Consider the following 115,343-nt stretch of genomic DNA (forward strand, 5'->3'; position numbering starts at 1 on the left):
GCAGGATCAGAACTATCTTGATCTCTGTAATAGCTTAAAATTTCAACCTTAGCATAGCGATCATCATGAGTGCGGAATATTAGAACTTTCCCAGGTATGGCAGTAATCAAATTAGTTGCAAAATTGTAATTATACCACCCGTTATCACTTCCGGTTGGAATAGCAAATGCAGCATCTGAATCCTGTTCAAATATGAGATTGTTAGCATCAGCTACACTATCAAAAGTGCCATCAACAATGGCTGCTCCGGCATTACCATTACGTGCTGGTTCATCTGCAGTACCTGTTACTGTTCCACCATTTACGGCAATTGTTGTTCCTCTAAAGGCAATATCCCAATCTGTATCACTTGTAGTAATTTTTCCTGACGCGAAATCAAATTTTGTGAATTCTCCACCAATATCTTGCCCAGTTCCTTGGCCACCTGTCTGAGGTGCGGGTAAATTAGTTACTTGTTCTGCTTCAACCGGGATAATAATTGGGCCATTATCATCATCCGTACAAGAACTAAATCCTAAAAATAATAATGTTATAGCAATTGTTTTTAAAACTGTCATTTTGGTTTTCATTGTATCTGTGTTTAAATTAAAATTCATAATTAAGTTTAATAAATCCTTGAATTCCAGGTAAATTGGGAATATTGTCATCTTTATAATCAAGTAGATTGTTAGCGCCTACCTGGAGTGTAAAATCGTTATAAAATGTTTTGCTTAGCGCAACATTAGCGATTAGATAACCGTCTACAAAGCTGGAGTCATATGTGTCAATTACTCCATTGCCATTTGTGTCAAAAAGTGCATATTTACTTCGGTAAAGTAATCGAAGATTAAAATTTGAATTGAACTTAGGAATGTCATAGAAAAATTTAATATTGGCGTTATGTCGTGAACGATTGACTAAGCCAAAATAGTCTGAACGTTCTATAAGAATAGTTTGGTTTGTGTTTGGATCACGTGCAAATACATTGTCATTATTTACCCGATTTTCTTGATTCTTATCAAAAGCATACAATAATTGATAACCAGCATTGATTGTAATATTATCATGAAGTTGATAACCGAGATTTGCTTCTAAGCCGGTGGTATAAATCTTATCAAAATTAACATAGCTAAATACATTTTGCCCATTTACTTTACGGGCAATGATTCTTGTATCTATAAGATTTGTAAAGTCATTTCTAAAGAGGTTAAGCTCTGTATTCCACTTATCTTTTTTAAATGTAACTCCGAGGTTATATCCAATAGAACTTTCTGCTTCTAAAGGATCATCTAATTGATCTAATGGTATAACAATACTTAAGATTTGACCTTGATTTTCTAATTCTAGTAGCTTTTCAAGAGCAACATTATAACCCAACACTGTGTAACCAACTGCCGAGTTTGTAAAATCAAAATACAACTGCCTAAAATCAGGCGCTTTAAATCCGTAACCCACGGAGCCTTTAAGTGCTATATTTTCATTAAGTTGGTAACGTATGGCTAGTTTTGGACTTAGTTGATTGCTATACTCAGAGTGATTGTCAAAACGTGCCCCTATAATTAGATTTAGTTTTTCTATTAGATTCACATCCCATTGGCCATATAGGTATTGCGAATTAAAATTGACAGTATTGTCAAAATAGGTTCTATCTAATTCATCATACTGATACCCTAAGCCAAGAGTAATAGTACCCGATTTTTCGAAAGAATAGTTGCCTCGTATTTCTGGCCGTATTAAGTAGCGATCAAAATTACTATTGCTTAAAACTTCACCGGAGATTGGACTTTCCAGTCGTTCTTCAGCAAGGTAGTTGGTGTAATAAAATTCATATTCTATGCTCAGCTCGTCGTTCCAATTGTGATCTAAACGTATATGTGTATTCCATTCATTTTCTTCTGAATCACCTTCGAAATTTGTTCCATTAACTGTTAAGTCAGCTTCCTGCGTTTGGTCGTAGTAACGTGCGGACATAAATAATGATACTTGATCGTTAAAGTCATAATACAAACGACCATTTAAGGTATAATTGACAAATGGATTCACTGTTTGTCCTGCTACTTCAGGACTTAAATCATAACCCTCACTAGAGAATCGATTGGCAAAAAGTGCATATCTAAACTTACCGATTTGTTGTTTTACATCAACATTCATGTCCTGTTGCGTAAAGCTACCTATCCTATAGGATGCGTTCCCAGAAATGCTATCATTTAAAGGTTTCTCTGTAATAATATTTATTACGCCGCCCAATGCTTCACTACCATACAAGCTACTTGAAGGGCCTTTTACCACTTCAATTTGTTTAATATTGCCTACGCTAAGACGGCTTAAGTCAAAATTTCCGGCGCTCCTACCTACTAACGGTACGCCATCTAAGAGTACCAATATGTAGTCTGAAGAAATACCTTGAATCTGTATGCCTTCAAAACCACTTTCGTCGGCAATGGTAATAATACCTGTTTGCTCACTTAAAATTTCATTAAGGCGAATGGTCCCAGATTTATTTATGACTTTTCGAGATATGAGAGTCACAGGTAAGGGTAATGAAGATAATTGACGAGCGGTGCGCGTAGCGGTAATAACTACTTCATCTAATTTTTCAGCTTTAAGGGAATCTATAATTTTTCCTTTTTTTTCTTGAGCCCAAGAGTGTGTGATAAAAAATATCAAAAAATAAATGAAAAAATTATTTTTATTTAGACTCATTATAAATAGATTTGTTGCAAATATATATTTATTTTAATTCAATCTAAATAAGAATAGTTAAAAAATCAATTCTCAAAACAAACACATTTAAAATGAAACAGTTAACATTCGTATTAATTTTATCCGTTGCTTTATGCACTAGTATAAATGCTCAAAGCAAAAAGGAAAAAGATCAAAAAGCCATTAAAAGCATGTGTGGTTGCTATAAAGTAGGTTTTAACTTTGCTGAAACTTTTAGTTACTCAAAAGATTCTACTTATAAACCTTCTAAAGTAAAGCATGATAAAGGATTAGAGTGGGTTCAATTAGTGGAAGATGCTAACGACAAAATTGTTATGCAACATTTATTGATTGTTGGAAAACCAGATAAGCCACATGTGATTAAGCATTGGAGACAAGATTGGTTGTTTGAAAACCCAGATTTGTATGTTTATGACCATCAAAATAAATGGAAGTATGTAAGTCTACCAGAATCAGAGGTTGATGGACAGTGGACACAAAAGGTATTTCAGGTAGACGATAGCCCACGTTATGAAGGTTCTGCAACATGGGTACATGTTGATGGTAAAAGTATTTGGGAAAATACAACAGACGCACCATTGCCAAGACGAGAGTATACAAAACGAAAGGATTACAACGTTACCGTTAGAACGAACAAACATGCCATTACCAAAGAAGGTTGGATTCATGATCAGGATAATGATAAGGTAATAAGAGAAACAGGTAAAGATGATGTTCTTTTAGCACAAGAGAAAGGCCTTAATACCTATGTAAGAGTAGATGACAGCAAATGTAAAGCGGCTATAGACTGGTGGAATGAAAATCAAAAAGATTGGTCTTTAGTACGATCTAAATGGGATGAAGTGTTTGCTCAGAAAAGGGATTTATCTTTGAAGACTAAAGTAGAAGACAAACCATTATACAAGTATTTATTCTCAAAAAAATTTGAAATGAACAAGGATAACATTGGTTTTACAATTGATAAGTTCATAAAAGATAATATATAAATAAGTCAATGTCAATTGGTTTTCAAGAGTCCGTCTATAAGATGGACTTTTTTATTTCAGGTAACACAATAAAATGTAAAATCTTTAGTTAATAAACATACGCTAAACATTTTTCCTTTAAAATGTCGGGAGATTTAAACACCTCGTTGTTTTAATAAAGCAAACAAAAACTAAAAACAAACCATGAAGCGAATTGTACGTAAGACCAGCCTTGCCTTTGTAAATTACTTTACTATGATGCCATTATTGGTATTCTTATTATTTACTAACCAAAATAAAGAGTTAACAAGGTTACTTTCTATCTTAAAAACCGGAACTACAGAGATCAGTTAAAACTCCACAGTTTATAATCTGCATTTTTTTCCAATTGTTGCTCTAAATCATCTGCCAAAGCAGGAAAGAAATCAATGCCTGTTTTACTTTCAATTTCATCAATAGGCACCACAAATTCATATAAGGGTCTTTCAGAATCTTTATGAGGTACCAAAAATCCAATTGCTTTTATTTCCGGCTCAGAATAATCTAATAGTATTTTATAAAAATATTTAGGGACACTTACTTTTTCAGCACCTATTTTTTTTAGTTTTTTACCTAAAATACCTCCTGTTACTACATATAAATGACGCTCTTTACTAGACCAGTAACGCACTTTCTGTTCTAACCGATTCCAAACACCGGCGTTAAAATCATAATCTTGAGGAGATATATTAGAAGTCAAAAAAGTTTCGTTATAGGCATCATTGCTAAACTTTCTATCGCCTGCAGGTAGCAAATGTCCTTTAGTATAACCCGATTTTTTATAATTAGCCCAATGCGCAGACTTCGTTTTTACCTTGTTATCTTGAATAAAAAGTGGCCGCTTTCTATTGGTATACGACACATGTTCCTTTTTTAATTCATAGGCAACCCATTCCGCCTGTTCATGTTCTTCATGATAGGATAAAGTATAGTGGCTGTGCCTGATAATTTGATTTGTTGTGGAAGTGGGTAGGTAGTTAAAATCAGAGACTTTGCTAGTTTCATTTGGATAGGATGCACTAGTAGACTGACCTTCTGTAAACAGATTATAAGTATAGATGCTTAAAACAATAATGACGGTAACAAGCGTATAAATGAGTTTCCTGTTTTTCAACCTTTATTTTTTAATACGATTTCTTCAAAATCCTCACTTTTATCCAATACATTAAGCATGTCAACAGCATCTTTCGGGGGTGCTGCTAATTTACGTGTTGCAAGATCTATCCAGGCAATAAATACTTGTATTTCTGCTGCAACAATGTCGCCCTCTTTATAAACACGATGCAACATTTTGAAACGTTCAGCATTTTTTGAAGAAGCGATAAGTATGAGATCTACTTTTAATTTCTCACCCATTTTTATTTCTCGGTAAAAAGTAGTCTCTTCCTTAAAGAGAATAGGACCAATATTGTATTGCTCTAATTTTTCGCCGGGCATACCATATTCATTAAAAAAACTGATACGACATTCGGCAGCATAATCATTATAAGCTGTATGACGCATATGTTTATTGGCATCAAAGTCAGCCCATTTGGTCCTGAATGAAATACTATAGATCATTAATTTAATACAGCTTTGATACGTTTAAATGCTTCTAAAAGTTCTTCAGTTGATGCAGCATATGATATTCTGATATTGTTGGGTGAACCGAAAGCATCTCCTGTTACCGTTGCAACATTTGCTTTTTCTAATAAAAACATAGAAAAATCGGTGGCATTGTTAATGGTATGTCCGTTAATCATTTTCCCAAAAAAGGAGGAAACATCAGGAAATACATAAAAAGCACCACTGGGAGTATTTGCTGAAACACCATCTATTTCACTAATGAGCTTCAGCACCAAATCTCTTCGTTCTTTAAACTCATCTAACATATATTGAATGTTAGATACTGGAGCATCTAATGCAGTGATCGTGGCTCTTTGGGCAATACAGTTAGCACCAGAAGTTATCTGCCCTTGCATCTTTGTACATGCTTTGGCTATCCATACCGGAGCACCTATATAACCAATACGCCAACCGGTCATAGCAAAAGCTTTTGCAACCCCATTCACAGTAATAGTTCTGTCATACAAGCTTTCTACTTTAGCAATACTAAAAGTAGGAGCGCCATAATTAATATGCTCATAGATCTCATCAGAAAGAATATAAATCTGCGGGTGTTTTTCTAATACCCTAGCCAAAGCCCTGTACTCTTCTTCTGTATATGATGATCCGCTTGGGTTGTTGGGTGAATTAAAAAAGATCATTTTTGTTTTGGGAGTAATGGCTGCTTCCAGTTGCTCAGGAGTGATTTTAAAATCTGTTTCTATGGAAGAAGGAATTTCTATAAAAGTAGCTTCAGCTAAGGTAGCTATTGCAGAATAACTCACCCAGTATGGAGCTGGTAACAATACCTCATCACCCGGATCTAATAATACCATGGCAACATTTGCAATAGATTGTTTGGCTCCGGTAGAAACCACAATCTGATCTTCAGTATATGTTAAATCGTTGTCGCGCTTGAATTTCCTGCAAATTGCTTCACGCAATTCTAAATAACCATTTACCGGAGTATAGGAGTTGTAATTATCATCGATAGCTTTTTTGGCAGCTTCCTTAATAAAATCAGGAGTATTAAAATCGGGTTCACCGAGGCTTAAGCTAATAATATCTTTACCTTCAGCTCTTAATTCACGAGCTTTAGCAGCCATAGCCAAGGTTTGAGAGGTTGGTAAATTATTAATTCGGTTTGATAGAAGATCTTGCATGTATTACTACTTAAAAATGAGCTTCAAAAGTAGAAATTTATAGACAATTTAAAGCACCATCTATTTTCTTTTACTTACAAAAAGTAAAGAATTCAACATAATCAATTAAAAAGTGAAAATATGTTAGGCCAGTGCAGGTTTCTTACCTAATTCTCGTAACATTTTAAAATGCTGCGCTATAGCCTCTCGTGTTGTTTGGTATTCGTAATAAGGTAAGTTGAACTCCTGTGCAGTTTTCTTCACAATTTTAGCTATATCCTTATAGTGAATATGGCTAATGTGTGAAAACAAATGATGTTCGATTTGCCTATTCAGTCCACCGGTAAACCAACCCACTAGCTTATTTTTTGGGGCAAAATTGGCAGTGGTCAATAATTGATGAATGGCCCATGTATTTTTCATGTTTCCTTGCTCATCTGGCAATGGCATGTGTGTATCAGGCATAATGTGTGCCAGTTGAAAAGTAATACTCAAAATAAGTCCGGCAACATAATGCATGACAAAAAAACCAATTAATATCTTCCACCAGGCAAGATTTAATACTAAAATAGGAATGACAACCCATATGGTAACATATAGCGCTTTTGAAATGGCTAAAATAGTCCAGTTCTTTACTGGATTTGGAAATTTACCATATGACAGTCCTCGTTTCATATACTGGTACATTTGCTTAAAATCAGTAGTGATGGCCCAATTAATCGTTAATAATCCATACAATAAAATGGAGTAGTATTGTTGATATTTATGCATTTTATGCCAATCTGCATGTTTTGAAAAACGAATCACCCTACCCGCATCCATATCTTCATCATGCCCATGAATATTTGTATAGGTGTGGTGCAATACATTGTGTTGTACTTTCCAATTGTATACATTACCGGCAAGAATATAAATACTACTACCCATGAGGTCATTGACCCATTTTTTACTAGAAAAAGACCCATGATTACCATCATGCATTACGTTCATTCCTACACCAGCCATACCAATTCCTATGATTACGGTAAGTAATAATTGTAACCATTGATTCATGTCAATGGTTAATATTAAAAAATAAGGAGTTAGAAAAATGGCAAACATGATTACTGTTTTTAAATACAGTTTCCAGTTACCTGTTTTTTTAAGATTTTTTTCCTTAAAATAGGTGTTGATACGTTTGTTTAATGTTCTGAAAAACTTGGCAGAATCTACACGCGAAAAGCGAATTGAAATATTATTGGACATATTAAAATGTTGTCTTATTTAATTTTCTTGCAAAGTTAAGCTATTTAGTACTCAAGCTACTTTTGGCAGACTAATTTATTAAATTTTTAACAAGATAGTGTAGTTTTGCAGTCGAACATGAAATTAATCACTACCTATTTTCCGGATTTAACACCAAAACAGCAACAACAATTTACTCAATTGGAATCGTTGTATAGTGAGTGGAATGCGCAAATAAATGTCATTTCTCGTAAGGATATTGATGAGTTATACTTGCGCCATGTATTACATTCTTTAGGAATCGCAAAAGTGCAAGCTTTTATGCCTGGATCTAGAATTTTAGATGTAGGAACAGGTGGAGGGTTTCCCGGAATTCCTTTAGCTATTCTATTTCCTGAGACACAATTCTATTTGGTAGACTCTATTGGTAAAAAAATAAAAGTGGTTAATGAGGTAGCAAATTCCTTAGGTTTGAAAAATGTTAGGGCTGAGCATTTACGAGCGGAAAAGGTGAAAGGTGAATTTGATTTTATTGTAAGCCGTGCTGTTACAAATATGAATGATTTTGTGAAATGGACTCGCAAAAAAGTAGCCAAAAAGCAAAATCATGAGTTAGCTAATGGTATTTTATATTTAAAAGGAGGTGATCTAAGCGAGGAACTAGCTAACTTCCCGAAAGCGAACCTATATGATTTGTTAGATTACTTTAAAGAAGACTTTTTTGAAACAAAAAAAGTGGTGCATTTGCCATTAAAGTACAAGCCTTAAAGTACTTTTTGTTTTGAATAAAATTTGGTTTATTTACCTCATCTAAAATCAAAAAAATAATCATGAAAAAATTGCTAATAGTACTCATTATGGGTGTTTGCGTAAATTCACTTAATGCCCAAGAGGTAAAATTTGGGGTTAAAGGTGGTTTAAACTATTCTAATTACAACGGTTCAGGAAGCGTAGCTGATTTGTTAGACTATAAGTACAAACTAGGATTTCATATTGGAGGTTTTGTCAAATTTAACTTAATAGAAAGGCTTTATTTACAACCTGAATTGCTGTTTTCTTTGCAGGGAGCAAGAAATAGAGATGATGTACTCTTTACTGCTCCTGAAGGTTTTGAATTATTTCTTTTGGATGTTAAGTCCAGACAAGACCTTTACTATATCAATTTACCGATAATGGCTAAATACTATATGAATGATGTCTTCTATTTTGAATTAGGTCCGCAAGTAGGATATAACTTTTTAGGTAGGTCAAAATTAAAGATTAAAGATGATAGAGGGATAGATCCAACAATTATTGAAGACTTTGAATCTGCCGAAGAAGATTTAGACGGACTTAATGGTTTAGATTTTGGAATAAATGCAGGGTTAGGATTTGATATAACAGAAAAAGCAGGTTTGAACTTTAGATATAATTATGGGTTTACCAAAATTTATGATAGAGAATCACCTTTTAAAAATTCAGTATTTCAATTAGGATTGAATTATACAATTAATTAGTATGAAAAAATTCTAAGCATTTTTATCCTTTTTCACTTTATCTAATGTAAAAGAAACATTTACTTATGGGATAAATTTAAGAGTGGGATACGATTTTAATAAAAGAATAGGATTACGTTATAATTACGGTTTCGATCGTTTATTTACTGGTGATTTATCACAATATGATAATGGTGATAGATTGGGCAATTCAGTCTTTAGTCTAAATTTTGAATATAGATTTAATTAGAATACTTTACTAATTACTAGATTTAGTATCCTTACCAAAATTTTCAATATTAGAAAACCATAAATCTAAATCTATATCATCTATGATTTTATGAATGTTAAAATTGTCTAACCATAATTCATTTTCATTATCAATTTTCCAAAATACACGACTCATAGAGAAACCCTCATTCCCTGAATAAGGGTAAGAGTCTGGATTTGCGGTCATCTTAGCAGCTAAATTAGATGCTGCTTGCTTAATTCTATTAGATTGTTCTTCAAAGAAATCTCTAAGTGTTTTTTCCCATATTTCGGTATTTTCTTCCTTTGACCTTTCAATAGCGAACAAGAGAGGTACTTTGCTTATATTTTGTCTAACATCGTTTGCAGCACGCATAACTGCTACTGTTTTAGGCATAGTATAGTTAGTTTTTGCCATTTTACCACCACCTGCTACCGTTAGATCTTCAGACATTAACCCTCTGGCATTGCTCATTTCCTCTAATAGTTTATCTACCTTGGTTTCTACATCGCACATATATTTCTTTAACTCACTTTCTTTACAAGATCTTCCGCAGCTAGAAGAAATAAATAGTAGAAGCGACAAAAAAATTAATATTGATATGTCTATTTTTTTAGGCAAAATAAGTGCTAAAGGCTAAGTAAGTTCGTTAAAATTTTTTGAAAAACAAAAATCACATCAATTTGATGTGGTTTTTAGATCCTTCGACTGCATTCAGTATGACATTTTACGCCGTGAATTACCCTAAAAAAGGATATCCGTAATCTATAGGCGATACCCAATGTAATATGACAATGGTGGTAGTCTGAGGAACACAGATTTTAGTCTGAATTATTGAATATAGGTTTAGTTAAACTGTATCTGGTTTTTAAGATTTCAATAACCACATTTTCAATTTGCGGTATACTTCATGACTACTTAACAAGTTCATATGATTTGTTTCAAATGCAATATGTGTATTTGATTTTTTAAAGTTTAAGTCTTGACTTGTGTTTTTATGCTTTCCTAAGGCACTTGAAATTTGAACAAGGCCATCACCCAGTATACTTGCCTTCAAATTATCTTCTTCCTTTTCAGTGCACCCAACTACAGTATAGCAGCCTACATCCTTGGGTAAAGCAACATATTTTTTTTCAACTATATTCCTTTTGAAACGATCTTTACCCTTCCAATCTTCATCTAATAGATAGCCAAATCTTAGATCAGTAATACCTGAACTTCTCATTTTTGTTAAACGCGTAAAGGGTTTTACATAAGGAACTATTTCAAAAAGACGATCAATATAGTTTCCTACCTGTTCAAGGGGAGCTCCATGGTGTGGAGTTCCTAAAAAGATTACTTTCTTTAAATACTTTGTCCAGTTTTTCTTTTCTTTTTTTGCATAGTGAAAAGCACTTCTGCTTACAAGTCCACCCATGCTATGTGCAATGATGTTGATCTCTTCTACCGGAACTGGCCATTTATTCAGTAACGCTTCTAAATTCTCATTAAGAAACTGACCATTCTCAGAAATATGTAATCCGCTATTATAATGTAAGTAAATTGGAGTAAAATCTAATTTTTTTGCTAATACATCCCCATGATTATGATCATTTTGATTCCATAGAAGGTCATTCATGCATAAACCATGCACCATGAGTAGAATTTTTCCATTAAATTTGGGAAGTGCCTGTGCGATATTATCAATATCTATTACCTCACCTTTACATCTAAACTGCATTTGTAAGGTTAGTGGATTCTTAGTTTTATCTAAATAATCACCAACCACACCATTTAATACGGCAAGAGTTGTTTCTTTTTTTCTAAAGGAAATACCGGTATTTAATGATGGATTTATGGTTCGAAGAATTTTATCTAATCCAGTACCAACAAACTTTGTGGTAAACCTAACATTGCTATAGACAACACCTGAAATTTGTGTAATTAAATGCTGTATAGGTGTAGAGGGTAAAAAAGGCGGTTGTACAATACGTTTATGCATATCTTCAACCAAGTCGGTAATATTGGTTGTAGCATCCGTAATAATACTGGTAAGTCCTTTTATATCCGAAATATTTAAAGATGATTTTTTAGACATACAGAAGCTTTATTTATGTTTAATAAGGCGAAACTCAACCTTTATTTCGGATAATCAATCTAAAAACCGCATTTTTAATGCGGTTTTTAGATTCTTCAATTCCTAGTACTAGGGACTCAGGATGACATTTTATTAATAATTACCCTAAAAAAGGATATCTATAATCTTCAGGAGATACAAACGTTTCTTTGATCAATCTAGGGGATACCCAACGTAATAGATTCTGTGCGGAGCCAGCTTTATCATTCGTTCCTGAAGCTCTTGCACCACCAAAAGGTTGTTGTCCTACAACAGCCCCGGTAGGTTTGTCATTGATATAGAAATTACCAGCACAGTTTTCTAGTGCCTTAGTAGCTTCGGTAATAGCATATCTGTCTTGAGAGAACACAGCTCCTGTCAATGCATATTCTGATGTGCCATCTACCAATTCTAATGTTTTGGACCAGTCCTTATCCTCATAAACATAGATCGTTACAACAGGGCCAAACAATTCAGTACACATGGTTGTGTATTTTGGGTCCTTAGCTAAAATAACGGTAGGTTCAATAAAATACCCTTTAGACTTATCATAGCTACCGCCGGCAACAATTTCAGCATCACTGTCAGCTTTAGCAGCGTCAATATAGCTAGCTAGTTTATCAAAGGAACCTTCATGAATAACTGCAGTAATAAAGTTGCTCATATCTTCGGGTGACCCCATTTTAAAAGAGGCCACATCTTCTTTTACATAGTTTAAGACTTCATCAGAAATTGATTTTGGTAAATATACGCGTGAAGCCGCTGAACATTTTTGCCCTTGAAATTCAAAAGCACCTCGGGTAATTCCTGTTGCTACTTGCTTTGGGTTTGAAGAAGGGTGTGCTATGATAAAATCTTTTCCTCCAGTTTCACCCACAATTCTAGGATAGGTTTTATAGTTATGGATATTTTCGCCTATTTTTTTCCATAGTTCTTTAAATACGAAAGTAGAACCGGTAAAGTGTAGTCCTGAAAAATCTGGTGAAGCCAACATGGTCTCTGTAATCATTACTGGGTCTCCGTAAACTACATTGATAACACCATCTGGTACCCCCGCTTCCTTAAATACATCTACAATAACTTTTGCAGAGAATATTTGGCTGTCTGAAGGCTTCCAAACCACAGTATTTCCCATCATAGCAGCACTAGCTGGTAAATTTGCAGCAATTGCTGTAAAGTTAAATGGCGTAATGGCATAAACAAATCCTTCCAGTGGTCTATATTCCACACGGTTCCAAATACCTTCAGATGAATCAGGCTGCTCCATATAGATATTTGACATGTACTCAACATTAAAACGTAAGAAATCTATAAGTTCGCAAGCTGCATCAATTTCCGCTTGATGAATGGTTTTTGACTGTGCGATCATAGTAGCAGCATTGATCTTAGCACGATAAGGCCCTGCTAATAACTCAGCAGCTTTTAAAAAGATGGCGGCGCGTTGTTCCCAAGGCATTTGTGCCCAATTTTTTCTTGCTTCAAGAGCAGCTTCAATAGCCTGTTCTGCATGCTTTTTTTCTGCCAAATGATATTGGCCTACCACATGTTGATGATCATGCGGAGGTGTCATATTTCTGATATTGTTTGTTCTTATTTCTTCATTACCTATATACATAGGTACATCTACTGTTCCGTTAAAATAGGCTTTGTATTGATTTAAAACAGCGTCTCTTTCAGGACTTCCCGGAGCATAACTTTTTACCGGTTCATTGATAGCTGTAGGTACTTGAAAAAATCCTTTTCCCATTATCGTTGTTTTTAAGTATGAATGACTAATTTTGACGGGCAAAGTTACGATTTATTTAGCATCACAAAAAGTATTGAAACCCTTTTCGAAATCGATATAGTCTATGTGTACAGTGACCTACCTTCCGTTAGGAAATTCTGATTTTATTTTAACTTCAAGCAGAGATGTACCCTTTTCAAGGGAGCCTGCTTTATATCCTGAAAAAGAGAAAGAAAATGGAGTTTCGCTTTATTATCCTAAAGACGGAAAAGCTGGCGGCACTTGGATAGGTGTAAGCTCTCAAAATAGGTTGATTTGTCTGCTGAATGGCGGGTTTGAATATCATACCTCAAGAAACTACTATAAAAAAAGTAGAGGGCTCATTGTAAAAGAACTCCTAAAAGCTAATGATATTCTAACGGGATTAGAAAAAGTTGACTTAGAGGATGTTGAGCAATTTACATTAACTATAGTAGATTGGAATAATGACCTTGAATTGATAGAATTTGTATGGGATGGTGTCAAGAAACATTTAAAAAGGATGCCTCAAAAACCGGCAATTTGGTCTTCATCAACGTTATATGATGCGAGTGTAAAACAATTGCGGAAAGATTGGTTTGAAACTTGGCAAAAGAATAATAATGTAAGTGAAAAAAACATTTTGGATTTTCACCATACAGCCGGTATAGGTGATCCTTTTATAGATGTATTAATGGACAGGAATATGGGAGGAACTGTTAGTATTACATTAGTGCAAAAAAGAGGAGATGTTGTTTCTATGAAATATGAAGATATACGAACAAAAGAAAAATCAGAACTAGAAGTATACTAAAACACTGTAAATATAGTTTTCTATCTATACTTTAGACGAAAAATGCTATGCTGAGAAAAATCAAATTTTTCATTATTGTTTCACTGTTTTTTTTGTGTACCAGCTGTTTTGAAATAGTTGAAGAAGTAACCTTGCATAAAGATGGATCAGGAAGTGTAACCTTAACACTTAACTTAAGCAAGAGTAAAACAAGGCTGAATTCTATTATGCTGATGGATAGTATCAATAAACATAAGGTACCTTCTAAATTGGAGATCAGATCGAAAATAGCAGAAGTAATTACTAAGATAAAGAAGATACAAGGAATACATAATGTTAAGAATTCTGAAAATTTTAATGACTACATATTTACTATCTCATGCGATTTTACAGATATTGATGCATTAAATTCAGTAATTGCTAATTTTAGTACAGATGCGGATGCTAATAAAATAAAACGTCAAAAACATTTTACATTCAATAAGGACCAGATGACCTTTAAAAGAAGCCATCATTATAATTTAGCCAATGAATTTAAAAAAACCAATATGGAAGATAGAAAGGTTTTTGAAACGGCATCATTTACCAGTATCTATCGTTTTGATACACCTATAGCTTCTTCAGAAAATCAAGCAGCAAAAATCTCTGGAAGTAAAAAAGCAATCATGTTGCGCTTAAATGCTCAGGATATTATAAAAAACAGAAAATCAATTAAAAACCAGATTCAACTACTAAACTAATAGAGAATGAAAAGAATATTATTTATGAGCGCATTTTTATGTGCTTTTGTCTCGTTAAATGCTCAGAATTTAGAAAATAGAATACCTAGTACTGCTGATGCGGTTATTTCTATTAACGGGGATCGTTTATTAGAGCTCATTTCAATTACTGATTTAAACAATACAACGTTTGCCAAAGAAATTTTAAAAGAGTTTAATAAAGATAGTACTGCACAAAAAACCTCTGTTGCAGATCTTGGAGTAGATATTAATAGTAAGGCCTATTATTTTTATTCAAAGACAGATAGTGTAGGATATCATAGTTTTTTATTGAAATTGAATAATCGTGAAAGCTTTGAAAGTGTATTTAAGGAATCTGATAGAGTAGAAATCATTCGACAAAATGGACTAAATATGAGATCAGATGGAGATGCTTTGGCAATTTGGGATAATAATACTTTCTTCATTGCCGTTGCGGATGCTTCCTACAATTTTTTTGATAAAAATGAAGAACGATTACTGTCTCAATCCGAAAACAAAGAAGAGTCTTTTTATGAAATGAAAAGACGTATAACTGGTGAATGGGTAGAACAGTTTGCAAAGAATATATTTAGAGGTACAGTAAGATCCGTTACTTCAAATAAGAGCTATTCCTCGAGTAAGGATAGCAAAAGTGCTGCTTCTATTTGGATCAAAAATTATGGAGAGTTAATAGGCAAAAGTTTAGCAGATATTTATGGTTCTACTTTAGGTATGCGTCAGATGGGGCTTGCTTCTGAAAGTTTAAACGGATTTGAAAGTGTGGTGGCTAATCTTTATTTTGAAGAAGATGTAGCCAAAATGGCTATGAGTATGCAAGTTTCTGATGATTGGCAACGTATTTTTAAGAAGATATACAATTCAAGGTTTGATAGAAATATGTTGCAATATTTCAATAAGGATAATGCAATGGCTTATTTCAGTATGTCTTTTGATACAGAAGAATTAATGAATGAATACCCTGCTATGATTACAAAAATGTATGGTGGTATGTTACCTGAATACAGCGATGAAATGGGCTTAGCGGCTGAGTTTGTTTCTATGATGCTAGATGAAGAAGCTATTGGTGAGTTGATGACAGGTGACGCCTTGTTTGTATTGCACAATGCTTCTGAAAAGGAAGTTGAATATACTACCTATGAATATGATGAAGATTATAATAGGAAAGAGGTTAAGAAAACTAAAAAAGAAGTGTTACCTGACTTTACATTTATGATTGGTACGGAAAAAGAACGATTTTTTCAAAGATTGGCAAAGTCAGGGGTTAAACATAAGTTGTTTACTAGTAAAGATGGATATTTTAAGGTAGAGGCACCTAAGAAAGAAATTCCGGTAGATTTATTTGCCTTGGTAAAAGATGACATCCTATTTTTTACTACCTCAGAAAAGATAGCTTCTGATATTATAAGCGGTAGGGTAAATTCAAACTTAGGAAAGCATGATAAACTTATAAGAAAGAATATCTATACCATGTATTTCAATGGGCAAAAAATTATGGATATTTTACCAAAAGATGCTATGAGCATTAAGGAAAAAGAGCATTTAAGTTTTATTAAAGATAATTTTGTTGATGGTTATGTTACAGCTTCAAAAATGAAAGGCAACAAAATGAATTCTGAATTTATTATCAACACTTCGGGTAAGCAAGAAAATGCGTTACGCTTGCTAATAGATTTATTTGATGAGCTCATAAAATAGTCCATGAAGAAAAAGTTTTTATACTTTTTTATTAGTGTTTTAATATTGCTTAGCGGAGTTTATTTTTTACGTTATAAGCAATCACAACGTTTTGATCAAATTCCAGTTTGGGCTACTTCAATACTTAATGTAAATCTCAGGCAATTAGAACATCATGTTTTTGAAGATGTCATTAAAAACCCTAGACTTTACATTGATCTAGATTTTTCTAAGAAGGAGCGAAAAAAGTCTTTTATTGATGCGGTTTCAGTTCCAAGAAACCTCCTTTTTTTTACCAACTCCAAAGACTATAAAGGGGTTGTAATAAGTAGTTTTTTGAAGGTCAAGAACAAACAAAAATTCACTAAGTATCTTTTGGAAGACCAGTTTACACGCCAACAACAAGATGGATTGGATTTTTATAAAAAAGGTAAGTTAGTTTTAGCACTTAAAGAAAAAAAAATAGTACTTGCTTTTAATTATAGAGCCGACAAGAATATCAATAAGCACTTATTAACCGTATTTTCTGATAAAGAGTATCTTGATAATGCTGAATGGCTTCAAGGTTTAGTTAAAAGTAAAGCTGATGCGAGCTTTGTCTCAGAAAATGGTGATTTTGTAGAACTTAATTCAACTGATGGAGTTTTAGAAATTAAAGGGATTTTAAACCCAGGTTTTGATCTGTTTCTGTCTCAAAAACACAAAGGAATTTCAGAAAATTCGATTGGTGAAATACATACTAAATTAAATACTTCAAGTGCTATTTTTAATAATTTGTTATCTGATAAGAATAAAATAAAATTTAATGAGCTGACTTCTCTTTCTATAGATTCAATAACACATAAGTGGAATGGAAGTATGAGTGTTGATTTAAAATCGATTACCTCAAAAATAGATAGTATTGTGACGTACGAATATGATGATGATTTTAATAAAATTGAAAAAGTTTCTTTTCAAAACAGTACAGTGCCAAGTATGGATATTATGGCAGGTAAAAAGCAAGGAAAAGAACTTTTTTCTTATCTGCTTCAAGAAAAATCTATAAAGGTAATTGATAGTGATACGTTATTCGTGCTGTTACCTTTGAATACATTCTTTGCTCAAGAATCACCAGAGTCCATTTTTATTTCAGATCAGTTAATGAAACTTGTTGATGGAAAAACTGTTGAATCAAAGCTGCATGCATCTGTAAACTTTGAGAAGTATCTTGAGAATTCACTAGACATCATTAGCGTACCAGAAGATGACATCTGTATGAAAGAATTATCAAAAGCTGAATTAAATATCTCTAACAATAATGAACTTAAAATCTATATACATCTTAAAAATACAAATCGAAATTTTTTAGCTCAGTTGCTAAAGACTAATAAAAAATAAATGATACTAAGGTAAGTGCAATAAGTCCAAATGCTGAGAATACTATAAATGCAAAATTTGCCATGAGGTATTTTATTATAGTCTTGCCCCATCCTTGCTTATAGAAACCTTTCATGGCTAGTAATAGATAAAGAGCAAAAAGAGCTAAAAAAACAGGTATAATAGTATCGGAACTACTGTTTGTGAAAAAACTTACTAAAACAAATATTAACATAAGTAAAAAAAATACAGCCTGTGTATAAAAGACAAATACCATATTTTCCATATATGTGTATTTCCTTCGTATATAGATAAGCTTTAAAAAGAGTGCGAAAATTGGCAAAAATAAAAAGATAGCTAAAGAAAGGTTAGAGAAGATGGTCTGATTAAATTCATCTACATTTCCATTAATCATGTCATGTGTCTTTTGTGTTTTATCATAATAAAAACGGTTCCAAACATTGTTTTCATAATTCAAACTATCTAAGGCCCGCCCAACAGGATGCTCTTTATTTTCCTCATAATAGTTATAAAAGGTTGTTACTTTTTTTATAAAAGGGCTTTTCTCAGATGCCTTAACTTTTAAAGAATCAATTTCTGTAGCTTTATTTAAACTATCCAGATGAATAGCATTGGCCTTCAATGTAGAGTCTATATCAACCGGAACATTTTTTTGAACTTCAGTTAGTGTAACTTGCGTAATAGAATCCTTTTTGGCAGCGTCAATAGCCCCTTGATTAAAACCATCCTTCATATCATTAACGATGATTGCTTCAAATTTATTGGTATCACCACGTAATTCACTGATCTTCCCCAGTAAGCCAAAAATCAAAAAAAACAAAAGTGATATGGTTAAATAGGTTCTAAAAGGATTGACCAACTTTTTTCGCTTACCAGAAATAAAATCATATGCAACTTTGCCTGGTTTTAATATCAAAGGAACAACAGTGTTCCATACCCTAGAATCATAGGTGAAAATGGTGCCAAAAAATTCATCAAGAACCAATCTAAAATTAAGTTGGTTTACATTATTGCGTTGCCCACATTCTGGGCAAAAATTTTCTTCACCAACCAGAACTTTATCGCAATTAAGACAAGAGTTGCCTTTTATTCGCGCAGGTAGTTTTTCTTTTTTATTCTTTTTCAACCAAGGAAGCATTGGCTAAAAATAAGTCTTTTTAAGAAATGAGGAACAATTAATTTAAAATAGCAGGTACATTCAATTGAAAGGAAGGAATGCTTACTCTAAACTGTTTAGTAGTGGTGAAATTAATCATATTAAAGAAACCACGCATGGCACCTGCAGGTGAGGTAAGATTACAATATGAGTTATAAGTATAACTTTTCTTTGGAAGGATAATGGGTTTTTTACCAATAACACCCTCACCTTCAACAATTTCTCGGTTTTTTAAGGAGTCAAAAATTTCCCAGTGACGACTGATCAGTTGAACTGAGTCATTACTTTGGTTTTCAATGGTGATCTCATAACTAAATGAAAAGTATAGTCTGTAATTTTGATAGGAAGTACCTTCAAAATTTGTCTTTACAGATATTTTAATTCCGTTTGTTACTTGCTGCACCATAAAATTACCTTAGTAATTGTGTTACAAAGATATAACTAATTTCATAATTAGAAATGTCTTATAAATTTGAGATGAAAAAAGAAGTAATTAGTTGCGTATATTTTCTGAATTGGCAACTCCATAACCAATTACTTGATCATATCTGCTGCCTAAAGGTCGGTAGTAAACTAAAACGGAATATTCATTTTCTGTTTGAAAAAATGTACCGTTTAGGTCAGTGTTGTCAATACTTCCATCTTCATTTTTTATAACATACATATAATTATAGAACCCCTGTTTTAAAAAAAGTTGACAATTAAAGGTATTGAGGTTCTCATTGTAGCTCATTCTATTTTCATCAGTCAACTGCCAATTGTTAAAATTGCCATACACGTATACTGATTTACCCTTTAGCTCATCATTGGCTAATAAGCTGAAATACACCCAAGAATAATCTCCTTCAATGGCAACTTCATCACTGTCTATAGTTCTTAGGATAAAATTTCCATTGATATCTGGGTTATAGGTATAAGGTCTATTTTTTCTGATTTCATCTAGATACAAATAGGTGTGGAATCTATCTTTTAATTCACTTCGAGCAACATTGTTTGTGGCATTGCGAATTTGTTTGGTGTCAAAGAATAAATATTCATTTCCGGCTAGAAAAAAGATATTAGAATTGTATTTAAATAGTAATTGTGAACCTCGTATAAATTGAGGTTTTAAATTTCTTATTGCCGTATTCCAATCATTATTCTGATAAACAACTGGTTTGATTTCCAGTCCGGGGTTGTTAATTAATAAATTGGGATGATTGATGGTGAACTGAACATTTTGTTCTGTGTTAATGGAAGATATTTCACGACTTCTATGTACACTTACACCAACGTCAGTCAGTGGTTGATATACAATAAACGGCCGAGTAAAAGTCACTTCATTATCTTCATCTAAAACAGTAATAGCATAATTACCGCTAATGCTAATACTTAAATTATCATTTGGAAACCGTAAGCTATAATGCGTATAATCTTGAAATGTATTAAATGAGTTTTCAAAATTCCGGATAAGGTCATCATTGAATCCGTTAAGAAATTCAGTGGGATTTAGATTGGAAGGCTCCCAGTTATAGTCATAATGTTCTATTTTGTATCTGTACTGTTTTTGGTCAGCCTCAAGATCGTCAAACTCTAAAATAAAACCAGACCCTAATTTAATAACTGGGGCATAGTCATTGGTTCGTAAGTTGTTGAATACAATGGCCTTAATATGATCTGGCGGATTCACATTTACCTTTTGTTGGGCAAATAAAGAGAGCCAGCAGGTTAGTATAACAAGTATGGTGAATTTTCCTTTTTTTGGTTTAAACATATAATTGGTTTTTATGCCTTAAAATCAAGGATGATGCCGAAATATGTTGGCAAAAATAAGAAATAGTGATTTGGCTTGATTAAAAGGTTATTTGGAATGATTATAAATAAAGTTTTAAACCTTGTAAAGACTTAGAAAACACCTACAAAATTTTTAAATTTGCACCGCTTTTAACGACAAGAAATTTTAATTTATTCATATGTCAAAAGACATTCGCATTAAAAAGGGCTTAGACATTAAGCTCGTTGGCGAAGCAGAAAAGACAACTACCAAACTTCCTATTAGTAGTTTGTATGCTGTAAAGCCAGATGATTTTCACAAAATTATACCCAAACTCTTAGTAAAAGTTGGTCATGAAGTAAAAGCTGGTGAAGCTTTATTTCATTCAAAAACTAATGAGCAATTGTTATTCCCTTCACCGGTAAGTGGTGAAGTTGTAGAAATTGTTCGTGGTGCTAAGCGTAAGGTGTTAGAAATAAAAATCTTAGCTGATAAGGAACAACAATATCAAGATTTTGATAAAAAAGATGTCGCTAATATGAGCAGTGATGATATCAAAGCTCATTTGTTAGCTTCAGGATGTTGGCCTTTTATCAAACAACGACCATATGACATCATTGCTAACCCTGAGAAATCACCAAGAGATATTTTTATCTCAGGTTACGCAAGTGCGCCTTTGGCTGCTGATTTAGACTATGTATTGGCTGGAAAAGATGCTGAATTGCAAGCTGCTGTTGCTGCCTTAGCAAAATTAACAGAAGGGAAAGTACATGTAAGCGTCAGTCAAAGTGCTAATAACCCTTTAGCAAATCTTTCTGGAGTTTCTTTACATAAGGTTTCAGGTCCACATCCTAGCGGAAATGTAGGTACTCAGATTGCCAAAATAGGTCCTGTCAATAAAGGCGAAACGGTATGGGTAGTAACTCCTCAAGACCTAGTTATCATTGGTGAACTATTATTGACCGGTAAATTCAATGCTACGCGTACGGTTGCTTTAACTGGATCAAAAATTATTCGCCCACAATATGTTGAAGCTATTGCCGGAGCGAAAATTGAGGATTTAGTTGCTGAGAATTTAGATGGGCAAAATGAGCGTATTATCAGTGGAAATGTATTATCAGGTACACAAGTTACCAAAGAAGGATTCTTAGGATATTACGACAATCAGATTACTGCTATTCCTGAAGGAGATGATTATGAATTTTTTGGTTGGAACAAACCAATCTTTAATAAAATATCAAACTCTAGAGCATTCACTTTTTCATGGTTGAATCCTAAGAAAAAATATGATCTCAATACAAATACCAATGGCGAGCACAGAGCTTTTGTGTTAACGGGTTCTTATGAGCAGGTATTTCCATTAGATATTTATCCAATGCAAATTTTAAAAGCGTGTTTATACAAAGACCTTGATGAAATGGAAGCACTTGGTATGTATGAAGTGGCTCCTGAAGATTTTGCGTTAACAGAATTTGTTTGTGTATCTAAACAACCACATCAACAAATTATAAGAGAAGGTTTGGATTTAATGATCGAAGAGATCGGGTAAAAAGTCAGCAATGGGATTAAAACAAAACTTACATAATTTAAAAGAGAAGTATAAAGGCACAAAGATGGCACCTGCATTTAATGCCATTCACACTTTTCTGTATTTGCCAAATGAAACCACACATGGGGGCACTCATATAAAAGCTGCAGATGATCTGAAGCGTACCATGAATATTGTGATTATGGCTCTTGTGCCATGTTTACTATTTGGTATGTTCAATGCTGGTTATCAACATTATTTAGCAGCTGGAGAAATTGAAAGAGCTACTAGTTTCTTTAGTGGAGAATTCTGGAATCTAGATAACCTTATCATTGGTTTAAAGAAAGTATTGCCACTGGTGATAGTTTCTTATTTAGTTGGATTGGTAGTAGAATTCATTTTTGCTGTGATCAAAGGGCACGAAGTAGAGGAAGGGTACTTGGTAACAGGTATGTTAGTACCTCTAATTGTTCCAATTGATACTCCATTATGGATGTTAGCAGTAGCTGTTATTTTTGGTGTAGTAATAGGTAAAGAAGTATTTGGGGGTACAGGTATGAATATCTTAAATCCGGCATTAACTGTAAGAGCATTCTTATTTTTTGCTTACCCTACGTGGATGAGCGGTGATAAAGTTTGGGTACATGATGCTGTAAACAGAGTTGGTCAACCGGATGCTATTTCAGGTGAGACTATGTTAGGAAGTTTGGCACAAAACCTAGAACCAAAATATAATACTTGGGAGCAATTCATGGGCTTTATTCCGGGATCTGTAGGTGAAACGTCAACGATGCTAATCCTGTTAGGAGGCTTATTCTTAATATTTACGAAGATAGGTAGTTGGAGAATCATGCTAAGTGCAATTATTGGTGCTCTGGTAATGGGCTTTATGTTCAACCAAGTAGTAGAGCTAGGTTGGATTACTTCGGGTAGTAAGTTTTACGGATTAATGACTGTAGATTTCTGGCAACATTTATTAATTGGTGGTCTGGCCTTTGGTATCGTATATATGGCAACTGATCCGGTAACGGCATCGCAAACCAATAAGGGTAAATGGATTTACGGATTCTTAATAGGATTTTTCTCGGTGATGATCCGAGTATTTAACCCGGCATACCCTGAAGGTGTAATGTTGGCTATTTTATTAATGAATGTATTTGCACCAACAATTGACCATTATGTGGTGCAAGGTAATGTAAAGAGAAGATTAAAACGTTTAAAAGCTAAAACAGCATAAGTCATGGCTAGAAACACAGAAAGTAATGTATATACCGTATTATTTGCCGTTGCTATGGTGGTAGTAGTGGGTTCGTTGTTAGCCTTTACAGCTTCGTATTTAAAGCCTACCATAACTAAAAATATGAAGACCGAAAAGCAGCAAAATATTTTGTTTGCAATGGGAGTAAGTCAAGCAACTGTCTCTGGAAATGAGGAGGAAGCAGATAGTTTTGTAGATACTGAACAAGCACAAACGGAATTTGATAAGTATATTACAAAACAATATTATATAGAAGGCACAACGGCTACGGAAGACAATCAGGCCTATTTAATAGATATTAAAAAAGAAGCTGATAAGGCTAAGTCTGGTGACTATATAAGAAAGCTACCTCTATTTGTTGGAGAGAAAGATGGAGAGAAATTCTATATAGTTCCTGTAAGAGGTGTAGGTTTATGGGATGCGATCTGGGCATACATTGCCTTGAACGAAGATTTACAAACAGTAAAAGGAGCATATTTTGACCATAGAGGTGAAACTCCAGGTCTAGGAGCCAATATTACTGAAGGATATTTTAGAGATGATTTTCAAGGAGAGTCTTTGTTTTCTTCTAATGGTGAATTCAAAGGAATTACCGTAGCAAAAGGAAATAATGATCCAACAAATGAAGATAAAACAGACAATGAGGTTGATGCCATTGCTGGAGCTACCATTACTGGTGATGGAGTAACAGCCATGATTAAAAAAGATTTGGCACTGTACCTACCTTATTTCAATATTTTAAAAAAATAATACATGGCAGAAGTAGCAGAGCAAGAAAAAGTAGTGAAGACTCCTAGTGAACCTTTGTTTTCTAAAAAGAATAGACAATTAATTACTGATCCATTAACAGATAACAATCCTATTACTATACAAGTATTGGGTATTTGTTCAGCATTGGCCATTACTGCACAGTTAAAAGCATCTATTATTATGGCTATAGCTGTATTATTCGTTATGGGTGTTGGTAATGTGGTTATTTCGTTAATGCGGAATGCAATTCCCTCCAAGATTAGAATTATAGTCCAATTGATAGTAGTTGCTTCTTTAGTGATTATAGTAGATCAGGTATTAAAAGCATTTTCTTATCAATTAAGTAAGGAATTAGGAGCTTTTATTGGATTGATTATTACGAACTGTATCATTATGGGACGTTTTGAAGCCTTTGCTTTAGGTAATGGTCCTTGGAAATCTTTCCTTGATGGGATTGGAAATGCTGCTGGTTATGGGTTAATCTTGATCATCGTTGGGTTCTTCAGAGAATTATTAGGATCAGGAACATTGTTAGGATTTCCGGTATTAGGCGATCCAATTGCAAAAACAGGATTGTATGCTTTAGGATATGAGAATAACGGATTCATGTTATTATCGCCGATGGCTTTAATTGTAGTGGGTATTCTTATTTGGGTGCAACGTACCAAGAACCCTGCATTAGTAGAAGATCATTAAAAATAGTAAACAGTACTCAGTAGCAGTTGGCTACTGAAAACTTGAAAAAATATGGAACATTTAGAAATATTCTTTAAGTCAATTTTTATAGAAAACATGGTATTTGCTACATTCTTAGGAATGTGTTCTTACTTAGCCGTATCTAAAAAAGTATCAACAGCAGTAGGTTTGGGTGCTGCGGTCATCTTTGTATTAGCTGTAACAGTACCGTTAAACTGGTTGCTTGATCAATATATATTACAACCAGGCGCTTTAGCAAAAACTTTGGGTGCTGAGTATGCAGATTATGATTTGAGTTTCTTATCATTCATCATGTTTATTGCAACCATTGCTACCATGGTGCAGTTAGTAGAGATTATTGTAGAAAAATTTGCTCCGGCATTATATAATTCATTAGGTATTTTCTTACCGTTAATTGCGGTAAACTGTGCCATCTTAGGAGGTTCATTGTTTATGCAGACACGTGAGATTCCTTCATTAGGGTTAGCCGTAAATTATGGAGTAAGTTCAGGTATTGGTTGGTTCTTGGCAATTTTGGCAATAGCAGCTATTCGTGAAAAGATTCGTTATTCAGCTGTGCCAGCTCCTTTAAGAGGATTGGGAATTACATTTATCATTACCGGATTGATGGGGATTGGCTTCTTGAGTTTTGGTGGCATGTTAACTGGTGATGAGGGAAATGGTAAAGAAAAAACCGAAGAAGTGAGCCAGCTTGAAGATGAAGAAAAGAAAAAGGAATTAGTAGAAAACACAACAACAGTATTAAATAAATAATATGTTTTTAGCAGCAAGTACTACAGGAGTAATCATAACAACGGTATTAGCTTTTTTAGCTATTATCTTGTTATTGGTTTCATTATTACTGTTTGTAAAACAAAAACTAGCACCTTCTGGTCCGGTTAAGATCAAGATCAATGGCGAAAAAGAAATTGAAGTAGCTTCAGGAGGTACTTTACTATCAACATTGGGTAATCAAAAAATATTCTTGCCGTCGGCTTGTGGTGGTGGTGGAACTTGTATTCAATGCGAATGCCATGTTTTAGATGGTGGTGGTGAGGCATTACCTACAGAAACACCACACTTTACACGTAAAGAATTACAGCATGGTGCGCGTTTAGCTTGCCAGGTAAAGGTGAAGCAAGACATGGAAATTACTATACCAGAAGAGGTATTTGGTATTAAGAAATGGGAAGCAACGGTTGTGCGTAATTATAATGTAGCATCTTTTATTAAGGAATTTGTTGTAGAAATTCCTGAAGATATGGGCTATAAAGCGGGTGGATATATTCAGATAGAGATTCCTCCTTGTACAATTAATTATAAGGATATTGATATTACCGCGCATCCTGAAGAACATGAAACACCAGATAAATTTCAAACGGAGTGGGATAAGTTTGGTTTATGGCCATTGGTTATGAAGAATAATGAGACTGTTGAACGCGCTTATTCTATGGCTTCTTATCCAGCAGAAGGGCGCGAGATTATGCTAAATGTACGTATTGCAACACCACCGTGGGATCGTAATAAAAATGCATGGATGGATGTAAATCCTGGTGTAGCATCATCGTATATATTTGCACAAAAACCGGGCGATAAAGTAACTATTTCAGGCCCTTATGGCGAGTTCTTTATCAATGAGTCTGATGCCGAAATGTTATACGTAGGTGGTGGAGCAGGAATGGCGCCAATGCGTTCGCACTTGTATCACTTATTTAAAACTATTAAAACAGGTAGAAAAGTAACCTATTGGTATGGTGGCCGTTCTAAACGTGAGCTGTTCTATATTGAACACTTTAGAGCTTTAGAACGTGATTTCCCTAACTTTAAGTTTTACATGGCCCTTTCTGAGCCTATGGAAGAAGATAACTGGAAAGTGAAAGATGGTATTGAAGGCGAAGGTGATGGTTTTGTAGGTTTCATCCACAATTGTGTGATTGATAACTATTTAAATCACCATGAGGCACCTGAGGATATTGAATTGTATTTCTGTGGGCCACCACTAATGAATAAAGCAGTTCAAAAGATGGGTGAAGATTTTGGTATACCGGATGAGAACATCCGCTTTGATGACTTTGGTGGATAGGCACTATTGTCCTTCGTGTGTAAATAATAATCCAGATAAATTAAAAAACCAGGCAATTGCCTGGTTTCTTAATGTCTGAACGTTGGAGAATATTTCGTACCTTATAACGTTAATAAAGGTAAAGGGGAAATTATGAATTGCTATAAATGTAACTCTGTATTAGAGAGGATACGCCGTAAAAAATATCAAAGATTACTGTTTCCTAACAGTAAAAGATACGTTTGTTATGGTTGTAACAAAACACATCTTAAATTGAACTTATTGGATACTATAATTGGTCTATTTAATTTTAAATAGAAGTATCTACGAATAAATTACATCAAATTTATAGATAGGATTCTCATTTTCATACTCAAAAATCTTTGAGTAATCCATTACATTGGCAATGGCATCTAGTTGGCATAACAACCCTACTACTGCTGACAAGCCTTTAAACAGCACTTCTTTATTTCTAGGGTTATGCGGTCTTTTGTTGTAATGGCACAGTGGTGTTTTAAAGCCACAAGCTTCTAAAAATGTTTTTTCTACTTGCAACAATTCTAAAGGTGTATAGCCATTAAAAGTTCTTCCTAATTGTTGATGTACGCTACCCACATAACTTAGCTCTAGTGAGCCATGTATGTCCGACAGGTGCTTCCAGCTATCATGATTGTCCAAAATATTACCAACAGCACAAGCTGAACAGCATTCAGGATTCAACTCATCATTATGAAAAGCATTGTATAGTTTAATCAGTGCTTGTTCTAATCTTTTAGGAACTTCCATAAATAACTTCTTATTTCTTTAAAAATAGAAAATTTATTGATAAACCAAAATATGTTCTTTACAAAGAATAAACAGTTTTATTAAAACAGAAAAATCTAATGGATTATTGCAATAGATTTTGTTTTTTTATGTTTAAATAACATGTTTAGGCAAATGATGACACCGTTAACAGAACAAGAACTTCATAACCTTGGAATGAATATTATTGGAAAAAAACTTCAAAAAATGGGGTATGAGTTCTTAGCTGTGAATAGTAAACTTAAAAAACATCCTCAATTCATTTTGTATAAAAAGGATGAGCCTACCATCTTTGTGTTGGTTAAAGTAACCAATAATATTCAGAACCCACAGGATTACGATACCATCTGGATGGAAACGTTTGTAGCGCATGCCAAGAAAATAGGAGCGAGTGTCTGGTACGCTGGTATTGGTATTGCCAATGCAGATAGTGTTGAAATGCCGGTCTTTAAAGATCACCCATACTACGTAGCTTTTGAAGATTTTGTAAAAATACATGAATAGGTAATATTTGTATCTTTAGTTCAGTAAAATGAACTGGTCATTACTTATTATAATTGCGTTGAGCTTAATAATTCTATTAAGCCTAATTGTTTATTTCTTTCAAGAGCGTTTTATTTTTCACCCAGAAAAGTTACCCGAAAATTTTGTTTTTCAATACGAGAACCAACAAGTAGATGAGTATAATATAGAATTAAAGCCAGGTGTTGTTATCAACGGACTTCATTTTAAGGTTGACAACCCGAAAGGAGTTGTATTTTATTTAAAAGGCAATTCAAAAAGTATTAAAGGCTGGGGAAAGTTTGCAGTAGATTTTACACTGCATAACTGGGATGTAATTATGATTGATTATCGTGGTTTTGGCAAGAGTACAGGTAAGCGTACACAGCAAGCTATGAAAGATGACGTTCAGGCTGTTTACAATGTAATAAAAGAGAGGGTAGATGAAAAATATATTATAGTATATGGTCGTTCATTGGGTACCGGCTTAGCAACTAAGGTTGCTTCAGTAAATAACCCTAGAATGTTGATTTTGGCCTGCCCCTATTACAGCATATCAAATAATGTGAAAAGATACGTGCCTTTTATACCAATTGGTTTAGTGATGAGATACTCAATGCCAACTTTTAAGTGGATGAAATATGTAAAATGCCCTGTAAAAATAATTCATGGTACAAATGACAGAGTTATACCTATGAAATCAAGCGTGAGATTATCAAAAGTAAATCCTAAAGTAACACGTTTATATCCTATAATTGGGGGAGGGCATAAGAACCTTCATAATTTTGAAGGTTATCATAGGGCTTTAAAAGAGATTTTGGAATCAAAACCTTTTAAAGATATTGATAGAGAAAATACGAGTATTGACTTTATTAGGAAAAAGAAAAAAGAAAAAGAATCAAATGATTAAAAAAATACTGAGATTACTTTTAAAAATTGTTGTTTGGATAGTTGCAATACATATAGCTTTTATCATTTTTGGTTACTTTTTTCAAGAAAAACTCATTTTTCAACCAGAAAAACTTCCTAAAGATTTTCAGTACTCTTTTATTCATAACTTTCAGGAGATTAATCTAAAAGCAAATGATGGTGCTATCATCAATGCATTGCATTTCAAAATTGAAAATCCTAAAGGTGTAATTCTGTATTTTCATGGTAATTCAGGTAGTTTAAAAGGGTGGGGCAATGTAGTGCGATATTTTACAGACTATCAGTATGATGTTTTTATCATTGATTTTAGAGGCTATGGTAAGAGCACAGGGAATTTAGATGATGAAATGATGTATACAGATGCGCAACTAAGTTATGATTATGTAAAACAATTTTATAATGAAGATAAGATCATACTTTACGGTAAGTCTATGGGAACAACATTTGCAACGAGAGTTGCTGCTGACAATAATCCGCAGCAATTAATTTTAGAAGTTCCATTTTATAATTTGGCCGCCGCTGGAAAACACAGGTTTCCTTTTGCACCAATGTTCTTATTGAATTATAAGTTTGAAACCAATACGTTTATCAAAGAAGTAAAATGCCCTATTACTTTTTTTCATGGTAATGAAGATTGGATTACTCCATATGACGATAGTGTGCGATTATTTGAAGAAGCTACAACCAAAGATAAACAGTTTATCACAATAATAGGAGGCCACCATAATGATCTTGTACAGTATGCAAAATACCATGAAGTTTTAAAGAAATTATTGGAGTAAACAGCTAACTGTTAATTTTTTACTCAATAAAAAACGGGAATATCTTTTTTAATTTGTAATGAAATTTATAAATTGGTCATTCACAAAAATTTAAACTAATTTAACTATGGGAAAATTTGAAGTTTACACTGATAAGGGTGGAAAATACAGATTCAGATTAAAGGCTGGAAACGGTCAAACTATTTTGGCAAGTCAAGGTTATGCATCTAAGTCTGGATGTGATAACGGAATTGAATCTGTACGTAAAAATTCTGGTGATGATGCTAATTATGAAAGATTAGAGGCAAAAAATGGAGAGCCATATTTCAACTTAAAATCAACTAACGGGCAAGTTATTGGTACTAGTGAACAATATTCCTCTAATTCTGCTATGGAAAATGGTATTGCTTCTGTTAAGAAGAATGCTCCTGATGCAGACGTAGTTGAAGCTTAGTAAAAAAAGCTTATACTCAAGAAATAAAAAAACCGTCTAATGACGGTTTTTTTATTTCTTGAGAACTCTTTTTTAGTTTCCAGGTGTTGCTTCTGGCTTTTGTTCTAAAATATGAAAGAACTCATCCAACTTAGGTAAAATCACAAACCGCGTTCTTCTATTTCTTGAACGCCCTTCAGCTGTATCATTAGATGCAAGAGGTAAATATTCACTTCTACCCGCAGCAATCAATCGCTTTGGTGCAATACCAAAATCATTTTGTAATACTCTAATTACAGCTGTAGCACGCTGCGTACTTAGATCCCAATTATCTTGAGTTTTAGCGGTCTTAATAGGTACGTTATCTGTATAACCTTCAACCATTACTTCCATCTCTGGTTTTTCTTTGATTACAGTAGCCACCTTGGCTAACAGTCCTTTTGCTTTAGAAGAGATATTAGAACTACCGCTCTTAAATAAAAGCTTATCCGAAATGGTTATATACACCACCGTTTTTTCAACATCTACCATGATGTCTTCGTCTTGAATGCCATCTGCCAAAGCGCTCTTTAAATTCACTGCCAAAGCAAGATTAATCGAGTCTTTGCGTGACATAGCACCACGAATACCATTTATATATTTATCTTTTTCGCTAAGTTGTGCAATTACATCCTTAATATTACTACTTGCAGATTGAGAAAGCATCGTAAGATTCTCAATTTGTTTAATATTATTCTCGTTATTTTCTTTTAGGAAAGTATTTTGAGATTCTAAGGAAGAAAGTTGATTTGCTAACTTGTCTTTTTCAACTTGGCATGCTAAGACCTTAGCATTAGCGTCAGTCAATTGTTGTTTTGCAGCATCATATTCGCCTTGTAATTCTGCAAATTTCTTTTGAGAAACACAAGAAGATAATAAAACTGCAGCGGTAATAGTCAGGATAGATATTTTCTTCATAATTTATGAGTTATTAAGTTCAAGACACGAAGGTATTAAAAAACTACCCAGTGCTTGCGTATTTTAATATGAATTTAACAGTATAGCTTTATCTTTGGCAATGTTAAATGTAAATTCTAAAGTAATTATGAAGAAATGTCTTTTTCTATGGTTTTATTTAGGATTGTTTTTGTTCTATTCATGTAATAAAGAAGCACCTAAAGATTATACTAAATTGCAGGGTCATGCTTTTGGAACCACTTTCAATATTACTTATAACAATGATCATGATTTTACAAAACAAATAGATAGCTTATTTCACTTAATTAATAAATCACTTTCCACCTATATTCCAACGTCAGACATTTCCAAGATCAATCAAGGAGATACAACGATTGTGGTAGATAGCTATTTTGAAGAGGTCTACCAAAAATCACTAAAAATTTATAAGGAAACGGAAGGAGTTTTTGATCCCACTATTGGTGTGTTAGTCAACGCGTGGGGCTTTGGGCCTAAAAAATCAACAGCTAAGCTTGATTCAGCTCAAATAACACAAATACTAGAACTCGTTGGGTTTGATAAAGTACAGTTAGAAAATGGTAAAGTCACGAAGAAAAACGATCGTATTTATTTTGATTTTAATGCCATAGCTAAGGGTTATGCAGTAGATATTGCAGGCAGATTTCTTGAAAAGAATAATGTTCAAGATTATTTGGTTGAGATAGGAGGAGAGATACGTACTAAAGGAGCTAAACTAAATGGTGAAGCCTGGCAAGTTGGTATTGAAGAGCCTAATTTTGATGGTTCTCGTTCTCTTCAAAAAGTAATTGCATTAAAAAACGAAACCATGGCTACTTCTGGTAGTTATAGAAAATTTAAAATAGATTCAGTTTCAGGAAAGAAATATGTGCACATTATAAACCCTAAAACGGGCTATGCTGATCAAAGTGAATTACTAAGTGTATCTGTTATAGGTAAAACAGATTGTGCTGACGTTGATGGTTATGCTACGGCACTTATGGCAATGCCTTTTGAAAAAACAAAACAGTTCCTGAAAAAACATCAGGAACTGCGTGCATATATAATTTATAGTGATGAACAAGGTCTATTACAAACCTATACTACTGAAAATTTTTAAATCTTTAAGGTTTTTATAATAGCTTCTAGTTCAAACATATAATCTCTTTTGTTAACATTTGGTGCATAGGTGAATCCTTCTATAACCAATAAACGATTGTTAGGTTTGTCAACCACTGTATAATTTATGAATGGTCCTGCCATAAAATCACCTTTAACTTCCCATTTTCCTCTTGACTCATAAGTTTCTTTTCCATCAAGTTCAGTCTTTTTGATGTGAGGAGAATAAGCTGCTTCTGTAATCATATAAGAACCATCTGAAGGGCCTGGAATATATTTTTTACCAATAGTATCTCTTACAGAGGCTATATTGTTGGCAACACTGTCTATTTCATCTAAAGGCAATTGATAGGCAATAAGGTTGGTGCTACCTTTATCAATATGATTTCTAAACCAAAGAAAATCTCCCGTATCATCTACTAATCTATATTTTCTTGGTATTTCCATATCAAAACCAAGGTTTTTTAATGTTTTTAGACTGTCTTTTTTTAATAAATCCTTGGCAAGCTTTTTCTGATATAACTTCAAATCTTCTTCTTTAAAGATAGAAACGATATCTTTTTTGTGAGCATCAATTTGCGCTAGTAATTCAGTCTCATCTGTTCCGGTAATGGTCATTACCACTTGTGGCTTAGCATAGATATTTTTCTTAACGGAATAATTGCTGATAGAATCATAACCAATTAATAAAATATTTCTACTTGTTTCAAAAATTGAATTGAATGTTTTTACGGGTACTTGTGTAACAGAAAACTGATTTTCTTCTTGTGGTAAACCTAAAACAGGAGAAGCTATAATGTTTCTTAGTGCATCACCGGGATTTGCACGCCAAACGCTATTGTCAATAACAATAACTAGGCTATTCATTTTTCCGGTAGATTCTCTTAAAATAGGTTTACTATTTGTATTGCAGGAAAAGATAACTATGCAAGTGATAGCTAAGAGGAGTATTTTTTTCATTTTGAATTAGTTTTTTAAAGGGAACTAACTCTTAAATATTTTCAGTTTAGTACCCGGTTTGAGGCTTTTAACACTCCAAATATTGTTCCATTTTTTGATTTGACTCACAGAAACTTGAGGAAATTTCCTAGAGATTGTCCAAAGTGAATCTCCTTTTTTCACTACATAAGTAGTGAATTTTCCTTTTGGAACACTTGCTTTTGTATTTTTCTTTTTACCAGAAGTAGTACTACTTTTTTTAGCCACGGTATGTTTTCTTGGGTAGATGGTTAAGCGTTGTCCAATTCTTAGGTTAGAACTTCTTAATCTATTCCAACGTTTAATTTGTGAAACACCCACACCGTAACGCTGTGCGATTTTCCCCAAGTAATCACCGCTGCGAACTCTATAACGTATTCTTTGCGGGCTTTCAAATAATTTTGGTAATGGCTTTTCGCGCTTAGCATCATCCGCTTCCGCAAAGGCATAAATCTGTTTTTCATTTGATACAAATTTTCCCACCATATCTTTTGGTAACCTCAGTGTATAATTTTTTCCTTTTACATGAGGAATAATATTCAATTTGTATTGAGGGTTCAAAAATTCTAACAACTCATCATTGGTATTCAACGCACGGTTCACCTGATCAAAAGTAATCTGACGTTTAACAACAATAGTATCGGTTTCAAAATTTCTTAAGAATTTTTTATCAGATACAATATTATGTTCCTTCGCATACTCTAGAATGTAATAAGTGGCGTAGAATGCGGGTAAGTATCCTGCAGTTTCACGAGGTAAAAAATGACGAATATTCCAATAGTTTTTGCTACCACCAGATCTACGAATAGCTTTTGAAACATTACCCGGCCCTGAATTATAAGCGGCTAATGCCAAATCCCAATCGTCAAAAATACCGTATAAATTACTTAAATATTGACAAGCAGCTTCCGTAGCTCTTAATGGATCATAACGCTCATCAACATATGAATTTACATCCAATTTAAACTGCTTACCGGTGTAAAACATAAATTGCCACAAACCCGAAGCACCTACTCTTGAACGCGCTCTAGGCTTTAATGCAGATTCTACAATAGCCAAATATTTTATTTCTAAGGGAAGATCATATTTATCTAAATGCTCTTCAAACATGGGGAAATAATATTTGGCCTTCTGCAATAGATCACCTAAGGTGTTCTTTCTGTGTTTTAAGTATGATTTAATGATTCGTTCTAACGAAGGATTATAAGCTACATTAAAAGGTGTCTTACTATCTAAATGTGCTAACCGTTCCTTTAAAACATCCGAAGAAAGATCAACAATTGCCTCTTCCTGCTCTTTTTCAGAAGAAAGTACATACAATTCATTGTCATACAATGGAGAGTTATACATTGAATTTAACCATAGACTATCAATAAGTGTAGCCTCTTTATGATTGATTAAATTCAAGCTGTCTTTTTGTTCTTTTGGCTCTTCAGGTTTTTTGTTGTCTTTAATTGTTACTTTATTATCCTTTTTAACATCATTAGATGCTATAGGAACTGCTTCACCGCTTTCTTGAGAAAAGCCAATAAATGAAAATAAGATTAATGCTATTAATAGGGGTTTGTTCATAATAATTTAGGGTAATTATTGATGCGATTGCAACAAAAATATAGAATTTTATTGAATGCTTATGCTCTGTTTTGTTAAAGGTTTACAAAAAGGGATAACGAAATCTTTACTAAAAGATTTCATCTAATTTGTTAAAATTTTGAGCTTGGTGCCTGGTTCAATATAGTTTATACCCCATAGGTTGTTCCAATCGCGTAATTGGTTAACACTAACATTGTTTAGTTTTTTTGAGATAACCCAAAGTGATTCACCTGGTTTTACTTTGTATGTAGAGTGATTCTTAAAGCTTTTTGCTTGAAATTTTGTTCTGGTATCTACAACTTCTATAGAAGGTCTAGCTCTAACAACCAACCGTTGATTTTCTATTAAATAATCAGTTTGTAGTCCATTCCACTTCTTTAATTGCTGTATTGAAATATTATGTTTTTTAGCAATACTTTTTAAATTTTCACCTGGTTGTACAACATGGCTATTTCTGTTATTCGGAATGATATAATCAGGTTGTTCTTTAACCTCGGATAATTTACTATCTATCTCAAAAGGATTAAACTTATTTGAAATGTTTTTTGGGAGCGTTAAGGTATAAGTCTTGCTTTTAGAACCAGGAATAATATTTAGTTTGTATTGCGGATTGAGCTCTTTAAGAACTTTCTCATTAATTCCTACTTGCTTTTGTATTTGTTTAAAGCTCAGATGTTTTTTGATCAATAAAGTATCAGTCTGGTAGAAATTAATCTTATCATTTTTAGGATAAATTTGGTGTTTATTGCTGTACTCAAAGAGGTAATAGGTGGCATAAAAGGCAGGAACATAACTACTTGTTTCTTTTGGAAGAAATTGTCTAATATTCCAATAATTGCGTTTGCCATTTGCTTTTCTAATCGCTTTTGAAACATTGCCAGGGCCTGAATTATAGGCCGCTAACGCCAAATCCCAATCTCCAAATCTTTCATGTAAATATTCTAGATATTGACAAGCTGCTTCAGTAGCTTTTATAACATCTGATCGTTCATCAACATAGGAAGTTACATTTAGGCCGTATTGCTTACCTGTATGATACATCATTTGCCATAAGCCTTTGGCTCCCGCTTTTGATGTAGCTTTTGGGTCAAGTGCTGATTCTACAACTGCTAAGTATTTTATTTCTAAAGGCAAATTGTATTTATCTAGATATTCTTCAAAAACAGGAAAATACAATTGAGCTTTATCCATTTGATTGGATAACTGATCTTTTCTTGTTTTGGTGTATAAACGAATGAAACGTTCAACAGTTGCATTATAAACTACATTTAACGGCGTCTTCTCGTTAAGTAGTTCTAGTCGCTTTTTTAAGGTTTCAGAGTCGAAATCTGGTACATTATATGATGTGATAGAAGTTGCGTTATCGGCACTTGCAATATTTCCGCCTATAGTACCGAAATCATTCTGAGATGAAATTGAAAATGAATAAAGAATAAATAGAATAGCGACGAAAAGTTTACTCATAAATTAGTTGAGGTATTTTTTGATCCAATTAATAATGGTATTCATAAATTCATCCCTGTCAAGATCATAATGTAATTCATGATACCCACCGTCAAAAAGTTTTAAAGAAGCTTTATCTTTTGAGTTTTCAACAAATTCTTGAGATGCCTTATAGTCTGTTATTTGATCACCAGTTCCATGCAGCACTAAAACAGGAGTTTTTAATTTACTTGCATGTTCAATGGCCCATTCACCAGATTCAAAAAAAGTTAGTGAATAATTAGGGCTCACTTTGTCATGAACTAGAGGGTCATTTTTATATTTTTCTACTTCTTCTGGTATTCTTGAGATACCTGTAGCATCCAACTCGCTTGGTAAGGTTATAGAAGGTGCAATCTTTTGCATGAATTTACCAGCTGTCAATTTCCATTTCGGTGGTTTAAATGCCAAACGTAGTAAAGGGCTTGTAGCTATAACACCTTGAAACTGATGCTTTTTTCTTAAAACATAATTCAAAACAACATTACCCCCCATACTATGCCCATAAAGAAATATAGGAAGGTTGCCCATTTCTGCAGTAGCTTTTTCTTTAACTTTAGAAACGGTATCTAGAACAGCTTCAAAACCAGGATTATGCCCTTTTTTTCCGGATGTTTTTCCATGGCCGAATTGGTCATAAGTAATAACAGCAATATTGTTTTTCAATAATTGAGGAATCACAAATTCGGCATACCTACCCGAATGTTCACCCATGCCATGAACTAGTATTACAATAGCTTGAGCATTTTCAAGGCTAAAATACTGTCCGTAAAACTGTGTATTGTGAAAATTGAAATTAAACTCTTGGTGTACCACTGAAAAACATTTGCTCTCAAATGTATTAAATCAGGTTAAAGAGTCTGTTAAAATGTTAAAAACTGCTAAAAACTTTGATCTTAATTTACTTAAAATCAGTTAAATGTGAATCTTATCGAGGTTTTAGACAATAATGCCATTTTCTTCGTAGTTACCTATTTTTGTCACTCTGTTTTCTCCATCTACTAAAACAACAGTAGGTTTATGGTATCTGGCTTCTTCTTGCTCTAATTGTGCATATGCCATGATGATAATCGAGTCGCCCACTTCAAAATGACGAGCAGCAGCACCGTTTAAACATATAATTCCTGAACCGGGCTCACCACGAAAGGTATAAGTTTCAATTCTGGCGCCATTATTATTGTTAACCACAAGCACCTTTTCATACTCTAACATGTCACATGCATCTAGCAAATTACTATCAATTGTAATACTACCAACATAGTTAAGATTTGCTTCGGTTACAGTGGCATTGTGGATTTTGCATTTTAGCATATTAACATCCATAATTAGAGTTTTAAAATTTTCTACAAAAGTACTATTTATCGTATAATTTACCTAACAATGTCAATCGGACAATTTTAGTGCCAATTTCATTGCAATTGCCTTTAATAGACATTCTTGGTACTCTTTTTCAGGATCAGATTTAGCGATAATTGCACCACCTACTGAATAGGAAAGGTATTTTTTAGATTGATTGTACAAAATACTTCGTATGACCACGTTAAAATCAAAATCATCATCAGGAGTAAAATACCCAACAGCACCAGAATACAAACCTCGTTTTGTAGTTTCTTCTTTTTCTATGATTTGCATTGCTGATATTTTTGGTGCTCCGGTCATACTTCCCATAGGAAATAAACTTTTAATAACTTCAACACTATCTGTTTTCGGAGAAACTTTTGAAACCACTGTTGAGATCAATTGATGAACTTGCTTAAATGAATACACCTTGCATAATTCTTCTACATTTACGGAGCCTTTGATGGCAGTTTTTGACAAATCGTTTCTAACTAAGTCTACAATCATAATGTTTTCAGAATGTTCTTTTTCATCTTGAGCTAGCTTTTCTGCTAATTCTACGTCTAGTTTTTTCTTTTGTGAACGTTTGGCTGTTCCTTTTATAGGCTGTGAAATTATTTTTTCTCCTTCCTTTCTTACGAAACGTTCAGGTGATGCTGAAAGTAAGTACTTGTTATGGAGTTTTAAAAAAGTAGCAAAAGGAGGCTCTGACAGTTCATTTAGTTTTTGATATACTGTAAGAGGATGAATACTAGCATCTTGTGCATAAAACTCCTGACAAAAATTAACCTCATAAATGTCACCTCTATGTATATGATTTAGAATAGCATCTAAATGTTGTAGGTATTCTTTTTTTGTAATGCGTTTATGAATTTTTACGTCATTGCGAGAATTTTCTTGAAAATTTATGGAAACCGGTTTATTTGATGAGATTACTTCGTCGCTTGAAAACTTAGGCTTCTCGTAATGATGTATTTGCTTTACATCGCCATCAATATCATCTTCAAATCCGTTCAAATATTGAATTTCTAGCACATCATTTTTTAAAAAGAACAACTTTTTTGGCTGAAAAAAATACAATTCAGGAAAATCAAGACCATCTAAATTATTAGAAGATAAGGCTTCTAAATCATTTTTTAGGTCATAACTTAAATAGCCAAAAATATAATCATTGACTTTATTCTTATACTGTTTTAGCTTTTCAAATGCATTTTGAAAATCACATTTCAAATCAGAATAAGCATCAACTGCTAAAACGACTTCAAAACTTGAGTAGTTTTGAGGATATTTATTACTGTCTAACCAAACGATTTCATCAAATTGCTGAGACCATGCCAGTAATTTATTCTTGAACTCAGAAGATCTTTCGAGTTTGATTTTTTTTGTAGTTCTTTTCAAATCAAAAGTATGCTACTTACATGTTTCTTCTGTATTGCCCACCTACTTGAAACAAAGCACTGGTGATCTGACCTAGCGAACAAACTTTGGTAGCTTCCATCAATTGCTCAAAAATATTTTCATTATTGATTGCTTTTTCTTGTAATAGACTTAATTGTTCTTTAGCACTTTCACCATTTCCTTTGTTTAAATTCTCAACTACATTGATCTGATATTGTTTTTCTTCTTCAGTCGCTCTTATCACTTCGGCAGGTAAAACCGTAGGTGATCCTTTACTGCTTAAAAATGTATTTACACCTATAATGGGGAATTCGCCAGTATGTTTAAGGGTTTCATAGTATAAACTTTCCTCTTGAATTTTTGAGCGTTGGTACATGGTTTCCATAGCACCGAGCACACCGCCACGTTCTGTTATTCTATCAAATTCGACATACACAGCCTCTTCAACCAAGTCGGTAAGTTCTTCAATAATGAAAGCTCCCTGAATAGGATTTTCGTTTTTAGCCAATCCCAATTCCTTATTAATGATCAATTGAATAGCCATGGCTCTGCGTACAGATTCTTCTGTTGGCGTGGTAATGGCTTCATCATAGGCATTTGTATGTAAGGAGTTACAGTTGTCATAGATAGCGTACAAGGCTTGTAATGTAGTACGAATGTCATTAAAATCAATTTCCTGAGCATGCAATGATCTACCGGATGTCTGAATATGATATTTCAACATTTGCGCCCTGGAATTTGCTCCATATTTTAATTTCATGGCTTTAGCCCATATACGCCTCGCTACCCTTCCAATGACGGCATATTCGGGGTCTATACCATTTGAGAAAAAGAACGACAAGTTAGGACCAAATTTATTAATGTCCATTCCTCTAGAGAGGTAATACTCTACATAGGTAAAACCGTTTGATAATGTAAAAGCTAATTGAGAAATAGGATTAGCGCCTGCTTCTGCAATATGGTATCCAGAAATAGAAACCGAATAAAAGTTACGTACATTATTATGAATAAAATATTCTTGTACATCCCCCATAAGCCGTAGGGCAAATTCAGTAGAAAAAATACAGGTATTTTGAGCCTGATCCTCTTTCAAAATATCGGCCTGAACGGTACCACGAACCTTGGCAATCGTTTCAGTTTTTATGTTCTCATATATGTCTTTCGGTAATACTTCATCTCCTGTAACTCCTAAAAGTAGTAAGCCTAATCCGTCATTTCCTTCAGGTAAATCACCTTGGTATTCTGGTCTCTTTACCTCTTTCTTTTTATAAATGTTCTCAATCTTTTTTTCTACTTCTTCTTTTAGCCCATTTTTATGGATGTATTTTTCACATTCTTGATCTATGGCAGCATTCATAAAGAACCCTAGCAACATAGGGGCAGGACCATTAATTGTCATTGAAACAGAAGTAGTTGGATTGGTCAGCTCAAAACCCGAGTATAATTTTTTTGCGTCATCTAAACAACATATAGATACTCCTGCATTTCCAATTTTACCATAAATATCGGGTCTAATATGAGGATCATTTCCATAAAGAGTTACTGAATCAAAAGCTGTTGACAGTCGCTTAGCTGGCATTCCTAAACTCACATAATGAAAACGTCTGTTGGTACGTTCTGGTCCACCTTCACCGGCAAACATACGTGTAGGATCTTCACCAGTTCGTTTAAAAGGATAAATACCAGATGCATACGGAAATTCACCTGGTACATTCTCTTGTAAACTCCATAATAATATATCTCCCCAAGCTTCATATCTGGGCAAAGATACTTTCGGTATTTGAGTATGTGATAGTGACTCTGTATGTGTCTGAATATTAATCTCTTTATCTCTTACTTTAAAAGAAAAAACAGGATTTGTATAGAGCTGTTTTTTTTGATGCCAGTTTGAGATCATTTCCCAGTTATGAGGATTCAAATCCATCTTAATTCTGGAAAATTCTTTGAGTAATAAACCAACTAACTCATCGTTTTCCTGTGTTGTTTCTCTCAGAATAGCCTCTTCATCTAATCCCATTTTCGTCAATTCAACAGAATCTGGAACTAAGATGTCTATGGTTTTATAAATACCATAAAGCTTTTGAGCAATCTCTTTTTGCTCATCAGACCATTTGTTGTAAGCCCTATTATTTTCTGTTATTTCTGAAAGATAACGTGTTCTATTAGGTGGAATGATGAACTGTTTTTCACTCATTGCTGTTGAAAGTTCAAAAGTGCTATTAAAAGCAGCTCCTGTTTTTTTATTGATTTTATCAATTAAAGCAGCATATAAACTGTTGGTACCTGGGTCATTAAATTGAGATGCAATAGTGCCATAAACGGGCATTGTGTTGACATCTGAATCCCAAAGATTGTGATTGCGTTGATATTGTTTTTTAACATCGCGCAATGCATCTAAAGCACCTCGTTTATCAAACTTATTGAGTGCAATAACATCTGCAAAATCAATCATATCTATTTTCTCTAATTGTGTAGCGGCTCCATATTCAGGTGTCATTACATATAGAGAAACATCAGAATGATCCAAGATTTCAGTATCTGATTGGCCAATACCAGAGGTTTCAAGGATAATAAGGTCAAACTCCGCAACTTTTAGAATATCTATGGCATCATTCACATGCTTAGAAAGTGCTAAATTTGATTGCCTAGTCGCCAAAGAGCGCATATAAACACGTTCATTTTTAATGGCGTTCATACGAATTCTGTCTCCAAGTAATGCACCACCAGTTTTTCTTTTAGAAGGATCAACAGAAACAATGGCAATCCTTTTTTCTGGAAAATCAATTAAGAAACGTCGAACCAATTCATCAACCGATGAAGATTTACCAGAACCTCCAGTTCCAGTTATACCTAGCACAGGTACTTTTGATTTAGAAGCTAGACTTTTAACTTCTTCTAAAAAAACAGCATGTTTTTCATGAAAATTCTCTGCTGCAGAAATAGCTTTTGCTAGATGAGAATTATTTTTCTCTTTTAAATCAGTAGGTGGAAAATTGATTGATTCCCCAGTAGAAAAATCGCACTGTTCAATCATGTCATTGATCATACCTTGCAATCCCATTTCACGACCATCATCTGGTGAGTAAATTCGAGCTATGCCATATGCCATGAGTTCATTTATCTCTTCAGGTAAAATAACACCGCCGCCGCCGCCAAATATTTTAATTTGTGGGGCACCTTTTTTCTGTAAAAGGTCATATATGTACTTGAAGTATTCATTATGGCCTCCTTGGTACGAAGTCATAGCAATGGCATTTGCATCTTCCTGAATAGCAGTGTTTACTACTTCTTCAACACTTCTGTCATGCCCCAAATGTATGACTTCAACACCGGTAGCTTGAATAATTCTTCGCATGATGTTAATTGCTGCATCATGGCCATCAAAAAGCGAAGCAGCAGTAACAATTCTAATTTTATGTTTGGGTTTATAGGGTAGGATTTGCTCCATAAATCGGTTAAAAATTATGGCGCAATTTACGATTTATTATCGAGGTAACTTTATTGATGATACTTGAAAAAAGCCCAAGATTTTCTGTAGTTGAGGTAGTCTAAATCGAACTCATTTTCATAAGCTTCACGTTCAAAACTAATATTTCTGTATGCCTTAGTCCAGTTTCTGAAACGAATTAGATGTACCAAAAATTCTATGAAATACCAGATGAAGAAGAAAATCCATAGCAACTCTACCTGCTGCTTTAGATGGATGCGCTCATGATTAATAAGCAATTCGTTATCTGAAAGTGATTTATTCTTTAAAAAAATAAACGGATAGATAGCAAGGCCTGTATAATTCTTGGGGATGATATGTCTTAATATTAGTACCATGAGGTATCTCTACAACGCTAAATTACAACTTTTGGTATTTGTTGATTTGAGGTATACTAATTAGATATTAACATAGCTGTCAACCATATGATATGAAAACTTATATTATTTAATTGAAGGTAAGATATTATCGGGAGATACTGTTTATGACGCTTTTAACTTCTTCTTAACTTTTATTTATATTAATTTTAGGGAACAGTTCAAATAATCTTACCTTACTAATGAAGTCAATTAGGATAATAATAACCTTATTATTTTTTTCTGTTCATGCTTTTGCTATGAATAGTTCCTATGAACCTTCAGGTATTTTAATAAAGAAAAAAATACTTGATAGTATATATCTGCCGTCAACTACCTCTAGTATTACTAAAACTTCCGCTAATGAAATCATAGATATTTATAATGATTTGATTCAAAATAATACACCCTTGGTTAGTGAAGATCTAAAGCGCTTGGCAATAAGCTATGCTACAGTAAATAATGTATCTATGGCTAATGAATATTTAACGAAGTACATACAGTCTTCTCAAGATATTTCTGTTTTGGATAGTGGTGATTTTAGAAAGATTGAAAGGTCTGAAGGATTTCAAGTCTTGGTAAATAAATACAAACCGAAATTAAATGGCTCGATCTTGTTTTTCTTTGCTACTGGCTTAATTGGTGTTTTTGTAGCACTAGTCTTGAACATGAGAAGTAAAGGGGATACAGTTGCAAATTTGCTGATAAGTTTGTTTGTGTTGATACATTCTTTATTTATGCTTCATTTGAGTTTGTTCTTGTCGAGGTACAACTTTAATTTCCCACATACTTTATATGCATCTACGTCTTTTTCATTTCTTTATGGACCATTGATATATTTTTATTTTAAACGGATTTCGGAAAAGTATAAATTCAAACTAATTGATATTTTTCATTTAGTTCCAACGATTTTGCTGTTTTTATATTTTCTTCCCATTTATCTAAAAACTGCGGATGAGAAATTATATCTTCTTTACAATCGAGATGAGATTTTGCATAATGTTTTAATTACCGTTGTTATCTTAAAGGGAGTTTCCTTATCAATTTATGGTTATTTAATATTCAAAATTTACAATAAGTATAATGTTTATAAATTACATCCAGAAATATTAAAATGGAAAAAAAATATACTAATTCTTAATAGTGTATATGTGGTGTCCTATTTTATTTATGGTTTTGCACTAATGAATACAATAACCATGCAGGCTTTTATTTATCCACAAATTTTCGCTATGTGCGTTATTGTACTTTATGTTGGGTATATAGCTTATGTTCAACCAAGGGTATTTAGTAAAAAATATTTGTTTGATGAACTGGTATTAAAATATCAGAAATCTGGTTTAACAGAAAGTTATTCCCGAGAATTAAAGGAGCATTTGTTAAAGCTCCTAAAGGAAGAAAAAGTTTATAAGATAAATGACTTAAATCTAAATTCTTTAGCTGAAGTTGTTGGTACTTCCAGACATAATTTATCTCAAGTTATCAATGAGCATTTTGATATGAATTTTTTTAATCTAATCAATAGGTTTAGAATTGATGAGGTAAAACAAATATTACTTAATGATCAGAATAAAAACCTAAATATAATTGATGTTGCCTACGATGTAGGTTTTAATAATAAGGTTACCTTTAATAAAGCTTTTAAAGAAGAAACGGGTATGACTCCCACGCAGTTCTTAAGATTGCATAAAGAACCTTCTCTTAGAGTAAATTTCAAGTAACACTTCATCGGATTAGTAAAATATGATTGGCTTTACCTGAAAACGTTTCTGAATTAATTCTTTTTGATCTGTATTTGAATTAATTGAGGCAAGGCATTAAGAAAATCTATTTTTAATTTCCACTAAACTTTGACTTCATTAAAGGTATTTTGATTAATGCCTGCCTTTTTTGATTAATACATTTTTGAAAGAGAATAATTGAGATTCTCGCAGTATTAATTCAAATGGACAGTGTATGAAAACAAAACGACTAGGTCTTTTAACGCTTTTATTAGCGTTTAGCGTGCATTTATCTTTTGCACAGCAAAAAACAATCTCAGGTACCGTATCAGATGACTCGGGGCCGATGCCAGGAGTGAGTATCATTATTAAAGGGTCAACTAAAGGTACAGAAACAGATTTTGATGGTAAGTATTCAATAGAAGTTGACGTAGGAGATATATTAGTATTTAGCTTCGTTGGCATGACTACGGTTGAAAGAACAGTAGGTCAATCAAATACGATTGATGTAATTCTTGAAAGTGGTAATATTTTAGAAGAAGTTGTTGTCGTGGGATTTGGTACCCAATCAAAAAAGCGAGTGACAGATAATATAGCATCGGTTTCAGCTAAAGACATAAATGAAATACCAACTCCAAGTATACAGAGCACATTATCTGGTAAAGCATCTGGGGTACAGGTAACACAGATAAATGGCAAAGTAGAGGGAGGTATAAAGGTAAGAGTTCGTGGTGTTTCTACTATAACATCATCACAAGAACCACTATATGTAGTTGATGGTGTACCGTTAATTAACTCTGATGAATCTATTAATAACTCACCTATAAATCCTTTAGTAACATTAAATCCTAATGATATACAGTCTATAGAGATTTTAAAGGATGCTTCTTCTGCAGCTATTTATGGTGCTAGAGGTTCTAACGGTGTGGTAATAATAACAACTAAGACGGGTAAACAAGGTAAAACAAAAGTATCTATTAACTCATCCTATGGGTGGAGTGAAGCTACAAGTACTTTGGATTTTTTAAATGCAACTGAGTATGTTGAACTTTTTACTGAATCAAGAGAGAATGTTGGTAGTACAGCAGATGGTATATTTGATTTTTTTGCCGGAGGGGATGGATGGAGACGAGGAGAGATTAATACGGACTGGCAAGATTTAGCACTGGTGAATGGAAATACTTCTGACTACGGAGTATCAGTTTCTGGAGGTAGTGAAAAAACAAGATTTTTTATTTCAGGGGCTTACCATAAAACAGAAGGTATCGTTAGAGGAAATGAACTCAATAGATATAGTTTTAGGGCCAATATTGATCATTCTATATCTGAAAAGTGGAGAGTAGGAATCAATACTAATTTGTCAAAGACTATCATCAACAGGATTTCAAATGACAATGCTTTTGCAACACCACTTCAGGCTACAGCTCAGGTGCCTATTTCTAGAGCATTTGATAATAATGGTGTTCCAAACAATAACACCACATTATATTATAATTTTTTAATGGAGGAGTTTAATGGGAGTTTTCAAACAAATATATGGCGTGCAACAGCTAACTTGTTTGCTGAATATTCAATAATACAAGCTTTAAAATTTAGAACAGAATTTGGGTATGATTTTAATGATCAAGTCGCCGAACGCTTTTCAGGAAGCTTGACAGAATCAATTTCTGTAGGAGGTTTTGGTACAGCTAATGCCGTAGAAACAGAACGCTATAATTCAAATAATTATTTTTCATTTACCAAATCATTTAATGATGTTCACGACTTAGACATTGTACTAGGAATGAGTTTTGAGGAAACCAGAAGGAAACTACAATTTATACAGGCTCAAGGATTTCCATCTGATGATCTACAAACGTTAAACAGTGCATCAGATATTGTAGCTGGAGGCTCAAGTAGAACTGCTTTTAACTTCTTGTCCTATTTTGCCAGAGCTACGTATGCATTTAATAATAAATATTTGTTAAAAGGTAGTTTACGTTATGATGGTTCCTCAAGATTTGGAGAAGACAATAGATATGGTTGGTTTCCAGCTGGTTCAATTGGTTGGATTATTTCAGAAGAAGATTTTCTTATAGACTCTAATACACTTTCTTTGCTAAAACTAAGGGCTAGTTGGGGAGTTACAGGTAATGCGGGTATTGGTAATTTTGCAAGTAGAAGCTTGTTTCAAGGTTCACCATATAACCAACGGGCTGCATTAGCACCGACACAGCTAGGTGATCCTTCCCTAAAATGGGAAACAACAAATCAATATAACATTGGGTTAGACTTTGGCTTTTTTAATAATAGAGTTAGCGGAGAAATTGACTATTACGTTAAGAATACAGAGGACATTTTATTAAATGAACCTTTACCGGGCACTTCAGGTTTTGCAAATATTACTAGAAATGTAGGTGAAATGGAAAACAAAGGTGTGGAATTTGTATTGAATACAAAGAATGTTCAAACTGATAATTTTACTTGGAATACTAACTTCAATATTGCCTATAATAAAAATGAGATAACAAGTCTTCCAGGTGGTGATATTATTGTAGGAAGAAATATTGTACGTGAAGGTGAAATTGCTTCAGCATTTTATATGGTAGAATATGCGGGTGTTAATCCTGATAATGGTGATGCTTTATTCAATTTGAATGATGGTAGTGGAGGTACCACGACAGATCCTAATGCAGCGCAAAGAATTATAGCAGGAAGTCCTTATCCTGATGTAATAGGTGGGTTAACAAATACTTTAAACTATAAAGATTTTGATTTATCGTTTACTTTTCAAGGGCAGTGGGGTGCATCTATTTATAATTCTGAAGGCCGTTTTGCATCAGCTAATGCAGACTTCTGGGATAACCAAACGAGAGATCAATTAAGAAGATGGCAAAATCCTGGTGATATTACAGATGTTCCACAAGCTAGATTTGGTGAATCTAATGGTACTCAGCATTCTACTAGATATTTACAGGATGCCGACTTTATAAGATTGAGAAATTTATCATTGGGTTATTCTTTACCAAGTTCTGTACTTGAAAAACTGAATGTTAGTAGAATTAGAGTTTATTTTACTGGTTTTAATCTACTAACATTTACAGATTATGATGGTTACGATCCTGAATCAACTGCTGATGCAAATGCAGCAGCAAATAATATTCAGGTAGGTGAAACATTTTATTCAGCGCCACCAGCTAGAACATTTACACTCGGATTTAATCTGGATTTTTAAAAGATAACAATTATGAAAAATACATATATAAAGTTTACATTGATTCTAGTTTTTCTTTCAGCAGTTATATCTTGTGATAGTAAATTAGATTTAGAACCTGAACAGAGTTTAGAGCCTGGAGTTGCTACTGGTAGTGCCGCAAATATTCGTAATATTTTAGTTGGTATTTATGATGAAGCGGCACATGGAAGTGCAGAGACACCAACTTTAGAAGAAAATATTTATGGCGGTCTTACAAATCTTACCTCTGAATTACTAGCCAATACGGGTAATTTAGAGTGGAATGGTACTTTTTTGGAGCCAAGAGAGTTCAATCTAAAACAGATTACTGTTACAAATGTAAATGTTAGAGATATTTGGCTGAATGGTTACGAGGTCATTAATCAGGCAAATATTGTTTTAGAGAATTTGGACAAATTTGATGATGAAGATGAAAGGAATAAAATTGAAGGTGAAGCAAAGTTTTTGAGAGCATTGACTTACTTTGATCTGTCACGGTTTTATGGTCAACAATATGAATCAGGACAGACAAATAGTCAATTAGCAGCACCCATTGTTTTCGAAGCGGTCTTAGCGCCTTCTGATGTTACAGAACCTTCTAGAAATACAGTAGAAGAAGTATACAATCAGGTAATTGCCGATCTTACTTCTGCAGTTGATTTGTTGCCGACATCAAATGATATTTTTGCAGATAGGTATGCGGCTCAAGCCTTATTGGCTAGAGTATATTTACAACAAGGCGATTATCAGAATGCACTTCAAGCTGCGAATGATGTTATCCAGAATAGTGGTCATTCATTAGCTTCTTCTTTTGATGGTGCATTTAATAATAATGAGGATTCTGACGAAGATATTTTTGCCTGGCAAATTACGAGTCAGGATGGAACCAATGATATGAATACGTTTTGGGCTGGTTCTGCTTTTGGTGGTAGGTCTGGTAATCCTGATGTAGCAATAAATGATCTTTTTTTGGATATCTATGACGATGCAAATGATACGAGAAGGACATTCTTTTATTTAACCTCAAGAGGGAGAGCAACTACTAAATGGCAATCGGAATTTGCAAATATTCCGTTTTTAAGACTGGCTGAGATGTATTTGATACGTGCTGAAGCTAATCAAAGATTAGGCAGTGCAACTGGTGCTGCGCCTCTTGAAGATATAAATACTATAAGAAATAGGTCTAATGCTTCAAGCTTAGCTTCAGTTAATCTTGATGATATTTTAAATGAAAGGGAAAGGGAATTAGCTTTTGAAGGCCATGCTATTCATGATGCAAGGAGGTTAATGCAAAATATAGGTAGCTTGCCTTATAATGCCAATAGTTTGGTATTACCTATTCCACAGAGAGAACGTGATGCTAATCCAAATTTAGAACAAAACCCAGGATATAACCCCTAAAAGGATAATCAAACCTCTAAAAAGCGTGAACTTACTTAACATGTTCACGCTTTTTTATTTTGTAAACGCTAGGTAAACTTTCTTCGGCGTGGTAAACTATTGTCAGGCTTAACTTATATCATTCTTTTTGACAGTTTATTTGATCTGTATTTGAATTAATTCAGGCAGGTCTTATGAGGCTGTATTTTTAAAAATTCCACTAAACTTTGATTTCTTTTAAAGGTATACTCGTATGCCTGCCTTTTTTCTTTCCAGTACAACTAATTCAAATGTTTAACTAAAATTTTATGTATGAAATTTAGAAAAAAAGTAATGCTAATACTTTGCTTTGTGACTTTAAATCTGGTATTAGCACAGACAAAAACTGTATCTGGTACTGTCACTGATGGTGATGGTCCTTTACCAGGAGTCAGTATTGTAATTAAAGGCACTTCAACAGGTACTGAAACAGATTTTGATGGTAATTATTCTATTACTGCAAGTGCCGGAGATGTTTTACAGTTTAGTTTTGTTGGTATGAGGACGGTTGAGAGAACCGTGGGTAATCAAAGCATTATTAATGTAATTCTAGAAAGTGACAACTTATTAGAAGAGGTAGTAGTTGTAGCATATGGTACCTCAAGTAAAGAAGCTCTAACTGGTTCTGTAACCCAAATAAAGACTGCAGATATAGAGAAGAGACCAATAACTAATTTATCTACGGCAATTGAAGGAGCATCACCAGGAGTTATTGCTAGTGCCAGCGGGCAACCAGGATCTGGACAAAATATAAGAATTAGAGGATTTGGGTCTTTTACGGCGACCAATGCTCCTCTTTATGTGGTTGATGGTATTCCAATTAACGGCAATTTATCAAATATTAATCCTAACGACATTGAGAATATTACAATACTAAAGGACGCTTCTTCCACGGCATTATATGGTAATAAAGCAACTAATGGAGTTGTGTTGGTTACTACCAAAAGAGGTAAAACTGGTAGAGGTGAGCTTTCTGTAAATATATCAACCGCTGTTGTTGATAGATCAATTGAAGAATATGAAAGGATAGATGCATTTCAATATTATCCCGTAATGTGGGAAGCATTAAGAAATACTTCTGCGATTCCCGGTGTGGGTAGCCAAGCAGATTTAGATGCTGCAAATCAGGCTGCTAGTAATGACATTTTCGGAATTCTAGGATATAATCCATTCAATGTTCCAAATGATCAAATTGTTGGTGTCAATGGGCAATTAAATCCAAGTGCCTCGTTACTTTATAATGATTTTGATTGGGAAGGAGCAATAACAAGAACTGGTGTTAGAAGAACAGCAGATATCAGCTATCAAGGTAGAACGGAAAATGCTGATTATTTTGCCTCATTTGGTTATTTGGATGAAGAAGGTTACTTAACAAAATCTGATTTTGAAAGATTTACAGGTAGAGTAAATGTTAATTATCAAGCCAAGTCATGGTTAAAAGTAGGAGCCAATTTGGCTGGAAGTAAATCAGAAAGTAATCAAGGACAACTTGGTACTACAACTAGTTTTAGAAATGCGTTTAGGTTTACTAGAGAAATGGGGCCAATTTATCCAATTTATGCCCATGACCCTGTGACGGGAGCCTTCATTCTTGATGCAGATGGTAATAGAGTATTCGATATAGATGATAATAGACCGAGCGGAGCAAGTACAGGTAGACATGTTGTTTTAGAAAGACAATTAGATGTAGACTTTGATGAGATTACAAATCTTAACCTTAAAACATATGTAGATATCACTTTAATGGACGGATTGACTTTTAGAACTAATTTGAGTTATGAAGAAGATAATTTTTATAACACGTTTTTCTGGAATACAGTAATTGGTGATGGAGCACCATCGGGGTTAGGATTTAGACAATATATTAGAACTCGCACTGTCGGGTTTAATCAATTATTGAACTATACAAGATCATTTAATGATGTACATAATTTTGAAGTTTTGGCAGGTCATGAAAGTCAACAATTAGAGATTGATGATTTAAACGGTACTCGAAGAACACAAATAGCAGCAGGAAACTTTGAACTCATAAATTTTGTTGAAACCACTGATTTGGTTTCTCAAAGAGATGAAGCAACAGATGATAGTTATTTTGGTAGGCTAAACTACAACTATGACAATAAGTATTTTATCAGTAGTTCAATTCGTACTGATGGTTCTTCGCGATTTACTGATGAAAAGCGGTGGGGTACTTTTTGGTCTTTAGGAGGATCATGGAGTATTGATAAAGAAGACTTTATTGCTAATGCCTCTTGGATCAATCAGTTGAAGCTTAGAGCTTCTTATGGTGAACTAGGAAATAGTCGAATTTTGAAATTGGTAAACAATGTTTTTGTACCTGATTATTACCCTGCACAGGCCACTTTTGCGTTAGATAATAACAATCAAAATGAACCCGGTGTTATTAGGGCAAGTTTAGGAGCTCCAGATTTAGAATGGGAGACAAGTGCTAATTTTGATGTGGCTATAGAGTTTGGTTTTTTTGATAGAATAAGAGGTTCTGTAGAGTACTATAATAAAGAATCACAAAATTTAATTTTTAATGTACCGGTTTCATTTTCAGATGGAGCAGATAGCAAGTTGGAAAATATAGGTACTTTATTCAATCGAGGGATAGAAGTAAGTTTGTCAGCAGATATTATTAAAAATGAAAAGTTTTCTTGGAATCTTACGGTAAATGCTGCAACAATTCAAAATGAATTTACTGAATTACCACAAGGTGAAATAATTAACGGAACAAAAAAATTACAAGTTGGTAAGGGTTTATTTGACTATTGGTTGAGAGATTGGTATGGTGTAGATCCAAGTGACGGATCTGGTTTATTTGTCGCTGAGGATCCAACAGCATCAGGTGTAAGAACTATAAATGGAGTTGCAGTAACACCAAACTCAAACAATGCCAGATTTCATTATGCTGGTTCGGCAATACCTGATCTAACAGGTTCAATAATTAGTCAGTGGAACTATAAAGGGTTTTCTTTATCAACCTTATTTACATATCAAATAGGAGGAGAAACACTTGACTTTAACTATAGGGACATTATGAGTTCCGGCTCTTACGGAACCGCGAAACATGTCGATATTTTAAGAAGATGGCAACAACCTGGTGATGTTACAGATGTTCCTAGAATGGACGCATCATTTTCATCTCAATGGGACGCGACTTCAGATAGATGGTTAACAGATGCTTCTTTCTTTAATTTAAGACAGGCAAGTCTAACATATGATTTTAATGATTCTATCACTGATAAAATAAGCATTTCTGGTTTGAGATTATTTGTGACTGCAGAAAATGTTTTCTCAATAAATGCTAGAAAAGGGCTAAATGTTCAACAACAGTTTAATGGAAATACTTCAAATGTATTCACACCTTCGAGGATTGTTTCATTTGGTTTAAATGTAAAATTATAAAGTAATGAAAAAAGTAAAGTTTATTTTAATATTGTTTATTGGGGCTTTAGTTTTTAATTCTTGTAAAGAAGAATTTTTGGAAACTACACCAACAGATCAGATAGCTGCAAGCGAAGCTGTTAGTACAACAGCAACGGCCAAGGCAGTAATTAATGGAATTCATAGATCACTATACACTCGTTGGAATGATATTCAAGGTAATTGCGGTATAGGAGGTATTTATATACATATGGATTTACTTGGGGAAGATCAAATTGTACATAGAGAGCAATGGCATAATAGAGTTTATAAATGGACAGCAGGTAGAAGCGATACTGATTTCTATGCTGAATTTCCGTGGAGGTCATATTATATAATAATTGCCAATGCGAATGTTTTAATTAATGGTATTGAAAATGCTACAGGCCCAGAAGAAGAAAAGAATGAAATACTAGGTCAAGCTTTAGTATACAGGGCATGGTCGCATTATCAGTTGGTTCAAACCTATGGAGGGAGGTATGTTGCTGGAGGAAATAATTCTCAGTTAGGTGTGCCTTATAAAAAGAGTGCTTTAGAAGAACAACTGGCAAGAAATACTGTTGAAGAGGTATATACAGAGATTAATAATGATTTAGATGCAGCGATTGTAGCTTTAGAAGGATTACCTAGAGCAAATAAGTCCCACATTAATCAAGCGGTTGCGAGAGGAGTGAAGGCGAGAGTTGCTCTTACAATGGGTAATTGGGCATTAGCATCTCAATTTGCTAAAGAAGCCAGAGAAGGTTTTGATTTAATGGATCAAGAAACCTATAGTTTAGGTTTTCAAAATAATTCTGAGAGCAACTCTGAATTTATGTGGGCAAGCCAGGTAGTTACTGATCAAAATGATGGATTTGGTACTTATGGAGCTTACATTTCAAGGAATTTTAGCTCCTCAGCAATTCGTGGTAATCCAAGATCCATAAATTCTACGCTATATGATTTGATACCTGATACAGATGTGAGAAAAGGACTGTGGGATCCTACAGGAGAGCACTTAAACTTGCCATCGGGTAAATCTTTATTAGATATTCATCAAAGACGGGCTTATACAAATCAGAAATTTTTGGCTGTAGGCAATGGAGATAGCACAATGGACGTTCCGCATATGAGAGCAGCTGAAATGTATTTAATTGAGGCCGAGGCTGAAGCAAGATTAGGAAATGATGGTGTAGCTGCCCAGGCACTTTTTGATATGGTATCAACAAGGGATGGAGCATATACTCTGTCAACAAATACTGGTCAAGCATTAATTGATGAAATTTTAATTCAAAGGAGAATTGAACTCTGGGGTGAAGGCTTTAGGTTTTTAGATTTAAAAAGGTTAAATCTTCCTTTAGACAGAACCGGGGCAAATCATAATGCTGCTTTAGCAGATAATGTTTTGGAAGTACCCGCGGGAGATATTCGGTGGGAGTGGTTAATTCCTCGAGAAGAATTAGATGCGAATCCTAATATGCTTCAAAATCCGCAATAAACGTATATACAAACCACCTCAAACGAGGTGGTTTTTTAATACAATGTTTTAAAATAATCAAATGCCTTCAATAATCTAGAACCATACCAACTAAAATATTCTCCATTTACCAATAAGATTTTGGCGCTAGTATATTTTTTTATTTCTTCAAAATGTTTTTCTTTAAACGGATAAGGTTCGGAAGAAAGTAGGATTAAATCTAGATCATAAGTTTTCAATTGTTCTAATTCTATATTAGGATACCGATTTCTATCTTCAAAAATATTTTGAAAACGATTTAATTTAAGAAGTTCATTGATAAAAGTATTTTTACCCACAACCATCCATGGGTCTTTCCAGATAAAATAAGCAACTTTTTGTTGATTTTTTTTTGAAACGATAGATTTAAAAGAGATTAATTTTATTTGAATTTTATCAATTAATTCTTTTGCTATATCCTCAATATTAAAAATGATTCCCATATCTTTTATAAATCTTAAGTTATCATCAAGAGTCATAATATCAGAAACATAAACTGACGATACTTTTATTGCATGTTCTACAATTTCTTCTGTATTCTCTTCTTTATTACAGATAATAATATCGGGTTTAAGATTAGATATTTTCTCAAAATTAACCGTTTTGGTGCCCCCAACAATTGTTTTTTCTTTTCTTATTTCTTTAGGATGTACACAAAATTTTGTGATTCCAATGAGATTATCTTTTAACCCAAGGTCTACCAATAACTCTGTTTGACTAGGAACAAGAGATATAATTCTTTTTGGGATTTCAGAAAAAGATAGCTTTCTATTTAATTGATCTTTAGTAGTTAGCATCAATTATTCTTCCAGAAATAAGGAGTGAATAAAATTAGAATAGTAAATAGTTCTAACCTTCCTAAGAGCATTAAAAATGCTGACCACCATTTTCCAGCTGTAGGTAAACTGCCAAAATTATTTACAGGGCTTAACTCACCAAATGCTGGTCCTACATTACCTAAAGAAGATGCTGCACCGCCAACTGCAGTTACATAATCTATACCCAAAATACCAAATCCAAGGGAACCTATAGCAAAAACCAAAGCATATAGAATTACAAATGCCATAATATTAAATACAATATTTTGAGAAATGGTCTTTTTATTAAATCGTACCGGAATAATAGCATTGGGATGTAAAGAGCGTTTTAACTCTAAATAACCATTTTTGATCAGAATGATATGACGAACAAATTTAATTCCACCTGCCGTAGAACCAGCTGAAGCTCCAAAGAACATTAGGATAAAAAATATAATAGTCAGAAAAGGAGTCCAAATAGTAAAATCGGCAGTAACAAATCCTGTTGTAGTAATTATGGCCGTTACCTGAAACAATCCATGGCGAATAGCACTTTCTAATTCTCCAAAAACCATAGGGTGAGCTATTAATTGAGTTTCTGTAGGTAAGACAGAAACCTCAGCTTTTAAGAAAATAACAAAGCTTACAATAACAGCTATTCCTAAAATATTAAAAAAATAAGTTTTAAATTCTTCATCATTTAAAACTTTGCTGAATTTTCCTTTAAATGCAAAATAGCTCAATACAAAATTAGTACCGGCCAAAATCATAAATACAATGATAATATATTGAATGGCAGGTTGATCATTCCAATAAGCAACACTAGCATTTTTGGTAGAAAAACCCCCAGTAGATAGTGTACTCATTGCATGATTTACAGCATCAAACATACTCATTCCTGCTATTTTTAAAAGCAAAGCTTCTGTTACTGTTAATCCTAAATAGATATACCAAAGTCGTTTTGCAGTATCAGTAATTCTTGGATGTAGTTTATCTGCTGAAGGTCCAGGCGCTTCTGCAGCAAACATTTGCATACCACCAATTCCCAGTAATGGCAATACGGCAATTGTTAAAACAATGATTCCCATACCACCAATCCAATGTGTGGTACTACGCCAAAAGAGAATACCTTTGGGCATGCTTTCAATATCACTCAAGATAGATGCTCCTGTGGTGGTGTAACCTGATATTGTTTCAAAAAAGGCATTGGTAAATGCTGGAATAGAATTTGTAAACAAGTAAGGTAAGGAACCCGATAAGGACATCAAAATCCATCCTAATGTAACAATTATAAAACCTTCACGCTTCTTGACTTCTTTTTTAAACCCCTTACTGGTAAATCTAAAAAGTATCCCTATGAGTAAGGTTACCACACCAGAAAAGAAAATACCACTAACAGCTTCTTCTTTATTGAAAAAACTTATAAGGGCAGATATAAACATAAAAGATCCGTTGAAAATGAGCAAAAACCCCATCATCTGAAAAATGATCTTTACATTCAATTTTTTCATTTACAGCATGTAATTTTTATCAGTCAAAAAACTGTTCTACCGCATTAACGGCATCAGCATGACAGCTAACAAGCACTTTGTCATTGGCTTGAATTCTAAAGTCACCAAGAACAATCATTCCTTTTCCATCTCTAATAACCCCACCTATAGTAGCTTCTCTAGGAAAGTTTAATTCTCTAATTATTTTGCGCGTGATTTTTGAATTTTCGCGTACTTGAAATTCTAAAATCTCTGCATTATGGTTATTTAAAGTAGCAATTTCAACAATATCACCTTTACGGGTATGCTTAAAAATACTATTTGCTGCTAGCAGTTTCTTATTAATGATAGTATCAATACCTATGGAATGTGATAGTTTTGAATAGTCAACATTTTCAGCTAAAGCAATTGTCTTTTTTACATTTTTTGATTTGGCAACTAAGCAAGCCATAATGTTGGTTTCAGAACTTTCGGTTGCCGCTATGAAAACATCCATTTGGTCAACATTTTCTTCTTCAAGAAGTTCAACATCCGTCCCATTACCATAAACAACAAGTGCATTAGGTAATTTATCTGCTAATTCTACTGCCCTTTCCTTTTCGTTCTCAAGAATTTTTATGTTCATTTTCTTGGCACATAACTCTTCAGCCGTTCTTAGACCTATTGCACTACCACCAACGATCATTACATTATTAACTTCTTTTTTCTTTTTTCCAATAAGTTTATAAAGCTCATTTACACCCTCTTTCTGAGTCACAAAATAAGCGAGGTCCCCATTTTTAAAAACGGTATCACCTCTAGGTATTGTAATATCATCAGAATGTTCACTTTGAATCGCAATAGGCATAAAATGTACCTCAGGAAAAGTAGCTGCGGCCTCTTTGACAGACATACCCACGAAAGGAGCTGTTTTTGAAAGGACTATTCCTAACATGCTTAACTGCCCGTCTTCAAACTCATGCATATGGTTAAAGGCAGCTTGATTGAGCATCATTTTTATCTCAATAGCAGCTAATTCTTCAGTGGAAATTAATTCATCAATACCTAATTCAGTAAAATCAACTTCATCTTTATTCTCAATAAATTCTGAATTGTTAATTCTGGCAATGGTACTTTTAGCACCTAATCTTTTTGAAAGAGCACAAGTGGTAATATTTATGGATTCGTTTGATGTGACCGCTATAACTAGGTCTGCTAAGGAAATATTAGCACTTTTTAATGTGGATATAGAGGTGGAATTACCACTAATTATTTTAATATCCAGCTTATTCTCGGCATAACCCAATCGGTCAGAATTAAGATCAATTAAGGTAATATTATGAGCTTCGTATGAGAGTAATTTAGCTAAATGGAATCCTACTTCACCAGCTCCAGCAATGACTATTTTCATTGAATGTATGAATGCAATAAATAAGTGACAAAAGTATTACTTTTTTCTTTTATATCTTTAAAAACCTAAATCGTTTGTGATATGAAGTTGAACTCAAAATCTTTTTCAATTAAACAATGGAAAGAAGATGATAGGCCTCGTGAAAAATTACTTAAAAAAGGAAAAGAATCTTTATCTGATGCTGAGTTGATAGCTATTTTAATAGGTTCAGGGAGTAGAAACGAAAGTGCTGTAGATTTGGCAAAAAAGATGCTAAACTCTTCGCAAAACAACTTAAATGCGTTTAGAAAATTATCTGTAAATGATTTGATAAAATTTAAAGGAATAGGCGAGGCAAAAGCGATAAGTATTGTGACGGCATTAGAATTGGCAAGACGCTGTAGATTAGAAGAAGCTTTAAGTACACCAAAGATTACCAGTAGTAAATCGGTTTTTGAAGTCATGAATCCCATTTTAGGTGAACTAACTCATGAAGAATTTTGGGTATTGTATTTGAATAACTCTAATAAAATAATTCATAAATTTCGATTAAGTAAAGGTGGTTTAACCGGAACTTTGGTAGACTCTAGAATTATTTTTAATAAAGCTATTGAGTTATTAGCTACAGGTTTAATATTGTGTCATAATCATCCGTCTGGCAAGCTGCAACCAAGTGAATCAGACAAAAGCTTAACTAATAAAATTAAACGTGCTGGTGAAACACTAGACATAAAGGTGTTAGACCATCTGATTATTACCGAAAAAGAGTACTTTAGCTTTGCAGATAGTAATATGATGCATTAATGCTATTAGTTTATACACATAAAGTCACACCTCGACTTACCTATACGTTCAAACATTTTTTCACCCGGATACTACAATTAGAAGTAGAATTTACCACCAAGGTTGAGACGTTTATAGCTCATAACGGATTAAAATTAACCTATGGAAAGCAACCATTAAGTAATGAGATTTTTGTACGTAGTGAAAATCTTCTATTTGAACAAGGAATTAATGATATAGAAATAAAAGTAGGTCAATGGCAAAGCGAACCCTGTTTCTTTTTGTATAGACAACCTGCTAGTATACCTTTTGATGTTTTTGCAGCATCATTCTACCTTTTGAGTAGGTACGAGGAGTATTTGCCTCATGTGAAAGATGATTTTGAACGATTTCCTGCCAAAGAGAGCTTAGCTTTTCAATATAAGTTTTTAGAAAAGCCCTTAATAGATAATTGGGCTTATAAGTTCAAAGATATTTTGATTGAACGCTACCCAAAAATTCAATTCAAAGAACGCAAGTTTGAATTTGTTTCAACAGTAGATGTTGATGTTACTTATTGTTATAAAAATAAAGGCATTGTTCGTTCAATTGGCGGTTACTTAAGAGATTTAAGCTCTTTAAAATTTGGAGAGCTGTGGAATAGAACAGCTACAATATTAGGATTTCAAGAAGATCCTTTTGACACGTTTGAAGACTATATAGATTTGCAGAAGAAATATGGAATATCCACTATTTTTTTCTTTTTAGTGAGTGAGTACACCACTTTTGATAAGAATACCTCTTCAAGAAATTCAGGATATAGGTCTTTAATAAAGTCTGTTGCAGATTATTGTAAAATAGGTTTACACCCATCATATTTTACAATGAAAAATGAAACCAAGTTGAAAAAGGAAAAGAAGCGTTTAGAAGAGATTACCAACTTTCCTGCAGAAAGATCTAGGCAACATTATTTAAGATTGGCAATGCCTGACACATATCAAAATCTTATAAATCTTGAGATTACCGAAGATTATTCTATGGGGTATGCACAACACTATGGATTTAGAGCAAGTACCTGTACACCTTTTTATTTTTATGATCTTGATTTTGAAATTCAGACACCACTTAAAATTTTTCCATTTGCTGTTATGGATGTAACGCTAAAGGATTACTTAGATCTATCAACCAAAAGAAGTTATGAGAGTATTACAAATCTTATTCGGGAAGTAAAAAATGTGAATGGCACATTTATTCTTTTGTTTCATAATGAAACTTTAAGCAATCGAGGTAAATGGCGACGCTGGAAGAAATTATACATTGATATTTTAAAACAAGTTTCAGTATTGAGTCAATGATACAGTATCTTACCCGAAACAATTTAGATATTGAAAAATATGATAGTTGTATTGCAAATGCTCATAATTCAAGAATTTATGCCTATAGTTGGTATTTAGATATTGTAGCAGATAACTGGAGCGTTCTGGTACTTGATGATTATGAAGCAGTAATGCCACTGCCATGGAGGAAGAAGTATTTTATGAAATACGTATATCCTCCCTTTTGGTTATTAGAATTAGGTATCTTTTTTACTTCTAATGATGTAGATGAAAGTAAATTTTTAAAAGAAGTTTATAAGCATTTTAGGTTTATTGAGCTAAGAATGAATACAGAGAATGTGAACGAAAGTATTTTAAAAAATGGTAGAAAAAAACGATTTCAATGTTTATCTCTAAATAATGAATATAAAATTATTAAACGTAATTACAGAAAAGATAGACAAAAAGATTTACGGAGGGCTTTTGAAAATAAGTTAGTTGAAAAATGGGATTATGATCCTGAGCACTTAGTAAAACTTTTCAGAGAAAATGTAGGAAAAAGAATACCAAAAATTAATGAAAACGATTATAATACATTAACCAATTTGATTAACTGTTGTATCAATAAGAAGAAAGGGGAAATACTTTCAATTTATGATGCCAATCAACAATTAGTGGCGTCTGCTTTTCTGTTGAAACATAAAAAAGTGGTTACCATTTTGGTTTCTTCAACAGATTTTAACAATCGAAACAACGGCGCAAATACTTTTTTAATAGACAGAGCAATCTATAAATACCAAAAGGAATACAATGAGTTTAATTTTGGAGGGTCTTCTATTTTAAGCATAGCCAATTATTTCAAAAGTTTTGGCGCATCGCAAAAAGAGTATTTTTTAATAAAAAACGATAAATTATTTGATGTTTTTAGGAACATGAAAATCTGAGTTCTTATAAATCATTAAAAACCAAATACAACTAATAATTCCTGTAAACCACATTAAAATAGAAGAAGTTATTGCAGCTCCTTTAATACCATATTTCGGAATTAAATAATAATTGAAAACTCCATTAATAATCAAAGCTATAGTTGCAATATAATAATTCACATGTGCTTTACCTATTGAAGAAAGTAAATTTCCAAATAAGCCTCTAAATATTAAAATTCCGCAAACGCCAATAATTAGAATAAGAAAACTGTCAGAGAATTGTTTGAAGCTACTATCAAAAATATTTAAAATTTGTACGGAGAAGAGAAATGAGAAAATTACTACACTTAAACTGACAATGAAAAAGAAATACATGTAACCCTTTATATAATCTTTAATAAATTTTTTGTCATATATATTTTCAGTAAAGGTTACAAAATCAGTATTTATAAATACTTGAGGTAAAAAAAGAATACTAAATGGAATTAAGCTGATATATTTATAATTGGTAACCATTTCTGCATCTTTAAGAAGGTAACCTATCAAGAAAATATCAATGACAAATAGTAATTGCGTTACTACATTTGACAAGCTTGCAAAAAAACCATATTTATAAAAAGAAAAGTTTATAAACGTGAAGTGATATGTTTCTTTGAAATTTATATTCAATTTACCAATAAATATTAGAGAGGCTATCAAGGGAGTAATAACTAGTGCAATTATGTAACCTTTTTCTTTAAACAGGTAACTCATTAAAAATACACTTATCACCAATATTAAATTGTAACCAAATTCTGCTATTGAAAAAGATTTGTTATCATGTTTTAATCTAAATTGAATTTTTATCAATTCAAAAATATACATGGGTAATATTATAAAGGATAGAATTATTAGATAATATTGTGTATTAGCAAAAGAAAAATTGACAAAAAAACTTACGATTATAATTAGAAGTATGAGTATGCTTGATGCTGCTAATCCTTTCTTTAAAACAAAATGAAAAAGCATATCTTTCCCACTATTTGTTTTTAATAATGCTCCATAACGAATAAGGCTCTGATGCATGCCTAATCCAGCTATAGGGATTATAAATGATATGATATTAAATGCAAAAATTACTTCACCTAGCTCTTTATTATTAATTAACTGTAGAGCTATCCAGGAAGCAAAGAAAGAAAGTAACCTAGCAATTACTGATGCTATTAAGACATATGAACCTGATCGATTTAAAAAATCTTGAATATATTTTTTAATTATTTTCAACTGTTCTCAAAGAAATTTTGTAACCACAACTCTGTTGATACAAGTTGCCAAATTTTGGTTTCATTTTTAGATTTTAAAATTTCATCAATATACATATTGTTAAGGATTTGCCTATTTTTTAACGTATTTATTGAGTCATAAACCAATTCTTTTAATTCATTAAATACCCAGTTTTTTAATGGAAGTGTTAGCCCCCTTTTTTCCATTTCAATACTGCTTTTAGATATATACTTTTTAGCCACTTCTCTTAATATATATTTTTGAAGACCATATTTTAGTTTATACTTGGTTGGAATTCTAAAAGCAGTTTCAATAAAATTATGATCAAGTAGTGGTAAACGGCCTTCAATTGAGAATGCCATAGTTGAATGATCTAAAGCTCTTGTTTGATGGTTGCCAATGTATGACTTTAAGTTATAAAAACTTATTTCGTCAAAAACATCAGTGAATTTATAGTCTTTTGAGTATAAGCTATTTAAAAGGGTTTTTGTGTTGTGTTTTTTTTGAAATAGTTTTGCAATTTGAGAATCTGAGAAGTTCGTATAATAGTGAGAATAAAATTCTCCTACGGTTTTATATGATGAAAGTTCTTGACCTTTTCTAATTTTTTGATGTATTTGCGGTATCAATCCAATAATATGCTTGAATTTTTTAGTTTTTTCCCACAGAGATATTTTATTATAGACATCATAACCACCAAAAAGCTCATCTCCACCTAAACCACTTAACACTACTTTTAAATTATTTTCTGAGGCCATTTTAGCCAGTACAAAATTTGCTGATAAATGAAAGTAGGGTTCTTCATAAGCATCTATTGTTTGTTGAAGGTTTTTAATAGCATCTGAAGCATTAGTATAATGAATCTGATGATTTAGTTTTTCTTTCTTTGCCGTTTCGCTTGCTTGTAATACTTCATCTAATTTTTTAAATTCTTTAAAACCTAATGTTAGTACTTTAATGTTAGGCTTTTTTTTACCAGCTAGAACCGAAACCAAACTTGAATCAATTCCTCCACTCATGAAAGTGCCAATATTAACATCAGAGATTAACCTATAATTTATTGCTTTTTTTAGTTCACTTTCAATAAGTAGAATAGAATCTTTTTCAGATAAAGAATGATCTTGGGTGTTTATCGGAATTTCCCAATATTGATTTTTTAGTATTGAATTATCATTTAGATTGATTTTTAAGAAGTGGCCCGGTTCTAAAGCACTAATATCTTCAAAACATGTGTGCGGTCGTTGAGCTATTGAAAATCTATAATTCTGCCATAAACCTTCCCAATTAATGTTGGGTATATAGATTTTTGATGAAATAATTGACTTAATAGTACTGCCAAATATAAAATGATCTGAGTTCTTATAGAAGTAAACTGGTTTAATGCCAATTCTATCACGGGCAATAATCAATGTATTCTTCACTTTATCAAAAATGGAAAAAGAAAACATTCCATTTAATTTTTTCAAAGCTCCATCCCCCCATTCTATATAAGATTTAAGTAGTACTTCAGTATCTGAACTAGAAAAAAAAGTATATCCTAAACCTATGAGTTCTTTTTGCAGTTCTTTATAATTATAGATTTCACCATTGAAAATTATCCAATACTTTTGGGTTTCATCAGACATTGGTTGATGACTCTTGTTAGAAAGGTCAATAATTTTTAATTGCCTAAAACCAAATCCAACGTTAAAATATTGATTAAAAGAATTGTAAATGTGATTGGAATTTTTAACTAGAGAGTCATTGCCATGGTATTGTGTATAGTGATTGTCAAATAAAACATAACCTTCATCATCAGGACCTCTTTTTACCATACTTTCAGTCATTAAGAATAATGACTCAGCATTGTCTTTTCTTTGGTTTAGATTTATAATTCCAGAAATTCCACACATAAGTTATTACTTTAATGCTTTATAATAGAGGTCAGAAAAATGGTTAGCTACATGTTTCATGCTAAAATTTTCTGATACATATGTATGCATTTCTTTTTTATCAGCAGTCAGATATTTTGAATGGTAGAAATGGAGAATTGTAGTATACAATTCTTTTTCATCCCCAGCAGGAATAAGTCTTCCAAAATTGCTTGGAAAAAATTCACTAATTCCCCCAACATCTGTAGAAATTACTTGTATACCACAAGAAAAAGCTTCTAAAATTACACAAGGTTGATTCTCATAGTTACTAAATAAAATGAATAAATTAGATTGTTGAAGGTGTTTAGATAATTCATTTTGAGAGATGTGCTCTATTATTGTGCACTTAGTGGAATCTAAATTAAGTTCGCGGATTACGTTTTGATATTTATGAGCATTACTACCAATAAGCTTTAAGTTTATATTTGGTATTTTCTTTTGGAGCTGGGCAAAAACTTTTAAAATTCCAGATACGTTTTTGTATTCATCAATCATATTTGAAACATGAATAAGATTGAATGTCTCTAAAGAGTCTTCAGATATTGTAAAAATTTCTGTATCAACAACATTTGGAACCTTGTAATAAGTTCCGTTTATTCCAAAAGATTCCATAGAATTTTTTAAATCATCTGAAACTGGACAAATAAAAGAGGCATTTTTAGCAATTAATTTTGAAAGCAATTTTTGAATTAGACTAATTTTTTTTGACAATGGGTATTTGTAATCCGTCCAGTGTTCTGATATGATATATTCTTTTTTGAAAAACCACTTTTGATGTAAAGCAAGTAAGCCAAACGGATATATAATGTTTAAATGTATTAGATCAAAATCAATTATTTTAGCTAGGAGTTTTTTGTATGCTCTATAGAATGCCCAGGCTTTTTTAATTGGATTTTTTTCAGTTTTAACATATGCAATATACTGTTGAACTCCTTTAAAGTTACTATTAACAATTTCTATTTCTTTAGTCATTGCACTATCTGAAATAATATGTAAGGTTGATACTTTATGTTTTAAACTTACCGCTTGGGCATGGCGCTGAATAAAATCACCATTTGTAGGTAGAACTCTAGATGGGTACCACCCGCACAAAAAAAGTATATGCAATTTTTTTTTCAAAAGAAAATTTAAAGCAAATATAAAGACTAAGTAGTTTTAGATTACATATTAATTTCTAATTTTGATTTATGCAGATTCAACATGTTTTCTTTGATTTAGATCATACCTTATGGGATTTTGAAACAAATTCAGCCAATGCTTTTCGATTTATTTTAAATGAGAACAATATTGAAGTTGAAGTCAATGAATTTTTATTGCATTATAAACCAATTAATCATGCTTATTGGAAATTGTTTAGAGAGGAAAAAATTTCAAAACCTGATTTACGTTATAGGCGATTAAAAGATACTTTTAATAAACTTGAATATAGTATTGGTGATGACCTTATTGATCATTTAGCTGTAGTTTATATTGACCAATTACCAAATTATAATCAATTATTTGATGGCACAATTCAAATATTAAATTATTTAAAATCCAAATATAACTTACATATCATAACCAATGGCTTTGATGAGGTACAAAGGTTAAAACTAAAAAAATCTGGTATAGACGGATATTTTCAGCATATTATTACTTCTGAAAGTGTAGGTGTAAAAAAGCCTAACCCTAAAATATTTAAATTTGCTTTAGAAACTGCAGAAGCTAATCCTGAAAACTGTGTTATGATTGGTGATAATTTGGAAGCTGATATTCAAGGTGCTATGAATATCAATATGGATGCTATCTTCTGTAATTTTGAAAATGAACCCGCTACAAATGGATTAAAATCAATTGATCATTTATTGCAATTGAAGCAATATCTGTAATTTACTACCGTTCTTTTTATATAGTTTTTGCTTTATGCGATTCTTAACCCCTATCTTTTTAATTTTTCTGTTGTTTTCTTGTTCCAGTGATTTAGATTTTAGTCAAACTGAAAATATAGAGGTTACTCAGAATTTTGCAGCTTCAGTAGTTTACTTTCAAGTAGATCAGACAAAATTTTTAAATCAAACAGGTACACAAGAATTTCCTGAAATAATAGATCTTTCTACGTTTGATGTTTTTTCTCAAAGTTATATTAAAGATAATATTGTAAAGGCTGTATTTGAATTTGAAACCCTAAATACTTTTGATAGGAGTTTTGAGATTACTATAAATTTTTTAGATAGTTCAAATCAAATTACACAGTCAAGAGGCCTTACTATTAATGCAAACTCACAAAATACAGTTCAATTTTTATTTGAAAACGCTGAACTAAATTCCTTAAAAACCTCTAGCCAAATTAATGTGACCATAAGATTACAACCTTCTACTACATTGCTAGATATCAATCAGCCTATGCAGTTAGAATTAAAATCTTCGGCACTATTTACATTATTAGTTAACTAATGGTTAGAAAAGTTGTTTTTATTTTTTTATTGATTTTTAATTTAACAACTGCGCAGAATAAGCAAGTTTTATTTGGTTTTAAAGATGTGCCTCAAAATTTAATGACTAATCCTGGGAGTGAAGTTCTTTTTGAGAAACATATTGGTTTTCCTTTACTATCAGGGTTTTCTTTAGAAGCTAACTCTAAGGGATTAACCGTGCATGATCTTTTTGCTGATGATGGTATTGATATCAATGATAAGTTAAGAAGCTTGATTTTTGATTTAAGTACTAATGATCATGTGAGTATTAATCAACAATTGGAGCTTATTAATATGGGTTTTAAATCAAAGAACAATAAAGATTATTTTAGTTTTGGTTTATATCAAGAGTTAGATTTTATCAATTACTATCCTAAAGACGCGGCTATTTTATTCTATCAAGGGAACACAGATGAGAACGGAACAGTTTTATTGAACAGGCCTTATGATATGAGTCATGTAAGTATTAAAGGAGAGTTATTATCTGTTATCCATGCAGGAGTTTCCAGAAAGATAAATGAAAGATTGACTTTAGGTGCTCGTGCTAAGTTATACTCAGGAGCATATAATATAAGTTCAACAAATAATAAAGGTACACTCACAACAGTTCAAGGTACTATTAATACTTATCAACATCAGTTTAGAAATGTAAATGCAGCCATTCGTACATCTAGCATTATTGGTAATGATGCTTTGTCAAATAATCCTGTTGGTGCCACACTAAATAATCTTTTTTTTAGTGGTAATCTGGGTTTAGGCCTTGATTTTGGTTTTACGTATCGTTATAAAGACGATATTATTTTTAGTGGAAGTTTACTTGACTTAGGTTTTGTAAGTTATAGTAAAAATGTAAATACACATAAATTAAGAGGAGATTATGACCTTAACGGGATTGGTTTACTTTTCCCTCCCAATTCAGATGATAGAATTGATTATTGGGATAGCTTACTTGTAGAGTTTGATGAGGCCCTGAATAGAGTTGAAACTTCAAATACTTATATAATAATGCGCCCTGTTAAATTAAATATTGGGGCAGCTTATCAGTTTGGAGATATAATTGAGCGAAGAACAAAGAGAAAAGGCACACTATGTCCAACCCCCATTTATGATACTAAATTCCGCCAAAATGAAGTAGGTGTACAGCTATATTCTGTTTTTAGAACTAAGCAACCACAAGTAGCTTTATCAGCTTTTTACTATAGAAGGATAACAAATTTTTTAAGAGCTAAAATAACATATACTGCTGATTCTTATAGTTTAAGTAATATTGGCTTGGGAGCATCTACCTATTTAGGAAACTTTAATTTCTATACTACAATTGATAATATTTTGGGCTATAGAGATATTTCAAAAAGTAAAAGTTTTTCAGTTCAATTTGGTTTTAACTGGGTGGTAGATTAAATCCTAGGAATTTATCCTTAAATTGCTATCTCTTAAATCTTATTTGAAATGAAACTAAAGTCACTCCCTTTTCTTATTGCAATAGCTTTTTGTTTTACTTTTTTTGTTGGAGCTCAAACCAATATTAATGGTTATAAATATGTGATTGTTCCTACACAATTTGATTTTCAAAAAAGCGAAGACCAATATCAATTAAATTCATTGACAAAATTTTTATTTGAGAAACAGGGGTTTCAGGTAATTAATGAAGGTGAAGATCAACCGAAAGATCTATATGATAATCCGTGTTTAGGCTTGAAAACGAAGCTTGCAAACAATTCGAATATGTTTACCACAAAAATTGTTATTAATCTTGAAGATTGTAGAGGTTCTGTTGTTTTTAGTTCAGATGAAGGCAAGAGTAAGATTAAAGAATATAAGAGAGGTTATCAAGAGGCCGTTAGAAAAGCTTTTGAATCTGTAAAGGCTTTAGATTATCGTTATGATAGTAATGCTACCATTGCTGCAAAACCAGTTTCTAATGTCGCAAAAGGGCAGCAAGAAGCCTTAGAAGTACAACAGAAAGAAGCTGCTCAATCAAAACAAAAAGAAGTTGTAAAAGTAGTGGAGGAAAACAAAGAAAAAATTATAGAAGATCAAGTAGAACCAGTTGAAAATGAAGTAGCAATTCAAGAGCAGCCTAAAGTATCATCTAATATATTATATGCTCAGCCTATAGAAAATGGATTTCAGTTAGTTGATAGTACTCCTAAAGTTGTTTTTATAGCTTTAAAAGCTGCTACTCAAGACCGTTATTTTCTTAAAAATAACGCAGGCGTTTTATATAAAGAAAGTGATAAGTGGTTTGTAGAATACTATAAGAATGGAGCGTTAGCAAAAGAGGAATTGACCATTAAATTTTAATAGTCATACTTCTCTTTCCATCTTCTCTTAAGAAATTCTCTAAAACTATTTTCTCTTGCATTATTACTAGGCTCATAAAGTTTTGTACCTGCTATTTCATTTGGTAAAAATTCTTGATCTACAAAGTTATCTTGATGATCATGGGCATATTGATAATTTTTACCATAATTCAGATCTTTCATTAGCTTAGTGGGTGCATTTCGTAAATGTAATGGCACCGAAAGATCACCTGTTTCCTTAACTTTTTGCTGAGCAGTTTTAATGGCAGCATATGAGGCGTTACTTTTTGGAGAATTGGCTAAATATAAAGCACATTGACTTAAAATAATACGAGCTTCAGGGTATCCTATCATAGAAACAGCCTGAAACGTATTTGTCGCCAAAATCAAGGCATTTGGATTAGCATTACCGATGTCTTCAGAAGCTGAAATGATCATCCTTCTGGCAATAAACTTAACATCCTCACCCCCTTCAACCATTCTGGCTAACCAATAGACGGCACCATTAGGATCACTACCTCTAATTGATTTTATAAATGCTGAAATAATATCATAATGTTGCTCTCCTGTTTTATCATACCTAACTACATTTTTCTGGACCTTAGCGAGAACCAAATCATTGGTTATAGTAATAGGTTCCTCTTCTGAATTAACAATAAGTTCAAAAATGTTCAACAATCTCCTCGCATCTCCACTCGAAAGCTGAAACAACGCATCTAATTCTTTAAGTTCTATTCTCTTTTTAGAAATATATTCATCTTCATTCATTGCTCTTTTTAAAAGTGCAATGAGATTATCTCTATCAAAAGAATTTAAAATATAAACTTGACAACGAGAGAGTAGTGCAGGAATAACCTCAAAACTCGGATTTTCAGTAGTAGCACCAATAAGGGTTACCCATCCTTTTTCTACAGCCGCTAATAATGAATCTTGTTGAGATTTACTAAACCTATGAATTTCATCAATAAATAAAATAGGATTCTTTGTAGTGAACAGACCACCACTTTGTTTGGCCTTATCTATAACATCTCGTATATCTTTAACTCCAGAATTAATAGCACTGAGAGTGTAAAATGGTCTTCCTGATTCAGAAGCAATGATGTTAGCCAATGTAGTTTTACCGGTTCCTGGAGGTCCCCAAAAAATAAGTGAGGGGATAACACCTTTTTTGATATGCTGAGTTAATGCTCCATTTTCACCAACTAAATGTTGTTGGCTAATGTAATGGTCTAATTTTTTAGGTCGAATTCGTTCAGCTAAAGGCGTATTCATATAACAAAAATAGAGAAAAGAAAAGAGCTGTAGCAAATTAAAAACATGACAATTTGTATTGGTTTGTAATATTGGTTTTATTATTGCTAATTGAAAATTATGCAATCGGAAGAAATCAAACAATTTAGGTTTACACTTGCTACGCTGGCAATACCATTATATACCGTTCTTTTTCTATGGATTATTTACTGGTTTGAAGTTAAGTTTGGTTATAACTTTAATAAGTTTGGGGTATATCCAAGAACATTAAAAGGATTAAGAGGAGTTGTATTTTCACCTTTTATACATAGTGGTATTAGGCATTTATTTAATAATTCTGTGCCGTTATTTATTTTAATGTTATCACTTTTTTATTTCTACAGAAAAATAGCATTTAAAATATTAGGATATGGTTTAGTGTTGAGTGGTGTATTTACCTGGGTGATCGCACGACCATCTTATCATATAGGGGCTAGTGGAATGGTTTATTTACTATTTAGTTTTGTATTTTTTAGCGGAATTATTCGAAAGTATAATCGGCTAATAGCTGTTTCATTGGTTGTCATTTTTTTATATGGTAGCATGATCTGGTATATTTTTCCAATTGAAGAGAAAATATCCTGGGAGGGACATTTATCAGGTTTTTTAGTTGGATTACTGTTTGCAATTATTTACAAGAATTATGGACCTCAAAAGCCTTCCTTTCATTGGCAGGATGAGCATATTGAAGATGACTCAGAGTTTTATCTTGATGAAAAGGGTGAAGTAGTATTCTTAAAATCAGAGGAAGAGGAGTAATTTTAATGCCTTTGGCGTATAATTTCATACAATGCCACACCCGTTGCAACTGAAACATTTAATGATTCAATAGTACCATGCATTGGTAATTTACCTTTATAATCTGATATTTTTAATAGAGAAGGAGAGACCCCTTTGTGCTCAGAGCCCATTATAATGGCAGTTGGTTTGTTGAAATCAATATCGTAAATAGATTCGTTGGTTTTTTCTGTTATTGATACTATTTGAATACCTTCAGCTTGTAACATATATACAGCATCCAATAGATGATTTACTTTACAAATAGGTATATTAAAAGCAGCACCTGCAGAGGTCTTGATGGCATCAGCATTTAAAGGAGCACTTCCTTGGGATGGTATGATAACTGAATTCACACCAGTACATTCTGCAGTTCTGAGAATGGCACCAAAATTACGTACATCTGTTACTTGATCTAAAAGCAAGTAAATAAATTTTTTATCTTGATTCTTTTCTAAAATAGATTCAAGATCATGAAAGTTAATAGCAGTAATTTTTGCAACTACACCTTGGTGATTTTGATTTTTTGAAAGTGAACTTAATTTCTCCATAGGAACATAGCTACTTGAAATAGAGTGTTTTTTTATCAACGAATTTAATTCAGAAAATAAAGCACCTTTGAGTCCTTTTTGAAGATAGACTTTCTCTATGCTTTTACCCGAATTTATGGCTTCAATAATAGCTCTAATCCCAAATATTTTTTGTTCGTTTTGCATGAGGCAAAAGTAAACTAAATAGTAGGCATAAAAAAACCACCTTGCGAAAGGTGGTTTTTATAAATAATCTTCTAATTTAAATAGAAATTAGTTAGTAGCTGTATCTTCGTCAACATCAATGATATTAACTGTTTGAGACCTTAATAAATCCGTACCACCCCTGCCTACAAGAATATCGCCATCAGCACTGGAAGCACTAGTAAGCGTTATTATTAAGGTTTTATCACCATCAACCACGCCATCAGATAAAGCGTTTACTATGATATCCGCATGATCAAATACATCAGTAGCATCTGGTGCATCTGGGTCATGTTGTATTACAACACTGCCACCTGCACTTGTAGCACCAGCAACGGTAAAATCAGTACCAAAAACAGCTGTACCACTGAAGGTAAAATTTACTGTTACATCAGAAACTGAACCTGAAGGTATTTCTACCTCTATATCATCACCAGAAGAACTTCCCTCTTCAACATCAACTGCGTCTGCTGTTATAGTTGCTCCTGGAGCGGCAAAAGCCACATATTTTCCTGATAATAACTCTCCATTAAGACCTTGTTCATTATCATTTATTTCAAAATCTTCTGAACATCCGGTTAACATCATAACCGAAACGAATACTATATATATAATTTTTCTCATCTTAATATACTTTTTTAATTTTCAAACCACATTGGGGTTTCAGTTGGTAGATTATCCGGTGTATTAGGGTTTGAACCAACTTCATCTGGTGGATAAATAAATCTTCTTGTAATAGTACCAATTGTTGTATTAGGTGGTGGATCTAAGGCTGGTACCTTGTTTATTCTCCAAATATTCCAAGCCATTACTGGCTGTAAAAATGCTGCTAAATATTGTTGCTCAAATACATCATTTAAGGTCGGAGCACCTAAACTATTAACATAAGCGTCAATATCTGTATCAGATACTGTTGCTAATACACCTGGAATATCTTGCCCCCACCACTTAATAGCGTTTCTTACACCATTTTCATAATTGGTAGTTGCATCACCAGCAGCGGCTACACCTTCTAAAGCGAGTTGCGCTTTATATAGGTCAATTTCAGCAGGCATCATTAGCATATCTGGTAAATCTCCTCTAATAATATTATTGCTTAACACAGATGTTGTTGGATCTGGGAAAAGATCATTTCCTGGTAGAGGAAGATCATTTCTTGCCACCCAAAGATCCCAACGAGGATCACCAGAACCATCTAACAATTCACCAATTGGATCACCGGGACCAAAGATGTCTTGGCTTTCATTATCTGGGCCAAAGAAACGTGTGATAATTCCTAACATAGCATTTGTAGCTCCAGGCTGTCCGGAATACAATGTTATAGCAGCTTGATCGTTGCTTTCCATTAATGGCTGTCCTAAAGCAGTATTTATTTGCGCGTCAACATTCGCACCTCCATTTTTTAGCATCATTAAGGTACGAAGTTTTAAAGAATTAGCTAATCTTCTCCATGCTTGCATATCACCTCCATAAAACATATCACTTGAAGGTGTAAGAATAAATACTCCAGAAGATGGAATAGCGTCAATCAAAGCAATAGCTTCGTCATACATGGCAACAACACCATTTAAAACAGTTTGTTGATCATCAAATACAGGTGTAGGAAATTGGGCGCCATCTAAAGCTTCTGTAAATGGGATTTCCTCATATAAACTAGTTAACTCATAAAAAACATGTGCGCTTAATATGGTTGCAATAGCATTCACGTTATTATTAGTGTCTCCAGCTGCTGCAGCATCGGCCTTTACTAAAGATAGGTTTCCTAAAACATTTGAGAAAAAAACGCCCCAAGTGTTACCATATAATGTATTACTTGCAGCACCTCTATTTGGGCTGTTAAATGTATTCGATATGTATTGCGATACATCGCAAATTCTGGTACCTAGTTCTGATACCTTTCTCGCTGAATACTCACCAAATACAAACGGTAAGACAGCATTTGGATCGGCTGAAGAAGCAGCCAATGGATCCGTATTAATGTCTAAGGTCTTATCACAAGATTGTAATGTACCGAACATTAAAGCAGACACCAAAATTATAAATTTTAATTTTTTCATCTTTTCTTAATTTTTAAATTTAAAATGTTAGTCTTACATTAAAACCAATACTTCTTGTTGAGGGTACATTTCCTCTTTCTACCCCAAATCCTGCAGAGCCCGAACCAAACAAACTAGCTTCTGGATCAATGTGAGGAACTTTAGAATATAACAATGCTAAATTTCTACCCTCTACACCAAAGGTGGCACCTTTAATAAAGGTCTTTTCTAACATTTTTGAAGGTAACGTATATGATATACCTACTTCTCTTAATTTCACAAAACTAGCATCAAATACCCAAGGTTGTACTACACTACCTACACCTAAAGATCCTCTCCAGAAATCTTCGGCATTTGCTAATGGCACATTGTTTTCTGATACAACACCGTTAGCGTCTACAAGTACACCTTCTGTATCAATAAAAGTACCTTCTCTTCCAAATAACGTTTCTGTCACCAACCCGCCTTGCTGAAGATTTTCAACAGTAGCTGATCGTATAACTCCACCCCATCTTACGTCTATAGTTGTTGTTAAATTGAAACCTTTATAGCGGAAATTATTTACCCATCCACCTGTCCAGTCAGGAAGTACAGATCCTAGGTTAATTGCGCTACCTGATTGTCTCCTACCTGTGTTAGGGTCTATAATAGGTCTACCTGTTGTAGGTTCTCTTAAGAAATCAAATCCAAATAATTGAAATTCTTCACCAGGCACTGCAACAACCTGAGTACTACTAAATGCAGATGCTATTACAACACGGTTTAAGCCTGAAGTCAATGAAACTACTTCAGATTCAACCTGAGAATAATTAATTGCAGTATTCCAAGTAAAGTCACCTATTTTTAATGGTGTTGCATCTATAGCTATTTCAAAACCTTCTTGATCTACCTGACCAACATTTTGTGTTCTAAACGCAAATCCTGTAGATTCAGGTATTGGAACATTTAAAATCTGATTTTTGTTTTCACTCTTAAAGTATGCCAGATCTAAACCTAACCTTCCTTTAAATAACTTAACATCCAAACCAACTTCATAAGAAGTTTGTTCTTCTGGAAGTAAATTGTCTGAAGGAATTGTGTTATTAGCAGAATATGCTAAGGCACCATTGAATGGAAAATTAACATCTAAACTGTACTGACCGTCTGCGGTTAACTGAGGTAAGAAATTAAAATTTAACTGATATGGGGCGGTATCATTACCAACCTGCGCCCAACTTCCTCTTAATTTACCATAAGAAATCCAATCACTATCAATACCAAATGCATCAGTAAATACGAATGCTAAACTAGCCGATGGGTAGAAATATGAATTATTTTCCGGAGGCAAAGTTGATGACCAGTCATTTCTAGCAGTTAATGTTAAGGTAGCCCAGTTTTTGTAACCAAACTCAGCAGAACCATACAAACCAACTAATCGTTGTTCCGAAAAATCTCTATCTGGAATTGTTTGTGCAGCATTTGCAGGACTAAATAATTCTGGAATTAACAAGTCAATACCTTGAATTCTTTGTCTTTCAAATATCCTTGAATTGTATTGAAAACCTCCTAATAAATTTAACGAAAGATCTTCGGTCAAATCTCTGGTATAAGAGGCAATAATATCCGCTGTAACCTCTTGTCTTCTAAATTCATCAGAATCAAAATCTCCATTTATTCTGTTAATTGTTCCTTTACTATTTTCGACAAATCTCTTATCATCATCAAGGTCTATACCCATTCTTCCTGTTAAAGAAAAACCAGTAAAAGGTTTATATGTTATAGAAGCATTTGCAATTACACGATCATCATTTCTGTCATTTGCGTTTTCGTTACGTAACCAAAGGGGATTATTAGATAAAACTCCGGCATCATCCACAATATGATTGATTTGATTTCCGTTTTCATCTTTCCATTCTGAAAAAACATTCGGATCAAGAGTACTACTGAAAAAATTCATACCAATAACGTTGGGATCGTTAGTTCCCGTAGCACCTGTGCCAAATGTTTTTGTTTTGATATATTGAACTCCAAACCTTGATTCCAATTTTTCATTGTGCCTTACACCGGCATTAAAACTTGCGGTATATCTGTTTAGCTTTGAGCCTGGTAGGATACCAGTTTGATTTAATGCAGTCAAACTTAATCGGTAATCCATTTTCTCATTGGCATCACCAATAGCAAAGTTATTTACAAAGGTGTAACCAGTATCAAAAAATTCTTTTACACCGTTATCTTCAACAGCCCTTAGCACACCCGGTTCTCCTGTAACTGGTAAGTTTGGAACCGTTTGTCCTTCAATGCGTGGTCCCCAATCAGTTCCATTAAAACCAGCATTATAAACTCCATTGGTACCCATTGCATACTCTTGTTGGTAATCAGGTATTCTGAAAAGATCGTCAAATCTTACTGTAGAATTAATACTAACAGTAGCATTTCCATTTGGATTTGCTTTACCTCTTTTAGTAGTAACGATTATTGCACCTGCAGCAGCTCTAGATCCGTAAAGCGCAGTAGCAGCAGCTCCTTTTAAAACGTTCATAGATTCAACATCATCAGGGTTAATTACCGCAGCACCATTTGCAAAATCTCTATTTCCAGAAATTCTATTTGCATCACCACCTGCACGTTGAGAGTTATTTATCATAACTCCATCAACGATCCATAAAGGACTGTTTCTACCAGACAATGATGATACACCTCTAATAATAATTTTTGAGGACCCACCTAAGTTACCACTAGCATTTGTTATTTGAACACCCGTAACTTTACCCTGTAAAGCATTAACAATGTTACTCTCTCTAGCTTTTATAAGATCATCACCTTGTACAACATCAGTACCATAACCTAGTGCTCTGGCTTGTCTTCTAATACCAAGAGCGGTAACAACCACTTCATCTAAAAGATTATCAGCCTCAAGCACAACATTTATTGTGTCTGCTGAACCAACCGTTTTTTCTTGAGTAGCCATTCCAACAAAACTGTAAACCAAAACATCTCCGGTACTAGCTTGAATAGAATATTTACCATTAAAATCGGTTTCAGTTCCTTTGGAAGTTCCTTTTATTAGAATACTAACTCCTGGTAACGGACCAGTTTCGTCAGAAACGGTACCAGTGATAGTTCTTTCTTGTGCAAAAGAAAACTGCACAACAAACGCTAGGAATAGCGTTAAAATTCCACTAAACTTTGTTTTCATTATATGATTATTTGAATTAATTACGGCCAAAAGTCTTAATAAATAGTTAAAAAACCAACTTTTTAACACAAAAAATCTTAAATCTAGTTAAATGACTATTAAAATTAAAGACTTTAAGATTAAGTTATTCTGTATAGAATTTAAAAACTTCTAATTTAGAGTCATTAGACCCCACAAGAATATTAGAATTATTAGAATTTTTTGATTCAACAATTTTTACACTTTTAACATTACTTTCAAAGTATAAACCTGTATTTTCAGGGAGTAGAATTTGATAGTTATCTTTTTTATTTGAAAGAAGAATTAAGCCATAAGGGTTGTCTAGTCTTGGGGTTTCAACTTCAGTATTATAAATATTTCCAACTACAATAATATCTTGATACCCGTCATTATTAAAATCAAAAGTATCTCCAGATAAAATTGGTATTGTTTGAGCTTGTGGTGGTAATTCTTGCTTTTTAAATGTTCCATCTCCATTTCCAATAAGCATAACTGATTTGAATTGAGTAGCTTCTCTTTGGTATGCATAAGAAATTTTTTCACCATAAATATCTACTAAGCTAGAAGTGGCAAATTCATTAAAAGTAGGTATCTTTTTAGAAATAAACGGCATTTGTTGAGTTGAGCATTCTTTTCCTCTCAAAGGAACATATGTGCCGTTATACTTATAACTTAAAACTGCATCAAGAGTACCATTTGAGTCAAAATCGTCAGCATAGATTCTTAATGGTTTTTCTTTTGAGGCTTTATACTTCACATTAAGTCCAATATTGCCTACAATGTAATCCTTATTGCCATCGTTGTTTACATCTGTTTCTATTATAGTATACCACCACCCTTTTTCTGAATTTAAATTACTTTCATTAGAGACATCTTTAAATATTCCTTTGTTGTTTTGAAACAAACCTATATGAGTCCATTCACCCACAGCGATAAAATCTTGCCAACCATCATTATTAAAATCAGTTGCAATAACTTTATTTACAATACCAAAGTCTTCGAAATCAGAACTCACTTTTGAGGTTACATTTACAAATTTGCCATTTTTATTTTCAAAGATTATTGAGGGCTCATGCAATGGGTACTTTTGAGGTTTAATCCTATTACCAATTATTAAATCACTATCTCCGTCATTATCAATATCTATTTTTGAAACTGTCTTGCCACTTATAGTATAACTATCTATTTCAGATGGTTTGCTTTCAGAAAAGTTACCTAAACCATCATTTATATATATCCTATCTTTCAAATACTTTGATCTCTCATCAAACTCACTTCCTCCGCTAATAACATATAAATCATTATCGCCATCATCATCGATATCAAGAAATAGAGACTCCATATCCTCGAATTGAGCATCTTTTTCAAAGACTTTGTTTTTCTTTCTAATGAATTGATCATTCTTATTTATGAAAATGGCGCCTGGTTGCCCATTAGCACCTCCAATATAAATATCATCAATTTGATCACCATTTACATCACCATTAGTAATAAAGGGGCCAAGCGTAGATTGTTTATATGGTAAAAGTACTTCTTTATTGAAATCATTGAAATCATTTTCAACATGGTTGAATTCAATTTTACTATTTTCTTTATTTAGTAAAAAAGAATCCTTATTTGCCTTATAAAGCCTAACTTTTTTAGCATTTTCTTCTGTAAATGTTAAAATGGAATTCGCTTTAATATTATGTACTTCTTCATACTTTCCTGATGGCCAAAAGACTTTTACAGTATCAATTTGCTCAGTATTTCCAATACCAAAATGTAAATAGTTATCTACAGAGGAAAGATAGCCTCTAACACGTCGAGACTCCTTAACTTTCTCTTTACCATTATAGGATATGGAAATTTTCGCAAAGCTTTCAGAAATATTACCTTTAGGAATAACAGTAAGATAGTTCCCTTTATAGCTTTCAGTAGTTTGATTTTTAAATAAAAATGCTTCATCATCTATATTATTAACTACAATATCTAAATCACCATCATTGTCTAGATCGGCATATGCTGCGCCATTTGAAAAAGAAGCTGTATTTAACCCTGAAGAGGCAGTGATATTATTAAATTTTAAATTGCCTTTGTTTTTAAATAGTATGTTCGGTAATTTTTCTGAGGGTAATTTATTGTAAATTGATTCTTTTATTTCAGCTGGTACATTACCGTTATATTTTCTTTTGGTTTTAAATATTTCTGTTCTCATATCATTATCAAGAGCATATCTTCTATAGCCATTGGTAACATAAATATCTTCTTTTTCATCGTTATCAAAGTCAAATATTAAACCTGCCCAACTCCAATCAGTTTTTGATATACCAGAAAGGTGCGCAATATTATGGAACTTGTCATTTCCTAAATTCAGTTGAAGTGAGTTAAACATGTATTGATATTGCAATCCTAACTTATCAACTAGTAAATTGAATTTAGGAACATTCATAGAAGCCATTAACGTTTTAGATCTCACATGGTCTTGTGATGCCATATCGAGTACATATATATCATCCAGATTGTCATTATTTATGTCTGCAATGTCAACTCCCATACCATAAAATGATATTTGCTTGGTATTGGTATTAATTCTGTCTGTAAACGAATCATTTTTATTATTGATATACATTGCGTCAGGTATATAATAATCATTAGCAATATAAATATCAGGCCAGTTATCATTATTGATATCAGCAATACATAAACCTAAGCCAAAAGTTGGCTTCAATAGACCTGCTTTCTCTGTAATATTGTAGAATTTGCCTTCTCGGTTTTCATATAAGTGACTAGAACTAGCTTTTAACTTATTTTTATCCTTCATAATATTATAAAAACTACTTGGGTCTATACCGTAATATTCATTTTCATTCATTACGATACAATCTAAATCACCATCCTTATCAAAATCGAAAAAAGCAGATTGCGTACTAATTCCACTGTCATTTAAACCAACATCAGATGCAACTTCTTTGAAGGTCAAGTCTTTTTGATTGATAAAGAGAAGATTGTTTCGCTTCTTACTTTCATAAGGTCCACCTTGTGATATATATATATCCATCCATCCGTCATTATTTACATCTGCAAAGGTTACACCGTTAGACCAATATTTGTTTATATTAATGTTTGCTGATTCGGTTATATCTTCAAAAGTCAAATTTCCCTTATTCAAGTAGAGTTTATTTTGAACCTGATTACCGCAAAATAAAATATCTTTTAGCCCATCATTATTTACATCTTCTATGCCAACACCAGCACCATTATAGAAAAAGTCAAAATCAAACAAATTTTCCTTTGTTTGCATATTGTATTCTATATGATTTTTAAAATCTATGTTGCTGTCAGAAGAATTTATTTTTATAAAAATTTCTTCCTGTTCGTTTGGCAATGAAAGGGATGTCTTATTTCTAAGCTCTTTAGGTTTTGGGTTATCGCAAGAAAAAAATACAATTGTAAGAAATACAAATAGTGCTATTAAAGATATAAACTTCATAGTAATTATATTAAATAAAAAAGGTTTCCGTTAAGAAACCTTTTTTAAAATATGTATTAAAAATTAATTACAAATATTTAGAATTATCTCACCTGGTGTTGGTGACGGTCCTCCTTCCGCCGCAATTTCACCAAATGGACCTGTAATAATATAAGTATGTTCATTTTCAAATGAACCAGGTGTGTAAACAAAGCTAAGAGACGCTGTTCCATCAGGGACTACCACTGTATGCTTTGTGCCACTTCCAGTTGCTGTGTAATCTGTGGGTGTTCCGTCAATAGTTACAGTTATAAATGCACCATCCCAACCATCACCAAAACTGTCTTTTAAATCTAGCTCATATTCGCCTGCAAAAGGAGTCACTGGTACACACTTTATAGTAACAGTGTAAGCAAATGGTGATGAGAAAAATGAACCACCAGATACTGTACCTCCAACATCGTCAGTGAATACTCTACCATCTGTTAACTCTAATTCTAAACGATATAAAAATTGATCACCTCCAAAAACTTCTGAAAGATCCAGGCCATTATTTGTAAGAGCATTTTCTAATAATAATGAAGTAGAAAATGATGGAAAACCATTATCACTTGTTACTAAAGAACTTGCTGGGAATGTCTCTATTAATACTTCTGGTTTAGAGTTATCCGTGGCATCTTCGGTATTATCTTTAAACGCTTGAAACAATCTGATTTCAGCAACATCACTTCCACCTAACTGATCTTGTACTTCTGCAGAAAGGTCAAATTTAAAGACTTGGTCTGTTACATTAAAAACATTATAAGTATTGGTAGAATTTAATGTTCTTACAACCGCTCCTCTTTCAACATTATCAAGAAGAACAGTAACTGTCTTATCATCTTCGCTACACGATAATATAGTCAAGCAGCCGACAACAAGTATAAATAAATTTTTAATTTTTTTCATAATTCTTATTTTATTAGTTAGCAGCCGGAGCCGTTGGGTTTGTATCCCAAAAAACTGGAACTTCTTGATTTGGCTTCTGGGTAATATTTGAATTTGTATTTACCGCATTAGATGGATAAAACAATGATCTTATAAAAACACCCGGATCTGGATCTAAACTAGGCTGTAATGTAGTTGGATATCCTGTTCTTCTATAAAAATTATAAGATTCTACACCATTAGCAAAAGCGGTAATAAACAACTGCTCACCCAAAATATTCCATTTACCGTTATCATTAGCTGCAGTAAAAGCTGCATCAACACTATTTAAATATGCCGTAACATCTCCAGCTGAAGGTTCAAATGATAGATCTGCACCAGAATCTCTTGCTCCAAAACTTTGAACTTTGGCAATTTGCTTTGTCATACCGTCAATCATAAAATCTTTAGCATCACCTGTAGCACCTGCAACCATAGCCAATTCAGCTTGCATAAAATCTACCCAAGCAGCTGTTAAAATTGGTGTGATACCTGCACCACCAGCACCAGAAACCACTTTAATACCGGCAAAAGAATCATCGTCAAACTTGCCACCTGCAGGGTATACCCCAAAGGTAGTTCTTAATAAACCATCTGGTGGAGTACCATCATCATCATGATGATCTCTTCCCCAATATCCGTTTGATAGCCAGCAGAATGTGAATCCACCATCTATGTAATGTTGCGGAGGAGTTTGTAATGAACATTGTAATGTTTCCTCATCAGGTGCTGCTTCAGCACCAGGAGTAGCTGCATTTTGTCTATAAAAATAGTAACGAATTCTTGGGTCATCGTTTTGATCCATCAAATTCATCAACCAATTCGCCATATAATCAGTAGCTCCAGTAGCTAAATAATTGATTGCATACTTTGGGTGTCTAGTATCAGGAGCTGAAGGACTACTTGCAGGCCAGTTGAATTGAAAATCATCAGCAGAATCTTGAATATAGTTACCTGAATCTAAAATAGTTTGAATACTTGCAGCAGCAGTTGGGTCGACTAATCGTCTTTGAAGATACAAACGCATCTTTAAAGTATTTGCTGCATTAATCCATTTGTCATAATCATTATTGTAAAAAAAGTCTACGGCAGGTTCAGTAGGAGGAGATGTTTCAAAATTAGTAATCGCATCATCCAACAAAGTCAATGCCGCATCATATATAGAGGAACCAGAATCTAATTTTGGATTCAAATTTGCCCCTCCTAGGATAGCCTCTGAATAAGGTACATCTCCATAGAAGTCCACCATTACTGTTATTAGGTACGCCTCTATAAATTGGGCAATTCCAATGTGATGCGTTTGTTCTGCAGCTAACGCAAGAGGTTCCATAGCTCTAATATCTGCCAATACACCTAGATAAGCATTAGTCCATTCATCATCTGAATCGCTACCGACATAATTACTAGAATATTGCTTACTTGATCTTAATGTCATTAACCTAGTTAACTGCATACCAAACAATGATAAACCATCACCATTCGTATTACCTCCTGATACCCAATTATCATTATTGTCAAAATCGGCATCACCTTCTAATTGTCTCACAAAATCTTCTTGTATAGAAGATAGGAAGAAATCCACATTTGCTTGATTAGGATTTAGAAAATTGGGATTTTCGGTAAGGTCTAATTCTGTAGTTTCACATGCCGAAAATATCAATGTAAATCCTAATACTATTGCTAATATATGTTTACTTATATTTTTCATTTTTATTATATTATTTATTAGAATGTTGCCTTTAAACTCATACCATATCTTCTTGAACTAGGTCCATTGATGAAGTCAAAACCAAACCCGTTACCCACGCCGGTACCAGAAGTATTTGGGTCGAAATTCGGACCATCTGGCGTGTTGATAGCGTCAAACCAAAGGTTATTACCAGAAACAGTTATTACAAAAGAACCAAAAGGAGTTTTATCTAAAAACTTACTTGGCATTCTGTACGATAAAGAAGCTTCTTGAAGTCTTATAGTAGTGGCATCATATACCTGCAATTCACTAGGTCCGTTCAAGACATTACTAAAGAAAAAATCTGAATTATTGATTTGTACTCTATTCGGATTTCCAGCAGCATCAACACCAGGAATGATATAGGTATCTTCTCTGTTCACTGTCTCCGGAGTTAATCCTCTACCAAGTAACGTAGCAATAGTCGATGAATAGATATCACCGCCCTGTGTATAATTAAATTGGAAACCTAAAGTAAAGTTTTTATATGAAACACTGTTTCTTAAGTTCATTACCCAATCAGGGTTAGGATCACCAATAATTCCATCAGTTGGGTCTTGAACATAAAATCCATCAGAACCAATAACAGGGTTTCCACTTGCATCTCTAAGCACTCTAGTACCAAATAGTACGCCTAATGGCTCTCCTTTTATGGCGGCATTACCTAGGTTACTAAATCCGGAATAAACCACTAAATCTGTATCCAACCCTAAATCTTTTACTTCAGATTCATAGGTGGTAAAGTTTACATTTGTGTTCCAGTTCAAACCATCGTCTTTCTCACTTCTTACCCAATTAATACCTAAGTCAACCTCTATACCTTTATTTTCTATTTCACCAATATTTGTTCTAATAGAACTGTTACCGGTTGCAGGATCTAAGGGGCGATTAATAATTAAATCTTCAGTAGTTCTCAAATAAGCAGATAAATCTAAAGAAATTCTATTTTGAAAGAACCTACCTTCTAAACCAGCTTCAATTTCAGTTAAAAGTTCTGGTTTTAAATCAGGATTACCTAGTACTGCCCCAGTTGTATTTGTTACCACATTGGAACTTGAACTATCCTGACTATCTTGGGTATCTAAGAAAAGAGTGTTGGCTACTGGGTAACCCAAGTCACCAAAGTTTGCAGAAGTACCATAACCAGCTCTTAACTTTAAATAGTTAATACCATTTTCACTTTTTATATTATCAAATACCGTAGTTGGTAAAAAGGATAAACTAACACTTGGATAGAAAATGGATCTATTATCTTTTGAGAAATTTGATACCCAGTCATTTCTACCAGCTAATGTCAAGAATAAAAAGTTTTTATAATCAAAATCAGCCTGAGCGTAGAGCCCTGCTATATTTCTTTCAAAGAAAGATTGAATTTCATTTTGGTTTAAAAAATTAAAATGGCGCAATACACCAAAAACTTGTTGACCATCACTGGCTACACCATTTTGATCAAAAACTTCTCTTCTAGTAGTAGCACCTAATGTAAAGTTTGTACCAATATTATCGTTAATACTATAGCTACCATTAAGAGTAACATTATGATCCCAAATAGTATTTTTATTATTCCAAGTTTCATAGAAACCGCTATCTGATCTTACAAAACCTGTTATACCACCTCTATTTTGAAAATTTGTATTGTTTTCATTATATACGTCAATACCTGCTCTATAAGCTAAGTTCAAGTTCTCACTTAGGTCATATTGTACAGCTACATTACCAAATACACGATTAGTTTCTTGTTGTGATGATGCATTATTCAATGTCCATAACGGATGTTGAATACTATTGTTTTGACGATAGTAAACACTACCACCAGTTAAAGGGTTCTGAAAAGGAAGTCCTTGTACATCTATACTACGAGGTGTAAACCATAAATGTCCAAAGATAGATGAACCAGTTCCTGTTGAACCATCCCCCTGACTTAATGCAACTGGAGGTGATACAAAGTCTGTTAATGCAAAATTTAAAGTACCACTAACTGTGAATTTGTTACTTAATTTAGCTCTTCCTCCAATACCTAATGTATTACGTCTTAATTTGTTGCCAGGAGTAAATCCTTGATCATCTAAATAACCATAATTAACATTATATGAAACGTCACCATCTTTAGAAGCACCTCTAATATTAAATGAGACATTGGCCACACCTCCAGTGTTGAAAAACTCTTCAACGCTATTATAAGGTTTCCATTCATAGAGAGCATTTGCAAATTCTGGAAAAGCAGCAGGTATGCCTGTTGAAGCACCCGCTGTTGAAAAAGGATGTTGTAAAAAGCCTGGAGTTCCCGAAGTGGTACCATTAATGGCATTCTGATTACCCCACCCTGCTACACCTTCTTCTCTAAAGGCAGGTCCCCAGTTACTGAAGAACCATCCAAAATTTTGATCAAAACCATTTCCATATTCATTCTGATAATCTGGTAATGATGCTATTTCATTAAAGAAATAAGAGGTAGTAACTGTGATTTCAGTTTTCTTTTTAGCATTACCTGCAGCACCCGCTTTTGTTGTAACCAAAACAACACCATTTCTACCTGCAGAACCATATAATGTTGCAGCTGCCAAACCCTTTAATACACTAACACTTTCAATGCTGTTAGGATCTAAATCTAAAAACCTACTAGAACCATTATTACCATTTACAAAGTCATTTCTATCTCCTCCACGACCTTGTGAGTTGGTATCGGTACTAAAAGGTACACCATCAACAATGAATAGGGCTTGGTTACTAGCGCTAAAAGAGTTTTGCCCTCTAATGACAATATTTGTACCAGAGCCAGATAAACCACTTTGTTGAATAATAGAAACACCAGCAGATTTACCATTTAAAACTCTTGCAACATCGCCTTCAGAACGCTGTTCTAGTTGGTCTGATTTTACTTCAGTTACGGAATATCCAAGTGCTTTTTTCTCACGCTTAATACCTTGTGCTGTTACAACTACCTCTTCAAGAATATTTCCTGATTCTAACACAACATTAATTGTATTGGATGCCCCAACAGTTTGTTCTTGAGTAGTCATTCCAACAAAGCTAAATACCAGTATATCACCTTCATTAGCTTGAATAGAATACTTACCGTCAAAATCCGTTTGAGTACCTGTAGTTGTCCCTTTTATTATTATACTAACTCCCGGCAATGGTCCTGAATCATCAGAAACTGTACCAGAGATAGTTTTTTCTTGTGCAAAAGAAAATTGCACAACAAACGCTAGGAATAGCGTTAAAATTCCACTAAACTTTGTCTTCATTGTATAATTATTTGAATTAACTAGAGCCAAAAGTCTTAATAAATAGTTAAAAAACCAATTTTTTTAACGTAAAAAGTTAATTAACTGTTAAGAGATACATGTCCTGTTGACTATTAGGATGTTAAAAATGTAATAGGTTGCGTGTTGGTTTAAAAATCGTTAAGAATTTTCAAATGAAACCTGGAATTATTAAAATCAAAATCTTGATTTTCAACCTTACCTATGGCATAGCTTAAATTTATTAAACCTAAACCAGTTCTGAAAGCATAGCCAAGCCCAAGACTAAATAATTGACTATTAAGATTTTCAACTTTATTTTCTTGGTAGGCAAAGTCTGATATGGTGTATAAATATGATGAATTGTTTGTTTTATATCGATACTCTAAATTGAGAATGCTGTACAATGATGAAAAGATACTTTCTTCATTAAATCCTCTAATATTATTTACTCCGCCTATACGATACAATTCATTTGTAAACAAGTCATCTGAATTTATGAATTGGCTTTCACTTTTTAGAAAGATAAAATTTCTATAATTTAAGCTCCATAAGTAATTGGCCAACATACCAAATTTATTCTGAGAGGTATATATGTCATTTGATTTTCTATTTCCTAAATATCCCTTTAATTCCAAGCTAAACTTTCTTGGAAAAATAGGATCTTCATTTGGTATGACATAATTATATACTAGACCATAAAAATTATTTGTATAATCGTTAATACTTGTTGAACTAATATTTAATAGGTCATTAGAAGACTCAGATGAATACTCTAGTCCAATGGTACTCCTGAAATTTAGTAGGTAGTTTAAACCAATATTAAATTTGGTATTGATAAATGTAGAATCTTGCCGATAGATATTTAAATTTAGACTAGGTGAAATTTTGGAGTTAAAAATGAAAGGAACAGCAACTCCAAAATTGAATAATTGATTTTCGTTTCCATTACTCTTCCAATTCAAAGAAATGGTTTCTCCAGAATTTAAAATGTTATTTAATCGGATATCTAAATAACCGTTAAAAGTCAAACTGCTACTATTTTCTTCAGAAGTAAACCCTACAAGCCCATCAAATTGATTGGCCTTTTTCTTTTTTAAATATAAATAGAGGTATGTGGAGTCATTTGTAAAAAGAATTTCAGAAGGTTTGCTTTCTGTTGCAAATGGTATTGCTTTAATCTTATTTGAAATAGCGCTTAGCTTACTTCGGCTAAAAACTTTATCTTTATTAATATTCAAAAAGTGTTTTAGGTAGGTCTTAGGGAATTTTTCAAAACCTTGAATGATTACCTTATCTATTTTTCTAGAATCGGATACGTCAACAATAAGATTTGCATTAATGAGGTCTGTGTTAAAAGAGATATTTTCCAGATACACTTTGGTGAATGAAAACCCTTTTTGTTCAAAAATGTTAACAAATGCATTTAAGGTATTTTCTATTTCTTTAAAATCTATATCAAAATAAGAATCTTCAACTTTTTTGATGACCTTAAAGATTTCTTTTTTTGGTAAAATTTCTGCATCGTAAAACAGTCTAATTCTTTTTATGGAGTTTCCTAAATTGAAGTGAGCGATAGAAATGGAATCTTTATTTACAAGAGAGTCGAGTTTGCTATTCAGAAATCCCATTTTTTCAAACTTAAAAGATAGGGAGTCAATTTCTGAAAGAACGCTCTTTAAATTTTGATGCTTTCTCTGAAAATCAATTTGATTAATTAGAGAATTTTTTACACTGTCTTTAGTAAAAATTTTTAGTTCTAAATTTTGAGCGATAAGACTTCCAAAACTGAACAGAAAAAATACTATATATATATATGGTGTAAAAAACGTTCTCAAAATCAGGGTAAAAATAGCCGAAATCACTCTTAAAAAAAGTAATATCTCGTCTTATTTTAAAATGTAGATAAAAATTAACTAGCATGTATTTGATTAACAATAAATAATTCATACATTTGCACGCTCTTAAAAGAGACTATTTTAGAAATAAAAAACAATTATTAATTAGTATGCCAACTATATCACAGTTAGTACGTAAGGGAAGAACCCAAATAACTAAGAAGAATAAATCGGCTGCTTTGACATCGTGCCCTCAAAGAAGAGGTGTTTGTACACGTGTTTACACAACAACTCCAAAGAAACCAAATTCTGCTATGCGTAAAGTAGCAAGGGTGAGGTTAACAAATGGAAATGAGGTAAATGCTTACATCCCTGGTGAAGGTCACAATTTACAAGAGCACTCGATAGTATTAGTTAGAGGTGGAAGAGTAAAAGATTTACCTGGTGTAAAGTATCACATTGTTCGTGGTGCATTAGATACAGCGGGAGTTGAGGGTAGAACACAACGTCGTTCTAAATATGGAACGAAGCGCCCAAAGAAATAGTTAAATCACTTTAATGTAAAGAGAAATGAGAAAAAGAAGCGCGAAAAAAAGAATTCTTTTACCAGATCCAAAATTTAATGATCAGTTAGTTACTCGTTTTGTAAACAACTTGATGTTGGATGGTAAGAAATCTGTAGCTTTTAAGGTATTCTATGATGCACTTGAAATTGTAGAAGAGAAAAAACAAGATGAAGAAAAATCTTCTTTAGAACTTTGGAAAGATGCTTTGTCTAATGTAATGCCACATGTAGAAGTAAGAAGTAGAAGAGTAGGTGGTGCTACATTCCAAATTCCAATGCAAATCAGACCAGATAGAAAAGTCTCAATGGCTATTAAGTGGTTAATTCTATTTGCAAGAAAACGTAATGAAAAATCTATGGCTCAACGTTTAGCAGCTGAAATCTTAGCAGCAGCTAAAGAAGAAGGAGCGGCGGTTAAGAAAAGAACTGATGTTCACAAAATGGCTGAAGCAAACAAAGCATTCTCACACTTTAGATTTTAATTAAGAAAATGGCAAGAGATTTAAAATATACAAGAAATATAGGTATTGCTGCTCATATTGATGCAGGTAAGACTACAACTACTGAGCGCATTCTTTATTATACAGGTGTATCACATAAAATTGGTGAGGTGCATGATGGTGCTGCTACAATGGACTGGATGGAGCAAGAGCAGGAAAGAGGTATTACTATTACTTCTGCAGCTACTACTTGTACATGGCAGTTTCCTACTGAAAATGGCAAACCAACGGATGATGCAAAAGGATATCACTTTAATATTATAGATACTCCAGGTCACGTAGACTTTACGGTTGAGGTAAATCGTTCTTTACGTGTGCTTGACGGGTTAGTTTTCTTATTTAGTGCTGTTGATGGTGTTGAACCTCAGTCAGAAACAAATTGGAGATTAGCTGATAATTATAAGGTGCCAAGAATGGGCTTTGTAAATAAAATGGACCGTCAGGGAGCTAACTTTTTAGCTGTGTGTAATCAGGTAAAAGAAATGTTAGGATCTAATGCAGTTCCTATTGTATTGAATATTGGTGATGAAGCTGATTTTAAAGGAATTGTAGACTTGGTGAAGAACCGTGCTATTGTATGGCATGATGAATCGCAGGGTGCTACTTTTGATGTAATTGATATTCCAGAAGAATTAAAAGCTGAAGCTTCCGAATTGAGAGGTAAGTTAATTGAAGAAGTTGCTGCCTATGATGAGAACTTACTAGAGAAATATATGGAAGATGAAGACTCTATTACTGAAGATGAGGTGCATGCAGCACTTCGTGCAGCAGTAATGGATATGTCTATCATTCCTATGGTATGTGGATCGGCATTTAAGAATAAAGGTGTACAGTTCTTATTGGATGCTGTATGTCGTTATTTGCCTTCTCCTTTAGATAAAGACGCTATCGTGGGTACTGACCCTGATACAGGTAATGAAATTGCTCGTAAGCCAGATGCTAAAGAACCTTTTTCTGCATTAGCATTTAAAATTGCTACTGATCCTTTTGTAGGACGTTTAGCATTTTTTAGAGCATACTCCGGTAGATTAGATGCTGGGTCATATGTATTGAACAATCGTTCAGGTAAAAAAGAGCGTATCTCTCGTATCTATCAGATGCATTCAAATAAGCAAAATGCTATTGATCATATTGAAGCTGGTGATATAGGTGCAGCCGTAGGATTTAAAGATATCAAAACTGGTGATACTTTATCTTCTGAAAAGCATCCTATTGTATTAGAATCAATGGATTTTCCAGATCCAGTAATTGGTATTGCTGTTGAGCCTAAAACAAAAGCAGATGTAGATAAATTGGGTATGGCTTTAGGTAAACTTGCTGAAGAAGATCCAACATTTACTGTAAAGACTGACGAGGCATCAGGCCAGACTATTATTTCTGGTATGGGTGAACTTCACTTAGATATTATTGTTGATCGTTTGAAGCGTGAGTTTAAAGTAGAAGTGAATCAAGGTCAGCCTCAGGTTGAGTATAAAGAAGCTATAACACAAGCTGCAGATCACAGAGAGGTGTATAAAAAACAATCTGGAGGTCGCGGTAAGTTTGCCGATATTGTATTTACAATGGAACCTGCTGAAGAAGGTAAATCTGGTTTAGAGTTTGTAAATACTATTAAAGGTGGTAATATTCCTAAAGAATATATCCCTTCCGTAGAGAAAGGCTTTAAAACTGCCATGCAAAATGGTCCTTTAGCTGGATTTGAAATGGATAGTATGAAAGTTACTTTAAAAGATGGTTCTTTCCATGCTGTCGATTCTGATTCATTGTCATTTGAGTTAGCTGCTAAGCTTGGATATAAAGCTGCTGCAAAAGCTGCGCGTGCTGTATTGATGGAGCCTATTATGAAGTTAGAGGTGTTAACACCTGAAGAGAATATGGGTGATATCGTTGGTGACTTGAACCGTCGTCGTGGGCAGGTAAATGATATGTCAGATAGAGCGGGTTCTAAAGTAGTGAAAGCAGAAGTGCCATTGTCAGAAATGTTTGGCTATGTAACATCACTAAGAACATTGTCATCTGGTAGAGCAACTTCTACAATGGAGTTCTCTCATTATGCTGAGACACCTTCTAATATTGCAGAAGAAGTAATTAAAAATACTCAAGGATAATATCTACTAAATAGTTTAAACGATGAGTCAGAAAATTAGAATAAAATTAAAGTCTTACGATCATAACTTAGTAGATAAATCTGCTGAGAAGATTGTAAAAACTGTAAAAAGTACTGGTGCTGTTATTAATGGTCCAATTCCATTACCAACACACAAAAAGATATTTACTGTATTACGTTCTCCACACGTAAACAAGAAATCTAGAGAGCAATTTCAGTTAAGCTCTTACAAAAGGTTACTTGATATTTATTCTTCTTCATCAAAAACAATTGATGCTTTGATGAAGCTAGAATTGCCAAGTGGTGTGGAAGTTGAAATTAAAGTGTGATAACACTATTCGCATAAAGCGAAAGACATGTCCCGAGCGGTTGACGAGGGAAAAACGGAAAGAAAACTAAAATTCAGGGATGAATTCGTTTTCTTCCCTGAATTTTTTTAAATAAGAATAAGTATAATAATCGATTTACATTTTGTAAATCATAAATTAAATTAAATGTCTGGGTTAATAGGAAAGAAAATTGGTATGACCAGCATTTTCGATGAAAATGGAAAGAATATTCCATGTACAGTAATCGAAGCTGGGCCATGTGTAGTTACCCAAGTCAGAACCACAGCGGTTGACGGGTATGAAGCTCTTCAACTTGGTTTCGATGACAAAAAGGCAAAAAGCTCTAATAAAGCTTTAGACGGTCACTTTAAAAAGGCCGGCACTGTTGCCAAAAAGAAAGTTGTTGAATTCCAAGGATTTGAAGGAGAGTACAAACTAGGTGATTCAATAACAGTTGAACACTTTGAAGAAGGTGAATTTGTTGATGTATCTGGTACATCAAAAGGTAAAGGTTTCCAAGGGGTTGTAAAACGTCATGGATTTGCGGGTGTTGGTCAGGCTACGCATGGTCAGCATAATCGTTTAAGAGCTCCAGGTTCTATTGGTGCAGCATCATATCCTGCAAGAGTATTTAAAGGGATGAAGATGGCCGGTAGAATGGGTGGCGAAAAAGTAAAAGTTCAAAATTTAAGAGTTTTAAAAGTGGTTCCTGAAAAGAATCTTTTAGTTGTAAAAGGTGCTGTTCCTGGTCACAAAAACTCTTTCGTAATCATTCAGAAATAATGAAGGTAGCAGTAGTAGATATCAACGGGAAAAAGACTGGAAGAAACGTTGAGCTTTCAGATGCTATTTTTGGAATAGAACCAAATAAACATGCTGTTTATTTAGATGTAAAACAATATTTAGCAAACCAACGCCAAGGTACACATAAGGCTAAAGAAAGAGCTGAAATTACAGGTAGTACCCGTAAGATTAAAAAACAGAAAGGTACTGGTACAGCTCGTGCAGGTAGTATTAAGTCTGGTGTATTTAGAGGTGGTGGACGTATTTTTGGCCCTAGACCAAGAAATTATGGTTTTAAGTTGAACAAAAGCTTAAAGCGCTTAGCACGTCAATCAGCACTTTCTATCAAGGCAAAAGAAGAAAATATTGTAGTGATAGAAGACTTCAATTTTGATGCGCCTAAGACAAAGAATTTTATTAATGTTTTGAGAGCTCTAGAGTTAGAAAACAAAAAGTCTTTGTTTGTGTTGGACAGCTCAAATAAAAACGTATATTTGTCGTCGCGCAATTTGGAAAGATCAAATGTTGTAACTGCTTCAAGATTAAACACTTACAATGTTTTAAACGCAAACAAAATTGTTGTGTCTGAAGCATGCGTAGAAGAAATTGAATCTAACTTTAGCAAATAATAGTTATGAGTATTTTAATTAAACCTATTATTACAGAAAAAGCAACTGACCATAGTGAGTTATATAACCGCTACGGTTTCGTAGTTACTATGAACGCTAACAAGATTGAAATTAAAGAGGCTATTGAAAAAGCTTATGGGGTTTCAGTAAATAAAGTTAGAACAATGAACTATCCTATAAAGCGTGCAACTAAGTACACAAAAAAAGGATTGGTTACTGGTACTAAAGCGGCTTATAAAAAAGCTATTGTTGAGTTAGCTGAAGGAGAAAATATAGATTTTTATAGCAATATCTAAGACGAATAAAGATGTCATTAAGAAAATTAAAACCAATAACACCGGGTCAGCGTTTTAGAGTAGTTAACGATTTTGATGTCGTTACTGCCTCTACACCTGAAAAGAGCTTAATTGCTCCTAAGAAAAGATCTGGTGGTAGAAATAGTGGTGGTAAGATGACCATGCGCTACTTAGGTGGTGGTCATAAAAAGAGATACCGTATTATTGATTTCAAAAGAAATAAAGATGGTATTCCTGCTACTGTAAAGACTATCGAATATGATCCTAACAGAACAGCTTTCATCGCTTTAGTAAGTTATGCTGATGGTGAAAAACGTTATGTGATCGCACAAAGCGGATTAAAAGTTGGGCAAACTATCATGTCTGGAGACAAAATGGCTCCTGAGGTTGGTAATGCAATGCCTTTAAGTGATATTCCATTAGGTACAGTAATTTCTTGTATAGAATTACGCCCTGGCCAAGGTGCTGTTATAGCACGTAGCGCAGGTTCTTTTGCACAGTTAATGGCAAGAGATGGTAAGTATGCAACGATTAAATTACCTTCTGGTGAAACAAGAATGATCTTAGTTACTTGTAAAGCTACTATAGGTACTGTTTCAAATTCTGACCACCAATTATTAGTATCTGGGAAGGCTGGTAGGAGCAGATGGTTAGGTAGAAGACCGCGTACTAGAGCTGTTGTAATGAACCCTGTTGATCATCCAATGGGTGGTGGTGAAGGTAGAGCATCTGGTGGACATCCACGTTCTAGAAAGGGTATTCCTGCTAAAGGATTTAAAACACGCTCTAAGACGAAAGCGAGTAATAAGTATATTATAGAACGTAGAAAAAAATAAGTAGACTATGGCACGTTCATTAAAAAAAGGACCTTATGTTTTCCATAAATTGGAAAAGAAAGTACAAGCAAATGTTGAGTCTGGTAAGAAATCAGTTATCAAAACATGGTCTAGAGCTTCAATGATCACTCCAGATTTTGTTGGCCAGACTATCGGTGTTCACAACGGCCGTCAATTTGTACCCGTTTATGTTACTGAAAACATGGTAGGTCATAAGTTAGGAGAATTTTCACCTACGCGTTCGTTTAGAGGACATGCAGGTGCGAAAAATAAAGGTAAAAAATAGTAGGAATCATGGGAGTTCGTAAAAGATTAAGAGCTGAGCAACGTAAAGAAGCACGCAAGAGTCAATTCTTAGCAAAGCTTAACGGTTGCCCTACATCACCAAGAAAAATGCGTTTGGTTGCTGACCAAATAAGAGGTGTTGAAATTGAGAAAGCATTAGCGATCTTAAAATTCAGCCCAAAGGAAGCAGCACGCAATTTAGAGAAACTTACATTATCAGCTATTGCAAACTGGCAAGCTAAAAATGAAGATGCAGATATAGAAGATGCAGGCTTGTTTGTAAAAGAAATTTATGTTGATAGTGCAAGTATGTTAAAAAGATTAAGACCAGCTCCACAAGGTAGAGCGCATAGAATTAGAAAGCGTTCAAATCATGTTACTATGGTTTTAGGAACAAAAAATCAAAGCAATTCGTAAATAGTATGGGACAAAAAACTAATCCAATAGGAAATCGTTTAGGTATCATCAGAGGATGGGAATCTAACTGGTATGGTGGAAGAAACTATGGCGATAAAATTGCTGAAGATGATAAAATAAGAAAGTATGTACGCGCTAGACTTGCAAAAGCTAGTGTTTCTAGAGTAATTATTGAGCGCACTTTAAAGCTTATAACCGTTACTATCACTACTGCTAGACCTGGTATTATTATTGGTAAAGGTGGTCAAGAGGTAGATAAGTTAAAAGAAGAGCTTAAAAAGATTACCGGAAAAGATGTACAGATCAATATTTTTGAGATTAAGAGACCTGAACTTGATGCTTATTTAGTGGCTTCAAGTATTGCTCGTCAAATTGAAAATAGAATTTCATACAGACGTGCAATCAAGATGGCTATTGCTGCTTCTATGCGTATGAATGCAGAAGGTATTAAAGTTCAAATTTCTGGTCGTTTGAACGGCGCTGAAATGGCACGTTCTGAGTCTTATAAAGAAGGTAGAATCCCTCTATCTACATTCAGAGCTGATATTGATTACGCACTTGTTGAATCTCATACTACCTATGGAAGAATAGGTGTTAAAGTATGGATCATGAAAGGTGAGGTTTATGGTAAGAGAGAATTGTCTCCGTTAGTTGGCTTATCTAAAAAGCAAGGTAAAGGTGGCAACAAAGGTGGAAGAAGACCTCAAAGAAGAAAATAAATTTTTTAAAAATTTAGAAGATGTTACAACCAAAGAGAGTTAAATATCGTAAGGTTCAGAAGGGTAAAGGGAATATGAAAGGTAACTCGCAAAGAGGCCACAGACTTTCTAACGGAATGTTTGGTATTAAAGCCCTTGAGCAAGACCTAATTACTTCTCGCCAGATAGAGGCTGCTCGTATTGCCGCAACTCGATATATGAAAAGACAAGGAAGTTTGTGGATTAAAATTTTTCCAGACAAACCTATTACCAAAAAACCATTAGAAGTACGTATGGGTAAAGGTAAAGGTGCTCCTGAATATTTTGTGGCAGTAGTAAAGCCAGGTAGAATTATGTTTGAAGTAGGTGGTGTACCAATGGATGTAGCTAAAGAAGCATTGCGTTTAGCTGCACAAAAGTTACCGGTAAAAACAAAATTCATAGTAGCAAGAGATTTTGATCATAACGCTTAAAATTTTTAGAAGATGAAACAATCAGAAATTAAAGAATTATCTGTAGCTGAGTTAGAAGAGAAGTTAGGCGCTTTGAAAAAAAATTATACAGATCTTAAAATGGCACATGCTATTTCGCCATTAGAAACTCCCATTCAATTAAGAGAGTTGAGAAGAACTGTAGCAAGAATCTCTACAGAATTAACAAAAAGAGAATTACAATAATTCTATTCTATTTACAAGATGGAGAAAAGAAATCTTAGAAAAGAACGCGTAGGTGTAGTTTCAAGCAACAAAATGGATAAGTCTATTGTTGTAAAGGATGTTACGAGAGTAAAACACCCTATGTATGGTAAGTTCGTGTTAAAAACAAAGAAATTTGTAGCACACGATGAGAAAAACGACTGCAACATTGGTGATACAGTTAGAATAATGGAAACACGTCCATTAAGTAAAACCAAGCGTTGGAGATTAGTAGAAATCTTAGAAAGAGCTAAATAATTATGTTACAACAAGAATCAAGATTAAAAGTTGCAGATAACACAGGTGCTAAAGAAGTACTGGTTATCCGTGTTCTTGGTGGTACCAAGAGACGTTACGCTTCTGTAGGAGATAAAATTGTAGTTACTATAAAAGATGCTACACCTAACGGAACTGTAAAAAAGGGACAAGTATCTAGAGCTGTTGTAGTACGTACTAAGAAAGAAGTACGTCGTAAAGATGGTTCTTATATAAGATTTGATGATAATGCTTGTGTGTTATTAAACCCTACTGAAGAAATGAGGGGTACTCGTGTGTTCGGTCCGGTTGCCAGAGAACTTCGTGAAAAACAATTCATGAAAATTGTATCATTAGCACCTGAAGTGCTTTAATTTTTTTGATAAGATGACAAAGTTAAAAATCAAAACAGGAGATACAGTTAGAGTAATAGCTGGTGATGATAAAGGACGTGAAGGAAAGATTCTACGAGTTCTTATTGAGGATAATAAAGCTGTTGTTGAAGGCGTAAATATGGTATCTAAGCATACAAAGCCTAGTGCACAGAATCCGCAAGGAGGTATATCTAAATTTGAAGCACCTATTCATGTTTCTAACTTAATGTTAGTAGAAGGTGGTAATACTACAAGAGTAGGTTACAGAACTGAAGGTGATAAGAAGGTTAGATTTTCTAAAAAAACTGATAAAGCTATTTAGTTATGGGATATTTACCAAGACTTAAAGAAGATTATAATAGCAGGATTAAAACTGCATTGACTGAAGAATTCGGTTACAAGAATGTTATGCAGGTTCCTAAGTTGGAAAAAATAGTTATAAGTAAAGGAGTTGGAGCTGCTGTAGCTGACAAGAAATTGATTGACTACGCGCTAGATGAATTATCAAAAATCTCTGGTCAAAAGGCAGTAGCTACTTTATCTAAAAAAGATGTTGCGTCATTCAAACTTCGTAAAGGTATGCCAATTGGTGCAAAAGTTACTTTACGCGGTGATAGAATGTATGAGTTCTTAGATAGACTAGTAACAGCTTCATTACCTAGAGTAAGAGACTTTAGAGGTGTAAAACCTAATGGTTTTGACGGTAGAGGTAATTATAACTTAGGTGTTACAGAACAAATAATTTTTCCTGAAATAGATATTGACAAAGTAAATAAGATTAGTGGTATGGATATCACATTTGTTACTTCTGCCAATACTGATAAAGAGGCAAAATCATTATTACACGAATTAGGTTTACCATTTAAAAAGAATTAAGAGATGGCTAAAGAATCAATGAAAGCTCGCGAAGTAAAAAGAGCAAAAACTGTAGCTAAATATGCTGAAAGACGCAAGGCTTTAAAGGAAGCTGGAGATTATGAAGCATTACAAAAGTTACCAAAAAATGCATCTCCGGTTCGTATGCACAATCGTTGCAAATTAACCGGTAGACCAAAAGGTTATATGCGTCAGTTTGGTATTTCGCGTGTAACATTTCGTGAAATGGCTAACCAAGGTTTGATACCCGGTGTTAAAAAAGCTAGTTGGTAAGAATTTATTAATTGGTTTCAGGTTTAGTAATCACGGTTTTACCGTAAGTCAATAGAGATTACTAAAAACCAAAACCGTAAATTATTATATATGTATACAGATCCTATTGCAGATTATCTAACGAGAATTAGAAATGCTGCCAATGCAGGACATAGAGTGGTAGAAATACCAGCCTCTAACTTAAAGAAAGAAATGACTAAGATTTTATTTGATCAAGGTTATATCTTAAGCTATAAGTTTGAAGAGAACAAGGTACAAGACTCTATTAAGATTGCTTTGAAGTATGATAAACTAACAAAGCAACCTATAATGAGAAAAATTGAACGTGTAAGTAAGCCTGGTTTACGTAAATACGTAAGTTCTTCTGAAATGCCAAGAGTATTAAATGGCCTTGGTATTGCAATTGTTTCTACATCTAAAGGTGTAATGACAAATAAGAAAGCACGTCAAGAGAACGTAGGTGGTGAGGTTTTATGTTATGTTTATTAAAAAATAGAAAGAGATGTCAAGAATAGGAAAAGCTCCAATATCAATTCCAGAAGGTGTCACCATTGATTTTAAAGATGGAGTTGTTACCGTAAAAGGAAAATTGGGTGAATTATCTCAGGATATTGAAGATATTAACATAAAAGATGAAGATGGTACTCTTACATTAGAGCGTCCATCTGAGAGTAAAGAACACAAAGCAAAGCACGGTTTGTATAGAGCTTTGGTAAATAATATGATTGAAGGTGTTTCTAAAGGATTCACTAAAGAGCTAGAGTTAGTTGGTGTGGGTTATAGAGCAAGTAATCAAGGTCAAAAGTTAGATTTGGCTTTAGGTTTCTCTCACACTATTGTAATGAACTTAGCTCCTGAAGTAAAAGTTGAAACAGTTTCAGAAAAGGGTAAAAATCCTATTATTAAATTGACCTCATATGACAAGCAGTTAGTAGGTCAAGTTGCGGCAAAGATTCGTTCTTTCCGTAAGCCTGAACCTTATAAAGGAAAAGGTATCAAGTTTGTAGGAGAACAAATTAGAAGAAAAGCAGGTAAATCTGCATAATAAGTAAGTATTATGGCATTATCAAAGCTTGAAAGAAGACAAAGAATAAAACACAGAATACGTAAGATCGTATCTGGTACAGAAGTGAAACCAAGATTATCTGTGTTTAGAAGTAATAAAGAGATTGATGCTCAAATCATAGATGATGTAAATGGTAAAACATTAGTAGCTATTTCGTCAAGAGAAAAGGGTATTGATACTAAAGGAACTAAGATAGAAGTAGCTGCTAGGGTTGGTAAAGCATTAGCTGAAAAGGCTACTAAAGCGGGAATAGAAACTGTTGCTTTTGATAGAAACGGATATTTATATCACGGTAGAGTGAAAGCATTAGCTGACGGAGCAAGAGAAGCAGGTTTAAAATTTTAATCAAAGATTATGTATCAAAAATACGGAAACGTTGAAAGAGTAAAACCTAGTGGTTTAGAGTTAAAAGATCACTTGGTAGGCGTACAAAGAGTTACTAAAGTTACTAAAGGTGGTAGAACATTTGGTTTTTCGGCTATAGTAGTGGTAGGTAATGAAAATGGCGTTGTTGGTCATGGTCTTGGTAAATCTAAAGACGTTGCTTCAGCTATTGCAAAAGCAATTGAAGACGCTAAAAAGAATTTAATTAGAATTCCTATTATTAATCAGACTTTACCTCATGAACAAAAAGGTAAGTATGGTGGAGCAAAGGTGTTTTTAAAGCCTGCTTCAAGTGGTACTGGGGTTATTGCCGGTGGTGCTGTACGTGCTGTACTTGAATCTGTTGGTGTACATGATGTATTGTCTAAGTCTCAAGGATCTTCTAATCCTCATAATGTAGTAAAAGCTACTTTTGATGCTTTATTACAATTGCGTGATGCAAATACCATTGCACAACAAAGAGGTATTTCTTTACAGAAAGTTTTTAACGGATAATAAAGAGAGGCAAACGATGAAAAAAATTAAAGTAACACAAGTACGTAGTAAAATCAATCGTCCTCAAGATCAGAAAAGAACGTTAGAGGCTTTAGGTTTACGTAAGATGAATCAGGTAGTTGAGCATGATGCTTCACCTACTATTCTAGGAATGGTAAATAAAGTTAAACACTTAATTTCTGTTGAAGAAATTAAATAATATAAGGTTATGGAGTTAAATAACTTAAAACCTGCAGCAGGTTCAACAAAGTCTGGTAAAAGAATTGGTAGAGGTCAAGGTTCTGGAAAGGGAGGTACTGCTACCAGAGGACATAAAGGTGCTAAATCTCGCTCTGGGTATTCTAAGAAAATAGGTTTTGAAGGTGGTCAAATGCCTTTACAACGTCGTGTACCTAAGTTTGGTTTTACCAATATCAATCGTAAAGAATATGTTGGCATCAACTTAGATAGACTACAAGAGATGGTTGATAACGGTAAAATTAAGGATACTGTAAATCTTGATATTCTTGTTGAAAACAGATTAGCTCGCAAAAATGACTTAGTGAAAATTTTAGGTAGAGGAGAGCTAAAAGCAAAGTTGAATATCACAGCACATAAGTTTACTGCTTCTGCTAAAGCTGCTATTGAAAAGGCAGGTGGAAAAGCTGTTGCACTTTAATATTTTTAAAGAGTAAATGAAAAAATTTATAAGTACTATACAAGATATTTGGAGAATTGAAGAACTAAGAAATAGGATTCTTCTTACACTTGGATTAATGGTAGTGTACAGACTAGCTGCACAGGTACCCTTACCAGGTATAGATCCTACACAGTTAGCGAATCTTCAAAATACCACAAACAATAATAATCTATTGGGATTATTAAATGCCTTTACCGGAGGTGCTTTTGCACAAGCTTCTGTGATGGCTTTGGGTATTATGCCATATATCTCTGCTTCTATTGTGGTTCAGCTAATGGGTATAGCCATACCTTATTTACAGAAACTTCAAAAAGAAGGTGAAAGTGGTCGTAAAAAGATAAACCAGATCACAAGATGGTTGACTGTTGGTATCTTACTGATTCAGGCACCAACTTATATTGTGAGTTTGCCAACATTAGGAATTCCTCAGAGTGCATTCTTATTGGGTAACGGACCAATGTTTTGGTTCTCGTCAATAATCTTGCTAACAGCAGGAACTATTTTTGCTATGTGGTTGGGTGAGCGTATTACTGATAAAGGTATTGGTAATGGTATTTCATTATTAATTATGATTGGTATTATTGCTACGTTCCCATCGTCATTTATGCAGGAATTAACATCAAGAGTTCAGCAAACTAGTGGTGGTATTTTGATGGTTTTCATTGAAGTGATAGTTTGGTTGGTAGTAATTTTAGCATGTGTGTTATTGGTAACAGCAGTTAGAAGAATAGCAGTACAATATGCTAGAAGAAGTGCAGGAGGTAACGTGCAGAATGTAGCGGGTGCCAGACAATATATTCCTTTAAAAGTAAACTCATCTGGTGTAATGCCTATCATTTTTGCGCAGGCATTGATGTTTGTACCAAGTTTATTAGCTAAAGCTGAAAATGAAACATTAAAGTCTATCGGTACTGAGTTCGTAGATATGTTTGGACTGTGGTATAATGTTCTATTTGCAGTATTGATTATTATTTTTAGTTATTTCTATACAGCAATTACAATACCTACCAATAAAATGGCTGATGATTTAAAAAGAAGCGGTGGGTTTTTACCAGGTATACGTCCAGGTAAAGAAACTGCTGACTATTTAGATACTATTTTATCGCGTATTACTTTACCAGGATCAATATTCTTGGCAATCTTAGCAATATTACCGGCTATTATTGTTCAAGCAGGAGTGCAGCCTAGTTGGGCTATGTTCTACGGAGGAACGTCATTATTGATTATGGTGGGAGTTGCAATTGATACAATTCAGCAAATTAATTCACATTTATTAAATCGTCATTATGATGGTTTAATGAAAACAGGAACTAAAAGAAAATCTGTAGCATAATTATGGCAAAACAACCCGCAATAGAGCAAGATGGAACCATTAGTGAAGCATTATCTAATGCTATGTTTCGCGTAGAATTAGAAAATGGTCACATTGTTACGGCACATATTTCAGGGAAGATGCGTATGCACTATATTAAATTACTTCCTGGAGATAAGGTTAAACTAGAAATGAGCCCTTATGATTTAACAAAGGCTCGTATAACATATAGATACTAACGATTATCAATCGTATATAAACTAATAAGGATGAAAGTAAGAGCATCATTAAAAAAGAGAAGTGCCGACTGCAAAATTGTTCGCAGAAAAGGCAGATTGTATGTAATCAACAAAAAGAATCCTAGATTTAAACAAAGACAAGGATAATTATGGCAAGAATAGCAGGAATTGACATACCAAAGCAAAAAAGAGGAGTTATTGCATTAACTTATATCTATGGTATTGGTAATAGCAGGGCTAAAGAAGTTTTAGCAAATGCTAAAGTAGATGAAAGTACTAAAGTTCAAGATTGGTCTGATGATGAGATCAGTAGAATCCGTGAACAAGTAGGAAGCTACACCATAGAAGGTGAACTTCGTTCAGAAACGCAATTAAATATTAAGCGTTTGATGGATATAGGTTGTTATAGAGGTATTCGCCACAGAGCAGGTCTTCCGTTAAGAGGACAAAGAACAAAGAATAACTCAAGAACAAGAAAAGGAAAGAGAAAAACTGTTGCTAACAAGAAGAAAGCAACCAAATAATAATTAAGACATTAGTCATTAGTGTTTAGACGTTAGATGAATCTGTTTGAAATAGCAATGTTTAGGATTCTAACAACTAAAAACTAACAACTAGAAACTAAAAGATATGGCAAAGTCAAGTTCAAAAAAACGTAAAGTAATAGTAGATGCTATTGGAGAAGCACATATAACAGCCTCTTTTAACAACATCATTATTTCTTTAACAAATAAGAAGGGCGATGTAATAGCATGGTCATCTGCAGGTAAACAAGGATTTAGAGGTTCTAAAAAGAACACACCTTATGCTGCGCAAATGGCTGCTGAAGATTGTGCTGCTGTTGCTTTAGAAGCTGGTTTACGTAAAGTGAAAGTTTATGTAAAAGGCCCTGGTAATGGTAGAGAGTCTGCTATTAGATCTATTCACAATGCTGGTATTGAGGTTACTGAAATTATTGATGTAACACCAATTCCGCACAATGGATGTCGTCCACCAAAGAGAAGAAGAGTTTAATTAATTTTTAAAAGAGAAAGGAAATTAGATTATCGAAGGATTTAGCCTTAATTCATAATCTCCTTTCATAAATACCTAGAAATGGCAAGATATAGAGGACCAAAAACTAAGATTGCTCGTAAATTTGGCGAAGCAATTTTCGGAGATGATAAATCTTTTGAGAAAAGAAATTATCCTCCGGGACAACACGGAAATAATAGACGCCGTGGAAAAAAATCTGAGTATGCTATGCAGCTTATGGAAAAGCAAAAAGCAAAGTATACGTATGGTATTTTAGAACGTCAATTCAGAAATTTATTCGAAAGAGCTTCACGTAGTAAGGGTATTACAGGTATCATATTATTACAATTATGTGAATCTCGTTTAGATAATGTTGTTTACAGATTCGGAATTTCTCCTTCAAGAAGAGGTGCACGTCAATTGGTTACGCATCGTCACGTTACTGTAAACGGAGAGATTGTAAATATCCCTTCATATCAATTAAAACCTGGTGATGTTGTTGGGGTTAGAGAAAAATCAAAATCTCTAACAGCTATTGAAAGCTCTTTAGCAAACAATAGTAGTGTTTATGAATGGTTGAATTGGAATGGTGAGAAGATGGAAGGAACTTTTGTTAATGTGCCAGAGAGAATTCAAATACCGGAAGCTATTAATGAGCAGTTCATTGTAGAATTGTATTCTAAATAATAAATTAATCATATTGGTATTTAGCCAAAGGGTTTATTTGTATTTCTTCACACTTATAAACCGCGCAACTAAATAACAATTAAAACGAAGAAAAAACAATATGGCAATTTTAAACTTTCAAAAACCAGATAAAGTAATTATGATTGAATCTACCGATTTTGAAGGTAGATTTGAATTCAGACCGTTAGAACCAGGTTATGGTTTAACAGTTGGTAACGCGCTACGTAGAGTATTATTATCTTCCTTAGAAGGATATGCAATTACTTCATTAAGATTAGAAGGTGTTGAGCATGAATTTTCTACTATAAAAGGTGTAGTTGAAGATGTTACTGAAATGGTTTTAAACTTAAAACAGGTTCGTTTTAAGCAACAAATAGATGAGTCAGAAAATGAAACTGTAGCTATTTCAATTAGTGGTCAGGAGCAATTAACTGCAGGAGATTTTCAGAATTTTATTTCAGGTTTTCAGGTATTAAATCCTGAGTTGGTGATCTGTAACATGGAAAAATCTGTAAAATTAGATCTGGAGATCACAATTGAAAAAGGTAGAGGTTTTGTTTTATCAGAAGAGAATAAAAAGTCAAATGCTCCTTTGGGAACAATCTTTACAGATGCTATTTACACACCAATTAAAAATGTAAAGTATGCTGTAGAGAATTATCGTGTAGAACAAAAAACTGACTATGAAAAGTTAGTATTTGATATCATTACTGATGGTTCTATTACACCTAAAGATGCCTTGACAGAAGCAGCAAAAATTTTAATCCATCACTTTATGTTATTCTCTGATGAGAGAATTACGCTTGAAGCGGATGAGATTGCTCAAACAGAGTCTTATGATGAAGAATCATTGCACATGAGACAATTGCTAAAAACAAGATTGATTGATATGGATCTTTCTGTAAGAGCGTTAAACTGTTTAAAAGCTGCTGAAGTTGATACTTTAGGGGATTTGGTATCATTTAACAAAAATGACTTAATGAAGTTCAGGAACTTTGGTAAGAAATCATTAACTGAATTAGATGAGTTAGTGGCTAGCAAAGGATTAACTTTCGGAATGGATTTAGGAAAGTATAAATTAGATAAAGAATAAGTCTTAAGATAGATTGAGATGAGACACGGAAAGAAATTTAATCATTTAGGTAGGAAAACAGCTCATAGAAAGGCAATGTTAGCGAATATGGCTTGTTCATTGATTGAGCATAAGCGTATTAACACAACTGTGGCTAAGGCAAAAGCCTTACGTCAATTTGTTGAGCCTATTATCACCAAGTCTAAAGAAGATACTACACATAATCGTAGAATAGCTTTCAGATATTTACGTAACAAATATGCTGTTACTGAATTATTCAGAGAGGTTGCTACTAAGGTTGCAGATAGACCTGGAGGTTATGTAAGAATTATCAAGTTGGGTAACAGGTTAGGCGATAATGCTGATATGGCGTTAGTTGAACTTGTAGATTATAATGAGACCTATAATCCTAATGGTAAGAAGAAAAAATCTACTCGAAGAAGAAGAAGTGGTAAGAGTAAAGCTACCGTTACTCCTCCTATCGGAACAAAAACTTCTGAAGAGGAAGAATAAATAAAATTGAAATTTTTTTCAATAGCAAAGCCAGATTATAATTTATAGTCTGGCTTTTTTACACACTACCTTTACTTGTAAATATTCGGTAATATACCTTACTAAAAATTTGTGTTCAATTTTTTATTACCTTTATTGTGCATTCTAAAGCTTAAAATAATGAAAATCATCATCATCATTTTACTTCTCTTAACTTATAATGTTGGTGTATCCCAACTTGTTGAAGGAGGGGGATCTTTTGAAAGTTCAAAAGGAACTCCACTAGGAAAGATTAAAGGAAATTTTTCAGGGAACACAGGAACCTTATACTCCGAATCAAAGAAGTTTAGTTATGATGATGTGTATGTTGAAGGGTCCCAGTATTTGTTCAAAGAATGGAAAAATAAAGGTGAGATATATACTGGTAGTAAGAAATATATTATACCGAATATAAATTTTAGTATTGATAAACAGTCTTTCATGTCAAAGATTGAGAATGATTCTGTTTTTGTATATAATAATAGAAACATAGATAAGGTAATTGTTGATGGTCGACTTTTTGAAAAGCTTTATGATAATAAGGAAAGAAAGGATAAAATGTTTGAAATTCTATTTACTGGTAAAGATTTTTCTATAGTTAAAGAGTTTCACATAAAAGTACAAGAAGCTCATCCAAACCCAATGCTAAATAGACGCAATAGAAAGATTATTCAAAAAGATAAGCTTTTAATCTATAGATCGAACGATATTGCTGAGTTAAAACTTCAAAAGAAACAAATTTTAAATCTCTTTTCAAAAGATAAATTGCAACTGATAAAAGATTTTGTGAAAAATAAAAACCTTTCCTATAAAAAAGAAAAAGACTTTATTCAAATACTACATTTCTATGATTCCTTGTAATCATTAAAATTTCGATTTAAGAGTACCTAGTGGATTTATCAAAGTAGGTTAATTTATAATTTAAAATATTAAACTATGAGATTAATTATGTACTTAGTATGCTTTCTTTTATTAAATATTGCTCACACTCAAGCGGATGATGTTACAATCAGAAATTTAAATATTGAGGGTAGTCAATTTGACCGTGGTTTTGTTGGTAATATGTCAGAGTCAGTTAAGGGTGTTAAAGGATCATACCATTTATTTGAAGGATGGAATCATACCGGGATAATTCAAACTTCAGAAGGTAAGGCTTACAGAATTAAAAATGTGAATTTTAATATTAAAAGTAATTTTTTCGAATATAAAAATAAGAATGATTCTATTATTGGTTTTAATTTAAGGGATGCTCATGTTTTAATCAACTCAAGAAAGTTTAAACGCTTTCACTTTAATAGAACGAATGATAGCAAGATATTTGAAATTATTTTTGAAGGAAAACATTGCTTGTTATTAAAAGATTATACTTCTGAACTAAAGATTGTAAAACCTGAAGGGTATAAAGATTTTTCTGAAAATGAATATATTTTAAGAAAAGCCTATTTTTTGGTTAAAAATGGGGAGGTGGTTAGGTTTAAACGGAATAAAAAGTATGTTCTAAATCTTGTGAGCAACGACCTTGAATCTGTTAAGAAATATGTAAAACAGAATAAACTATCTTACAAAAAAGAAGTAGATGTTATACAAATCTTAAAATATTATGATTCCTTATAGTTAGGAACTTGTTATTAAAAAGGATAAACTTCATTTTAGTTTATCCTTTTTTTTATGTTATTTTTGTCAAACTTTACTAAAAATGAAATACCAAGCTCGTAAAAAAGCCATTGTTCTTCTAGCTGATGGAACTATTTTTGAAGGAAAGTCAGTAGGTGTTGAAGGTACTGCTACAGGTGAAATTTGTTTTAATACTGGTATGACCGGATACCAAGAAATTTTTACCGACCCTTCTTATTTTGGTCAAATCATGGTAGCTACTAATGCTCATATAGGTAATTATGGAGTAAATAATGAAGAGGTAGAGTCTGAGGTTATAAAGATATCTGGATTGATAGTCAGAAATTTTAGTTACACACATTCACGCCCTAATGCAAATGGAAGTCTTGAAGAATGGCTTGAAAAGCAAAAGCTTATTGCCGTTTCTGATGTTGATACACGTGCTTTAGTAAGTTATATTAGAGATAATGGAGCTATGAATGCCATTATTTCTACCGAGACAGATAATATAGAAGAGCTAAAAAAGCGATTAAGTAAAGTGCCCGACATGAACGGGCTTGAATTAGCCTCAAAAGTTTCTGCAAAAGAGCCATATTTCTTTGGAGACGAAAATGCTAAGTATAAAATTGCAGCACTCGATATTGGTATTAAAAAAAATATCTTAAGAAATTTAGCAAAGAGAGATGCGTATATTAAAGTATTTCCATATAATGCCACTTTTGAAGAAATGAGCGCATTTCAGCCTCATGGTTATTTTCTATCAAATGGTCCTGGTGACCCAGAACCATTGACGCAAGCTCAGCAAGTGGCTAGAGAAATTATTAGTAAAGATTTACCATTATTCGGTATTTGTTTAGGGCATCAGGTAATTGCATTAGCCAATGGCATTTCTACATACAAAATGCATCATGGTCATCGCGGAATTAATCATCCTGTAAAGAATTTAATTACAGGTAAAGGTGAAATAACGTCTCAAAATCATGGATTTGCTATTAATAGAGAGGAAACCGAAGCGCATCCTGATGTAGAAATTACACATATGCATCTTAATGATAATACGGTAGCTGGAATTAGGCTTAAAAACAAAAAGTGTTTTTCGGTACAGTACCATCCTGAGGCAAGTCCTGGTCCTCATGATGCTGATTATTTATTTGATCAGTTTTTTGATCTAATAAAAAACTGAGAATCATTTTTTCTGCGAAAACGTTATCGCATAAAAACACCTACCTGCTATTTTTAGAGGGTACATTTTCGTAAATTTACGGTATCAGTTAAACCAACAAAAAAACTAAAAATGAGTATTATAGTTAATATACATGCACGTCAAATTTTTGACTCAAGAGGAAATCCAACTGTAGAGGTTGATGTAATTACTGAAAATGGTGTTCTAGGAAGGGCTGCAGTACCTTCAGGAGCCTCGACCGGTGAACACGAAGCAGTTGAGTTGAGAGACGGAGATAGTGCTTATATGGGTAAAGGTGTACTAAGAGCAGTTGATAATGTGAATGGTGCAATAGCTACAGAACTTTTAGGTACTTCAGTTTTTGAGCAGAATATGATTGACCAAATGATGATGGACTTAGATGGTACGCCTAATAAATCAAAATTAGGTGCCAATGCCATTTTAGGTGTATCTCTGGCTTGTGCAAAGGCTGCAGCCAATGAATTGGGAATGCCATTATATCGATATGTAGGTGGTGTTTCGGCAAATACTTTACCAGTACCTATGATGAATATTATCAATGGTGGTTCGCATTCAGATGCTCCTATTGCATTCCAGGAGTTTATGGTTATGCCTGTAAAAGCAAATAATTTTACACATGCTTTGCAGATGGGAACTGAAATCTTCCATAATTTGAAAAAAGTATTGCATGATAGAGGTTTGAGCACTGCTGTTGGCGATGAAGGTGGCTTTGCGCCAACGTTGGATGGTACAGAGGATGCTCTTGAAACCATTGCAAAAGCTGTTGCAAAAGCTGGATATAAACTGGGAGATGAAATAATGATTGCTCTTGATTGTGCAGCTGCTGAGTTTTATGAAAACGGCAAATATGATTATACAAAATTTGAAGGAGATACAGGTGTAGTAAGAACTTCTGAAGAACAGGCACAATATCTAGCTGAACTGTGTGAAAAGTATCCTATTATTTCTGTAGAGGATGGTATGGATGAGAATGATTGGGACGGCTGGAAATCATTAACTGAAAAAGTTGGAGATAAAGTACAACTAGTAGGTGATGATTTATTTGTTACCAATGTTGAGCGTTTATCTAGAGGGATAGATAATGGTATTGCTAATTCTATTCTAATCAAAGTGAACCAAATAGGGACTCTAACAGAGACAATTGCTGCTGTAAATATGGCAAAAGATGCAGGTTATACTTCGGTTATGAGTCATCGCTCAGGAGAAACAGAAGATAATACCATTGCTGATTTAGCAGTAGCATTAAATACAGGCCAGATTAAAACTGGATCAGCATCACGTTCAGACAGAATGGCTAAATACAATCAATTACTTCGTATAGAGGAGGAATTAGGAAATACTGCTTATTACCCGCAAGAAAAAGCTTTTAAAGTATCTTAAGGGTTTTCTTAACCTATTAAAAAGGCAATTACTCAAGTAATTGCCTTTTTTTATGATTTAATAAATCTGCAATATTAGATTTTTAATACCCGCACTTATCACTTTAAAATCCGACTATAAATTTGTAAATTCGCATACTTTCAATTTAAAATTTAATCAAAGATATATGTCTGACAAAGCAACTTTAGAAGTTAATGGCAAAAAATATGAGTTCCCTGTAATAAAAGGATCAGAAGATGAGTTAGCAATTGATATTAAAACGCTTCGTGCTGGTACAGGTGGTGTAATTACAATAGATCCTGGTTATAAAAACACAGGTTCATGTCAAAGTGCCATTACTTTTTTAGATGGTGAAAAAGGTGTTTTGCGTTATCGGGGTTATGCTATTGAAGATTTAGCTGAAAAGGCAGACTTTCTTGAAGTTGCATATGCTTTGATTTTTGGCAACTTACCAAGTCAAGAACAACTTGATAAATTTCATGCAGATATTAAGTCAAAGTCTGTAATAGATGAAGATTTAAAAAAGATATTAGAAAGTTTCCCAAGGTCTGCCCATCCAATGGGAGTGGTGTCATCATTGACTAGTGCGTTGACGGCATTTAACCCGGCGGCGGTTGACGTATCTTCTGATGAAGCTATGTACAATGCTATTGTCAAATTATTAGGTAAGATTCCTATTTTAGTTGCGTGGACTATGCGTAGACGTTTAGGACAACCACTTGGGTATGCAGATAACTCATTAGGGTATGTTGAGAACATTCTAAAGATGATGTTTGAACAACCAAATGAAGAATATGTTCAAAATCCTATTTTAGTAAATGCTTTAGATAAATTACTCATCTTGCATGCTGATCATGAGCAAAACTGTTCTACGTCTACAGTGCGTATTGTAGGCTCTTCTCACGCAGGATTGTTTGCTTCAATTTCAGCGGGCATTTCAGCACTTTGGGGGCCATTACATGGCGGAGCAAACCAAGCTGTATTAGAAATGCTCGAAGCTATTAAAGAAGATGGTGGTGATACAAAAAAATATATGGCCAAAGCTAAAGATAAGGAAGACCCTTTCCGTTTAATGGGCTTTGGACATAGAGTCTATAAGAATTTTGACCCAAGAGCTAGAATCATTAAAAAAGCAGCAGATGAGGTATTAGGTGATTTAGGGGTTGAAGATCCTATTTTAGATATCGCTAAAGGCTTAGAGAAAGAAGCTCTGGAAGATCAATATTTTGTTGATCGTAAGCTATACCCTAACGTAGATTTTTATTCAGGTATAATCTATAGATCAATGGGTATTCCAGTTGAAATGTTTACCGTTATGTTTGCTTTAGGACGTTTACCAGGATGGATAGCACAGTGGCGTGAAATGCGTTTACGAAAGGAGCCAATTGGTCGTCCTCGTCAAATTTATATTGGTGAAAACCATCGTGAGTTTAAAACGATAGAAAACAGATAATAAGAAGTCATATCACAAATGCCATTCTGAACGAAGTGAAGAATCTAAATTAGGATGATCATTTCATTCAAAATGGCATTTTTAATTGAGCTATGTTAGAACTTAATATTCAAAACGAAACATCGAGATTACGTGCAGTTGTTTTAGGTACGGCAGAAAATAATGGACCAACACCAAAGCTTGAAGATGCGTATGATCCAAAATCAAGAGAGCATATTTTAGCAGGCACTTATCCTAAAGAAGAAGACATGATGAAGGAAATGGATGCCGTGGTGGAAGTTTTTAAAAAGTACGATGTTACCGTATTTAGGCCAAATATAATTGAGAACTGCAATCAAATATTTGCTCGAGATATTGCTTTTGTTATTGATGACAAGATCATAAAATCGAATATACTTCCAGATAGAGATCGTGAAATTGAGGCCATAAGGTATCTTTGGAATCTAATTGAAGATAAAAATAGAATCATATTACCAGAGGAATGTCATGTTGAAGGTGGTGATGTAATGCCATGGAACGATTATGTTTTTGTTGGAACCTATTCAGGTCCTGATTATCCTGATTATATCACCGCACGAACTAATTTAGATGCTGTAATTGCACTTCAAGAACTATTCCCAAATAAAACAGTAAAATCTTTTGAACTTAGAAAGTCAAATACAGATGCTAAGAACAATGCCCTGCATTTAGACTGTTGTTTTCAACCTGTAGGTAAAAACAAAGCGATAATTCATAAAAATGGCTTTTTAATTGAGAGTGAATATGAGTGGTTGGTGAATTTATTTGGTAAGGAAAATGTTTTTGAAATAACAAAGGATGAGATGTATCAAATGAATAGCAATATCTTTTCTATCTCAGAAGATGTGGTGATTTCTGAACAAAATTTTACCCGGTTGAATACATGGTTGAGAGAACAGGGCATAACTGTAGAGGAAGTGCCTTATGCTGAAATAGCTAAGCAAGAAGGTTTATTGAGGTGTTCTACTATGCCTTTAATTAGAGATTAATTGTCATTCCTGTGTAGGCAGGAACCTAGTTTTTTGAAAGAAGTTTTTTATATCAGTCTAGATAGAGAAGGCAAGAGGTTCTGTTACTCCCAAAAATCAGACGCTATTTCAATTAAGTTGTTTTCTGGGTCAGCAATCATCGCTGAACGTAATTTCCACGGTTCATTTCTAGGTTCGTAAATTGGTTTGGCTCCAGCTTTAACCATCTTGTGAAAAGTTGAGTCAACATTTTCCTGCTTTCCAACATTTAATGCTAATTCAAAAGTGCCATTTAATCCCTTAGGGTAGGATGGATTTTGCCCTAATATTTCAGGAAGTTTATCTCTTTCAAACATAGAAAACCGAATTCCTTCATGTTTAAATTCGGCATATGGAGGCACACCATTCCAGTTGATATCTAAACCTATTACATCTTTATAAAAGTCAACCATTTTGGTTAGATCATTTACAAACAAACCTATCATATCAAATTTTACCTTCATAATTTTTTGTTTATCTATGTTCTATTCAATAGTAGCTAATATCAAATTTTTTATTGAAAATGTCAATTAAAAAAGTTGATTTAATCTTCAAAATTATGGTAATTTTAGGCACCAATTAACCTTATTATTATGAAACTTTTGAAACCTATATTATACATCATTTTTGGAGCAGTTTTCTTTCAATTTTCGTTAGCGCAAAAGCTTACCAGAACTGAGAAGAAAATACTAAAATCAGTTGAAATAAATAATGCTGAAGCTATTGACTTTTTGAAAAAAGTAGTGAACATTAATAGTGGTACAATGAACCATAAAGGTGTTAAAGAGGTAGGTGATGTTTTTGCGGAAGCCTTTCAAGAAATTGGATTTACCACTAACTGGTATGATATGGGTGAAGTGAATCGTTCAGGGCATTTATTTACGGAAACTTCAGGTAAAAGGGGCAAGAAGTTATTGTTAATTGGTCATCTTGATACTGTGTTTGAAGAAGACAGTCCTTTTCAAGAATTTACAATGGTAAATGATAGTATAGCTCATGCGCCCGGTGGTAATGATATGAAGGGGGGTAATGTTATTATATTATACGCATTAAAAGCATTAGCAGATAATGGTCTTTTAAAAAATGCTCAAATCATTGCTGCTTTTACAGGGGATGAAGAAGCTACTGGAAAACCACTAACAGTAAGCAGGAAGCACTTAATTGATGCCGCTAAACGAAGTGATATAGCCTTAGGTTTTGAAACATCTACAGGTTTCAATTATGCCACAGTTGCAAGACGAGGTTCTTCAGATTGGAAAGTGGAAACTACGGGAGTAAGAGCACATTCTTCTGGTATATTTAATGAGCGTATAGGTGCCGGTGCTATATTCGAAATGGCACGCATTCTTAATGGTTTTTATGAAGAGGTAAGGGGCGAAGAATTTTTAACATTCAATCCGGGTATTATTTTAGGAGGTACACAAATGGATTATCAACAGGCTTTGAGTAAAGGTAATGTGTTTGGTAAGAGTAATGTTGTTTCACAAACTGCAGTTACTTATGGAGGATTAAGATTTATTTCTGAAGAACAAAAGGAACGAGCACGGTCTAAAATGAGAGAAATTGTTCAGAATAATTTACCCAAGACATCCGCAAAGGTAACTTTTATAGATAGTTACCCTGCAATGCAGCCAACCGAAGGAAATAAGAATCTTCTTAAAATATTAAATCAAGTGAGTTTAGATCTTGGGCAAGGACATGTTGAAGTCTATGATCCTAAAAAGAGAGGTGCAGCAGATGTGTCTTTCGTGGCGGAATATGTAGATTGCCTTGATGGATTAGGAACTATGGGTAATGGAGCTCATACTCCTAAGGAAACGGTGAACTTAAATACCATTGACGACCTCACAAAAAGAACGGCATTATTAATTTATAGATTGATAAAGAAGTAAGCTAATGCAGCAGACTACAAATACTATTTTAATGATTCGTCCCGTAAGTTTCAGGATGAATGAGCAAACAGCGGTTAATAATTATTATCAGAAAGTACCTAATAACTTATTACCAAATACTATTAATGAAAAAGCACAACAAGAATTTGATGCCTATGTAGAAAAATTGAGGAATATTGGAGTTCATGTCATCGTAGTTAATGATACATTAGAGTATGACACACCTGATTCTATCTTTCCTAATAACTGGGTGTCATTTCATCAAAATGGAGATGCTGGTATCTATCCTATGTTTGCTGAGAATAGAAGACCAGAACGTAGACAAGAAATATTTGAAGAGATTGAAGGTCAAGGCTATGAAATAGCGCATATTGTAGATTATACTTCTGCAGAGGGTGAAGGTGTATTTTTAGAGGGAACAGGTAGTATGGCATTAGACAGGCAAAATAGACTTGCTTACTGTGCTTTATCACCTAGGGCAGATGAAGACCTATTTATTGAGTTCTGCGAAGATTTTGAGTACACACCAGTTATTTTTACAGCTAATCAAACAGTAGATGGTCGGCGAAAAGCTATCTACCATACCAATGTAATGATGTGTTTAGCAGAAACATTTGCAGTGATCTGTTTAGATAGTATTGATGATAAAAAAGAACGAAAGAATGTTGTGAAACATTTAAAGGATGGAGGCAAAGAGATTATAGTTATTACTGAAGCTCAAGTGAATAATTTTGCGGGTAATATGTTACAGGTAAAAGGATCTAATAATAAACTCTATCTTATTATGAGTCAAGCGGCATATAATAGTTTAACAAACGATCAGATAGCTAAAATAGAAAAGCATTGTGCTATTATGTCTAGCTCATTAGATACTATTGAATACTGTGGTGGTGGAAGTGCCAGATGTATGATGGCTGAAGTATTTTTACCTAAGAATTAAGAACTTGTTTAAGTTTGATCAATAAAAAACCCGAACCATTGGTTCGGGTTTTTTATAAGTAAGATTCAATTCTTATTTTACTTTATCAACTATAGCCTTAAAAGCTTCTGGGTGGTTCATGGCTAAATCTGCCAATACCTTTCTGTTCAATTCAATGTCATTGG

At 33.5% G+C, this 115,343-nt stretch carries 112 protein-coding genes (2 of these 112 only partly in view); 72 read left to right on the forward strand and 40 right to left on the reverse strand.

Annotation, left to right across the window (positions count from 1 at the left end; all coding sequences use genetic code 11):
* Positions 1–569, reverse strand: partial view of an HmuY family protein gene (locus AC1EU5_RS03530; protein ID WP_480190965.1) — the 5' portion only. Its footprint begins 64 nt before the window's first position; the window shows 569 of its 633 coding nt (coding positions 1–569); the start codon lies at positions 567–569; the stop codon falls past the left edge of the window.
* Between the two features lie 16 nt (positions 570–585).
* Positions 586–2,682, reverse strand: a complete 2,097-nt coding sequence (locus tag AC1EU5_RS03535; protein WP_480190966.1) for a TonB-dependent receptor plug domain-containing protein — start codon at positions 2,680–2,682, stop codon at positions 586–588.
* Positions 2,683–2,774: 92 nt separating this feature from the next.
* Between AC1EU5_RS03535 and AC1EU5_RS03540 the strand changes: the two genes are divergently transcribed.
* Positions 2,775–3,689: a DUF6607 family protein gene (locus tag AC1EU5_RS03540; RefSeq protein ID WP_480190967.1), complete on the forward strand. Its 915-nt coding sequence runs from the start codon at positions 2,775–2,777 to the stop codon at positions 3,687–3,689.
* A 183-nt stretch (positions 3,690–3,872) separates the two neighbouring features.
* Positions 3,873–4,022 (forward strand): hypothetical protein, encoded by a 150-nt coding sequence (locus AC1EU5_RS03545; protein ID WP_480190968.1) that lies wholly within the window; start codon positions 3,873–3,875, stop codon positions 4,020–4,022.
* On the opposite strand, the gene AC1EU5_RS03550 is transcribed toward AC1EU5_RS03545, so the two are convergent.
* The 4 genes from AC1EU5_RS03550 to AC1EU5_RS03565 all read right to left on the reverse strand — a co-directional run bounded on the left by AC1EU5_RS03550 (position 4,015) and on the right by AC1EU5_RS03565 (position 7,678).
* Entirely contained in the window at positions 4,015–4,821 is an 807-nt protein-coding gene (locus AC1EU5_RS03550; RefSeq protein WP_480190969.1) for a DNA/RNA non-specific endonuclease, read from the reverse strand. The genes AC1EU5_RS03545 and AC1EU5_RS03550 overlap by 8 nt on opposite strands.
* Complete coding sequence (locus AC1EU5_RS03555; RefSeq protein ID WP_480190970.1) at positions 4,818–5,267, reverse strand: acyl-CoA thioesterase; 450 nt, start codon at positions 5,265–5,267, stop codon at positions 4,818–4,820. Before AC1EU5_RS03555 ends, AC1EU5_RS03550 begins: the two co-directional genes overlap by 4 nt.
* Entirely contained in the window at positions 5,267–6,454 is a 1,188-nt protein-coding gene (locus AC1EU5_RS03560; RefSeq protein WP_480190971.1) for a pyridoxal phosphate-dependent aminotransferase, read from the reverse strand. The genes AC1EU5_RS03555 and AC1EU5_RS03560 overlap by 1 nt, the downstream gene beginning before the upstream one ends.
* A 123-nt stretch (positions 6,455–6,577) precedes the next feature.
* Positions 6,578–7,678: a fatty acid desaturase family protein gene (locus AC1EU5_RS03565; protein ID WP_480190972.1), complete on the reverse strand. Its 1,101-nt coding sequence runs from the start codon at positions 7,676–7,678 to the stop codon at positions 6,578–6,580.
* A gap of 117 nt (positions 7,679–7,795) precedes the next feature.
* Between AC1EU5_RS03565 and rsmG the strand changes: the two genes are divergently transcribed.
* Both rsmG and AC1EU5_RS03575 read left to right on the forward strand, forming a co-directional pair.
* Positions 7,796–8,425 carry a 16S rRNA (guanine(527)-N(7))-methyltransferase RsmG gene (rsmG, locus tag AC1EU5_RS03570; protein WP_480190973.1) on the forward strand — a complete coding sequence of 210 codons (630 nt, stop codon included), beginning with the start codon at positions 7,796–7,798 and terminating at the stop codon, positions 8,423–8,425.
* Between the two features lie 62 nt (positions 8,426–8,487).
* A complete protein-coding gene (locus tag AC1EU5_RS03575; RefSeq protein ID WP_480190974.1) occupies positions 8,488–9,153 on the forward strand; it encodes a porin family protein in 666 nt (221 codons plus the stop codon).
* 238 nt (positions 9,154–9,391) lie between these two features.
* Here the strand turns inward: AC1EU5_RS03575 and AC1EU5_RS03580 are convergent, their stop codons facing one another.
* From AC1EU5_RS03580 to pruA, 3 genes are all read right to left on the reverse strand, one after another.
* Positions 9,392–9,967 (reverse strand): hypothetical protein, encoded by a 576-nt coding sequence (locus tag AC1EU5_RS03580; RefSeq protein ID WP_480190975.1) that lies wholly within the window; start codon positions 9,965–9,967, stop codon positions 9,392–9,394.
* Positions 9,968–10,250: 283 nt separating this feature from the next.
* Complete coding sequence (locus AC1EU5_RS03585) at positions 10,251–11,459, reverse strand: esterase/lipase family protein (protein ID WP_480190976.1); 1,209 nt, start codon at positions 11,457–11,459, stop codon at positions 10,251–10,253.
* Between the two features lie 139 nt (positions 11,460–11,598).
* Positions 11,599–13,224 carry an L-glutamate gamma-semialdehyde dehydrogenase gene (gene pruA, locus AC1EU5_RS03590; protein ID WP_480190977.1) on the reverse strand — a complete coding sequence of 542 codons (1,626 nt, stop codon included), beginning with the start codon at positions 13,222–13,224 and terminating at the stop codon, positions 11,599–11,601.
* A gap of 103 nt (positions 13,225–13,327) precedes the next feature.
* On the opposite strand from pruA, the gene AC1EU5_RS03595 reads away from it, so the two are divergent.
* The 4 genes from AC1EU5_RS03595 to AC1EU5_RS03610 are packed head-to-tail and all read left to right on the forward strand — an operon-like array spanning position 13,328 to position 17,826.
* Complete coding sequence (locus AC1EU5_RS03595; protein ID WP_480190978.1) at positions 13,328–14,035, forward strand: NRDE family protein; 708 nt, start codon at positions 13,328–13,330, stop codon at positions 14,033–14,035.
* A 47-nt stretch (positions 14,036–14,082) separates the two neighbouring features.
* Complete coding sequence (locus tag AC1EU5_RS03600; RefSeq protein ID WP_480190979.1) at positions 14,083–14,754, forward strand: hypothetical protein; 672 nt, start codon at positions 14,083–14,085, stop codon at positions 14,752–14,754.
* 6 nt (positions 14,755–14,760) lie between these two features.
* On the forward strand, positions 14,761–16,470 hold the full coding sequence (locus AC1EU5_RS03605; RefSeq protein ID WP_480190980.1) for a hypothetical protein: 1,710 nt from the start codon (positions 14,761–14,763) through the stop codon (positions 16,468–16,470).
* A gap of 3 nt (positions 16,471–16,473) precedes the next feature.
* Positions 16,474–17,826 (forward strand): hypothetical protein, encoded by a 1,353-nt coding sequence (locus AC1EU5_RS03610; RefSeq protein ID WP_480190981.1) that lies wholly within the window; start codon positions 16,474–16,476, stop codon positions 17,824–17,826.
* Here AC1EU5_RS03610 and AC1EU5_RS03615 read toward each other — a convergent pair.
* The 3 genes from AC1EU5_RS03615 to AC1EU5_RS03625 form a co-directional block, all read right to left on the reverse strand.
* Positions 17,813–18,964 (reverse strand): DUF3667 domain-containing protein, encoded by a 1,152-nt coding sequence (locus AC1EU5_RS03615; protein ID WP_480190982.1) that lies wholly within the window; start codon positions 18,962–18,964, stop codon positions 17,813–17,815. The two genes, AC1EU5_RS03610 and AC1EU5_RS03615, sit on opposite strands and share 14 nt — an antisense overlap.
* Positions 18,965–19,001: 37 nt before the next feature.
* Entirely contained in the window at positions 19,002–19,388 is a 387-nt protein-coding gene (gene apaG, locus AC1EU5_RS03620; RefSeq protein ID WP_480190983.1) for a Co2+/Mg2+ efflux protein ApaG, read from the reverse strand.
* An 87-nt stretch (positions 19,389–19,475) separates the two neighbouring features.
* The gene (locus AC1EU5_RS03625) at positions 19,476–20,735 is read right to left on the reverse strand and encodes a type IX secretion system plug protein (protein ID WP_480190984.1); all 1,260 of its coding nucleotides are present in this window, start codon (positions 20,733–20,735) and stop codon (positions 19,476–19,478) included.
* Between the two features lie 199 nt (positions 20,736–20,934).
* Here AC1EU5_RS03625 and AC1EU5_RS03630 point away from each other — a divergent pair, with 199 nt between their 5' ends.
* The 6 genes from AC1EU5_RS03630 to nqrF are packed head-to-tail and all read left to right on the forward strand — an operon-like array spanning position 20,935 to position 27,050.
* Entirely contained in the window at positions 20,935–22,284 is a 1,350-nt protein-coding gene (locus AC1EU5_RS03630) for a Na(+)-translocating NADH-quinone reductase subunit A (protein ID WP_480190985.1), read from the forward strand.
* A 10-nt stretch (positions 22,285–22,294) separates the two neighbouring features.
* Complete coding sequence (locus AC1EU5_RS03635; RefSeq protein WP_480190986.1) at positions 22,295–23,500, forward strand: NADH:ubiquinone reductase (Na(+)-transporting) subunit B; 1,206 nt, start codon at positions 22,295–22,297, stop codon at positions 23,498–23,500.
* Positions 23,501–23,503: 3 nt separating this feature from the next.
* Positions 23,504–24,271 carry a Na(+)-translocating NADH-quinone reductase subunit C gene (locus AC1EU5_RS03640; RefSeq protein WP_480190987.1) on the forward strand — a complete coding sequence of 256 codons (768 nt, stop codon included), beginning with the start codon at positions 23,504–23,506 and terminating at the stop codon, positions 24,269–24,271.
* Between the two features lie 3 nt (positions 24,272–24,274).
* On the forward strand, positions 24,275–24,967 hold the full coding sequence (locus AC1EU5_RS03645) for an NADH:ubiquinone reductase (Na(+)-transporting) subunit D (protein ID WP_480190988.1): 693 nt from the start codon (positions 24,275–24,277) through the stop codon (positions 24,965–24,967).
* Positions 24,968–25,018: 51 nt separating this feature from the next.
* Positions 25,019–25,741 carry an NADH:ubiquinone reductase (Na(+)-transporting) subunit E gene (gene nqrE / locus AC1EU5_RS03650; RefSeq protein ID WP_480190989.1) on the forward strand — a complete coding sequence of 241 codons (723 nt, stop codon included), beginning with the start codon at positions 25,019–25,021 and terminating at the stop codon, positions 25,739–25,741.
* Position 25,742: 1 nt separating this feature from the next.
* Positions 25,743–27,050 (forward strand): NADH:ubiquinone reductase (Na(+)-transporting) subunit F, encoded by a 1,308-nt coding sequence (gene nqrF / locus AC1EU5_RS03655; protein WP_480190990.1) that lies wholly within the window; start codon positions 25,743–25,745, stop codon positions 27,048–27,050.
* Positions 27,051–27,353: 303 nt separating this feature from the next.
* Here nqrF and AC1EU5_RS03660 read toward each other — a convergent pair whose 3' ends face one another.
* A complete protein-coding gene (locus AC1EU5_RS03660) occupies positions 27,354–27,815 on the reverse strand; it encodes a Na(+)-translocating NADH-quinone reductase subunit F (protein ID WP_480190991.1) in 462 nt (153 codons plus the stop codon).
* A gap of 153 nt (positions 27,816–27,968) precedes the next feature.
* Between AC1EU5_RS03660 and AC1EU5_RS03665 the strand changes: the two genes are divergently transcribed.
* From AC1EU5_RS03665 to AC1EU5_RS03680, 4 genes are all read left to right on the forward strand, one after another.
* Entirely contained in the window at positions 27,969–28,337 is a 369-nt protein-coding gene (locus tag AC1EU5_RS03665; protein ID WP_480190992.1) for a Na(+)-translocating NADH-quinone reductase subunit F, read from the forward strand.
* Positions 28,338–28,365: 28 nt separating this feature from the next.
* Entirely contained in the window at positions 28,366–29,244 is an 879-nt protein-coding gene (locus tag AC1EU5_RS03670) for an alpha/beta hydrolase (RefSeq protein WP_480190993.1), read from the forward strand.
* Positions 29,237–30,046 carry an alpha/beta hydrolase gene (locus AC1EU5_RS03675; RefSeq protein WP_480190994.1) on the forward strand — a complete coding sequence of 270 codons (810 nt, stop codon included), beginning with the start codon at positions 29,237–29,239 and terminating at the stop codon, positions 30,044–30,046. Before AC1EU5_RS03670 ends, AC1EU5_RS03675 begins: the two co-directional genes overlap by 8 nt.
* 106 nt (positions 30,047–30,152) lie before the next feature.
* Positions 30,153–30,479, forward strand: coding sequence for a YegP family protein (locus tag AC1EU5_RS03680; protein WP_480190995.1), 327 nt, complete (start codon positions 30,153–30,155; stop codon positions 30,477–30,479).
* Positions 30,480–30,551: 72 nt separating this feature from the next.
* On the opposite strand, the gene AC1EU5_RS03685 is transcribed toward AC1EU5_RS03680, so the two are convergent.
* Complete coding sequence (locus AC1EU5_RS03685) at positions 30,552–31,415, reverse strand: OmpA/MotB family protein (protein ID WP_480190996.1); 864 nt, start codon at positions 31,413–31,415, stop codon at positions 30,552–30,554.
* Positions 31,416–31,542: 127 nt separating this feature from the next.
* Between AC1EU5_RS03685 and AC1EU5_RS03690 the strand changes: the two genes are divergently transcribed.
* On the forward strand, positions 31,543–32,532 hold the full coding sequence (locus AC1EU5_RS03690) for an FAD:protein FMN transferase (protein ID WP_480190997.1): 990 nt from the start codon (positions 31,543–31,545) through the stop codon (positions 32,530–32,532).
* Here AC1EU5_RS03690 and AC1EU5_RS03695 read toward each other — a convergent pair.
* The 8 genes from AC1EU5_RS03695 to AC1EU5_RS03730 form a co-directional block, all read right to left on the reverse strand.
* The gene (locus AC1EU5_RS03695) at positions 32,529–33,491 is read right to left on the reverse strand and encodes a DUF4837 family protein (protein WP_480190998.1); all 963 of its coding nucleotides are present in this window, start codon (positions 33,489–33,491) and stop codon (positions 32,529–32,531) included. The two genes, AC1EU5_RS03690 and AC1EU5_RS03695, sit on opposite strands and share 4 nt — an antisense overlap.
* Before the next feature lie 24 nt (positions 33,492–33,515).
* The gene (locus AC1EU5_RS03700) at positions 33,516–35,081 is read right to left on the reverse strand and encodes a lytic transglycosylase domain-containing protein (protein WP_480190999.1); all 1,566 of its coding nucleotides are present in this window, start codon (positions 35,079–35,081) and stop codon (positions 33,516–33,518) included.
* A gap of 123 nt (positions 35,082–35,204) precedes the next feature.
* On the reverse strand, positions 35,205–36,566 hold the full coding sequence (locus AC1EU5_RS03705) for a lytic transglycosylase domain-containing protein (RefSeq protein WP_480191000.1): 1,362 nt from the start codon (positions 36,564–36,566) through the stop codon (positions 35,205–35,207).
* Between the two features lie 3 nt (positions 36,567–36,569).
* Complete coding sequence (locus AC1EU5_RS03710; RefSeq protein WP_480191001.1) at positions 36,570–37,400, reverse strand: alpha/beta hydrolase; 831 nt, start codon at positions 37,398–37,400, stop codon at positions 36,570–36,572.
* Between the two features lie 123 nt (positions 37,401–37,523).
* Positions 37,524–37,907, reverse strand: coding sequence for an aspartate 1-decarboxylase (gene panD / locus AC1EU5_RS03715; RefSeq protein WP_480191002.1), 384 nt, complete (start codon positions 37,905–37,907; stop codon positions 37,524–37,526).
* A 60-nt stretch (positions 37,908–37,967) separates the two neighbouring features.
* The gene (locus AC1EU5_RS03720) at positions 37,968–39,320 is read right to left on the reverse strand and encodes an anthranilate synthase component I family protein (protein WP_480191003.1); all 1,353 of its coding nucleotides are present in this window, start codon (positions 39,318–39,320) and stop codon (positions 37,968–37,970) included.
* A 16-nt stretch (positions 39,321–39,336) separates the two neighbouring features.
* Positions 39,337–42,768: a methylmalonyl-CoA mutase family protein gene (locus AC1EU5_RS03725; RefSeq protein ID WP_480191004.1), complete on the reverse strand. Its 3,432-nt coding sequence runs from the start codon at positions 42,766–42,768 to the stop codon at positions 39,337–39,339.
* A gap of 50 nt (positions 42,769–42,818) precedes the next feature.
* Positions 42,819–43,145 (reverse strand): hypothetical protein, encoded by a 327-nt coding sequence (locus AC1EU5_RS03730; protein WP_480191005.1) that lies wholly within the window; start codon positions 43,143–43,145, stop codon positions 42,819–42,821.
* Positions 43,146–43,366: 221 nt separating this feature from the next.
* Here AC1EU5_RS03730 and AC1EU5_RS03735 point away from each other — a divergent pair, with 221 nt between their 5' ends.
* The 5 genes from AC1EU5_RS03735 to AC1EU5_RS03755 all read left to right on the forward strand — a co-directional run bounded on the left by AC1EU5_RS03735 (position 43,367) and on the right by AC1EU5_RS03755 (position 54,423).
* Positions 43,367–44,884: a helix-turn-helix domain-containing protein gene (locus AC1EU5_RS03735; RefSeq protein WP_480191006.1), complete on the forward strand. Its 1,518-nt coding sequence runs from the start codon at positions 43,367–43,369 to the stop codon at positions 44,882–44,884.
* A gap of 235 nt (positions 44,885–45,119) precedes the next feature.
* Positions 45,120–48,098 carry a SusC/RagA family TonB-linked outer membrane protein gene (locus AC1EU5_RS03740; RefSeq protein WP_480191007.1) on the forward strand — a complete coding sequence of 993 codons (2,979 nt, stop codon included), beginning with the start codon at positions 45,120–45,122 and terminating at the stop codon, positions 48,096–48,098.
* 12 nt (positions 48,099–48,110) lie between these two features.
* Positions 48,111–49,499, forward strand: coding sequence for a RagB/SusD family nutrient uptake outer membrane protein (locus tag AC1EU5_RS03745; protein ID WP_480191008.1), 1,389 nt, complete (start codon positions 48,111–48,113; stop codon positions 49,497–49,499).
* A 291-nt stretch (positions 49,500–49,790) separates the two neighbouring features.
* Positions 49,791–52,928 (forward strand): SusC/RagA family TonB-linked outer membrane protein, encoded by a 3,138-nt coding sequence (locus AC1EU5_RS03750; RefSeq protein ID WP_480191009.1) that lies wholly within the window; start codon positions 49,791–49,793, stop codon positions 52,926–52,928.
* Between the two features lie 4 nt (positions 52,929–52,932).
* Positions 52,933–54,423, forward strand: a complete 1,491-nt coding sequence (locus tag AC1EU5_RS03755; RefSeq protein WP_480191010.1) for a RagB/SusD family nutrient uptake outer membrane protein — start codon at positions 52,933–52,935, stop codon at positions 54,421–54,423.
* Positions 54,424–54,458: 35 nt separating this feature from the next.
* Here the strand turns inward: AC1EU5_RS03755 and AC1EU5_RS03760 are convergent, their stop codons facing one another.
* The 3 genes from AC1EU5_RS03760 to trkA are packed head-to-tail and all read right to left on the reverse strand — an operon-like array spanning position 54,459 to position 58,118.
* On the reverse strand, positions 54,459–55,238 hold the full coding sequence (locus AC1EU5_RS03760; RefSeq protein WP_480191011.1) for an ABC transporter substrate-binding protein: 780 nt from the start codon (positions 55,236–55,238) through the stop codon (positions 54,459–54,461).
* Positions 55,238–56,749, reverse strand: coding sequence for a TrkH family potassium uptake protein (locus tag AC1EU5_RS03765; protein WP_480191012.1), 1,512 nt, complete (start codon positions 56,747–56,749; stop codon positions 55,238–55,240). Before AC1EU5_RS03765 ends, AC1EU5_RS03760 begins: the two co-directional genes overlap by 1 nt.
* A 19-nt stretch (positions 56,750–56,768) precedes the next feature.
* Positions 56,769–58,118 carry a Trk system potassium transporter TrkA gene (gene trkA, locus AC1EU5_RS03770; RefSeq protein ID WP_480191013.1) on the reverse strand — a complete coding sequence of 450 codons (1,350 nt, stop codon included), beginning with the start codon at positions 58,116–58,118 and terminating at the stop codon, positions 56,769–56,771.
* 81 nt (positions 58,119–58,199) lie between these two features.
* Between trkA and radC the strand changes: the two genes are divergently transcribed.
* The 3 genes from radC to AC1EU5_RS03785 are packed head-to-tail and all read left to right on the forward strand — an operon-like array spanning position 58,200 to position 61,119.
* Positions 58,200–58,901: a RadC family protein gene (radC, locus tag AC1EU5_RS03775; protein ID WP_480191014.1), complete on the forward strand. Its 702-nt coding sequence runs from the start codon at positions 58,200–58,202 to the stop codon at positions 58,899–58,901.
* Positions 58,901–60,214, forward strand: a complete 1,314-nt coding sequence (locus tag AC1EU5_RS03780) for a polysaccharide deacetylase family protein (protein WP_480191015.1) — start codon at positions 58,901–58,903, stop codon at positions 60,212–60,214. The genes radC and AC1EU5_RS03780 overlap by 1 nt, the downstream gene beginning before the upstream one ends.
* Positions 60,211–61,119, forward strand: a complete 909-nt coding sequence (locus tag AC1EU5_RS03785; protein WP_480191016.1) for a hypothetical protein — start codon at positions 60,211–60,213, stop codon at positions 61,117–61,119. The genes AC1EU5_RS03780 and AC1EU5_RS03785 overlap by 4 nt, the downstream gene beginning before the upstream one ends.
* On the opposite strand, the gene AC1EU5_RS03790 is transcribed toward AC1EU5_RS03785, so the two are convergent.
* From AC1EU5_RS03790 to AC1EU5_RS03800, 3 genes are read right to left on the reverse strand one after another with little or no spacing between them, the layout of a single operon-like run.
* Entirely contained in the window at positions 61,087–62,364 is a 1,278-nt protein-coding gene (locus AC1EU5_RS03790) for an MATE family efflux transporter (RefSeq protein WP_480191017.1), read from the reverse strand. The genes AC1EU5_RS03785 and AC1EU5_RS03790 overlap by 33 nt on opposite strands.
* Complete coding sequence (asnB, locus tag AC1EU5_RS03795) at positions 62,361–64,256, reverse strand: asparagine synthase (glutamine-hydrolyzing) (RefSeq protein WP_480191018.1); 1,896 nt, start codon at positions 64,254–64,256, stop codon at positions 62,361–62,363. The genes AC1EU5_RS03790 and asnB overlap by 4 nt, the downstream gene beginning before the upstream one ends.
* A gap of 6 nt (positions 64,257–64,262) precedes the next feature.
* Positions 64,263–65,249, reverse strand: coding sequence for a glycosyltransferase family 4 protein (locus AC1EU5_RS03800; protein ID WP_480191019.1), 987 nt, complete (start codon positions 65,247–65,249; stop codon positions 64,263–64,265).
* A gap of 215 nt (positions 65,250–65,464) precedes the next feature.
* Here AC1EU5_RS03800 and AC1EU5_RS03805 point away from each other — a divergent pair, with 215 nt between their 5' ends.
* Genes AC1EU5_RS03805 through AC1EU5_RS03820 form a run of 4 tightly spaced genes read left to right on the forward strand, consistent with a single transcriptional unit; the run spans position 65,465 to position 69,034 of the window.
* On the forward strand, positions 65,465–66,145 hold the full coding sequence (locus AC1EU5_RS03805; protein WP_480191020.1) for a YjjG family noncanonical pyrimidine nucleotidase: 681 nt from the start codon (positions 65,465–65,467) through the stop codon (positions 66,143–66,145).
* Positions 66,146–66,179: 34 nt separating this feature from the next.
* Positions 66,180–66,710, forward strand: coding sequence for a hypothetical protein (locus AC1EU5_RS03810; RefSeq protein ID WP_480191021.1), 531 nt, complete (start codon positions 66,180–66,182; stop codon positions 66,708–66,710).
* Complete coding sequence (locus tag AC1EU5_RS03815) at positions 66,710–68,131, forward strand: DUF5723 family protein (protein WP_480191022.1); 1,422 nt, start codon at positions 66,710–66,712, stop codon at positions 68,129–68,131. Before AC1EU5_RS03810 ends, AC1EU5_RS03815 begins: the two co-directional genes overlap by 1 nt.
* A 48-nt stretch (positions 68,132–68,179) precedes the next feature.
* Entirely contained in the window at positions 68,180–69,034 is an 855-nt protein-coding gene (locus AC1EU5_RS03820; protein WP_480191023.1) for a hypothetical protein, read from the forward strand.
* Here AC1EU5_RS03820 and AC1EU5_RS03825 read toward each other — a convergent pair.
* Positions 69,031–70,305, reverse strand: a complete 1,275-nt coding sequence (locus AC1EU5_RS03825) for a replication-associated recombination protein A (protein WP_480191024.1) — start codon at positions 70,303–70,305, stop codon at positions 69,031–69,033. The two genes, AC1EU5_RS03820 and AC1EU5_RS03825, sit on opposite strands and share 4 nt — an antisense overlap.
* A gap of 99 nt (positions 70,306–70,404) precedes the next feature.
* Between AC1EU5_RS03825 and AC1EU5_RS03830 the strand changes: the two genes are divergently transcribed.
* Positions 70,405–71,082, forward strand: coding sequence for a rhomboid family intramembrane serine protease (locus AC1EU5_RS03830; RefSeq protein ID WP_480191025.1), 678 nt, complete (start codon positions 70,405–70,407; stop codon positions 71,080–71,082).
* A 2-nt stretch (positions 71,083–71,084) separates the two neighbouring features.
* Here the strand turns inward: AC1EU5_RS03830 and rlmB are convergent, their stop codons facing one another.
* The 9 genes from rlmB to AC1EU5_RS03875 all read right to left on the reverse strand — a co-directional run bounded on the left by rlmB (position 71,085) and on the right by AC1EU5_RS03875 (position 88,067).
* The gene (gene rlmB / locus AC1EU5_RS03835) at positions 71,085–71,816 is read right to left on the reverse strand and encodes a 23S rRNA (guanosine(2251)-2'-O)-methyltransferase RlmB (RefSeq protein ID WP_480191026.1); all 732 of its coding nucleotides are present in this window, start codon (positions 71,814–71,816) and stop codon (positions 71,085–71,087) included.
* Between the two features lie 87 nt (positions 71,817–71,903).
* Complete coding sequence (locus AC1EU5_RS03840) at positions 71,904–72,458, reverse strand: hypothetical protein (RefSeq protein ID WP_480191027.1); 555 nt, start codon at positions 72,456–72,458, stop codon at positions 71,904–71,906.
* Positions 72,459–72,472: 14 nt separating this feature from the next.
* Positions 72,473–73,891 carry a SusD/RagB family nutrient-binding outer membrane lipoprotein gene (locus AC1EU5_RS03845; RefSeq protein WP_480191028.1) on the reverse strand — a complete coding sequence of 473 codons (1,419 nt, stop codon included), beginning with the start codon at positions 73,889–73,891 and terminating at the stop codon, positions 72,473–72,475.
* Positions 73,892–73,910: 19 nt separating this feature from the next.
* Positions 73,911–77,045, reverse strand: a complete 3,135-nt coding sequence (locus tag AC1EU5_RS03850) for a SusC/RagA family TonB-linked outer membrane protein (RefSeq protein ID WP_480191029.1) — start codon at positions 77,043–77,045, stop codon at positions 73,911–73,913.
* A gap of 124 nt (positions 77,046–77,169) precedes the next feature.
* A complete protein-coding gene (locus AC1EU5_RS03855) occupies positions 77,170–80,517 on the reverse strand; it encodes a VCBS repeat-containing protein (RefSeq protein ID WP_480191030.1) in 3,348 nt (1,115 codons plus the stop codon).
* 63 nt (positions 80,518–80,580) lie between these two features.
* Positions 80,581–81,444: a hypothetical protein gene (locus AC1EU5_RS03860; protein WP_480191031.1), complete on the reverse strand. Its 864-nt coding sequence runs from the start codon at positions 81,442–81,444 to the stop codon at positions 80,581–80,583.
* 13 nt (positions 81,445–81,457) lie between these two features.
* On the reverse strand, positions 81,458–83,170 hold the full coding sequence (locus tag AC1EU5_RS03865) for a SusD/RagB family nutrient-binding outer membrane lipoprotein (protein WP_480191032.1): 1,713 nt from the start codon (positions 83,168–83,170) through the stop codon (positions 81,458–81,460).
* A 17-nt stretch (positions 83,171–83,187) separates the two neighbouring features.
* Positions 83,188–86,439 carry a SusC/RagA family TonB-linked outer membrane protein gene (locus AC1EU5_RS03870; RefSeq protein ID WP_480191033.1) on the reverse strand — a complete coding sequence of 1,084 codons (3,252 nt, stop codon included), beginning with the start codon at positions 86,437–86,439 and terminating at the stop codon, positions 83,188–83,190.
* A gap of 149 nt (positions 86,440–86,588) precedes the next feature.
* On the reverse strand, positions 86,589–88,067 hold the full coding sequence (locus AC1EU5_RS03875) for a BamA/TamA family outer membrane protein (protein WP_480191034.1): 1,479 nt from the start codon (positions 88,065–88,067) through the stop codon (positions 86,589–86,591).
* A gap of 377 nt (positions 88,068–88,444) precedes the next feature.
* Here AC1EU5_RS03875 and rpsL point away from each other — a divergent pair, with 377 nt between their 5' ends.
* The 38 genes from rpsL to AC1EU5_RS04065 all read left to right on the forward strand — a co-directional run bounded on the left by rpsL (position 88,445) and on the right by AC1EU5_RS04065 (position 112,329).
* Entirely contained in the window at positions 88,445–88,819 is a 375-nt protein-coding gene (gene rpsL / locus AC1EU5_RS03880; protein ID WP_480191035.1) for a 30S ribosomal protein S12, read from the forward strand.
* A 25-nt stretch (positions 88,820–88,844) separates the two neighbouring features.
* Positions 88,845–89,321, forward strand: a complete 477-nt coding sequence (gene rpsG, locus AC1EU5_RS03885; RefSeq protein WP_480191036.1) for a 30S ribosomal protein S7 — start codon at positions 88,845–88,847, stop codon at positions 89,319–89,321.
* An 8-nt stretch (positions 89,322–89,329) separates the two neighbouring features.
* The gene (fusA, locus tag AC1EU5_RS03890; RefSeq protein ID WP_480191037.1) at positions 89,330–91,447 is read left to right on the forward strand and encodes an elongation factor G; all 2,118 of its coding nucleotides are present in this window, start codon (positions 89,330–89,332) and stop codon (positions 91,445–91,447) included.
* Positions 91,448–91,469: 22 nt separating this feature from the next.
* Positions 91,470–91,775, forward strand: a complete 306-nt coding sequence (gene rpsJ, locus AC1EU5_RS03895) for a 30S ribosomal protein S10 (protein WP_117879398.1) — start codon at positions 91,470–91,472, stop codon at positions 91,773–91,775.
* Between the two features lie 165 nt (positions 91,776–91,940).
* Complete coding sequence (rplC, locus tag AC1EU5_RS03900) at positions 91,941–92,558, forward strand: 50S ribosomal protein L3 (RefSeq protein WP_480191038.1); 618 nt, start codon at positions 91,941–91,943, stop codon at positions 92,556–92,558.
* Positions 92,558–93,187 carry a 50S ribosomal protein L4 gene (gene rplD, locus AC1EU5_RS03905; RefSeq protein WP_480191039.1) on the forward strand — a complete coding sequence of 210 codons (630 nt, stop codon included), beginning with the start codon at positions 92,558–92,560 and terminating at the stop codon, positions 93,185–93,187. Before rplC ends, rplD begins: the two co-directional genes overlap by 1 nt.
* A 5-nt stretch (positions 93,188–93,192) precedes the next feature.
* The gene (gene rplW, locus AC1EU5_RS03910) at positions 93,193–93,483 is read left to right on the forward strand and encodes a 50S ribosomal protein L23 (protein ID WP_480191040.1); all 291 of its coding nucleotides are present in this window, start codon (positions 93,193–93,195) and stop codon (positions 93,481–93,483) included.
* Positions 93,484–93,494: 11 nt separating this feature from the next.
* Positions 93,495–94,319, forward strand: coding sequence for a 50S ribosomal protein L2 (rplB, locus tag AC1EU5_RS03915; RefSeq protein WP_480191041.1), 825 nt, complete (start codon positions 93,495–93,497; stop codon positions 94,317–94,319).
* Between the two features lie 7 nt (positions 94,320–94,326).
* Positions 94,327–94,605 (forward strand): 30S ribosomal protein S19, encoded by a 279-nt coding sequence (gene rpsS / locus AC1EU5_RS03920; protein WP_480191042.1) that lies wholly within the window; start codon positions 94,327–94,329, stop codon positions 94,603–94,605.
* An 8-nt stretch (positions 94,606–94,613) separates the two neighbouring features.
* A complete protein-coding gene (gene rplV / locus AC1EU5_RS03925) occupies positions 94,614–95,021 on the forward strand; it encodes a 50S ribosomal protein L22 (RefSeq protein ID WP_480191043.1) in 408 nt (135 codons plus the stop codon).
* Between the two features lie 5 nt (positions 95,022–95,026).
* The gene (gene rpsC / locus AC1EU5_RS03930; RefSeq protein ID WP_480191044.1) at positions 95,027–95,740 is read left to right on the forward strand and encodes a 30S ribosomal protein S3; all 714 of its coding nucleotides are present in this window, start codon (positions 95,027–95,029) and stop codon (positions 95,738–95,740) included.
* Positions 95,741–95,760: 20 nt separating this feature from the next.
* Positions 95,761–96,192: a 50S ribosomal protein L16 gene (gene rplP / locus AC1EU5_RS03935; protein WP_480191045.1), complete on the forward strand. Its 432-nt coding sequence runs from the start codon at positions 95,761–95,763 to the stop codon at positions 96,190–96,192.
* Between the two features lie 12 nt (positions 96,193–96,204).
* Positions 96,205–96,396: a 50S ribosomal protein L29 gene (gene rpmC / locus AC1EU5_RS03940; RefSeq protein ID WP_480191046.1), complete on the forward strand. Its 192-nt coding sequence runs from the start codon at positions 96,205–96,207 to the stop codon at positions 96,394–96,396.
* Positions 96,397–96,414: 18 nt separating this feature from the next.
* Positions 96,415–96,672 carry a 30S ribosomal protein S17 gene (gene rpsQ / locus AC1EU5_RS03945; protein ID WP_480191047.1) on the forward strand — a complete coding sequence of 86 codons (258 nt, stop codon included), beginning with the start codon at positions 96,415–96,417 and terminating at the stop codon, positions 96,670–96,672.
* A 2-nt stretch (positions 96,673–96,674) separates the two neighbouring features.
* The gene (rplN, locus tag AC1EU5_RS03950) at positions 96,675–97,043 is read left to right on the forward strand and encodes a 50S ribosomal protein L14 (RefSeq protein ID WP_480191048.1); all 369 of its coding nucleotides are present in this window, start codon (positions 96,675–96,677) and stop codon (positions 97,041–97,043) included.
* 13 nt (positions 97,044–97,056) lie between these two features.
* Entirely contained in the window at positions 97,057–97,365 is a 309-nt protein-coding gene (gene rplX / locus AC1EU5_RS03955; RefSeq protein ID WP_480191049.1) for a 50S ribosomal protein L24, read from the forward strand.
* A 2-nt stretch (positions 97,366–97,367) separates the two neighbouring features.
* Positions 97,368–97,919, forward strand: coding sequence for a 50S ribosomal protein L5 (gene rplE / locus AC1EU5_RS03960; RefSeq protein ID WP_480191050.1), 552 nt, complete (start codon positions 97,368–97,370; stop codon positions 97,917–97,919).
* A 3-nt stretch (positions 97,920–97,922) separates the two neighbouring features.
* Positions 97,923–98,192 (forward strand): 30S ribosomal protein S14, encoded by a 270-nt coding sequence (gene rpsN, locus AC1EU5_RS03965; RefSeq protein WP_480191051.1) that lies wholly within the window; start codon positions 97,923–97,925, stop codon positions 98,190–98,192.
* A 90-nt stretch (positions 98,193–98,282) separates the two neighbouring features.
* Positions 98,283–98,681 (forward strand): 30S ribosomal protein S8, encoded by a 399-nt coding sequence (rpsH, locus tag AC1EU5_RS03970; RefSeq protein WP_480191052.1) that lies wholly within the window; start codon positions 98,283–98,285, stop codon positions 98,679–98,681.
* A 13-nt stretch (positions 98,682–98,694) separates the two neighbouring features.
* Positions 98,695–99,237: a 50S ribosomal protein L6 gene (rplF, locus tag AC1EU5_RS03975; RefSeq protein WP_480191053.1), complete on the forward strand. Its 543-nt coding sequence runs from the start codon at positions 98,695–98,697 to the stop codon at positions 99,235–99,237.
* A 12-nt stretch (positions 99,238–99,249) separates the two neighbouring features.
* On the forward strand, positions 99,250–99,603 hold the full coding sequence (rplR, locus tag AC1EU5_RS03980; RefSeq protein ID WP_480191054.1) for a 50S ribosomal protein L18: 354 nt from the start codon (positions 99,250–99,252) through the stop codon (positions 99,601–99,603).
* Positions 99,604–99,612: 9 nt separating this feature from the next.
* The gene (rpsE, locus tag AC1EU5_RS03985) at positions 99,613–100,137 is read left to right on the forward strand and encodes a 30S ribosomal protein S5 (protein WP_480191055.1); all 525 of its coding nucleotides are present in this window, start codon (positions 99,613–99,615) and stop codon (positions 100,135–100,137) included.
* Positions 100,138–100,153: 16 nt separating this feature from the next.
* Positions 100,154–100,336 (forward strand): 50S ribosomal protein L30, encoded by a 183-nt coding sequence (gene rpmD / locus AC1EU5_RS03990; RefSeq protein WP_480191056.1) that lies wholly within the window; start codon positions 100,154–100,156, stop codon positions 100,334–100,336.
* A 9-nt stretch (positions 100,337–100,345) separates the two neighbouring features.
* Positions 100,346–100,795: a 50S ribosomal protein L15 gene (gene rplO, locus AC1EU5_RS03995; RefSeq protein ID WP_480191057.1), complete on the forward strand. Its 450-nt coding sequence runs from the start codon at positions 100,346–100,348 to the stop codon at positions 100,793–100,795.
* A 16-nt stretch (positions 100,796–100,811) separates the two neighbouring features.
* Positions 100,812–102,149, forward strand: coding sequence for a preprotein translocase subunit SecY (gene secY, locus AC1EU5_RS04000; RefSeq protein ID WP_480191058.1), 1,338 nt, complete (start codon positions 100,812–100,814; stop codon positions 102,147–102,149).
* A 2-nt stretch (positions 102,150–102,151) separates the two neighbouring features.
* Entirely contained in the window at positions 102,152–102,367 is a 216-nt protein-coding gene (infA, locus tag AC1EU5_RS04005; RefSeq protein ID WP_480191059.1) for a translation initiation factor IF-1, read from the forward strand.
* A gap of 30 nt (positions 102,368–102,397) precedes the next feature.
* Positions 102,398–102,514, forward strand: coding sequence for a type B 50S ribosomal protein L36 (gene ykgO / locus AC1EU5_RS04010; RefSeq protein WP_010181906.1), 117 nt, complete (start codon positions 102,398–102,400; stop codon positions 102,512–102,514).
* Positions 102,515–102,516: 2 nt separating this feature from the next.
* A complete protein-coding gene (gene rpsM / locus AC1EU5_RS04015) occupies positions 102,517–102,891 on the forward strand; it encodes a 30S ribosomal protein S13 (protein ID WP_480191060.1) in 375 nt (124 codons plus the stop codon).
* A gap of 106 nt (positions 102,892–102,997) precedes the next feature.
* Positions 102,998–103,381 carry a 30S ribosomal protein S11 gene (rpsK, locus tag AC1EU5_RS04020; RefSeq protein ID WP_480191061.1) on the forward strand — a complete coding sequence of 128 codons (384 nt, stop codon included), beginning with the start codon at positions 102,998–103,000 and terminating at the stop codon, positions 103,379–103,381.
* Positions 103,382–103,462: 81 nt separating this feature from the next.
* A complete protein-coding gene (gene rpsD / locus AC1EU5_RS04025) occupies positions 103,463–104,068 on the forward strand; it encodes a 30S ribosomal protein S4 (RefSeq protein ID WP_480191062.1) in 606 nt (201 codons plus the stop codon).
* Positions 104,069–104,168: 100 nt separating this feature from the next.
* A complete protein-coding gene (locus tag AC1EU5_RS04030) occupies positions 104,169–105,161 on the forward strand; it encodes a DNA-directed RNA polymerase subunit alpha (RefSeq protein WP_480191063.1) in 993 nt (330 codons plus the stop codon).
* A gap of 18 nt (positions 105,162–105,179) precedes the next feature.
* Positions 105,180–105,653, forward strand: coding sequence for a 50S ribosomal protein L17 (gene rplQ, locus AC1EU5_RS04035; RefSeq protein ID WP_480191064.1), 474 nt, complete (start codon positions 105,180–105,182; stop codon positions 105,651–105,653).
* 159 nt (positions 105,654–105,812) lie between these two features.
* Positions 105,813–106,532 (forward strand): hypothetical protein, encoded by a 720-nt coding sequence (locus tag AC1EU5_RS04040; RefSeq protein WP_480191065.1) that lies wholly within the window; start codon positions 105,813–105,815, stop codon positions 106,530–106,532.
* Between the two features lie 75 nt (positions 106,533–106,607).
* A complete protein-coding gene (locus AC1EU5_RS04045) occupies positions 106,608–107,285 on the forward strand; it encodes a hypothetical protein (RefSeq protein WP_480191066.1) in 678 nt (225 codons plus the stop codon).
* A gap of 82 nt (positions 107,286–107,367) precedes the next feature.
* On the forward strand, positions 107,368–108,468 hold the full coding sequence (gene carA, locus AC1EU5_RS04050; RefSeq protein ID WP_480191067.1) for a glutamine-hydrolyzing carbamoyl-phosphate synthase small subunit: 1,101 nt from the start codon (positions 107,368–107,370) through the stop codon (positions 108,466–108,468).
* 111 nt (positions 108,469–108,579) lie between these two features.
* Positions 108,580–109,869 (forward strand): phosphopyruvate hydratase, encoded by a 1,290-nt coding sequence (gene eno / locus AC1EU5_RS04055; RefSeq protein ID WP_480191068.1) that lies wholly within the window; start codon positions 108,580–108,582, stop codon positions 109,867–109,869.
* A 166-nt stretch (positions 109,870–110,035) separates the two neighbouring features.
* Positions 110,036–111,322 (forward strand): citrate synthase, encoded by a 1,287-nt coding sequence (locus tag AC1EU5_RS04060; protein WP_480191069.1) that lies wholly within the window; start codon positions 110,036–110,038, stop codon positions 111,320–111,322.
* Between the two features lie 92 nt (positions 111,323–111,414).
* On the forward strand, positions 111,415–112,329 hold the full coding sequence (locus AC1EU5_RS04065) for a dimethylarginine dimethylaminohydrolase family protein (protein ID WP_480191070.1): 915 nt from the start codon (positions 111,415–111,417) through the stop codon (positions 112,327–112,329).
* An 83-nt stretch (positions 112,330–112,412) separates the two neighbouring features.
* Here the strand turns inward: AC1EU5_RS04065 and AC1EU5_RS04070 are convergent, their stop codons facing one another.
* A complete protein-coding gene (locus AC1EU5_RS04070; protein ID WP_480191071.1) occupies positions 112,413–112,811 on the reverse strand; it encodes a VOC family protein in 399 nt (132 codons plus the stop codon).
* Between the two features lie 129 nt (positions 112,812–112,940).
* Between AC1EU5_RS04070 and AC1EU5_RS04075 the strand changes: the two genes are divergently transcribed.
* On the forward strand, positions 112,941–114,239 hold the full coding sequence (locus AC1EU5_RS04075) for a M20/M25/M40 family metallo-hydrolase (protein ID WP_480191072.1): 1,299 nt from the start codon (positions 112,941–112,943) through the stop codon (positions 114,237–114,239).
* A gap of 4 nt (positions 114,240–114,243) precedes the next feature.
* Positions 114,244–115,179, forward strand: coding sequence for a citrulline utilization hydrolase CtlX (gene ctlX, locus AC1EU5_RS04080; protein WP_480191073.1), 936 nt, complete (start codon positions 114,244–114,246; stop codon positions 115,177–115,179).
* Positions 115,180–115,251: 72 nt separating this feature from the next.
* Here the strand turns inward: ctlX and rplT are convergent, their stop codons facing one another.
* Positions 115,252–115,343, reverse strand: the end of a protein-coding gene (rplT, locus tag AC1EU5_RS04085) for a 50S ribosomal protein L20 (RefSeq protein ID WP_480191074.1). Its footprint extends 253 nt past the window's final position; only the last 92 of its 345 coding nucleotides appear in the window; its start codon lies off the right edge, out of view — the gene reads right to left on this strand; the stop codon is at positions 115,252–115,254.

The sequence above is a fragment of the Maritimimonas sp. 2405UD52-3 genome (genome assembly GCF_056591715.1).

Bases quoted from the DNA above. Each gene is read 5' to 3' on its own strand.
- AC1EU5_RS03705 (WP_480191000.1), bottom strand. From the start codon at position 36,566: ATGAGTAAACTTTTCGTCGCTATTCTATTTATTCTTTATTCATTTTCA.
- AC1EU5_RS03815 (WP_480191022.1), top strand. From the start codon at position 66,710: ATGGTTAGAAAAGTTGTTTTTATTTTTTTATTGATTTTTAATTTAACA.
- AC1EU5_RS04045 (WP_480191066.1), top strand. From the start codon at position 106,608: ATGAGATTAATTATGTACTTAGTATGCTTTCTTTTATTAAATATTGCT.
- AC1EU5_RS03810 (WP_480191021.1), top strand. From the start codon at position 66,180: ATGCGATTCTTAACCCCTATCTTTTTAATTTTTCTGTTGTTTTCTTGT.
- rplN (WP_480191048.1), top strand. From the start codon at position 96,675: ATGTTACAACAAGAATCAAGATTAAAAGTTGCAGATAACACAGGTGCT.
- rplB (WP_480191041.1), top strand. From the start codon at position 93,495: ATGTCATTAAGAAAATTAAAACCAATAACACCGGGTCAGCGTTTTAGA.
- AC1EU5_RS03600 (WP_480190979.1), top strand. From the start codon at position 14,083: ATGCTGAGAAAAATCAAATTTTTCATTATTGTTTCACTGTTTTTTTTG.
- AC1EU5_RS03740 (WP_480191007.1), top strand. From the start codon at position 45,120: ATGAAAACAAAACGACTAGGTCTTTTAACGCTTTTATTAGCGTTTAGC.
- asnB (WP_480191018.1), bottom strand. From the start codon at position 64,256: ATGTGTGGAATTTCTGGAATTATAAATCTAAACCAAAGAAAAGACAAT.
- AC1EU5_RS03700 (WP_480190999.1), bottom strand. From the start codon at position 35,081: ATGAACAAACCCCTATTAATAGCATTAATCTTATTTTCATTTATTGGC.
- AC1EU5_RS03680 (WP_480190995.1), top strand. From the start codon at position 30,153: ATGGGAAAATTTGAAGTTTACACTGATAAGGGTGGAAAATACAGATTC.
- nqrF (WP_480190990.1), top strand. From the start codon at position 25,743: ATGTTTTTAGCAGCAAGTACTACAGGAGTAATCATAACAACGGTATTA.
- AC1EU5_RS03610 (WP_480190981.1), top strand. From the start codon at position 16,474: ATGAAGAAAAAGTTTTTATACTTTTTTATTAGTGTTTTAATATTGCTT.
- AC1EU5_RS03585 (WP_480190976.1), bottom strand. From the start codon at position 11,459: ATGTCTAAAAAATCATCTTTAAATATTTCGGATATAAAAGGACTTACC.
- ykgO (WP_010181906.1), top strand. From the start codon at position 102,398: ATGAAAGTAAGAGCATCATTAAAAAAGAGAAGTGCCGACTGCAAAATT.
- AC1EU5_RS03560 (WP_480190971.1), bottom strand. From the start codon at position 6,454: ATGCAAGATCTTCTATCAAACCGAATTAATAATTTACCAACCTCTCAA.
- AC1EU5_RS03870 (WP_480191033.1), bottom strand. From the start codon at position 86,439: ATGAAGACAAAGTTTAGTGGAATTTTAACGCTATTCCTAGCGTTTGTT.
- rpsK (WP_480191061.1), top strand. From the start codon at position 102,998: ATGGCAAAGTCAAGTTCAAAAAAACGTAAAGTAATAGTAGATGCTATT.
- rpsG (WP_480191036.1), top strand. From the start codon at position 88,845: ATGAGAAAAAGAAGCGCGAAAAAAAGAATTCTTTTACCAGATCCAAAA.
- rplW (WP_480191040.1), top strand. From the start codon at position 93,193: ATGAGTATTTTAATTAAACCTATTATTACAGAAAAAGCAACTGACCAT.
- rpsQ (WP_480191047.1), top strand. From the start codon at position 96,415: ATGGAGAAAAGAAATCTTAGAAAAGAACGCGTAGGTGTAGTTTCAAGC.
- AC1EU5_RS03780 (WP_480191015.1), top strand. From the start codon at position 58,901: ATGCTATTAGTTTATACACATAAAGTCACACCTCGACTTACCTATACG.
- AC1EU5_RS04075 (WP_480191072.1), top strand. From the start codon at position 112,941: ATGAAACTTTTGAAACCTATATTATACATCATTTTTGGAGCAGTTTTC.
- AC1EU5_RS04065 (WP_480191070.1), top strand. From the start codon at position 111,415: ATGTTAGAACTTAATATTCAAAACGAAACATCGAGATTACGTGCAGTT.
- AC1EU5_RS03675 (WP_480190994.1), top strand. From the start codon at position 29,237: ATGATTAAAAAAATACTGAGATTACTTTTAAAAATTGTTGTTTGGATA.
- rplO (WP_480191057.1), top strand. From the start codon at position 100,346: ATGGAGTTAAATAACTTAAAACCTGCAGCAGGTTCAACAAAGTCTGGT.
- AC1EU5_RS03535 (WP_480190966.1), bottom strand. From the start codon at position 2,682: ATGAGTCTAAATAAAAATAATTTTTTCATTTATTTTTTGATATTTTTT.
- rpsL (WP_480191035.1), top strand. From the start codon at position 88,445: ATGCCAACTATATCACAGTTAGTACGTAAGGGAAGAACCCAAATAACT.
- AC1EU5_RS03830 (WP_480191025.1), top strand. From the start codon at position 70,405: ATGCAATCGGAAGAAATCAAACAATTTAGGTTTACACTTGCTACGCTG.
- rpsM (WP_480191060.1), top strand. From the start codon at position 102,517: ATGGCAAGAATAGCAGGAATTGACATACCAAAGCAAAAAAGAGGAGTT.
- apaG (WP_480190983.1), bottom strand. From the start codon at position 19,388: ATGGTGCAGCAAGTAACAAACGGAATTAAAATATCTGTAAAGACAAAT.
- AC1EU5_RS03820 (WP_480191023.1), top strand. From the start codon at position 68,180: ATGAAACTAAAGTCACTCCCTTTTCTTATTGCAATAGCTTTTTGTTTT.
- eno (WP_480191068.1), top strand. From the start codon at position 108,580: ATGAGTATTATAGTTAATATACATGCACGTCAAATTTTTGACTCAAGA.
- AC1EU5_RS03635 (WP_480190986.1), top strand. From the start codon at position 22,295: ATGGGATTAAAACAAAACTTACATAATTTAAAAGAGAAGTATAAAGGC.
- rplV (WP_480191043.1), top strand. From the start codon at position 94,614: ATGGGAGTTCGTAAAAGATTAAGAGCTGAGCAACGTAAAGAAGCACGC.
- AC1EU5_RS03630 (WP_480190985.1), top strand. From the start codon at position 20,935: ATGTCAAAAGACATTCGCATTAAAAAGGGCTTAGACATTAAGCTCGTT.
- AC1EU5_RS04060 (WP_480191069.1), top strand. From the start codon at position 110,036: ATGTCTGACAAAGCAACTTTAGAAGTTAATGGCAAAAAATATGAGTTC.
- AC1EU5_RS03730 (WP_480191005.1), bottom strand. From the start codon at position 43,145: ATGGTACTAATATTAAGACATATCATCCCCAAGAATTATACAGGCCTT.
- rplC (WP_480191038.1), top strand. From the start codon at position 91,941: ATGTCTGGGTTAATAGGAAAGAAAATTGGTATGACCAGCATTTTCGAT.
- AC1EU5_RS03695 (WP_480190998.1), bottom strand. From the start codon at position 33,491: ATGAAAAAAATACTCCTCTTAGCTATCACTTGCATAGTTATCTTTTCC.
- rpmD (WP_480191056.1), top strand. From the start codon at position 100,154: ATGAAAAAAATTAAAGTAACACAAGTACGTAGTAAAATCAATCGTCCT.
- panD (WP_480191002.1), bottom strand. From the start codon at position 37,907: ATGGATGTTAATATGCTAAAATGCAAAATCCACAATGCCACTGTAACC.
- carA (WP_480191067.1), top strand. From the start codon at position 107,368: ATGAAATACCAAGCTCGTAAAAAAGCCATTGTTCTTCTAGCTGATGGA.
- AC1EU5_RS04040 (WP_480191065.1), top strand. From the start codon at position 105,813: ATGAAAATCATCATCATCATTTTACTTCTCTTAACTTATAATGTTGGT.
- rplD (WP_480191039.1), top strand. From the start codon at position 92,558: ATGAAGGTAGCAGTAGTAGATATCAACGGGAAAAAGACTGGAAGAAAC.
- AC1EU5_RS03660 (WP_480190991.1), bottom strand. From the start codon at position 27,815: ATGGAAGTTCCTAAAAGATTAGAACAAGCACTGATTAAACTATACAAT.
- AC1EU5_RS03670 (WP_480190993.1), top strand. From the start codon at position 28,366: ATGAACTGGTCATTACTTATTATAATTGCGTTGAGCTTAATAATTCTA.
- AC1EU5_RS03840 (WP_480191027.1), bottom strand. From the start codon at position 72,458: ATGAGAAAAATTATATATATAGTATTCGTTTCGGTTATGATGTTAACC.
- AC1EU5_RS03615 (WP_480190982.1), bottom strand. From the start codon at position 18,964: ATGCTTCCTTGGTTGAAAAAGAATAAAAAAGAAAAACTACCTGCGCGA.
- rplR (WP_480191054.1), top strand. From the start codon at position 99,250: ATGGCATTATCAAAGCTTGAAAGAAGACAAAGAATAAAACACAGAATA.
- AC1EU5_RS03555 (WP_480190970.1), bottom strand. From the start codon at position 5,267: ATGATCTATAGTATTTCATTCAGGACCAAATGGGCTGACTTTGATGCC.
- AC1EU5_RS03750 (WP_480191009.1), top strand. From the start codon at position 49,791: ATGAAATTTAGAAAAAAAGTAATGCTAATACTTTGCTTTGTGACTTTA.
- rpsE (WP_480191055.1), top strand. From the start codon at position 99,613: ATGTATCAAAAATACGGAAACGTTGAAAGAGTAAAACCTAGTGGTTTA.
- rpsD (WP_480191062.1), top strand. From the start codon at position 103,463: ATGGCAAGATATAGAGGACCAAAAACTAAGATTGCTCGTAAATTTGGC.
- AC1EU5_RS03640 (WP_480190987.1), top strand. From the start codon at position 23,504: ATGGCTAGAAACACAGAAAGTAATGTATATACCGTATTATTTGCCGTT.
- rplQ (WP_480191064.1), top strand. From the start codon at position 105,180: ATGAGACACGGAAAGAAATTTAATCATTTAGGTAGGAAAACAGCTCAT.
- AC1EU5_RS04030 (WP_480191063.1), top strand. From the start codon at position 104,169: ATGGCAATTTTAAACTTTCAAAAACCAGATAAAGTAATTATGATTGAA.
- nqrE (WP_480190989.1), top strand. From the start codon at position 25,019: ATGGAACATTTAGAAATATTCTTTAAGTCAATTTTTATAGAAAACATG.
- AC1EU5_RS03860 (WP_480191031.1), bottom strand. From the start codon at position 81,444: ATGAAAAAAATTAAAAATTTATTTATACTTGTTGTCGGCTGCTTGACT.
- rplE (WP_480191050.1), top strand. From the start codon at position 97,368: ATGGGATATTTACCAAGACTTAAAGAAGATTATAATAGCAGGATTAAA.
- AC1EU5_RS03565 (WP_480190972.1), bottom strand. From the start codon at position 7,678: ATGTCCAATAATATTTCAATTCGCTTTTCGCGTGTAGATTCTGCCAAG.
- AC1EU5_RS03755 (WP_480191010.1), top strand. From the start codon at position 52,933: ATGAAAAAAGTAAAGTTTATTTTAATATTGTTTATTGGGGCTTTAGTT.
- AC1EU5_RS04070 (WP_480191071.1), bottom strand. From the start codon at position 112,811: ATGAAGGTAAAATTTGATATGATAGGTTTGTTTGTAAATGATCTAACC.
- infA (WP_480191059.1), top strand. From the start codon at position 102,152: ATGGCAAAACAACCCGCAATAGAGCAAGATGGAACCATTAGTGAAGCA.
- AC1EU5_RS03725 (WP_480191004.1), bottom strand. From the start codon at position 42,768: ATGGAGCAAATCCTACCCTATAAACCCAAACATAAAATTAGAATTGTT.
- trkA (WP_480191013.1), bottom strand. From the start codon at position 58,118: ATGAAAATAGTCATTGCTGGAGCTGGTGAAGTAGGATTCCATTTAGCT.
- rpsN (WP_480191051.1), top strand. From the start codon at position 97,923: ATGGCTAAAGAATCAATGAAAGCTCGCGAAGTAAAAAGAGCAAAAACT.
- AC1EU5_RS03595 (WP_480190978.1), top strand. From the start codon at position 13,328: ATGTGTACAGTGACCTACCTTCCGTTAGGAAATTCTGATTTTATTTTA.
- AC1EU5_RS03540 (WP_480190967.1), top strand. From the start codon at position 2,775: ATGAAACAGTTAACATTCGTATTAATTTTATCCGTTGCTTTATGCACT.
- AC1EU5_RS03785 (WP_480191016.1), top strand. From the start codon at position 60,211: ATGATACAGTATCTTACCCGAAACAATTTAGATATTGAAAAATATGAT.
- AC1EU5_RS03855 (WP_480191030.1), bottom strand. From the start codon at position 80,517: ATGAAGTTTATATCTTTAATAGCACTATTTGTATTTCTTACAATTGTA.
- AC1EU5_RS03800 (WP_480191019.1), bottom strand. From the start codon at position 65,249: ATGACTAAAGAAATAGAAATTGTTAATAGTAACTTTAAAGGAGTTCAA.
- AC1EU5_RS03875 (WP_480191034.1), bottom strand. From the start codon at position 88,067: ATGGGATTTCTGAATAGCAAACTCGACTCTCTTGTAAATAAAGATTCC.
- AC1EU5_RS03760 (WP_480191011.1), bottom strand. From the start codon at position 55,238: ATGCTAACTACTAAAGATCAATTAAATAGAAAGCTATCTTTTTCTGAA.
- rpsC (WP_480191044.1), top strand. From the start codon at position 95,027: ATGGGACAAAAAACTAATCCAATAGGAAATCGTTTAGGTATCATCAGA.
- rpmC (WP_480191046.1), top strand. From the start codon at position 96,205: ATGAAACAATCAGAAATTAAAGAATTATCTGTAGCTGAGTTAGAAGAG.
- radC (WP_480191014.1), top strand. From the start codon at position 58,200: ATGAAGTTGAACTCAAAATCTTTTTCAATTAAACAATGGAAAGAAGAT.
- AC1EU5_RS03845 (WP_480191028.1), bottom strand. From the start codon at position 73,891: ATGAAAAAATTAAAATTTATAATTTTGGTGTCTGCTTTAATGTTCGGT.
- rpsH (WP_480191052.1), top strand. From the start codon at position 98,283: ATGTATACAGATCCTATTGCAGATTATCTAACGAGAATTAGAAATGCT.
- AC1EU5_RS03735 (WP_480191006.1), top strand. From the start codon at position 43,367: ATGAAGTCAATTAGGATAATAATAACCTTATTATTTTTTTCTGTTCAT.
- AC1EU5_RS03850 (WP_480191029.1), bottom strand. From the start codon at position 77,045: ATGAAAACAAAGTTTAGTGGAATTTTAACGCTATTCCTAGCGTTTGTT.
- AC1EU5_RS03665 (WP_480190992.1), top strand. From the start codon at position 27,969: ATGATGACACCGTTAACAGAACAAGAACTTCATAACCTTGGAATGAAT.
- pruA (WP_480190977.1), bottom strand. From the start codon at position 13,224: ATGGGAAAAGGATTTTTTCAAGTACCTACAGCTATCAATGAACCGGTA.
- rlmB (WP_480191026.1), bottom strand. From the start codon at position 71,816: ATGCAAAACGAACAAAAAATATTTGGGATTAGAGCTATTATTGAAGCC.
- AC1EU5_RS03805 (WP_480191020.1), top strand. From the start codon at position 65,465: ATGCAGATTCAACATGTTTTCTTTGATTTAGATCATACCTTATGGGAT.
- rplF (WP_480191053.1), top strand. From the start codon at position 98,695: ATGTCAAGAATAGGAAAAGCTCCAATATCAATTCCAGAAGGTGTCACC.
- AC1EU5_RS03625 (WP_480190984.1), bottom strand. From the start codon at position 20,735: ATGTTTAAACCAAAAAAAGGAAAATTCACCATACTTGTTATACTAACC.
- AC1EU5_RS03545 (WP_480190968.1), top strand. From the start codon at position 3,873: ATGAAGCGAATTGTACGTAAGACCAGCCTTGCCTTTGTAAATTACTTT.
- AC1EU5_RS03765 (WP_480191012.1), bottom strand. From the start codon at position 56,749: ATGAAAAAATTGAATGTAAAGATCATTTTTCAGATGATGGGGTTTTTG.
- secY (WP_480191058.1), top strand. From the start codon at position 100,812: ATGAAAAAATTTATAAGTACTATACAAGATATTTGGAGAATTGAAGAA.
- AC1EU5_RS03575 (WP_480190974.1), top strand. From the start codon at position 8,488: ATGAAAAAATTGCTAATAGTACTCATTATGGGTGTTTGCGTAAATTCA.
- AC1EU5_RS03825 (WP_480191024.1), bottom strand. From the start codon at position 70,305: ATGAATACGCCTTTAGCTGAACGAATTCGACCTAAAAAATTAGACCAT.
- AC1EU5_RS03645 (WP_480190988.1), top strand. From the start codon at position 24,275: ATGGCAGAAGTAGCAGAGCAAGAAAAAGTAGTGAAGACTCCTAGTGAA.
- rplX (WP_480191049.1), top strand. From the start codon at position 97,057: ATGACAAAGTTAAAAATCAAAACAGGAGATACAGTTAGAGTAATAGCT.
- ctlX (WP_480191073.1), top strand. From the start codon at position 114,244: ATGCAGCAGACTACAAATACTATTTTAATGATTCGTCCCGTAAGTTTC.
- fusA (WP_480191037.1), top strand. From the start codon at position 89,330: ATGGCAAGAGATTTAAAATATACAAGAAATATAGGTATTGCTGCTCAT.
- AC1EU5_RS03685 (WP_480190996.1), bottom strand. From the start codon at position 31,415: ATGAAGAAAATATCTATCCTGACTATTACCGCTGCAGTTTTATTATCT.
- rpsS (WP_480191042.1), top strand. From the start codon at position 94,327: ATGGCACGTTCATTAAAAAAAGGACCTTATGTTTTCCATAAATTGGAA.
- AC1EU5_RS03745 (WP_480191008.1), top strand. From the start codon at position 48,111: ATGAAAAATACATATATAAAGTTTACATTGATTCTAGTTTTTCTTTCA.
- rplP (WP_480191045.1), top strand. From the start codon at position 95,761: ATGTTACAACCAAAGAGAGTTAAATATCGTAAGGTTCAGAAGGGTAAA.
- rsmG (WP_480190973.1), top strand. From the start codon at position 7,796: ATGAAATTAATCACTACCTATTTTCCGGATTTAACACCAAAACAGCAA.
- AC1EU5_RS03865 (WP_480191032.1), bottom strand. From the start codon at position 83,170: ATGAAAAATATAAGTAAACATATATTAGCAATAGTATTAGGATTTACA.
- rpsJ (WP_117879398.1), top strand. From the start codon at position 91,470: ATGAGTCAGAAAATTAGAATAAAATTAAAGTCTTACGATCATAACTTA.
- AC1EU5_RS03605 (WP_480190980.1), top strand. From the start codon at position 14,761: ATGAAAAGAATATTATTTATGAGCGCATTTTTATGTGCTTTTGTCTCG.
- AC1EU5_RS03690 (WP_480190997.1), top strand. From the start codon at position 31,543: ATGAAGAAATGTCTTTTTCTATGGTTTTATTTAGGATTGTTTTTGTTC.